The 113,851-nt window shown below is 35.2% G+C and carries 109 protein-coding genes, 9 tRNA genes, 1 other RNA gene, 1 riboswitch and 1 other annotated feature; of the genes, 23 read left to right on the forward strand and 96 right to left on the reverse strand.

All coding sequences use genetic code 11. The annotated features are described in order from the left end of the window. Nucleotides 1-352: 352 nt before the first annotated feature. From ACLTBU_RS12640 to ACLTBU_RS12670, 7 genes are all read right to left on the reverse strand, one after another. Complete coding sequence (locus ACLTBU_RS12640) at nucleotides 353-1,366, reverse strand: ABC transporter substrate-binding protein (protein WP_177672067.1); 1,014 nt, start codon at nucleotides 1,364-1,366, stop codon at nucleotides 353-355. Between the two features lie 76 nt (nucleotides 1,367-1,442). Beyond that, the gene (locus ACLTBU_RS12645) at nucleotides 1,443-2,258 is read right to left on the reverse strand and encodes an ABC transporter permease (protein ID WP_249334721.1); all 816 of its coding nucleotides are present in this window, start codon (nucleotides 2,256-2,258) and stop codon (nucleotides 1,443-1,445) included. Continuing rightward, on the reverse strand, nucleotides 2,248-2,997 hold the full coding sequence (locus tag ACLTBU_RS12650; RefSeq protein WP_177672065.1) for an ABC transporter ATP-binding protein: 750 nt from the start codon (nucleotides 2,995-2,997) through the stop codon (nucleotides 2,248-2,250). The genes ACLTBU_RS12645 and ACLTBU_RS12650 overlap by 11 nt, the downstream gene beginning before the upstream one ends. A gap of 163 nt (nucleotides 2,998-3,160) precedes the next feature. Further along, complete coding sequence (locus ACLTBU_RS12655; RefSeq protein ID WP_249332970.1) at nucleotides 3,161-3,841, reverse strand: CvpA family protein; 681 nt, start codon at nucleotides 3,839-3,841, stop codon at nucleotides 3,161-3,163. After that, nucleotides 3,838-5,022 (reverse strand): DUF5711 family protein, encoded by a 1,185-nt coding sequence (locus ACLTBU_RS12660; RefSeq protein WP_177672063.1) that lies wholly within the window; start codon nucleotides 5,020-5,022, stop codon nucleotides 3,838-3,840. Before ACLTBU_RS12660 ends, ACLTBU_RS12655 begins: the two co-directional genes overlap by 4 nt. A gap of 102 nt (nucleotides 5,023-5,124) precedes the next feature. Further along, on the reverse strand, nucleotides 5,125-6,594 hold the full coding sequence (gene glgA, locus ACLTBU_RS12665; RefSeq protein ID WP_412219237.1) for a glycogen synthase GlgA: 1,470 nt from the start codon (nucleotides 6,592-6,594) through the stop codon (nucleotides 5,125-5,127). A gap of 66 nt (nucleotides 6,595-6,660) precedes the next feature. Then, nucleotides 6,661-8,031, reverse strand: coding sequence for a LysM peptidoglycan-binding domain-containing protein (locus tag ACLTBU_RS12670; RefSeq protein ID WP_412219240.1), 1,371 nt, complete (start codon nucleotides 8,029-8,031; stop codon nucleotides 6,661-6,663). Between the two features lie 195 nt (nucleotides 8,032-8,226). Here ACLTBU_RS12670 and yyaC point away from each other — a divergent pair, with 195 nt between their 5' ends. Continuing rightward, nucleotides 8,227-8,820: a spore protease YyaC gene (gene yyaC, locus ACLTBU_RS12675; RefSeq protein ID WP_337528738.1), complete on the forward strand. Its 594-nt coding sequence runs from the start codon at nucleotides 8,227-8,229 to the stop codon at nucleotides 8,818-8,820. A gap of 36 nt (nucleotides 8,821-8,856) precedes the next feature. Here the strand turns inward: yyaC and ACLTBU_RS12680 are convergent, their stop codons facing one another. The 22 genes from ACLTBU_RS12680 to ACLTBU_RS12785 all read right to left on the reverse strand — a co-directional run bounded on the left by ACLTBU_RS12680 (nucleotide 8,857) and on the right by ACLTBU_RS12785 (nucleotide 29,074). Then, a complete protein-coding gene (locus ACLTBU_RS12680) occupies nucleotides 8,857-9,501 on the reverse strand; it encodes a hypothetical protein (RefSeq protein ID WP_412219244.1) in 645 nt (214 codons plus the stop codon). Nucleotides 9,502-9,570: 69 nt separating this feature from the next. Continuing rightward, on the reverse strand, nucleotides 9,571-10,629 hold the full coding sequence (locus tag ACLTBU_RS12685) for a PTS transporter subunit IIC (RefSeq protein WP_412219247.1): 1,059 nt from the start codon (nucleotides 10,627-10,629) through the stop codon (nucleotides 9,571-9,573). Nucleotides 10,630-10,692: 63 nt separating this feature from the next. Next, nucleotides 10,693-11,202, reverse strand: coding sequence for a 3H domain-containing protein (locus ACLTBU_RS12690; protein WP_177672075.1), 510 nt, complete (start codon nucleotides 11,200-11,202; stop codon nucleotides 10,693-10,695). Nucleotides 11,203-11,304: 102 nt separating this feature from the next. Next, nucleotides 11,305-12,651, reverse strand: a complete 1,347-nt coding sequence (locus ACLTBU_RS12695; RefSeq protein WP_412219250.1) for a glucose-6-phosphate isomerase — start codon at nucleotides 12,649-12,651, stop codon at nucleotides 11,305-11,307. A gap of 222 nt (nucleotides 12,652-12,873) precedes the next feature. Continuing rightward, entirely contained in the window at nucleotides 12,874-15,120 is a 2,247-nt protein-coding gene (locus ACLTBU_RS12700) for a thiamine pyrophosphate-dependent enzyme (RefSeq protein WP_412219253.1), read from the reverse strand. A gap of 2 nt (nucleotides 15,121-15,122) precedes the next feature. Beyond that, entirely contained in the window at nucleotides 15,123-16,223 is a 1,101-nt protein-coding gene (locus tag ACLTBU_RS12705) for a 2-oxoacid:acceptor oxidoreductase family protein (RefSeq protein ID WP_249332963.1), read from the reverse strand. Between the two features lie 90 nt (nucleotides 16,224-16,313). Continuing rightward, a complete protein-coding gene (locus tag ACLTBU_RS12710) occupies nucleotides 16,314-17,003 on the reverse strand; it encodes a hypothetical protein (protein ID WP_249332962.1) in 690 nt (229 codons plus the stop codon). 89 nt (nucleotides 17,004-17,092) lie between these two features. Next, on the reverse strand, nucleotides 17,093-17,761 hold the full coding sequence (locus ACLTBU_RS12715) for a 5'-methylthioadenosine/adenosylhomocysteine nucleosidase (protein ID WP_337531141.1): 669 nt from the start codon (nucleotides 17,759-17,761) through the stop codon (nucleotides 17,093-17,095). 114 nt (nucleotides 17,762-17,875) lie between these two features. After that, the gene (locus ACLTBU_RS12720; protein ID WP_249332960.1) at nucleotides 17,876-18,253 is read right to left on the reverse strand and encodes a hypothetical protein; all 378 of its coding nucleotides are present in this window, start codon (nucleotides 18,251-18,253) and stop codon (nucleotides 17,876-17,878) included. Nucleotides 18,254-18,340: 87 nt separating this feature from the next. Beyond that, nucleotides 18,341-19,243 carry a tocopherol cyclase family protein gene (locus ACLTBU_RS12725; RefSeq protein WP_412219258.1) on the reverse strand — a complete coding sequence of 301 codons (903 nt, stop codon included), beginning with the start codon at nucleotides 19,241-19,243 and terminating at the stop codon, nucleotides 18,341-18,343. 89 nt (nucleotides 19,244-19,332) lie between these two features. Beyond that, on the reverse strand, nucleotides 19,333-20,271 hold the full coding sequence (locus ACLTBU_RS12730) for an acetyl-CoA carboxylase carboxyltransferase subunit alpha (protein WP_337531245.1): 939 nt from the start codon (nucleotides 20,269-20,271) through the stop codon (nucleotides 19,333-19,335). Next, entirely contained in the window at nucleotides 20,258-21,124 is an 867-nt protein-coding gene (accD, locus tag ACLTBU_RS12735; RefSeq protein ID WP_177672049.1) for an acetyl-CoA carboxylase, carboxyltransferase subunit beta, read from the reverse strand. Before accD ends, ACLTBU_RS12730 begins: the two co-directional genes overlap by 14 nt. 4 nt (nucleotides 21,125-21,128) lie before the next feature. Then, nucleotides 21,129-22,487: an acetyl-CoA carboxylase biotin carboxylase subunit gene (locus ACLTBU_RS12740; protein WP_412219347.1), complete on the reverse strand. Its 1,359-nt coding sequence runs from the start codon at nucleotides 22,485-22,487 to the stop codon at nucleotides 21,129-21,131. Between the two features lie 11 nt (nucleotides 22,488-22,498). After that, nucleotides 22,499-22,921 carry a 3-hydroxyacyl-ACP dehydratase FabZ gene (fabZ, locus tag ACLTBU_RS12745; protein WP_177672048.1) on the reverse strand — a complete coding sequence of 141 codons (423 nt, stop codon included), beginning with the start codon at nucleotides 22,919-22,921 and terminating at the stop codon, nucleotides 22,499-22,501. A gap of 11 nt (nucleotides 22,922-22,932) precedes the next feature. Next, complete coding sequence (accB, locus tag ACLTBU_RS12750) at nucleotides 22,933-23,376, reverse strand: acetyl-CoA carboxylase biotin carboxyl carrier protein (protein WP_412219263.1); 444 nt, start codon at nucleotides 23,374-23,376, stop codon at nucleotides 22,933-22,935. Beyond that, nucleotides 23,376-24,620, reverse strand: a complete 1,245-nt coding sequence (gene fabF / locus ACLTBU_RS12755) for a beta-ketoacyl-ACP synthase II (RefSeq protein WP_412219265.1) — start codon at nucleotides 24,618-24,620, stop codon at nucleotides 23,376-23,378. Before fabF ends, accB begins: the two co-directional genes overlap by 1 nt. 20 nt (nucleotides 24,621-24,640) lie before the next feature. Further along, the gene (gene fabG / locus ACLTBU_RS12760) at nucleotides 24,641-25,384 is read right to left on the reverse strand and encodes a 3-oxoacyl-[acyl-carrier-protein] reductase (protein ID WP_412219267.1); all 744 of its coding nucleotides are present in this window, start codon (nucleotides 25,382-25,384) and stop codon (nucleotides 24,641-24,643) included. Next, nucleotides 25,378-26,319 carry an ACP S-malonyltransferase gene (fabD, locus tag ACLTBU_RS12765; RefSeq protein WP_177672044.1) on the reverse strand — a complete coding sequence of 314 codons (942 nt, stop codon included), beginning with the start codon at nucleotides 26,317-26,319 and terminating at the stop codon, nucleotides 25,378-25,380. The genes fabG and fabD overlap by 7 nt, the downstream gene beginning before the upstream one ends. A gap of 59 nt (nucleotides 26,320-26,378) precedes the next feature. Beyond that, nucleotides 26,379-27,305: an enoyl-[acyl-carrier-protein] reductase FabK gene (gene fabK, locus ACLTBU_RS12770; RefSeq protein WP_177672043.1), complete on the reverse strand. Its 927-nt coding sequence runs from the start codon at nucleotides 27,303-27,305 to the stop codon at nucleotides 26,379-26,381. A gap of 36 nt (nucleotides 27,306-27,341) precedes the next feature. After that, entirely contained in the window at nucleotides 27,342-27,569 is a 228-nt protein-coding gene (acpP, locus tag ACLTBU_RS12775) for an acyl carrier protein (RefSeq protein WP_320650446.1), read from the reverse strand. A gap of 69 nt (nucleotides 27,570-27,638) precedes the next feature. Next, nucleotides 27,639-28,604: a beta-ketoacyl-ACP synthase III gene (locus ACLTBU_RS12780; protein WP_412219269.1), complete on the reverse strand. Its 966-nt coding sequence runs from the start codon at nucleotides 28,602-28,604 to the stop codon at nucleotides 27,639-27,641. A 17-nt stretch (nucleotides 28,605-28,621) separates the two neighbouring features. Then, on the reverse strand, nucleotides 28,622-29,074 hold the full coding sequence (locus ACLTBU_RS12785; RefSeq protein ID WP_320650448.1) for a MarR family winged helix-turn-helix transcriptional regulator: 453 nt from the start codon (nucleotides 29,072-29,074) through the stop codon (nucleotides 28,622-28,624). Nucleotides 29,075-29,226: 152 nt separating this feature from the next. Between ACLTBU_RS12785 and ACLTBU_RS12790 the strand changes: the two genes are divergently transcribed. Together ACLTBU_RS12790 and ACLTBU_RS12795 are read left to right on the forward strand one after the other, a co-directional pair. Then, nucleotides 29,227-29,589 carry a DUF5658 family protein gene (locus ACLTBU_RS12790; protein ID WP_412219271.1) on the forward strand — a complete coding sequence of 121 codons (363 nt, stop codon included), beginning with the start codon at nucleotides 29,227-29,229 and terminating at the stop codon, nucleotides 29,587-29,589. A 67-nt stretch (nucleotides 29,590-29,656) separates the two neighbouring features. Next, nucleotides 29,657-31,213, forward strand: coding sequence for an ABC-F family ATP-binding cassette domain-containing protein (locus ACLTBU_RS12795; protein ID WP_177672038.1), 1,557 nt, complete (start codon nucleotides 29,657-29,659; stop codon nucleotides 31,211-31,213). Nucleotides 31,214-31,262: 49 nt separating this feature from the next. On the opposite strand, the gene ACLTBU_RS12800 is transcribed toward ACLTBU_RS12795, so the two are convergent. From ACLTBU_RS12800 to ACLTBU_RS12815, 4 genes are all read right to left on the reverse strand, one after another. After that, entirely contained in the window at nucleotides 31,263-33,950 is a 2,688-nt protein-coding gene (locus ACLTBU_RS12800) for an EAL domain-containing protein (protein ID WP_412219273.1), read from the reverse strand. Between the two features lie 108 nt (nucleotides 33,951-34,058). Then, nucleotides 34,059-35,672, reverse strand: coding sequence for a CTP synthase (locus ACLTBU_RS12805; RefSeq protein WP_249332951.1), 1,614 nt, complete (start codon nucleotides 35,670-35,672; stop codon nucleotides 34,059-34,061). A gap of 114 nt (nucleotides 35,673-35,786) precedes the next feature. Then, nucleotides 35,787-36,845, reverse strand: coding sequence for an undecaprenyldiphospho-muramoylpentapeptide beta-N-acetylglucosaminyltransferase (locus ACLTBU_RS12810; protein ID WP_412219276.1), 1,059 nt, complete (start codon nucleotides 36,843-36,845; stop codon nucleotides 35,787-35,789). Between the two features lie 4 nt (nucleotides 36,846-36,849). Further along, nucleotides 36,850-38,013: an NADP-dependent malic enzyme gene (locus ACLTBU_RS12815; protein WP_177672034.1), complete on the reverse strand. Its 1,164-nt coding sequence runs from the start codon at nucleotides 38,011-38,013 to the stop codon at nucleotides 36,850-36,852. Nucleotides 38,014-38,256: 243 nt separating this feature from the next. Between ACLTBU_RS12815 and asnB the strand changes: the two genes are divergently transcribed. After that, complete coding sequence (asnB, locus tag ACLTBU_RS12820) at nucleotides 38,257-40,092, forward strand: asparagine synthase (glutamine-hydrolyzing) (RefSeq protein WP_249332948.1); 1,836 nt, start codon at nucleotides 38,257-38,259, stop codon at nucleotides 40,090-40,092. A 106-nt stretch (nucleotides 40,093-40,198) separates the two neighbouring features. On the opposite strand, the gene ACLTBU_RS12825 is transcribed toward asnB, so the two are convergent. From ACLTBU_RS12825 to ACLTBU_RS12855, 7 genes are all read right to left on the reverse strand, one after another. Continuing rightward, the gene (locus ACLTBU_RS12825) at nucleotides 40,199-40,624 is read right to left on the reverse strand and encodes an HIT family protein (protein ID WP_177672073.1); all 426 of its coding nucleotides are present in this window, start codon (nucleotides 40,622-40,624) and stop codon (nucleotides 40,199-40,201) included. A gap of 29 nt (nucleotides 40,625-40,653) precedes the next feature. Beyond that, nucleotides 40,654-41,073: a hypothetical protein gene (locus ACLTBU_RS12830; RefSeq protein ID WP_249332947.1), complete on the reverse strand. Its 420-nt coding sequence runs from the start codon at nucleotides 41,071-41,073 to the stop codon at nucleotides 40,654-40,656. 246 nt (nucleotides 41,074-41,319) lie between these two features. Next, nucleotides 41,320-42,009 carry a hypothetical protein gene (locus ACLTBU_RS12835; protein ID WP_177672031.1) on the reverse strand — a complete coding sequence of 230 codons (690 nt, stop codon included), beginning with the start codon at nucleotides 42,007-42,009 and terminating at the stop codon, nucleotides 41,320-41,322. 484 nt (nucleotides 42,010-42,493) lie between these two features. After that, entirely contained in the window at nucleotides 42,494-43,423 is a 930-nt protein-coding gene (locus ACLTBU_RS12840; protein ID WP_177672030.1) for a thiamine pyrophosphate-dependent enzyme, read from the reverse strand. A 13-nt stretch (nucleotides 43,424-43,436) separates the two neighbouring features. Continuing rightward, nucleotides 43,437-44,627, reverse strand: a complete 1,191-nt coding sequence (gene porA / locus ACLTBU_RS12845) for a pyruvate ferredoxin oxidoreductase (RefSeq protein ID WP_177672029.1) — start codon at nucleotides 44,625-44,627, stop codon at nucleotides 43,437-43,439. 15 nt (nucleotides 44,628-44,642) lie between these two features. Further along, entirely contained in the window at nucleotides 44,643-44,945 is a 303-nt protein-coding gene (locus tag ACLTBU_RS12850) for a 4Fe-4S binding protein (RefSeq protein WP_177672028.1), read from the reverse strand. Then, nucleotides 44,945-45,520 carry a 2-oxoacid:acceptor oxidoreductase family protein gene (locus tag ACLTBU_RS12855; protein ID WP_177672027.1) on the reverse strand — a complete coding sequence of 192 codons (576 nt, stop codon included), beginning with the start codon at nucleotides 45,518-45,520 and terminating at the stop codon, nucleotides 44,945-44,947. The genes ACLTBU_RS12850 and ACLTBU_RS12855 overlap by 1 nt, the downstream gene beginning before the upstream one ends. Before the next feature lie 325 nt (nucleotides 45,521-45,845). Between ACLTBU_RS12855 and ACLTBU_RS12860 the strand changes: the two genes are divergently transcribed. After that, nucleotides 45,846-46,454, forward strand: a complete 609-nt coding sequence (locus ACLTBU_RS12860) for a hypothetical protein (RefSeq protein ID WP_177672026.1) — start codon at nucleotides 45,846-45,848, stop codon at nucleotides 46,452-46,454. A gap of 38 nt (nucleotides 46,455-46,492) precedes the next feature. Here ACLTBU_RS12860 and ACLTBU_RS12865 read toward each other — a convergent pair whose 3' ends face one another. Both ACLTBU_RS12865 and ACLTBU_RS12870 read right to left on the reverse strand, forming a co-directional pair. After that, nucleotides 46,493-46,747, reverse strand: a complete 255-nt coding sequence (locus ACLTBU_RS12865; protein ID WP_177672025.1) for a pro-sigmaK processing inhibitor BofA family protein — start codon at nucleotides 46,745-46,747, stop codon at nucleotides 46,493-46,495. A gap of 64 nt (nucleotides 46,748-46,811) precedes the next feature. Continuing rightward, entirely contained in the window at nucleotides 46,812-47,057 is a 246-nt protein-coding gene (locus ACLTBU_RS12870) for a DUF2508 family protein (protein WP_177672024.1), read from the reverse strand. Nucleotides 47,058-47,327: 270 nt separating this feature from the next. Here ACLTBU_RS12870 and ACLTBU_RS12875 point away from each other — a divergent pair, with 270 nt between their 5' ends. After that, a complete protein-coding gene (locus ACLTBU_RS12875; RefSeq protein WP_412219280.1) occupies nucleotides 47,328-48,617 on the forward strand; it encodes an HlyC/CorC family transporter in 1,290 nt (429 codons plus the stop codon). 59 nt (nucleotides 48,618-48,676) lie between these two features. On the opposite strand, the gene ACLTBU_RS12880 is transcribed toward ACLTBU_RS12875, so the two are convergent. Then, complete coding sequence (locus ACLTBU_RS12880; RefSeq protein WP_412219283.1) at nucleotides 48,677-49,081, reverse strand: DUF3892 domain-containing protein; 405 nt, start codon at nucleotides 49,079-49,081, stop codon at nucleotides 48,677-48,679. A 62-nt stretch (nucleotides 49,082-49,143) separates the two neighbouring features. Then, the gene (locus ACLTBU_RS12885; RefSeq protein ID WP_320650536.1) at nucleotides 49,144-50,439 is read right to left on the reverse strand and encodes a Na+/H+ antiporter NhaC family protein; all 1,296 of its coding nucleotides are present in this window, start codon (nucleotides 50,437-50,439) and stop codon (nucleotides 49,144-49,146) included. Nucleotides 50,440-50,961: 522 nt separating this feature from the next. Here ACLTBU_RS12885 and ahpC point away from each other — a divergent pair. The 3 genes from ahpC (at nucleotide 50,962) to mprF (ending at nucleotide 55,811) form a co-directional block, all read left to right on the forward strand. Next, entirely contained in the window at nucleotides 50,962-51,525 is a 564-nt protein-coding gene (gene ahpC, locus ACLTBU_RS12890) for an alkyl hydroperoxide reductase subunit C (RefSeq protein ID WP_320650537.1), read from the forward strand. A 112-nt stretch (nucleotides 51,526-51,637) separates the two neighbouring features. After that, nucleotides 51,638-53,317 carry an FAD-dependent oxidoreductase gene (locus ACLTBU_RS12895; RefSeq protein WP_412219287.1) on the forward strand — a complete coding sequence of 560 codons (1,680 nt, stop codon included), beginning with the start codon at nucleotides 51,638-51,640 and terminating at the stop codon, nucleotides 53,315-53,317. 121 nt (nucleotides 53,318-53,438) lie between these two features. Continuing rightward, on the forward strand, nucleotides 53,439-55,811 hold the full coding sequence (gene mprF, locus ACLTBU_RS12900; protein WP_412219289.1) for a bifunctional lysylphosphatidylglycerol flippase/synthetase MprF: 2,373 nt from the start codon (nucleotides 53,439-53,441) through the stop codon (nucleotides 55,809-55,811). A gap of 66 nt (nucleotides 55,812-55,877) precedes the next feature. Here mprF and ACLTBU_RS12905 read toward each other — a convergent pair whose 3' ends face one another. From ACLTBU_RS12905 to ACLTBU_RS12950, 10 genes are all read right to left on the reverse strand, one after another. Further along, nucleotides 55,878-56,366, reverse strand: a complete 489-nt coding sequence (locus ACLTBU_RS12905; protein ID WP_412219292.1) for a gamma carbonic anhydrase family protein — start codon at nucleotides 56,364-56,366, stop codon at nucleotides 55,878-55,880. 11 nt (nucleotides 56,367-56,377) lie between these two features. Then, entirely contained in the window at nucleotides 56,378-57,076 is a 699-nt protein-coding gene (locus ACLTBU_RS12910) for a response regulator (RefSeq protein WP_177672016.1), read from the reverse strand. A gap of 13 nt (nucleotides 57,077-57,089) precedes the next feature. Beyond that, entirely contained in the window at nucleotides 57,090-58,919 is a 1,830-nt protein-coding gene (locus tag ACLTBU_RS12915; protein ID WP_412219294.1) for an ATP-binding protein, read from the reverse strand. A 16-nt stretch (nucleotides 58,920-58,935) separates the two neighbouring features. Beyond that, the gene (locus ACLTBU_RS12920) at nucleotides 58,936-60,111 is read right to left on the reverse strand and encodes a hypothetical protein (protein WP_412219296.1); all 1,176 of its coding nucleotides are present in this window, start codon (nucleotides 60,109-60,111) and stop codon (nucleotides 58,936-58,938) included. A 3-nt stretch (nucleotides 60,112-60,114) separates the two neighbouring features. Then, entirely contained in the window at nucleotides 60,115-60,819 is a 705-nt protein-coding gene (locus ACLTBU_RS12925; RefSeq protein ID WP_412219298.1) for a hypothetical protein, read from the reverse strand. A gap of 163 nt (nucleotides 60,820-60,982) precedes the next feature. Continuing rightward, nucleotides 60,983-62,776 carry a MutS-related protein gene (locus ACLTBU_RS12930; protein ID WP_412219300.1) on the reverse strand — a complete coding sequence of 598 codons (1,794 nt, stop codon included), beginning with the start codon at nucleotides 62,774-62,776 and terminating at the stop codon, nucleotides 60,983-60,985. A 168-nt stretch (nucleotides 62,777-62,944) separates the two neighbouring features. After that, nucleotides 62,945-63,523, reverse strand: coding sequence for a recombination mediator RecR (gene recR, locus ACLTBU_RS12935; protein ID WP_177672072.1), 579 nt, complete (start codon nucleotides 63,521-63,523; stop codon nucleotides 62,945-62,947). Nucleotides 63,524-63,546: 23 nt separating this feature from the next. Beyond that, a complete protein-coding gene (locus tag ACLTBU_RS12940; RefSeq protein WP_177672011.1) occupies nucleotides 63,547-63,882 on the reverse strand; it encodes a YbaB/EbfC family nucleoid-associated protein in 336 nt (111 codons plus the stop codon). Nucleotides 63,883-63,895: 13 nt separating this feature from the next. Next, a complete protein-coding gene (dnaX, locus tag ACLTBU_RS12945; protein WP_412219303.1) occupies nucleotides 63,896-65,503 on the reverse strand; it encodes a DNA polymerase III subunit gamma/tau in 1,608 nt (535 codons plus the stop codon). 63 nt (nucleotides 65,504-65,566) lie between these two features. Further along, on the reverse strand, nucleotides 65,567-65,920 hold the full coding sequence (locus ACLTBU_RS12950) for an arsenate reductase family protein (RefSeq protein WP_249332931.1): 354 nt from the start codon (nucleotides 65,918-65,920) through the stop codon (nucleotides 65,567-65,569). A gap of 106 nt (nucleotides 65,921-66,026) precedes the next feature. On the opposite strand from ACLTBU_RS12950, the gene ACLTBU_RS12955 reads away from it, so the two are divergent. After that, nucleotides 66,027-66,317, forward strand: a complete 291-nt coding sequence (locus ACLTBU_RS12955) for a hypothetical protein (protein WP_177672008.1) — start codon at nucleotides 66,027-66,029, stop codon at nucleotides 66,315-66,317. Between the two features lie 82 nt (nucleotides 66,318-66,399). Here ACLTBU_RS12955 and ffs read toward each other — a convergent pair. The 3 genes from ffs to tadA all read right to left on the reverse strand — a co-directional run bounded on the left by ffs (nucleotide 66,400) and on the right by tadA (nucleotide 67,717). Then, an RNA gene (gene ffs / locus ACLTBU_RS12960) (signal recognition particle sRNA large type) lies at nucleotides 66,400-66,664 on the reverse strand. Nucleotides 66,665-66,733: 69 nt separating this feature from the next. Continuing rightward, on the reverse strand, nucleotides 66,734-67,171 hold the full coding sequence (locus ACLTBU_RS12965) for a hypothetical protein (RefSeq protein ID WP_249332930.1): 438 nt from the start codon (nucleotides 67,169-67,171) through the stop codon (nucleotides 66,734-66,736). A 69-nt stretch (nucleotides 67,172-67,240) separates the two neighbouring features. Beyond that, nucleotides 67,241-67,717 (reverse strand): tRNA adenosine(34) deaminase TadA, encoded by a 477-nt coding sequence (tadA, locus tag ACLTBU_RS12970; RefSeq protein WP_249332929.1) that lies wholly within the window; start codon nucleotides 67,715-67,717, stop codon nucleotides 67,241-67,243. A gap of 347 nt (nucleotides 67,718-68,064) precedes the next feature. Here tadA and ACLTBU_RS12975 point away from each other — a divergent pair, with 347 nt between their 5' ends. Both ACLTBU_RS12975 and ACLTBU_RS12980 read left to right on the forward strand, forming a co-directional pair. After that, nucleotides 68,065-69,492 carry a spore germination protein gene (locus ACLTBU_RS12975; protein ID WP_412219305.1) on the forward strand — a complete coding sequence of 476 codons (1,428 nt, stop codon included), beginning with the start codon at nucleotides 68,065-68,067 and terminating at the stop codon, nucleotides 69,490-69,492. An 86-nt stretch (nucleotides 69,493-69,578) separates the two neighbouring features. Beyond that, complete coding sequence (locus ACLTBU_RS12980) at nucleotides 69,579-70,373, forward strand: protease inhibitor I42 family protein (RefSeq protein WP_412219307.1); 795 nt, start codon at nucleotides 69,579-69,581, stop codon at nucleotides 70,371-70,373. A 72-nt stretch (nucleotides 70,374-70,445) separates the two neighbouring features. Here ACLTBU_RS12980 and ACLTBU_RS12985 read toward each other — a convergent pair whose 3' ends face one another. The 12 genes from ACLTBU_RS12985 to ACLTBU_RS13040 all read right to left on the reverse strand — a co-directional run bounded on the left by ACLTBU_RS12985 (nucleotide 70,446) and on the right by ACLTBU_RS13040 (nucleotide 81,594). Further along, nucleotides 70,446-70,838, reverse strand: a complete 393-nt coding sequence (locus ACLTBU_RS12985) for a hypothetical protein (RefSeq protein ID WP_249332927.1) — start codon at nucleotides 70,836-70,838, stop codon at nucleotides 70,446-70,448. Nucleotides 70,839-70,912: 74 nt separating this feature from the next. Further along, nucleotides 70,913-71,491 (reverse strand): restriction endonuclease, encoded by a 579-nt coding sequence (locus ACLTBU_RS12990; RefSeq protein ID WP_177672002.1) that lies wholly within the window; start codon nucleotides 71,489-71,491, stop codon nucleotides 70,913-70,915. Between the two features lie 177 nt (nucleotides 71,492-71,668). Next, nucleotides 71,669-71,742, reverse strand: a tRNA-Arg gene (locus ACLTBU_RS12995). A 111-nt stretch (nucleotides 71,743-71,853) separates the two neighbouring features. Continuing rightward, on the reverse strand, nucleotides 71,854-72,744 hold the full coding sequence (locus ACLTBU_RS13000; RefSeq protein WP_412219309.1) for a DUF3881 family protein: 891 nt from the start codon (nucleotides 72,742-72,744) through the stop codon (nucleotides 71,854-71,856). A gap of 170 nt (nucleotides 72,745-72,914) precedes the next feature. After that, on the reverse strand, nucleotides 72,915-73,109 hold the full coding sequence (locus ACLTBU_RS13005) for a hypothetical protein (RefSeq protein ID WP_177672000.1): 195 nt from the start codon (nucleotides 73,107-73,109) through the stop codon (nucleotides 72,915-72,917). Between the two features lie 259 nt (nucleotides 73,110-73,368). Continuing rightward, nucleotides 73,369-74,292 carry a polysaccharide deacetylase family protein gene (locus ACLTBU_RS13010; protein ID WP_412219311.1) on the reverse strand — a complete coding sequence of 308 codons (924 nt, stop codon included), beginning with the start codon at nucleotides 74,290-74,292 and terminating at the stop codon, nucleotides 73,369-73,371. A 33-nt stretch (nucleotides 74,293-74,325) separates the two neighbouring features. Continuing rightward, nucleotides 74,326-74,628, reverse strand: a complete 303-nt coding sequence (locus ACLTBU_RS13015; protein ID WP_177671998.1) for a hypothetical protein — start codon at nucleotides 74,626-74,628, stop codon at nucleotides 74,326-74,328. A gap of 926 nt (nucleotides 74,629-75,554) precedes the next feature. Next, a complete protein-coding gene (locus ACLTBU_RS13020; protein WP_412219313.1) occupies nucleotides 75,555-75,959 on the reverse strand; it encodes a DUF2809 domain-containing protein in 405 nt (134 codons plus the stop codon). Nucleotides 75,960-76,088: 129 nt separating this feature from the next. Beyond that, nucleotides 76,089-77,876 carry an ABC transporter ATP-binding protein gene (locus tag ACLTBU_RS13025; RefSeq protein ID WP_412219315.1) on the reverse strand — a complete coding sequence of 596 codons (1,788 nt, stop codon included), beginning with the start codon at nucleotides 77,874-77,876 and terminating at the stop codon, nucleotides 76,089-76,091. 2 nt (nucleotides 77,877-77,878) lie between these two features. Next, nucleotides 77,879-79,681 carry an ABC transporter ATP-binding protein gene (locus tag ACLTBU_RS13030; RefSeq protein ID WP_412219317.1) on the reverse strand — a complete coding sequence of 601 codons (1,803 nt, stop codon included), beginning with the start codon at nucleotides 79,679-79,681 and terminating at the stop codon, nucleotides 77,879-77,881. A 40-nt stretch (nucleotides 79,682-79,721) separates the two neighbouring features. Continuing rightward, nucleotides 79,722-81,335 (reverse strand): sigma-70 family RNA polymerase sigma factor, encoded by a 1,614-nt coding sequence (locus ACLTBU_RS13035; protein ID WP_412219320.1) that lies wholly within the window; start codon nucleotides 81,333-81,335, stop codon nucleotides 79,722-79,724. Nucleotides 81,336-81,520: 185 nt separating this feature from the next. Further along, nucleotides 81,521-81,594: transfer RNA gene (locus ACLTBU_RS13040), tRNA-Arg, on the reverse strand. A 219-nt stretch (nucleotides 81,595-81,813) separates the two neighbouring features. Between ACLTBU_RS13040 and ACLTBU_RS13045 the strand changes: the two genes are divergently transcribed. Then, nucleotides 81,814-82,047 (forward strand): hypothetical protein, encoded by a 234-nt coding sequence (locus tag ACLTBU_RS13045; RefSeq protein WP_412219322.1) that lies wholly within the window; start codon nucleotides 81,814-81,816, stop codon nucleotides 82,045-82,047. A gap of 65 nt (nucleotides 82,048-82,112) precedes the next feature. Here the strand turns inward: ACLTBU_RS13045 and ACLTBU_RS13050 are convergent, their stop codons facing one another. Further along, nucleotides 82,113-82,751 carry a TetR/AcrR family transcriptional regulator gene (locus ACLTBU_RS13050; protein WP_412219324.1) on the reverse strand — a complete coding sequence of 213 codons (639 nt, stop codon included), beginning with the start codon at nucleotides 82,749-82,751 and terminating at the stop codon, nucleotides 82,113-82,115. Between the two features lie 179 nt (nucleotides 82,752-82,930). Between ACLTBU_RS13050 and ACLTBU_RS13055 the strand changes: the two genes are divergently transcribed. Together ACLTBU_RS13055 and ACLTBU_RS13060 are read left to right on the forward strand one after the other, a co-directional pair. After that, complete coding sequence (locus ACLTBU_RS13055; RefSeq protein ID WP_177671992.1) at nucleotides 82,931-83,218, forward strand: ArsR/SmtB family transcription factor; 288 nt, start codon at nucleotides 82,931-82,933, stop codon at nucleotides 83,216-83,218. 15 nt (nucleotides 83,219-83,233) lie between these two features. Continuing rightward, a complete protein-coding gene (locus tag ACLTBU_RS13060) occupies nucleotides 83,234-84,505 on the forward strand; it encodes a D-alanyl-D-alanine carboxypeptidase (protein WP_177671991.1) in 1,272 nt (423 codons plus the stop codon). Nucleotides 84,506-84,596: 91 nt separating this feature from the next. Here the strand turns inward: ACLTBU_RS13060 and ACLTBU_RS13065 are convergent, their stop codons facing one another. Genes ACLTBU_RS13065 through ACLTBU_RS13075 form a run of 3 tightly spaced genes read right to left on the reverse strand, consistent with a single transcriptional unit; the run spans nucleotide 84,597 to nucleotide 85,671 of the window. Next, nucleotides 84,597-84,953 (reverse strand): TM2 domain-containing protein, encoded by a 357-nt coding sequence (locus tag ACLTBU_RS13065; RefSeq protein ID WP_320650274.1) that lies wholly within the window; start codon nucleotides 84,951-84,953, stop codon nucleotides 84,597-84,599. 14 nt (nucleotides 84,954-84,967) lie between these two features. Beyond that, complete coding sequence (locus ACLTBU_RS13070) at nucleotides 84,968-85,297, reverse strand: DUF2752 domain-containing protein (protein WP_412219326.1); 330 nt, start codon at nucleotides 85,295-85,297, stop codon at nucleotides 84,968-84,970. Between the two features lie 35 nt (nucleotides 85,298-85,332). Continuing rightward, complete coding sequence (locus tag ACLTBU_RS13075) at nucleotides 85,333-85,671, reverse strand: DUF4190 domain-containing protein (protein WP_177671988.1); 339 nt, start codon at nucleotides 85,669-85,671, stop codon at nucleotides 85,333-85,335. A 146-nt stretch (nucleotides 85,672-85,817) separates the two neighbouring features. Between ACLTBU_RS13075 and ACLTBU_RS13080 the strand changes: the two genes are divergently transcribed. After that, nucleotides 85,818-86,204 carry a DUF2752 domain-containing protein gene (locus tag ACLTBU_RS13080; RefSeq protein ID WP_412219350.1) on the forward strand — a complete coding sequence of 129 codons (387 nt, stop codon included), beginning with the start codon at nucleotides 85,818-85,820 and terminating at the stop codon, nucleotides 86,202-86,204. Nucleotides 86,205-86,262: 58 nt separating this feature from the next. On the opposite strand, the gene serS is transcribed toward ACLTBU_RS13080, so the two are convergent. Together serS and ACLTBU_RS13090 are read right to left on the reverse strand one after the other, a co-directional pair. Continuing rightward, nucleotides 86,263-87,537, reverse strand: a complete 1,275-nt coding sequence (gene serS / locus ACLTBU_RS13085; RefSeq protein WP_177671986.1) for a serine--tRNA ligase — start codon at nucleotides 87,535-87,537, stop codon at nucleotides 86,263-86,265. A gap of 66 nt (nucleotides 87,538-87,603) precedes the next feature. Next, nucleotides 87,604-87,804 (reverse strand) — a binding site (T-box leader). A gap of 199 nt (nucleotides 87,805-88,003) precedes the next feature. Next, the gene (locus tag ACLTBU_RS13090) at nucleotides 88,004-88,564 is read right to left on the reverse strand and encodes a sugar O-acetyltransferase (protein ID WP_177671985.1); all 561 of its coding nucleotides are present in this window, start codon (nucleotides 88,562-88,564) and stop codon (nucleotides 88,004-88,006) included. A 357-nt stretch (nucleotides 88,565-88,921) separates the two neighbouring features. Between ACLTBU_RS13090 and adhE the strand changes: the two genes are divergently transcribed. Both adhE and ACLTBU_RS13100 read left to right on the forward strand, forming a co-directional pair. Continuing rightward, entirely contained in the window at nucleotides 88,922-91,534 is a 2,613-nt protein-coding gene (gene adhE, locus ACLTBU_RS13095) for a bifunctional acetaldehyde-CoA/alcohol dehydrogenase (protein WP_283246248.1), read from the forward strand. Nucleotides 91,535-91,664: 130 nt separating this feature from the next. Next, nucleotides 91,665-92,384 (forward strand): gamma-glutamyl-gamma-aminobutyrate hydrolase family protein, encoded by a 720-nt coding sequence (locus tag ACLTBU_RS13100; protein WP_249333636.1) that lies wholly within the window; start codon nucleotides 91,665-91,667, stop codon nucleotides 92,382-92,384. A 73-nt stretch (nucleotides 92,385-92,457) separates the two neighbouring features. Here the strand turns inward: ACLTBU_RS13100 and ACLTBU_RS13105 are convergent, their stop codons facing one another. Both ACLTBU_RS13105 and ACLTBU_RS13110 read right to left on the reverse strand, forming a co-directional pair. Then, nucleotides 92,458-94,479, reverse strand: coding sequence for a hypothetical protein (locus tag ACLTBU_RS13105; RefSeq protein WP_412219330.1), 2,022 nt, complete (start codon nucleotides 94,477-94,479; stop codon nucleotides 92,458-92,460). Between the two features lie 37 nt (nucleotides 94,480-94,516). After that, complete coding sequence (locus tag ACLTBU_RS13110) at nucleotides 94,517-95,884, reverse strand: MATE family efflux transporter (protein ID WP_412219332.1); 1,368 nt, start codon at nucleotides 95,882-95,884, stop codon at nucleotides 94,517-94,519. A 214-nt stretch (nucleotides 95,885-96,098) separates the two neighbouring features. Between ACLTBU_RS13110 and ACLTBU_RS13115 the strand changes: the two genes are divergently transcribed. Further along, nucleotides 96,099-97,010 carry a patatin-like phospholipase family protein gene (locus tag ACLTBU_RS13115; protein WP_412219333.1) on the forward strand — a complete coding sequence of 304 codons (912 nt, stop codon included), beginning with the start codon at nucleotides 96,099-96,101 and terminating at the stop codon, nucleotides 97,008-97,010. Nucleotides 97,011-97,087: 77 nt separating this feature from the next. Continuing rightward, complete coding sequence (locus ACLTBU_RS13120; RefSeq protein WP_249333640.1) at nucleotides 97,088-97,765, forward strand: peroxiredoxin; 678 nt, start codon at nucleotides 97,088-97,090, stop codon at nucleotides 97,763-97,765. Nucleotides 97,766-98,145: 380 nt separating this feature from the next. On the opposite strand, the gene ACLTBU_RS13125 is transcribed toward ACLTBU_RS13120, so the two are convergent. The 3 genes from ACLTBU_RS13125 to ACLTBU_RS13135 are packed head-to-tail and all read right to left on the reverse strand — an operon-like array spanning nucleotide 98,146 to nucleotide 100,629. Then, a complete protein-coding gene (locus ACLTBU_RS13125) occupies nucleotides 98,146-98,298 on the reverse strand; it encodes a FeoB-associated Cys-rich membrane protein (RefSeq protein WP_249333641.1) in 153 nt (50 codons plus the stop codon). A 19-nt stretch (nucleotides 98,299-98,317) separates the two neighbouring features. Further along, the gene (feoB, locus tag ACLTBU_RS13130) at nucleotides 98,318-100,342 is read right to left on the reverse strand and encodes a ferrous iron transport protein B (protein WP_412219336.1); all 2,025 of its coding nucleotides are present in this window, start codon (nucleotides 100,340-100,342) and stop codon (nucleotides 98,318-98,320) included. A gap of 59 nt (nucleotides 100,343-100,401) precedes the next feature. Next, complete coding sequence (locus tag ACLTBU_RS13135; protein WP_177671978.1) at nucleotides 100,402-100,629, reverse strand: FeoA family protein; 228 nt, start codon at nucleotides 100,627-100,629, stop codon at nucleotides 100,402-100,404. 218 nt (nucleotides 100,630-100,847) lie between these two features. On the opposite strand from ACLTBU_RS13135, the gene ACLTBU_RS13140 reads away from it, so the two are divergent. Next, nucleotides 100,848-101,222, forward strand: coding sequence for a metal-dependent transcriptional regulator (locus tag ACLTBU_RS13140; protein ID WP_177672068.1), 375 nt, complete (start codon nucleotides 100,848-100,850; stop codon nucleotides 101,220-101,222). Between the two features lie 58 nt (nucleotides 101,223-101,280). Here the strand turns inward: ACLTBU_RS13140 and lepB are convergent, their stop codons facing one another. Together lepB and nifJ are read right to left on the reverse strand one after the other, a co-directional pair. Further along, on the reverse strand, nucleotides 101,281-101,826 hold the full coding sequence (lepB, locus tag ACLTBU_RS13145) for a signal peptidase I (RefSeq protein WP_177671977.1): 546 nt from the start codon (nucleotides 101,824-101,826) through the stop codon (nucleotides 101,281-101,283). A 178-nt stretch (nucleotides 101,827-102,004) separates the two neighbouring features. Continuing rightward, on the reverse strand, nucleotides 102,005-105,598 hold the full coding sequence (gene nifJ, locus ACLTBU_RS13150) for a pyruvate:ferredoxin (flavodoxin) oxidoreductase (protein WP_412219337.1): 3,594 nt from the start codon (nucleotides 105,596-105,598) through the stop codon (nucleotides 102,005-102,007). Between the two features lie 249 nt (nucleotides 105,599-105,847). On the opposite strand from nifJ, the gene ACLTBU_RS13155 reads away from it, so the two are divergent. After that, nucleotides 105,848-107,059 carry an FprA family A-type flavoprotein gene (locus ACLTBU_RS13155; RefSeq protein ID WP_177671975.1) on the forward strand — a complete coding sequence of 404 codons (1,212 nt, stop codon included), beginning with the start codon at nucleotides 105,848-105,850 and terminating at the stop codon, nucleotides 107,057-107,059. 66 nt (nucleotides 107,060-107,125) lie between these two features. Here the strand turns inward: ACLTBU_RS13155 and ACLTBU_RS13160 are convergent, their stop codons facing one another. The 7 genes from ACLTBU_RS13160 to ACLTBU_RS13190 form a co-directional block, all read right to left on the reverse strand. Then, nucleotides 107,126-107,881: a biotin operon repressor gene (locus ACLTBU_RS13160; RefSeq protein WP_412219340.1), complete on the reverse strand. Its 756-nt coding sequence runs from the start codon at nucleotides 107,879-107,881 to the stop codon at nucleotides 107,126-107,128. Nucleotides 107,882-107,994: 113 nt separating this feature from the next. Continuing rightward, nucleotides 107,995-108,065 (reverse strand) — tRNA-Gly (locus ACLTBU_RS13165). A gap of 25 nt (nucleotides 108,066-108,090) precedes the next feature. Then, nucleotides 108,091-108,171 (reverse strand) — tRNA-Leu (locus tag ACLTBU_RS13170). 3 nt (nucleotides 108,172-108,174) lie between these two features. Further along, a tRNA-Lys gene (locus tag ACLTBU_RS13175) sits at nucleotides 108,175-108,247 on the reverse strand. Between the two features lie 6 nt (nucleotides 108,248-108,253). Then, nucleotides 108,254-108,325: transfer RNA gene (locus ACLTBU_RS13180), tRNA-Gln, on the reverse strand. 46 nt (nucleotides 108,326-108,371) lie between these two features. Then, a tRNA-His gene (locus ACLTBU_RS13185) sits at nucleotides 108,372-108,445 on the reverse strand. Between the two features lie 10 nt (nucleotides 108,446-108,455). After that, nucleotides 108,456-108,527 (reverse strand) — tRNA-Glu (locus ACLTBU_RS13190). Between the two features lie 188 nt (nucleotides 108,528-108,715). On the opposite strand from ACLTBU_RS13190, the gene ACLTBU_RS13195 reads away from it, so the two are divergent. Next, nucleotides 108,716-108,985, forward strand: a complete 270-nt coding sequence (locus tag ACLTBU_RS13195; RefSeq protein WP_320649933.1) for a hypothetical protein — start codon at nucleotides 108,716-108,718, stop codon at nucleotides 108,983-108,985. An 85-nt stretch (nucleotides 108,986-109,070) separates the two neighbouring features. Here ACLTBU_RS13195 and ACLTBU_RS13200 read toward each other — a convergent pair whose 3' ends face one another. The 7 genes from ACLTBU_RS13200 to ACLTBU_RS13230 form a co-directional block, all read right to left on the reverse strand. Further along, entirely contained in the window at nucleotides 109,071-109,811 is a 741-nt protein-coding gene (locus ACLTBU_RS13200; RefSeq protein ID WP_177668491.1) for an ABC transporter ATP-binding protein, read from the reverse strand. Between the two features lie 9 nt (nucleotides 109,812-109,820). Next, nucleotides 109,821-110,798, reverse strand: a complete 978-nt coding sequence (locus tag ACLTBU_RS13205; RefSeq protein ID WP_249334420.1) for an ABC transporter substrate-binding protein — start codon at nucleotides 110,796-110,798, stop codon at nucleotides 109,821-109,823. A 97-nt stretch (nucleotides 110,799-110,895) separates the two neighbouring features. Next, a complete protein-coding gene (locus ACLTBU_RS13210; protein WP_412219342.1) occupies nucleotides 110,896-111,669 on the reverse strand; it encodes an ABC transporter permease in 774 nt (257 codons plus the stop codon). Further along, entirely contained in the window at nucleotides 111,638-111,940 is a 303-nt protein-coding gene (locus tag ACLTBU_RS13215; RefSeq protein WP_177668497.1) for an MTH1187 family thiamine-binding protein, read from the reverse strand. The genes ACLTBU_RS13210 and ACLTBU_RS13215 overlap by 32 nt, the downstream gene beginning before the upstream one ends. A gap of 194 nt (nucleotides 111,941-112,134) precedes the next feature. Further along, nucleotides 112,135-112,249, reverse strand: a riboswitch (TPP riboswitch). A gap of 23 nt (nucleotides 112,250-112,272) precedes the next feature. Next, nucleotides 112,273-113,178, reverse strand: coding sequence for a helix-turn-helix domain-containing protein (locus ACLTBU_RS13220; RefSeq protein ID WP_412219345.1), 906 nt, complete (start codon nucleotides 113,176-113,178; stop codon nucleotides 112,273-112,275). Between the two features lie 143 nt (nucleotides 113,179-113,321). Next, the gene (locus ACLTBU_RS13225) at nucleotides 113,322-113,612 is read right to left on the reverse strand and encodes a DUF503 domain-containing protein (RefSeq protein WP_337531582.1); all 291 of its coding nucleotides are present in this window, start codon (nucleotides 113,610-113,612) and stop codon (nucleotides 113,322-113,324) included. A 107-nt stretch (nucleotides 113,613-113,719) separates the two neighbouring features. After that, nucleotides 113,720-113,792: transfer RNA gene (locus ACLTBU_RS13230), tRNA-Gly, on the reverse strand. Between the last annotated feature and the right edge of the window lie 59 nt (nucleotides 113,793-113,851).

A 113,851-nucleotide genomic window follows, 5' to 3' on the forward strand; every position in this document is an offset into this window, starting at 1 on the left:
ATAAAAAAGTTTGTCTCTTGACATTTTGTACTGTTAAGTAGTACTGACTTGTCACATAATGTGACTTTATGAATCGACTGGTTTAATGGTTACTATTTTATTTTCAATGTTCATCTTGCGCTTCGTGGCCTGCGCCCCTCAGCGACATTGACTATGTTATCATACAGCTTAACCATTGTCAACTAGTTTTATAATTTTTTTCTTGTTTTTTTGTTTCTTCATTTTACTTTGCCTTTTAACACCTTCTATTTCAAGGGGGTATAGCCTATACATGAATAGTTAAAAGCAAGCTTATTTTAATGAATAAGCTTGCTTTCTGGATCTTATTTTCTTTTATTATACCTTTGTTTTATTACTTCATAGCTTTTTCAGCATATTTAGTTGTTACAATTTCATTATATGGTGCTCTTTCATTAAGCTCTCCTGCTAATTCCATAACATCCATTAGTCTTGTTAAGCTCTCCTCTTTAAGAACAGGATCTTGGCACCATGCATCAATTTCTTTATACCTTGCTACAACTGTTGTCAAATCTTCTAAAGATAGTTCCGTAAAGTGTGGTGAAATAATTTTAGCAATTTCTTCTGCTGGATGTGTTTGTACAAACTGCTGTCCTTTATAAACTGCATTTGTAAAACGCTGAATTAAATCTGTATTCTGTTCTATATAAGAACCTAGTGCACTATAAGCTGTAAAAGGAATTTCTCCTGTTTCCTGTCCTACAGATGTCATAATATATCCTGAACCTTCTTTTTCAATCGATGTTGCTAAAGGCTCGAATAAAGTAACATAATCCCCTTCTCCGCCAGTAAATGCTCCAGCCATTACACCAAATTGAATGTCTGTTCTTACATTAACTTCTCCATTAGTTGTATCTTCTCCAATTACAAGTCCACTATTTTTAATACCGTACTCTAGTGTCATCTCAGGCACTCCACCTTTTCTGCCACCAAGAATTTCTTTTCCTTTAAGGTCATCAAATGTGAAATTATCATTTGGCTCTCTACCTACTATAAAGCTCCCGTCTCTTTTAGTAAGTTGGGCAAAACAGATAGAGTAGTCTTTACTTCCTTGATTATATACATATATAGAAGCCTCTGGTCCCATAAGTCCTATTTGTACTTCTCCTGATAAAAGTGCTGCCATAGTCTTATCGGCTCCTTGTGCACCTAGAAGTTCTACTTCTATACCTTCATCTTTAAAAAATCCTTGTTCAATTGCCACATATTGAGGAGCATAAAATACAGAATGTGTTACTTCTGCCAATTTAATCTTATCTAAACCACTATCTTTGCTGCTACACCCTGCTCCTAAAAGGCTCATTACTGCAACAAGTGCTATACTTATTAGAGATTTTAACTTCTTCATTATCCATTCACCTCATATTAAAAATGGAATAAATTTACATTCTCTAATATAGCATAATCACTTAGCTTGACCAGTGTTACCTTTTCGAACGATATAATTTCTCTACAAGGTTAAGTGCTTCATACATAAGCCAAGCACAGAAAGCAAGTACCACTACACCCATCATAACAAGATCTAATCTAAAGACTTGACCACCATATACAATAAGATAACCTATACCATTACGCGAAACTAGAAATTCTCCAACAATAACCCCTACCCAAGATAAACCAATATTAATCTTAATAATATTAATAATGTTACCTATATTGGCTGGTAAGATCAGCTTAGTTAGCACTTGCCATTTGGTTGCACCAAAACTTCTAAGCATTTGAATTTTTTCTTCTTCTATATTAATGAAATAGTTATATGCCGCAAGTATAGTACTTACTATAGAAATGGTAATTGCAATAACAACTATACCTCTTATGCCCGCACCTGCCCATACAATAATAATAGGTGCTAAAGCTGTTTTAGGTAATGCATTGAGTACGACTAAGAAAGGGTCACATATTTTGGACAATGTAGGTGACCACCATAATATAATAGCTATAATAATTCCTAGCACAGTACCTATAGCAAACCCTAATACGGTTTCCCATACAGAAACAGCTATGTGTGTAAAGATACTACCATCCTTTAAATAGTCTACAAAAAGTTTTACAATAGCAGATGGACTACTAAGTAAGAACGTATTAATCACATCAAGTCTTGCAAGTACTTCCCACAATAGAATAAATAAAACAACTGTAGCCAGTTGCCAAAATACAATTTTTTTTCTTTTCTTATGTTTGTTCTTTAAATAATCCTGATAACCTACGCTTAAGTTATCTATTGTCTTATTATGCTTCATGGACACCCAACTCCCTCCATAACATATCAAAATAATCTTTGAACTCTGGTGCTTTTCTTGAAATTAAGGGTGTTCTTTCTTGCTCTATTGTAAGCTGTATATCATGAACACATTTAATTGTAGCTGGCCTTGCGGACAAAACAGCAATTTGATCACACATAGATATAGCTTCTGAGATATCATGCGTCACTAAAATAGCATCTTTATTCTCCTGCCTAATAATTTTATAAATATCATCACTTACCATTAGTCTAGTCTGATAGTCTAAGGCTGAAAAAGGTTCATCTAGCAATAAAACATCTGGATCTGTAGCAAGAGTTCTGATTAAAGCTACACGTTGTCTCATACCTCCAGAAAGCTCTTTCGGATATCTGTTTCTAAACTCCCATATACCATATATCTTAAGTAAATGTTCTATACGCTCTAGTGCTTTAGTTGTAACCTTATGCTGAATTTCAAGACCAATTGTAATGTTATCCATAATAGTCCTCCACTCAAGCAAGTGGTCTTTTTGAAACATGTATCCAATTTCCCCTTCTATTTGTACCTCTCCACTGGTTGGTTGAAGTAATTTTGTTAATATATTAAGGATAGTAGACTTACCACTACCTGATGGTCCTAATATACCTAAAATTTTCCCCCGTTCCAAAGCTAAGTTGACATCTTTTAAGACGAGTATTTCACCTTCATCTGTATAAAAGTTCTTATAGATATTTTTAAGCTCTATAATACTAGCCACACCATTCCCTCCCTAGTATAATCTGTATCTATTTCATAATATTAGCCTAAACAGGTGAAAGTGCTTGTTTATTCTTTTTTATTTGTCAAAATTCTCCCTTTTGGTCAATAATTTTCTTTCTAAATGCATAAAAAAAGAAGTGCCCCTATACGGCACTCCTTTTCTATGCTTTCAAGTTGGTTATCACTTGCAAGATTATATTATGATTGTAAAACAACTGCATAAGTACAGATTCTTCTATTAAAGTATTTAGAGCATCAAGTCCTGGAATCATCATCATAAAAGGAACTATTAAACAAATGAGCCATACAATTAAGACCCCTTTAATAAGACCTACTATAAAACCAGCCCATTTATTAGCTGTTTTTAAAATAGGTAATTTGGCTACTAAGTCTAGTACCCCTACTCCTATTGCTAATCCTACTCTCACAAAGATAAAACATATAACGACTGCTATACCCATAATACATAGATCAGCTACAAAAGTTGCCATATACTCTATAAGAGAGTTTACACCTAACAATTGATAAATTTCAGGATTGTTATTCCTCACAATCTTATCTGTAATAAAATCAGGCATCCAACCTAATGATTCTTGTATAATAGCAGCCTGCCCTTGTAATCCTATACTACCGATTTCAGGTAGTCTATCCATCATCCACGATCTAATACCATCATATATAGGTGTCAATTTAAGGATAGCCTCAATAACAGGATAAATAAAGAAAGCTAATACAAGCGCAATAAGTGATGATAGGAGTCCATAAACTGTTTTTATAAAGCCTGCTCTCGCTGCTAGGCAAGCCGTCCCTAAAATAATTAGTAAAATAATAATATCTATCACTTTATACTTCCTCCTTCAGACATACCGCTAAGTAGCCTTACCTCATCTTTGGTCACTGCTATAAGCTTATTACCTACATAGAGCACTTTATCCACATCTTGGGTAGCCTCAAAGGTAAATTTAACTTCTCCTTTTTTTGTATACCCTGTAAATTTATTATCTTGCCCAATAATAACACCTTTATCTGTTGCATTAAAATAGGTCACTGTTTCTTCAAATTCTTCTTCGTAGACTACTTCTCCTACTTCATTAAAGAGAGTTAAGCAATCTCCTGAACCTTTACTTGCTCCTTTTTTTGTACTTAGAACAGGTAAGTACCCTGCCCCTTTAAGTTCTCCATCTATGTAAGGTGTATATTTTAAGTAAAGGTTAGAGATTTCTTTAATCTTCTCCCCTTGAAGGTTATAGAATGTAATTCTATGGTCACCTATAGCTGCCCATGTAGAGTTATTTAGGAATTCTATTTCATAAATAATGTTATCCTTCTCTTCAATGCCATACTTCACATTAAAAACCTTCTCTTCTCCTGTCTTATTAATTATAAGACCATTTAGGACTGAAGTAATAACAGGATTATAAATATCAATATAATTAACTAGTAGTAACTGCTTATCCGGTGTAACTTCTGCACTCACTGGAAAACCTGCATCTTTAATATAAGTTACACCTTCTACTGCATCTCCTAGCCTTTCACCTTTACTATTATAAGCTGCTGTAATATGTCCATCTTTTGTTTTTTCTATTAGAGCAACATCCCCATTGCCATTAATAGAAAAATATATAATAGGATTACTTGTCGTAATCTCTCCCTTTTTACCTTTATCATTAAAAATAGCTAGTTTCTGATCATTTTTATTCATCAATGCAAAATAGGTGCCTTTATGCTTTACAATAGGCTTGTCTATGGTTAAAGCATTATTCCATACCTCATTTCCTTTTAGATCGTAAGCTGTAACACCATCTTGAGTAAGTCTGATAATCTGATTTCCACCCGTTGCTATGTATTCATTTTCTTCTTCTGAATGCTTGAAAATGACTTCTCCTAGCTGATATTTAACTATCTCTGCACTTGGGTAACTTATGTATATAACAGCAATTCCTATCATACAAATAAGCAACATACCAATCAGTACCCACGTTGCCTTCTTGCCTGCAGGAAGAAGCTTTTTATCCTTCTTCACTTTCATTCCTCCTATATCCTCATTTTTCTTATCCCTATCATACACTATTCGTATCATATTTCAAAGTTTCTTTCTTTATTTAGATATAAGAGTGAATCTTAATCAAGATTCTATAAGTTTTCTATACATTTCTTCATAAACTTTAGCAGAGTGATTCCATGAAAAGCATGTATTCATAGCATTTAATTGTACCTGTTTAAAATCTTCCGGCTTCTCCATATATAAAGTATAAGCTTCTTGAATTTTTCTATAAAGCCAATACCCAGAGTAATCTACAAATTCAAAACCTGTTCCTTCCTTTGTCTCTTCATTATAATGAATGACGGTATCTTTAAGTCCCCCTGTTTGTCTTACAATAGGTACACTTCCATAGCGCATAGCCATAAGCTGTCCTAATCCACAAGGCTCAAAAGCAGATGGCATTAAGAACACATCAGAAGCTGCATAAATTTTTTGCGCAAGTGATTCATTAAAGGTTAAAAATATGCCTGCACGCTTGCCATACTTGTAAGAGAAATGTTTAAACATATTCTCATAGTCTTCATCTCCTGTGCCTAATAATACAAATTGAACATCCATGTTCATAATTTTATCCATCATCCAGCTACCTTCTAATGTCTGCTTTAATAAATCAAACCCCTTTTGATCTGTTATTCTAGAAATAATACCTATCATCATACAATCTTTTACTTCAAGTCCATACTCTTCTTGGAAAGCATGTTTATTTACTTTACGGTCTTCTAAATGTTCTATGTCATAATGTTTATAAATATGAGGGTCTGTCTGTGGATTATACTTATCATAGTCAATACCATTTAAAATACCACAAAGTTTTCCATAAAGTTTCTTCTCTAATAATTGATTAAGGCCACAGCCATATTCCCATGTCTTAATTTCTTCTGCATAGGTTGGGCTTACTGTATTAATTTGATCACAATATAAAAGGCCCGCTTTCATATAACTTAAACCACCATGGAACTCTAATGTTTCAGATGTAGCATAGTGCTCTGAAAGTTCTAATACATCCAATACTTGTTCTTTACCAAAAATACCTTGATACTTCATATTATGAATAGTAAATACAGTTTTTATATCCTTATAAAAAGGGTCATATTTATATTTTTCACTAAGTAATAGTGGAATCGGCCCTGTCTGCCAGTCATTACAGTGAATAATATCTGGTTGAAAATCAATATGTTTAAGTAAGTCTAATACAGTTTTACTAAAGAATGCAAAACGCTCATAATCATCATGATGGCCATAAAATTCATCTCTATAAAAATAAGCATCATTTTTAATAAAGTAAGTTGGAATAATGGTATCATCATAATATATACCTGCATCTTGATTTCTCCAGTTAAGTCTCACATTAAAACTTGTTAAAAAGTGACTGGCATGGTCAAAAAATTTATTTTCTATTTGATGATAATACGGCATAACAACACGAACATCTAAACCATTTTCTTTTAATTGTTTTGGCAGTGCACCTGCCACATCCGCTAATCCTCCTGTTTTTGCATAAGGTGCTACCTCTGACGCTACAAAAAGACATTTTAATGGTTTATTTTCCACCTTATAACCCCCTCCTCGATTAGATTATTTTTATTATAATAAATTTTCAAATAAATTACCAGCAGATTATTCTGCTGGTAATTTTAATTTTTGACCTACGTAGATATCATCACCATTTTCGATTTCATTAAGAGCAATGATTTCCTTTGTTCTCAACTCTGTTTGATAATGGTCAAAACTAATTTTTCTTAGACTATCCCCTTCTTGAACAACATAAGTAATATAATCTTCTTCTTGAGTTGCAGCTTCTACAGCTTGCTCCCCCTCTCCATTAGTATTAGCTACTTCTTCTGCTATATCTATCTTCTCTTCATTTGTAACAGGTATTTCTTCAGCCGGCTTTTCTTGTGCTACTTCTTCTACTACTTCTTCGACCACTTTATCTGCTGTTACTTCTTCTTTTGGAGCATTAGCTTCTTCACCTGTGCGATCTATAATTGTTACATCTGGTGTAGCAGCATCTATAGCTCCTTCTGGATTAAATACAAACTGCGCATTAGCATCTTCACCTGATGTTGATACATCTTGCCCAGTAGCTGCTTCTTTAGATGACATTTGAGCAAGTTCTGCTTGAAGTCCATTAATTTTTGCATTTTGATCATTCATTTTAAGGATAACTGCGGATAAAGCTAAAAGTGCAATACTTGCAGCTACTACAGTTAAATTCATCTTTTTCTTGTGTTCGTATTCTTTCTTTCTAATCTTTCCAATCTCTCTAAATTGGTTAACCACATCATCTTCCGTCTCTTCTTTTTCTACAGAAATAAAAGGTCTGTCTAACATATACTGTTGCATACAAGGATTCTTATCATAGTACATGTAATAACCACTTTGTTCTTTCAAAGTGTCATCTTCATATACATAGAAGGTTTCTATTTTATTAATAGGGTCTACTAATAAAAGTAGTGTCCCCTCTCTATCAAAAATCTCTCTATGTGCTTTCACTTCTTTCATTGTAAGCATAGTGCCATACCCTGGCTGCATATGTAACCATCCAAGTATTTTTGCACCTTGGAAATAACTTTCTTTTTCTTCTTGCAAAGCCTCTACAGCTTCTTCATTAATCCATTCATCTACTGTAGAAAGCTTGTCCTTGTCAATAGGCATAATGCCACAGATAATCATCTCTCTGCTCTCTGGATAATATTCTCCTATAATAGCCGCTGAGTGCTCACAAGATAAGTCTGTATTTGCATATTGATAAATATAAGTATAAACGTAGTCTTCTAGATAAATAACATAGTCACAATCTGTGTCCCCCATTGGCCTTACTGAGTCAATATTCTCAATAAGCATGTTGTATCTTTCTTCCGATTTTTCACTTCCTTCATTTGATCTATCTCTTGCTTCTTCTACAGAAATAACGCTAGCCTTGTTTTCTTGTACAGTTTGTTTGTCCTTATTCTTCTTGTGTGGATCATAAATTATTGTTCCCATAGTATACTCCTTCCATTTTTATCCATATTTACTTCCCAAGCATACTATACATTATCTAAATAATTTAACCTTTCCTGTCGAGGTACTCTATTTTTTTATCCCTCTTTTTTTACAGAAGAAGACATACTAATTTTTTCCATAAATAAATATGAAATAAACTGGTAAACTATATTACTATGAAAGTGGTGATATGTTGTGAATGCTCCGGCTCAAAAAAAACTTCGGCCTACCTACATCAGTGTCGATGACCCAAAACACTTTATCTCATTTTGTGAGTTATTAGATTCTCATTTAGCTTCTCTACTGCCTCTCCATCATCATGAATTAGTCATTGTGTGTATTGGAACGGACCGTGCAACTGGTGATAGCCTGGGGCCTCTCATTGGTTATAAACTTACCGACCTAGATTTTGACCACGTACATGTTTATGGCAACTTAGAGAACCCTGTCCATGCAAAAAATCTGGAAAACATGACTAAAACACTTAATGACCATCATCCAAATGCCCTCGTTATTGCCATTGATGCCTGCCTAGGTGCCATGGAAAACGTAGGCTCTATTGCTATTGGTGAAGGATCTATTAAACCTGGTGCAGGGGTACAAAAAGAACTAGAACCTATTGGTCATCTTCACATTACTGGTATTGTAAATTTTAGTAGTTTCATGAACATGGTTGTTCTTCAAAATACTAGACTCTCTCTAGTCATGAAGATGGCAGATATTATTTCTGCCGGACTTAGACATTCTATCTGGAAGTACTATAGTTACAAAAATCAGAGAAATGACTAAAGGCATACAAGTTAAAATAACTTGTATGCCTTTAGTCTATTTTTTATTAGGCTCTAAAATGTTCTTAAGCTTTTTAATAAGTTGATAGAACAGGAAGATTCCTGCCCCAAATACCAAAATACTTGAGAAAGTAGATGCTACCATTTCTTGCTTTAATAGGCTTAAAATCCCCATATAAAGTAATGGATATACTAAATATAACACCGAAAAAGTAGTTATAAACCATAAAGTTCCTAAAAAGGTCAGCATTTTAATTGAAGGAATACCTTTCCTAGCTAAAACAATAATAAAGAATCCTACCATTAAAGAAAGAAATGGTACACTCACATCAATTCCTAACTTCATTCCTGTAAGCATCATAATTACTGTAATAGGAAAGATATTAATCATAAAAATGGTTACAAAAAAGAATACTTTTATCAGCAAATTTCTTACTACATTTTTTGAAGGCTTTTTACGTTCTACTAAAAGTTTTGTAAAATCATTCATTTCATAAACAACTAGCACAACTGCATTAATAATCATCCAACCGAACATAATGATATTACCAAGTGGTGTTGTTGTAAAAATAGGTATCTTTGCACCTAACACTAAGAAAAGTACAAATGCTAAAATAGATAAAACTTCAAATATATAAATTTTTTTACCATAATTAAGTTCTAATTTGATTTCTGCGAACATTCTGTTCTCCTCCATCATTCTATTCTTTCTCTTATCTTAACATAAAAAAATAAAGAGAGTAAGAATATTTTAGAGTTCTAATTTTAAATCACCAAACTTGATTAAACCTTTTTTACGCATAATTTCAGCAAAAATAAAACTTAACACTCCAGGTAATACAAAGAGGACAAGTATAATAGCTAGGCCTGTATACAAAGGTGAGTACGTCTCACTCATAGTCTGCCATGTAAAAATAGGACCTACTAGACCTGCTGTCCCCATTCCAGCTCCTGCAGCTATATTTTCCATTTTAAATATTACTGTTGCAATAGGCCCTGTAATAGCACTTGCAAGTGTAGGCGGTATCCAGATAAGTGGATTACGTACAATATTAGGCACTTGCAACATAGAAGTTCCTAATCCTTGCGCAAGTAGTCCCCCCACTTTATTCTCCCTATAACTTATAACTGCAAATCCAATCATTTGTGCGCAGCACCCTGCTGTTGCTGCACCTCCTGCAAGGCCTGAAAGCCCTAACATAAGTGCAATAGCCGCTGAACTAATAGGTAATGTTAAGAACATCCCCATAAGAACTGAAATAATAATACCCATTAAAAATGGTTGAAGTTCTGTTGCTGCACTAATAACCTGACCAAGCCCTGTCATAAAGTTTGAAATAGGCGGTCCTAAAGCCACGGCCGTCATACACCCTACTACAATCGTTACAGCAGGTGTCACTAATATATCCAACTTTGTTTTACCTGCTACAAGCATACCAATCTCAAGGCCAATAACAGTAGCTAAGAAAGCGCCAACAGGATCTCCAGGTCCACTTAAAATGACACTGCCTTCTTGGATTAATGTATTATTAATGAATCCTGTTGCATAAGCTCCAATTAAACCATTAATAGCACTTGCATAAAGTACAAGCTTAGATGCACCTAGTTGATGTGCTGTACCAATAGCAATTCCTACACCTGTAAGTACTGTTGCTAAACTTGCAATCCCAAGAAGTGCATTCCCTATGGCAGTTCCCGGAAAGAATAACCCTACTTGCTTAATAATCAGTCCTATAATAAGTGTACAGAAAAGACCTGATGCCATACCACCTAGGCCTTTTATTAAATATCGATCTATAAACTTTTGCATATGAATCCCCCATTACTTATGTAATGAGGCAATCATATCATGTGTCAAGACAGTTGTCAAACACTATGCTAAATAGCCTTTTTGTCTTAGTTCCTCTTCAATAATATCTAACTCTTCTTCTGTAGGTGCTTCTATAGTATGCATATGCACGCCTGCTGTTAGTACTGAAAGAAGAGCCGCTTCATTATGTCCTACCTTCTCGGCAAAGGCCTTTACATCCCTTCTTGTTTTTAGCATTAAATCGCCTGTTAGGTCTCCATATACACTATGACTTACTATTACATTACGTACTCTGCCACCATTATCTACCACCGTATTCAGTTCATCTTCCATTTGTTCAGCTGTATGCTTAACAAGTATTACTCGGCTTACCATATTGCCAGCCTCTTGATTAAGGATATAGCCCCTAGCTGTTGCAAGTAAGTCATACCCTTCTGCTCTTAGAAGTGCAATATCTTGTACGACAACTTGTCTACTAATTCCAAAAGCATTACCTAGCTTTGCCCCACTCATAGGTTTAGTAGCCTCTTGAAGCATTTTAATCATTTCTATACGCCTTGTTTGACCATCCATTTGTTCACCCTCTTTCACTAGTTCTTTCCATTTCTAATGACAGTATAGCAAAAAAAGAGGATGTTGCAAATTTTGCCACATCCCCCTATATAAATTATTTTATTAGCTATTAATACGTTTAATCAGTGTTTCTCTAAGTTCTTCATAACCTTTTTTGCCAAGAAGTGCAAACATGTTTTTCTTATACTCTTCTACACCCGGTTGGTCAAATGGATTTACACCTAATAAGTATCCACTGATTCCACATGCTTTTTCAAAGAAGTAAATAAGTTTACCCATTGTGAAGGCATTAAGTTCTGGAATGTTCAGTACTAAGTTTGGTACACCGCCGTCCACATGTGCAATCAGTGTGCCTTCAAAAGCTTTTTTGTTAACAAAGTCCATTGTTTGACCCGCTAAATAGTTAAGTCCATCAAGGTCAACTGGTTCTTCTTCAAGTGCAACATCAAGTTTTGGTGATTGCACATTGAGAACTGTTTCAAATAACATTCTTTGTCCATCTTGAACGTATTGGCCTAATGAGTGAAGGTCTGTTGAGAAGTTTAATGATGATGGGAAAATACCTTTATTATCTTTTCCTTCACTTTCAGCATAAAGTTGTTTCCACCATTCACCGAAATATTGTAAGCATGGTTCATAGTTTACAAGAATTTCTACATTTTTTCCTTTTCTAAGAAGTGCATTTCTTACTGCTGCATATTGATAACATGCATTTTCTTTAACATCTGCATTACTATATTCACTTCTACCTTCTGCTGCACCTTGCATCATTTCTTCAATATCAATACCTGCTACCGCAATTGGAAGAAGACCTACTGCTGTAAGCACTGAGAATCTACCACCTACATCATCTGGAATAACAAATGTTTCATATCCTTCTTCTTTAGCAAGTGTTAGAAGTGCCCCACGATTTGCATCTGTTGTTGCAAAAATACGTTTTTTAGCTTCTTCTTTACCATATTTATCTTCCATGTATTTTTTGAACACTCTAAAAGCAATAGCTGGTTCTGTTGTTGTACCTGATTTAGAAATAACATTTACACTTACTTCTTTGCCTTCGCATACATCAAGTAAGTTTCTAAGGTATGTACCTGAAATGTTATTTCCTACGAAAAATACTTGAGGTAATTTTCTCTGCTCTTTTGATAAACTGTTATAGAAAGTATGAGTTAATGCTTCGATACAAGCCCTTGCACCTAGGTAAGAACCCCCGATACCAATTACAATAAGTACATCTGAATCTGCTTTAATTTTTTCTGCTGCTTTTTTTATTCTATCAAACTCTTCATGGTCATAGTCAACAGGTAGGTCAATCCAGCCTAAAAAATCATTACCTGCTCCTGTTTTTTCATGAAGCATTTCATGTGCTAGGCTAACTTGTTTTTCTAAACAATCTAATTCATGTGCTTGTAATCCTGTTTTAGAATAATCTAAAGTGATTTTACTCATATTTATCCTCCTCATTTTAAGGCTCATGTCGCTACCCCTGATGTATTGCCCGCCTTATTTACTTTTCTATTATAAACCACCTTCTACATCTTTCCAATAAGTGTAAATTAGGTTTTATGCACTTTTTATTCTATCATACTTTCTTACTTTTTTTAATTATATCTCCCACAACTTCTTATCTTTCATAAAAAGGATGCTGCACTTTTACAGCATCCCTTTACTTTAAAGTAGTGGATGTTCCGCCTTTGCTTTAATTCTTTCCCATCTACGGTCTATTTCTGTCTGCGTAGCTTCTAGAATTTCTGCATATTGTGGACTCATAGCAATATGCTTTGTCCTTGCCATGAGTTTATAAAATTCACTAATTGGCACTTTCTTATTATGCTTTTCTGGATTATAACTAAGGGCTGTAATTCCCTCTTCTACTTCATAAAGTGGATGATAACAGCTATTAACTGCTGCTTCCATAATTTTAAGAGCTTCACGTGGCTGATGTCCCCAGTTCAGTGGACATACAGATACAGCTTTCATAAATGCCATACCATGATGATTTGCATAATACTGTGCCTTAGCTGCTTTTTTCATAAAATCCGTAGGATTAGTCTCTGCTACTGTTGCAATATAAGGAATATTAGTTGCAGCAAAAATCTGTGGTGAATCTTTTGTAAATGTTTCTTTTCCCTTTTGGGCAGGGCCTACATGTGAAGTAGATGTTTTAGCACCTTTCGGTGTTTGATAAGATAACTGATAACCTGTATTCATATACCCTGCATTATCATATTCAAAAATAATCATACCATGATTACGTAGCGCTGCACCGATAGCTGGTCCCATACCAATGTCTAAACCACCGTCACCTGTAACCATGATAAATGTAATTTTTTCATCTTGTGGTATTTCACCACGTCTTTGCTTCTCATGATACATTTCTACAATACCAGATAAAGTAGGCGCCCCATTTTGGAAAAGATTATGCACATAAGTTGTTCTAAACGCTGTCTTTGGATAACAAGTGCTTGTAACCATACCACAGCCTGTTTGGAATAACAGCACAACATATCCTTCAATACCTTTAAGCAGAATATTAAGGTTAGTAAAAATCCCACATCCTGGACAAGCCCCATGTCCACCTACAATACGTTTTGGCATCTTAGTAGATTGAATAGGGATACCACCTTTTACAGTTATCTTCCCTGTCTCTTCATTTTCCGTTACTGCTGTAATACCTGGTGACTGTTCTTCTAAAGTAAGTGGTTTGAAATATTGGTGAGGGTTATACCCCTCTTTACCTGGATATTGACCAAAATAATCAAACTTAGTAATTTGTTTATTTTGACTCATAGCATAAGCTTCTTCTAATAATACTTTTGCATCACTAACATAAAAATCTTTTCCTGATAACCCATATACACGACTTGCTGTATCTATAGCCATTTTGTAGTCTTGCAAAGTCGCTTTCACTTCGAGTGACATGTTACCGCCACCTGCACCATAGCTATCTTGCCTATCTGCAATCATAAGGGCCTTTATATTTTTTACTGCATCATAAATACCTTCTTTAGGCCAAGGTCTTATAGCATTAATAGTAAAGACGCCTACCTTCTTGCCTTCTTCCCTTAATTCATCTACCGCTACTTTAGCTGTACCATAAGAAGAACCTAATATAAAAAGTGCAGCTTCTGCATCTTCCATCTTATAACTTTCAACAGCAGTATAGTAACGTCCTGTAAGATCACCAAACTCTTTAAAAACATCATCAATAATATTCCTTGATTCTTCCATAGCGAGATGAAGTTGATATTTGTTGTTGATTAAATCGGGCTCATTCATATAAGAACCAAAAGTAGCTGGATGCTCTACATCAAGCGCACTATATGGAGGATGATATTCTCCTACAAAGCCCTGTACATCTTCATCATGAGTAATCACATAGGTACGACGTTTTTGATGGCTCGTAAAGAATCCATCAAAGCCTATAATAATAGGTAGCAAAGCTTTCTCTGCTACTTTAAGTCCAATAATATTCATATCATAAACAGCTTGTGGTGTCTGTGCATATAATGTAATCCACCCAGTATTAAGTGTGTACATAATGTCACTATGGTCACCCTTTATAGATAAAGGCCCAGATACTGTACGACACGCAAGATTAAGTACCATAGGCATACGTGTCCCTGATTGGACTGGGAATTGCTCTAATGCATATAAAAGTCCATTGGCTGAAGTCGCATTAAAGACTCTTCCACCTGCTACAGTCCCACCATAGCAAATACCTGCTGCACCATGTTCACCATCACCAGGGATTAGCTTTACATCATGAAGTCCCGCTGATTTAAGTAAATCAAGATGCTCTGCAATTTGTGTAGATGGAGTAATAGGAAAATAACCCATCATATGATAGTTAATTTGTTTTGCTGCATAAGCTGCAAGTTCATTTCCACTGTCATAAACGACTGTTTGTTCTACCATATTCATTCCTCCTGTTCTATTGTAATCGTATTGTTTGTAACACCTGATTCAGCATCTACGATAGAATTAGATCCCATATCTTCAAACTCTACTTTTGTCTGAATGAAATCCCTATATGGTTCATGCATAGACCATACATCTACATCTCTTTCTAGGGCTTCTGTAAGCGCATCTGTTGGGCAGATTTCTACACATCTTAGGCAACCCTTACAATAGTGATAATTAACGCCTGTATTAACCATCTGCTGCTTCCCTTTATATTCTCCTTCTGCAAAAACAAGTGCCATTTCAGGACAGGTAATATCACATAATCCACAATTAATACACTTTTCTACATGAAATACAGGGACTTTCCCTTCTCTACTAGCTGTCATATCATTATTAGCCATACTTGCGAAAAGTGGATTAATGCCACCTATAGGTGCATTTTCATAACCCCAGTCATATTGAACATCTTTATAAGGTACATAAGGGTATCTGTCATCATTTTTAAATTGCTTTGAAGTAACCTCTTCATAGCCCCGACGAATCCCTCTTAAGTTCCCTTCAAGTGCATTAGGATATTTACGACCTATCGTATCTTTTACTACCGCTTCTACTGCCTTAAGAGGAATAAAGCCCGATGCCTTCGCAATGGTACCTAATATAACCATATTAATACGTGTCTTTTCTTCCATAGCAATTTTAAGTGCATCAACGCAATATACGCTTCCACCATAGAGCTTGAGCATTTCTCTTATTTCATCAGGACTTTTATCTGTATTCATAACAACTGCACATTCTTCATCTACTCCTGCGGTTACAGCTACTTTTCCTGCTAATGCCTCATGGAAAATACCTAATATATATGGTTTTTCTACAGGTGTAATAACACCAATAGCTTGATCTTCCTTACACCACCTGATAAAAGATTTAAGAGGTGTCCCCTTCTTTTCTGATCCATAGCTTGCAAAACTTGAACTGTTAAGTCCTAATGCCAAAGCACCTACTTCTCCTAAAATCTTACCGCTTAAATTTGCTCCCAAGCCGCCAATACTCTCAAGTCTCATCTCGTAGAACCCATATTCATTGGTCTTAGGTAAATCTATTTTATATTCAGCCATTCATTTACCTCCTTTTTATTCCTCTCTCTGATTTATTTTATGGAGATAATGTTTTTTCATACAAAAAAGCACCCTATTACTCATAGGGTGCTATAATTTTATATCTATTTGACTCAAAAGCATCTTAATGTCTTCTTCTCTAATATGCTTTTCATTACTACTTACTACTTTAGCCTGCTGGTACTCCTGAAGCTCAGTCTCTAATTTTTCAATCTTATCTAGTAAGACTTTTACATCTTTCTGTTTTTCTATCCATTTAATCTCTGTAGGATACGTATTTCTAACATAATCTTGTAATTTAATAAAGAGTTGTTCTCTTTGCTCATGAATACCTTTAAAAATACCTAACAAGGTAATCATGATACATAATACTGTACTCACTACAATAAAGATAAAATTAGAGATAGAATAACCTGGCTTTGTACTAAGAATTTCTAATACAATTTGGATACATAAGACTATCCACATAATAAGCTTACTTTTTATAGCTATATTTTGTACCACATAATAAGGGAATTTCCCTACTTTCTTCTCATAGAAAGCCGCCTGAATCATTGCTTCTATATCTATGTGATCACTTTCTCCTACTTCATAAGCTTTCTGATACTTTTCGGTTAAATCTCGTATAAAAGCAATTTCACTTCCTGTTTTATAAGCCTTTGGATTGTGATAGATTTCTATACTCTTTTCAATCTTGCTAAAGTGATTTTGTAACATAGTGGTCGCAAATGCTACTGCTAACGCTAATATGGTATTTATACCAAATAGTATCCCTATCATATATACCCCCCATTTGCCTCTCTTTAGTTCCATTATACCATTTTTTTACATTAGTACAAGTTTCTTTAAAGTTTAGCTCAGGTCAATATTTATATATACTCTACAATCCCTTCAATCATTTTACTTACCTGGCGTGCCGCTAAGTTCACAAAGTCATCAAAGTTCATTTCTATACCATTATCAGCTCTATCTGAAATAGTACGTAGCATAACAAATGGGATCTTGTTCATATAGCATGTATGGGCAATTGCTGCCCCTTCCATTTCAGCATAAAACGCAGTAAAAGTTGAATAAGGTTCTTCCTTTATTTTTACACTTGCTGCAAATTCATCCTGGCTTTCAATGTGCCCTATCCATACTTGATGTTCTTTAAGAACTTTATCTGCTACTTCTTTTGCACATCCTATAAGACGCTTGTCTGTTTCCCAAAATACATTTTCCACTTCGCAGTTTGTATCTGCAGGCATATCTATATCACTGGCAATAATAACATCACCAATATTAACGTCTGGATGAAGCCCTCCTGCTACACCTATATTCATTATATAGTTAGCTTTAAATCTATCGATTAGAATTTGTGTACATATGGCCGCATTTACTTTACCATTTTCACATCTTACCACAATAACTTGTGCATCCTTCATTGTAGCCTCATAAAAATCCATTCCTGCAATTTGATGGATTTCTCGAAGCTCTATTCTTCTACGAAGAGCAATGATTTCCTCTTCCATTGCACCTATAATACCTATTGTCTTCATGTGCATTACTCCTTCCAATAGCTTAAGATTATTATACTACAAAAAGTATTATTCCATAAAGTACAAATAGGTCATTATAGACAGGATCCCTCTTCTATAATAACCTATTGCTTTCTAATAAACTTTTTGTAATTTGTTTATTAAAGTCTGATTAAGTGTCTGAATAACCTGCTGCCTATCTGATTCCCACTTAGCTGCAATGAAATCCATATAATCAATAGCTGTATCTATGATGATATTAATCCATCTAATAATTTGCTCCGGCCGTAATACTTGTGAATACAGAATAACAACTTCCCCTGTTGTAAAATTCACTTGAATATCATTTATGCCATTTAAAAGTTTAATAGCATCATAAACGTATGGTGCAAATTCAACGTAATCCTTACTAAGATTAGATAAATTTGCCATTCTTATGTGTAATTCTCCTGGCATATTACTCAAAAGTTGCATCTTAATATAGTTCTTTATAAGCTGTTTTTTAAGACTCATCATAATTCCCCCCTCCAATTCTTACAAAGCTAAATTCTAAGCGCGTCTCTACCTTTATTCATATGCCCTCCTTAACTTGTTTTATGATTAAAGTTCTTCTAGTTTACCTACTCTCTCAAATCCTACATTTATGCCTTTTTCACAGACTCTAAGTTGGTGATCATAAAAGATATTAAGCTCCATAGTACTTCCAAGTGCTTCATCTATTTCCCTTAACATTGCTCCCTTATTAGGCGCCTTCAAGACACTTCCTTCCTTTTTATCCACCTTTACATGTATAAGTTCTTTACCTTGTCTAATTGTTATAAGAAGGGACTCTGGTTCATCTTTAAAAAACTGTATGGATGCCCCTGTATAAGTGGTAAATATCCTTGTTTTTCCTTTTATACTTAATGTACACAGTACACCTGTAAAAGACATTCCTAAAAAAGGTATCTTGGCTATAGCCAACATAAAAGATAAGTCCTCTCGTCTAAAATGGTTGCATTGTATCCATATATAACTACTTGGAAAACTCGTTCCCCAATCTCTTTCTATATACCCCTTGCCTCCATTAAAATCATATAGCGTATGATTTAAATGTATTTCTCCTTGCAACGTATGCTGCATAGAGACTATATCATGATAGCATTCCATAAAAGGTAAATAAGCAAATGGCCCCATCAAACCTCTTTTCCATAACTTGCGTGGCAGTGGGGTAAGAGATTTAAATTCTATCTTCCCCTCTAAAATTAAATTTTCTTCTTTAATATGCAATTTCATATAGGTTGATGTAAAGATATTCTCTTCTATTTGAATATGAAAAGGCTCCATGCGGTAAAAATAAGATTCTATATCGTATGAAACATAATAACTCTTTAAATCTTTAGAGCTTAATACTTGTATAAAAGCTACGGGTTCTATCCCTTGTGTACTTCCCACAATTACCGCAAGTGTTTGATCTGCTGTAGCACACTTAAAGTACCATCCTTCAAAATACTTTTCTTTCATTTTCATCTCACCCTACCTTTGATAATTACTTTAAGTATGCCCAAAACAAAAGCATCCTAATAGCCAAAAGCTATTAGGATGCTCTTATTTTAATTTTCGTAAAAACTTCCATATTTTCTAAAGCGCTCATAGCGTTTATCGACTAATACATCTGTACTCATAGCACCTAACTCATCTAGCTTTTCTATGATATACGTCTTAAGTAACTGAGCTGCACTAAATGGATCTTTATGTGCACCTCCTAAAGGTTCAGTTACAATATCATCAATAATATGATTTTCAAGAAGATCCGAAGCTGTAATCCTCATAATTTCTGCAGCCTCTTTTGCCTTTGCACTATCTTTCCATAAAATACTCGCAAAACCTTCTGGTGAAAGAATAGAATAAGTAGTATTCTCCTGCATAAATACTTTATCAGCTACACCAAGTGCTAAAGCACCACCACTACCACCTTCACCTATAATTCCTGCAATAATAGGTGTTTTCAATCTAGCCATCTCCATAAGGTTACGTGCAATAGCCTCTCCTTGTCCACGTTCCTCTGCTCCAAGACCACAGTAAGCACCTGGTGTGTCAATGAGACATACTATCGGCCTCCCAAACTTCTGTGCCTGTTGCATAAGGCGTAGTGCCTTACGATACCCTTCTGGATGAGGCATACCAAAGTTACGCTCTACATTTTCTTTTGCTGACTTTCCTTTATTCTGAGCAATAATGGTGACTACATGATTACCAATTTTTCCAATACCACCAATAATCGCTTTGTCATCTTTAAAGTTACGATCACCATGAAGCTCTATGAAATCTGTGACCATTTCCTGAATATAGAAAGATCCTCTAGGACGATCTATCATACGTGCAATTTGTACTTTATCCCACGCTGAATAATTTTCAGCAATCTCTCTTTCCAATTTTGCTGCAATAGACTGAAGACGTTTAATTTCTTGATTAATCTCCAAGTTTTCTTCTAAAGAAGCCAATTCATCAATCATACGTCTAAGATGTTCTAGTTTTTTAGTATTCTCCATCTTGTCCCTCCTTTGCATGGAATTTAAGGAGTTTATAGAGGCTATCTCTCATATCTTTACGTTCTACAATACAATCAATCATACCATGTTCAAGTAAAAACTCTGAACGTTGAAATCCTTGAGGAAGCTTCTGACGAATAGTCTGCTCGATTACACGTGGGCCAGCAAAACCAATGAGTGCATTAGGTTCTGCAATAATAATGTCACCTAACATAGCAAAACTTGCTGTAACCCCACCTGTTGTAGGATTCGTTAGGACACTGATATAAAGTAAACCTTTTTCATCATGTCTTGCAAGTGCAGCACTTGTTTTAGCCATCTGCATAAGGGAGATAATCCCCTCCTGCATCCTCGCACCACCAGAAGCAGAAAAGATAATAATAGGGAGTTCATGCGCTGTAGCATACTCAATAGCGCGCGTAATCTTCTCTCCTACTACTGATCCCATACTTCCCATAATGAACCTACTATCCATAACAGCAAGGACCGTTTCAATACCACCTATTCTCCCCTTACCTGTTATAACTGCTTCATTTTGCTCAACCTTTTTCATCGTAGTTTCTATCTTATCTTCATAACCCTCAAATTCAAGCGGATTGGCACTTTTCATTTCTTTATCAAATTCCTCAAAGCTATCTAAATCGATAAGTTTACTGATTCTAGCACTTGGAGAAATAGGAAGATGTCCATTACAGTAAGTGCACACACCAATATTAGCAATTAAGTCTATGACATAAATATTCTTCTTACAGTGTGGGCATTTTGTATACATTCCTTTTGGAACTTCAGGTTTAGACTGAGTAGTTTTAGTCTGAGCATATTTTTTTTGTCTACCTATTAATGCACTTAACATACGACTACTCCTCTCCTAAAATTGAATCTAAATTCTTTTCTATAAAAGATGTGTCAAAGTATCCTTCATTGAATGCATCTGTATGAATAAGATCATATTGGAAATCAATATTGGTATCAATGCCTTCTATAACAGCTTCAGCAAGCGCACGCCTCATAATGCTAAGTGCTTCCTCGCGTGTATCTCCATAAGCAATAATCTTTGCCAGCATAGAATCATACGTCGGTGGTACACTATATCCTGGATAAATAGCTGTATCTACACGTACACCTCTACCGCCTGGTAAATGAAGCTCTACAATTTTACCTGCACAAGGTCTAAAGTTAAGTTTAGGATTCTCTGCATTAATACGACATTCAATAGCATGACCTTTAATCTGGATATCTTTATTAGTAAACTGTAAGCGTTCCCCTGATGCAATTCTAATTTGTTCACGTATTAAATCTATACCTGTAATCATTTCTGTAACAGGATGTTCTACCTGAATACGTGTGTTCATCTCAATAAAGAAGAAGTTTCTATCTTTATCTAAAATAAACTCTATTGTACCTGCATTTTCATATTTTACAGCTTTTGCTGCTCTTATGGCTGCTTCACCCATCTTCTTACGAAGTGCTGGTGATATGCAAGGTGATGGTGCTTCCTCAATGACCTTCTGATGTCTTCTTTGAAGTGAGCAGTCTCTTTCGCCTAGATGTACAACATTACCATAAGCATCACCTAAAATCTGAAACTCAATATGTCTTGGTTCTACAATATATTTTTCTAAATACATACTTCCATCACCAAAAGCTGAAAGTGCCTCATTCCTTGCTGTATTAAAAGCCATTTCAATTTCGGATTCATTCCATACAATACGCATACCACGTCCACCGCCACCTGCTACTGCTTTTAAAATAACAGGATAACCAATACATTTAGCAAGGACTCTTGCATCTTGGGCAGTATCTATAGTGCCCTCCGAACCAGGTACAACAGGCACATCTGCTTCAATCATCATTTGACGTGCACGTGCTTTATCTCCCATAAGTTCAATCATTTCTGGTGTTGGTCCAATGAACTTAATATTGCATTCACGACTTATACGGGCAAATTTAGCATTCTCCGATAAGAATCCAAAACCAGGATGGATAGCATCTGCCCCAGTTAAAACTGCCGCTGTAATAATGCTCTCTATATTTAAGTAACTATCTCTTGGCAAAGGTTTACCGATACATACAGCTTCATCTGCTAACTTCACATGAAGTGAATCTTTATCTGCTGTTGAGTAAATGGCTACTGTCTCAATATTCATCTCACGACATGCTCTAATAATACGTACAGCAATCTCACCTCTGTTAGCAACTAATACTTTGCTTATCACCATGATACCTCCTAGCCTATAGCAAATGTTAATTCTGCTTTTGCTACTACTTTTCCATCTACAGTTGCTACTGCTTCTCCAATTCCAATAGGTCCTCTTTGTTTAACAAGTTTACACTCCAGCTTTAAAGTATCACCTGGAACAACTTTCTCTTTAAAACGTGCCTCTTTAATACCACCAAAGAAAGCTACTTTTCCTTTAAATTCTTCTTGTGAAAGAATAGCAATCGCACCCACCTGCGCAAGCGCTTCTATAATAAGAACACCTGGCATTACAGGAAGACCTGGAAAATGCCCCTGGAAAAATGGTTCATTCATCGTTACATTCTTATACCCGGTAGCCCCCTTACCATCTTCATGAATTTCAGCTTTATCTACTAATAAAAATGGATATCTATGAGGGATGATTTCCATAATTTGTTGTGTGTTTAACATGTCACCTCTCCTTATCTAATGATAAATAGTGGTTGGTCAAACTCAACCATCTCTTCATTTTCTACTAAAATTTCTACAATCTCACCATCTCTATCTGCTTCTACTTCATTCATAAGTTTCATGGCTTCAATAATACAGATAGTATCTCCTTTTTTCACCTTAGAGCCTACTGTTACAAACTCAGGCTTATCAGGTGCACTTGAAGAATAGAAGGTCCCTACCATAGGCGCTTTTACTTCATAACTATCTTCGGACTTAACCTCTGCTGGAGTCTCAATATTAATCTGCGTGGTTGCTACTTGCTGCGTGGTTGGTGCTACACTTGGTGTTGCCATAGGCACTACTTGTGCCGTACGTTCAATTTCAATTTCAAACTCATCGTTTTTAAGCTTAACTTTTGTAAGATCTGAGTCTTTAAATTCATTCATAAGCTCTTTAACAAGTTTAATATCCATTATACTTCCCCTTTCCACTTTTTAAGAAGAATTGTTCCGTTATGACCTCCAAATCCGAGTGAGTTGCTGAGTGCATATTCAAGTTCTGCTACCCTCCCTATATTGGGTACATAATCAAGGTCACACTCTTCATCTGGTACTTCATATCCAATAGTTGGCGGAATAAAGCCTTCCTCTAACGCTTTAGCAATGGCAATGACTTCTACCGCACCAGCAGCACCTAAAAGGTGTCCTGTCATAGATTTTGTAGAACTTATTGCTACTTTTGTATCCTCACCAAACACTTTTTTAATAGCTAGTGTTTCAAATTTATCATTATACTCTGTACTTGTTCCATGTGCATTGATGTAACCTACAGCATCTGGTGTAATACCCGCTTCATTAATAGCCTCTGCCATAGCTCTTGCAGCACCCTCACCTTCTGGATCTGGCGAAGTAATGTGATAAGCATCGCCTGTAGCACCATAACCTACTACTTCAGCTAAAATATTTGCACCTCTATTTAAAGCATGCTCTAATGTTTCCATTACAACGATTCCTGCTCCTTCCCCCATAACAAACCCATTTCTTTCTTTATCAAATGGGACAGAGGCACGTTTCGGATCCTCTGACTTAGATAATGCAGTAAGTGATTGGAAGGATGCGATACCCATAGGTGTAATAGATGCTTCAGCACCCCCTGCTAAAATGACATTATTGGTCCCTTTTTGAAGCGCACGGTATGCTTCCCCAATACAATGGGTACCTGTAGCACATGCTGTCACCATACTTGTGCAAATACCTTTTGCTCCTGTATAAATAGCTACATTACCAGCTCCCATATTAGAAATAACCATAGGAATAAATAACGGAGAAACACGTTTTGGTCCTCTTTCCAAAAGTGTCTTCATTCCTGATTCAATAGTGCCAAGGCCACCAATACCTGAACCTACGATAACGCCTACTTTTGTAGCATCTTCTTCTGCCATATCAATGCCTGCATCTTGCAGAGCTTCTTTTGCTGCATAAATAGCATATTGAGAGAAAAGATCTAATCTACGTACTTCTCTTTTTTCTATATATTTACTTGCATCAAAGTCTTTTACCTCAGCTGCAAGTGTAACATCATAACCTTCTGTTAATTCAAATTTGCTAATACGATTAATGCCGCATACACCTTCTTTAAGGTTGTTCCAAAACTCCTCTTTTGTGTTACCTAGCGGTGATACAACTCCAATACCTGTAATAACAACTCTATTTTGCATGGTTTTCCTCCTCATTAAAATTACATAGCCATGCCGCCATCAACTTTGATGACTTCACCTGTTATATAACTTGACAAATCACTTGCTAAGAATAATGCTACATTTGCTACTTCTTGGACATTTCCAAAGCGATTAAGTGGTATACCTTTAAGTGTATTTTCTTTAATTGTTTCTGGAAGTTTATCTGTCATATTAGATACAATGAATCCTGGCGCAATAGCATTTACACGTAGGCTTTTAGACGCAAATTCTTTTGCCGCTGATTTTGTCATACCTACTACACCTGCTTTAGATGCTGAGTAATTACATTGCCCAATGTTACCATGAAGTCCTACTACGGAAGACATATTGATAATGCTTCCGCCTTTTTTCATCATGATGCGTGTTGCATGTTTCATACAGTTAAATACACCTTTTAAGTTGATATTGATAACGTTATCAAATTCCTCTTCTGTCATTCTTAGAAGAAGCATATCTCTTGTAATCCCTGCATTGTTTACAAGAATATCTAACGCCCCAAATGTATCTACTGCTATTTTCATAAGCTCTTTTGCTTGTTCAAAGTTTGAAACGTCTGCCATAACAGCTATCGCCTCACCACCATTTGATTTGATTTCTTCTACTACAGCTTCTGCCTCAGCAGCTGATCTTTCAAATGGATAGTTTATTACAACTTTGGCACCATTCTTTGCAAATGTATGTGCAATTTCTTTACCAATCCCGCTACTACTACCTGTAATAACTGCTACTTTATCTTTTAACATTGCTTGCCTCCTAAAAATTCCAATACATTTTGTAATGATGCTTCATCTTCTATATTAAGCACTTTAACATCTGATGAAATTTTGCTTACAAAATTACAAAGTGTTTTCTTAACACCAATCTCAATAAAAGTATCAAACCCTTCTTCAATAAGTTTTTCAATACTTTCTCTAAAACGTACACCTTTTACGATTTGAAGTGGAATATTTTCAATCACTTCATCTTTATTCATATAAGAAGCTGTAACATTACTGATAATAGGTGTTGTAACTTCATTAAAGTTAAAGTGTATAAGTTCTTCTTTTAAGTTCTTTGCTGCTTCCTCCATAAGTGGACTATGGAACGCTCCACTTACATTAAGCGGCATGATGCGCCTTGCACCTTTTTCTTTTAAAAGTGGGGTAGCCTTTTCAATTGCTGTCTTTTCACCTGAGATAACTACTTGACCTGGGCAGTTATCATTTGCTACTACTAGTTCCAATCCTTCATTTTGAATACATTGACATACTTCATCAATCATTTCTTTTTGAAGTCCAATAACAGCTGCCATACCTCCATCTCTTTCTTTGGCACATTCATCCATATAAAAAGCTCTCTTATCTACAAGTTTAAGTGCTTGTTCAAAGTTCAACGCTCCGCTTGCTACTAAAGCGCTGTATTCTCCTAAGCTAAATCCTAGTACCGCTGAAGGCACAATACCTTGTGCCTTTGCAGCATTAAAGGCAGCAATACTTGTGGTAAAAAGTGCAGCTTGCGTATAACGTGTTTGATTAATAAGTGCGTTTTTGTCTTCAAAACATACTTCTTTAATATCCCAATCTAATATGTCTGAAGCACAGTCGAAAGCTTCTTTGCTCTCTGTATAATGTTCGTATAAATTTTTACCCATACCTGCGTACTGCACACCTTGACCTGAAAATAAGAATGCGATTTTCATTTTTACCACCCTACCTCTAGTTTGATTTTCAAAGTTTTAAATTCAAAGTATTTTTTCTATTAACCTATCTGCGCTAATACTCTGTTTCCTTCTGTCATGATTTCTTCAATCATTTCTTTGGCTGTTTGTTCTTGTTTAATCATACCAGCAATTTGACCTGACATAACAGTTCCGTTAATCACGTCACCTTCAACTACAGCAAGTCTTAATCCACCTGCACCTAATGCTTCAAGTTCTTCTACACTTGCACCTTCTTTTTCACGTTTAGCAAACTCTCTTGAAAGCTTGTTTCTAAGTGCTCTTACTGGATGTCCTGTACTTCTTCCTGTTACTACAGTATCAATATCACTTGCTTTAAGTACACGTTGTTTGTAGTTTTCATGTACTGTACATTCTTTAGCTACTAAAAATCTTGTTCCAATTTGAACAGCATCTGCTCCAAGCATCATAGCTGCTGCAAACCCTCTATGATCTGCAATACCGCCTGCTGCAATAACTGGAATATTTACTGCATCTACAACTTGTGGTGTAAGTACCATAGTTGTAAGTTCACCAATATGCCCACCTGCTTCACAGCCTTCAACTACAACTGCATCTGCACCTTGTTTTTCCATCCTTCTCGCAAGGGCTACTGATGGCACAACTGGAATAACTTTAATACCTGCTTCTTTCCACATATTCATGTATTTACCAGGATCGCCTGCACCTGTAGTAACGATTGTTACACCTTCTTCTACTACAACTTTAGCAACATCTTCAGCATGTGGGCTAAGGAGCATAATATTTACTCCAAATGGTTTACTCGTAATCTCTTTTAAAGCTCTAATCTCTGCTCTAAGCCAGTCAGCGGGTGCATTACCTGCTGCAATAATCCCTAATCCCCCTGCCTCTGATACAGCAGCTGCTATGGCATGGTCAGCGATCCATGCCATGGCACCTTGGAAAATAGGATATTGAATGTTTAACATATCGCATATCTTGTTCATACTTCAATCTCCTTATTTAATCTGCTTAACAACTCATTATTGTCTTTCTGTGATGTAGTTAACAGCATCACCTACTGTTTTAATACCTTCAACATCTTCGTTTGAAATAGATACACCAAATTCATCTTCAAGAGCCATAACAACTTCAAATAAGTCTAATGAATCTGCTTCTAAATCTTCTTTGAAACGTGCTGTTTCAACTACTTCTGAAACGTCTACTCCTAATTTGTCTGCTACGATTTCTTGTAATTTTTCTAATACCATTTTCAAATCCTCCTAAAGTTTAATGTTTAATAATTTATATATCCTTAAAGCCCTAAGGCCTAATAGGAACTAATCCCATGTAAGGAGCATACTGCCCCATGTAAGTCCACCACCAAATCCACTAAGCACAATGGCATCTCCTGAATTTAGCTGCTGTACCGCATCATAAAGTGCCATTGGAATACTTGCAGATGAAGTATTACCATATTGATTTAAATTCTTAAAGAACTTGTCAGATGGTACACCTAATTTTTTAGCTACACTATCCATAATTCTAGAATTCGCTTGATGTAAAATAAAATAGCGGATATCTTCTAATGCATATGAGGTACCTTCTAATACTTTCTCTATACTTGTTGGTACAACAGTTGTTGCAAACTTATAAACTGCCCTACCATCCATGTACATATAAGGTGAGTGAGGTTCTTCTTGAACTACACAATTTTTAAGACTTGTCCCAGGTAAGGTCAGCACATGGCCGCCCGCACCATTACTCTCAGTATAGATATTAATTATGTGATTTTTATGATGTTTGGAAAAAATTGCAGCACCCGCTCCATCTCCAAACAACACACATGTTCCTCTATCTGTCCAGTCTACAGTCTTACTAAGCACTTCAGCTCCTATAACAAGCACATTAGCTGCTGAACCTGCCTTAATAGCATCTGTTCCAATTTTAGCTCCATATAAAAATCCGCTACACGCAGCTGCTATATCAAAAGCTGTAGCATGCCCAGCCCCTATAGCTGCCTGTACTCTACAAGCTACACTTGGCATAACATAATCAGGTGTAATAGTTGCTACTATAATAAGATCAATATCTGAAGCGTTTATATTGGCTCTTTCAAGAGCTTCTTTTGCTGCAGTGACTGCAAGATCAGTCGTACTTTCGCCCGTTGAAAGATATCTTTGGCTAATGCCTGTTCTAGATGTAATCCATTCATCTGACGTATCTACAACCTTAGACATATCCTCATTAGTCATACAATACTTAGGCACTGCCTTTCCCACTCCTAAAAGTTTTACTCCATACATGGCTGTATCACTCCTTTCTATTTTTTTACAAGGTGATACTTCTCTTTAAAGAAATTAGAAAGCCTTGTCAAAGAAGCGATGAGTACCTCATTATCTTCATTAGATAACCCATCTATCATGTTATTGACCATAACTTGATGGAAGTTCTCATGTACTCTATATGCAAGCTTTCCTTTATGTGCTAAGGCAATCTCTACATATCTTCTATCATCTTCTGAACGCTGTCTTGTAACATATTCTTTCTTTACTAATCGGTTAATAGATGTAGTTAATGTACCTACTGTAATCCCTAATTGATCTGAAACATCCGTCATAGTTCTTGAACCCATACCAATGGCCTCAATAACATGCATCTCTGTAATAGATAAGTCCTTAAATGGACTTTCTTGGAGTGCAGCTTTTTCAATGGTTAAAATTTCATTAAATAGTTCTACTAGCAATTCATTGACTACTTTTGCAGTATTCTGCAAATCTCTCGCCTCCACTCTTGTGAATTAATACTTTGTTAATCAAATTATTTTATATTCAAAGTATATGCAACAACATTTCTATTGTCAAGTATTGTTTTTTTGGATTAAAGATTATACCTTATTGGCAATACTTCTCTTATAGGAGGTATACTATGATTAAACTACTAAAAGATCTATCCATGGATAAACTACGTGACAAGCTCACACTTCTTTATATTCTTAATACAGTAGATATTGTATTTACCTTTGGGCTCCTTAAGACAGGCCTTTTCAAAGAGATTAATAGCATCATGGTAAGTGTAGTAGATGACCCCTTCCTAAGCATTATAATTAAGCTTATCATTCCTGCGCTCCTTATTATTTATATTCTTGCTAAACTTGAAGAGCTTCCCAATGGTAATCTTAAACTTTGCCATATCTGCGTTAATGTAGTCCTTATTGTTTATACACTTATCACTATAATGCATATAAGTTATTTCTGCTTATTTTTATACACGTTGTCTCTTCCCAATTAATTCATTTTACTTTTTATGACTTTTTTATTATCATAGAAAAGTAAAAATCATTAAAAGGAGACAATATATGAGTGTTTTAACAGTAAAAAATGTAACTCATGGCTTTGGTTCCCGTAGCATTTTAGAAAATGTATCTTTTCGTTTATTAAAAGGGGAACACGTTGCTCTAGTTGGTGCCAATGGTGAAGGAAAATCAACATTCTTAAATATTATTACTAGTAAGCTTATGCCAGATGAAGGTACTGTAGAATGGTCAAACCGTGTAACAGTTGGTTACCTTGATCAGCATTCTGCACTTACTCCTGGTACAACTATTCGTGATAACTTACGTTTAGCATTTGATAATTTATTCACACTTGAACAAGAGATGCTTGGCCATTATGAAAAAATGAGTGACTGCTCTGACGAAGAAATGGCTAAACTTATGGAAGATGCAGCAGAAATCCAAAACATCTTAGATACAAGTGGTTTCTATATTATTGATTCAAAGATTGATGAAGTTGCAAGTGGCCTTGGCCTTGGGGAAATTGGTCTTGATAAAAAAGTAGACGAACTAAGTGGTGGTCAACGTACAAAAGTTCTTCTTACTAAACTTCTTCTTCAGAACCCTACTATCCTTATTCTGGATGAGCCTACTAACTACCTTGATGTTAACCATATTGAGTGGCTTAAGCGCTACCTTCAAAACTACGACAATGCCTTTATTCTTGTATCACATGATATTCCATTCCTTAATGATGTATGTAACCTCATCTACCATGTAGAGGATTGTGAACTTACACGTTATGTAGGTAACTATGATGAGTTTTTACGTTTATATGAACTCAAAAAACGTCAACAAGAAAAAGCTTATGAACGTCAACAAAAAGAAATTGATAAACTTGAAGACTTTATTGCACGTAATAAAGCACGTGTTGCTACAACAGGTATGGCAAAAAGCCGTATGAAACAGCTTGATAAAATGGAAATGATTGAAAAACCAAAAGAAAAAATCAAGCCTACTTTCAACTTTAAATTCTCTAAAGCACCTAGCCGTTTCCTTATTGAAGCTCGTGACCTTGTAATCGGTTATGATGAACCACTTACAAAACCACTTAATTTCAACATTGAACGTGGTAAAAAAATTGCTATCTGTGGTGTAAATGGTCTTGGTAAATCTACACTTCTTAAAACACTTCTTGGTATCCTTAAACCAATTAGTGGTGAAGTAGAATTTGGTGAAAATGTTGAGTACGGTTACTTTGCTCAAGAAGACTCTCGTGATAACAACAATACTGCACTTGATGAACTTTGGAATGAGTACCCATCTCTTACAAACCATGAAGCACGTTCTGAACTTGCTAAATGTGGCCTTACAACAGATCATATTACAAGCCCTATGAAAGTTTTATCAGGTGGAGAAAATGCTAAAGTGCGTCTTTGCAAAATTCTTCTTCAGGAACTTAATCTTCTTGTTCTAGACGAACCAACAAATCACTTAGATGTGGATGCTAAAGATGAGCTGGAAAAAGCACTTAAAGAATTTAAAGGTACAGTTGTTCTTGTATGTCATGAACCTTACTTTTATGAAAGCTTTGTAACAGATGTATGGAATGTAGAAGACTGGACAACTAAAATTATTTAATAAAAAAGCTAGAGGCTAAGCCTCTAGCTTTTTTATATATTTTTCCTTCTTAATTTATACTATAATACTCAAAACATTTGTAAAACAACATTTCTTCTACCGGTTGGCTAATATAATAACCTTGGATTTTATCACATTTTATTTCCTTCAATATATCTATGTGTTGACTTACTTCAACACCCTCACATATTACTTCTAGCCCTAATATATGAGCTAATCCTATAAGTGTCCCTATAATCGCTACATTTCTTTCATCTTTTTCTATTCTACTTACAAGTATCTGATCTATTTTCAATATATCTAATGGAAGTACTTTAATATGATTAAAAGAAGAGTACCCTATACCAAAATCATCTAAAGATATTTTTATCCCTAATGCTTTAATCTCATTTAGAACTTTTACAATATACTCTGGATAATCTAACACTTCATCTTCAGTTATCTCTAACCTAATAAACTCAGGATTAATATGATATTTATTGAGAATACCTTTAATAACCTCTACACAATTAGGTCTTTTAAGTGACCTATAAGACATATTCACATATATTTCAAAATCCGTGTATCCATTCATATGCCACTTCTGCCCAAATTCACAAGCCTTATCTAACATTAAATAATCAATCTCTACTATACACCCTATTCGCTTAGCAACTGGTATAAATACCTCTGGAAGCAGTACTTCCCCATTTCTAATCCACCTTGAAAGAACTTCTGCACCTACAATCTTATTCTTATGTATATCAAAAATAGGCTGATAGTATGGGACGATTTCTCCTCTTGCTATCACATCTTTTAAGCTTGCCTCTACTTCTAATTCTTCTGACATCTGATCTGTAAACACTTGGATACTATTGCCACCCTTTTTCTTGCTCTTATACATAGCAATATCACCATATTTAAGCAAGGTATTAATATCAGTCGTTTGATATGGATAAATACTGATCCCTATACTTGCCTTAATAGCAAAATTATAAGAAGCATACTCAAACTTCTTATTAACTCTATTTAAAAGATCCTGTCCAAATTGGGCTATTTCATTAGGTGCAAATTCTCCTTCTCTGATAACAATAAATTCATCTCCACCTAATCTTCCTACAGTTATATCATCATTAGCCAATTCCATGAGTTCCTTTGCAGTAGCACATAGTACCTTGTCTCCCTCAATATGGCCTACTGTATCATTTAAAGTCTTGAAATTATCAAGGTCTATAAAATAAATAACAAAAGATACATTCATTTTCTTCAGGTAATCTAAATGTTCATATAAGCTATGTCTATTCTTAAGGTTTGTTAAAGAATCATATTTGGCAAGATATTTCATCTCTTCTGAGTAATGCTTTAAGATTGTAATATCATTCATAATAATAGCAAAATACCCTTGCTGTATGCTATATAATGTAATAGATACCCACTTATCTCCTTTTAGAGCAACTTGACTTAAGGTATATGTTCTGTCTGTTCGCCATACTTGTCCTAAAATTTCTTGTATGTGCCCATCATCGATACCTGCTAGATGAGATAATTCGTGAATCGTATGATTGATTAATTTTTCTTTAGAAACTCCTAACAAATCACCTAGTGCATCATTGCATTCTTCACAAATAGCATCTTTATACTGTCCTAATTCATCTTTCTTTACCCTATAACATGCAAATCCATTTGTCATAGTGCTTAATACGCTACTATACTTCTTTTCATTTAATAAAATTTGTTCATTAGCTTGTTCTAAAGAAGCAAACATTCTATTGATATCTTCTTGCAATAGTCCTATTTCATCATTTACTTCATCTTTTTCTATACGTTTTGATAAATCCTGTGAGCTATGAATAGTGTTAATCTGTTTATTTATTTTTACAATACGTTTTACTACAAGCTTTTCTACCCAAATCCCCAAGATGCAACTTGTAATAATACATCCTATCATTGAAATACCTGTTAAGGCCTCTATATTCCGCTTCATACTCTGTTTTGCTACTAAAGGTTCTATTAACCTTATATAAAACTTTTCCTCTGCATTAGCAGTGCCAACAGGTGTATAACTTTCAATAATAGACTTGTCATAAACAAGCTGAATAGGTAAGCCTATATAGCTTTCCTCTAGATTATGAGCTCTAGATGAATCTAACCTATTTGTTAAATCCACACGTCTTTTCAAATTATCTCCTATATTCTCTATCATCTCTTGGTCTATTGTCTCTACGGCCATAAAGTATCCCTTATGTTCTTTTTCTCCCCCATCTATAAGTGGATATATAGCTACAATATAAGGATGATTATTGGTAGAAATAACGCCTTCAAAACTTTGATCTGTATTATGAATAAGTCTTTTAGCCTCTTTAATAAGGGTATCTACTTCAGTTTTCTCTATTGCTTTTCCTTCTTTATCATAATATGTTTTATAAACTCTAAATTCTGGAGATAAAATGATCTTGCTCTGTATCCCATCATTTTCAAACCACTTATATATACTAAGTTCTTGCATAAAGTCAACATCATGCTCCTCATCTATTCTAATAATATGAGGTATCAATTCTTTATAGTCTTTTGCCCTACTAATAAGCTTATCTTTTTCCCCTTGCAGCCTACTCATAATATCTGATGTAATGCCAGTAATGCGTGTCACCTCCCCTTGATACAAATAGTCCACCATTACATTAGATAACATCAAGTGCAATATAATTGTTATTACAGTCATTGCTACAAAAATACTAGCGATTTTTACTGATAACTTCATAGCAGCCCCCTTTTTAATATACTTATATAAAACCTTTTATCTCTTTATTGACTTTATAATATACAGAAAACTCGAATTAGTAAACTGTTTTCATCCTTTTCACCTATTTTATGACATATTTTTTTCTACAGCTTTCTCTAAAAATTTCATGAATAAAGGATGTGGTCTATTAGGTCTAGATAAAAACTCTGGATGGAATTGTACACCTACGAACCAAGGATGATTGGGTACTTCTACTATTTCTACTAGATGTTCATCTGGAGAGGTTCCTGCTATCCTTAATCCTTGATCTACTAATAAGTCTCTATATTTATTATTAAATTCATAACGATGTCTATGTCTTTCTTCTATTAGACACTCCTTATATGCTTCATAGCTAAATGTATCTTTCTTAAGCACACAAGGATAAACCCCTAATCTCATAGTTCCTCCAAGATCTTCTATATCTTTCTGGTCTGCCATAATGTCAATCACTGGATAAGGTGTTTGTTGCATAATTTCAGAGCTGTTAGCCTCTTCAAGTCCTACTACATGTCTTGCGTACTCAATCACCGCACATTGCATACCTAGGCAAATACCTAGAAAAGGAATCATCTTTGTACGTGCATATTCTATGGCAAGTATTTTTCCTTCAATACCTCTATCCCCAAACCCTCCTGGAACAAGTATACCATCTACCTTTTTTAAGATTTGTTCTGCCTTAGACTTATTATTAATCTTTTCTGCATCTATCCACTCAATCTCTACTTCACTTTCAAGCTGTATACCTGCATGATAAAGAGATTCTACAATAGAAATATAAGCATCATGTAGCTCTACGTATTTTCCTACTAACGCTATTTTAACTTTACGTTTTTTAATTTTTTCTTTCTTTACTAATAGCTCCCATTCTTCAAGATTTAGTTCTTTCACTTCAATGCCTAGCTTCTCACATACAATTTGTGCTAACTGCTCTTTTTCAAACATAAGTGGAACTTCATAAAGAGTCTTTGCATCTAAATTTTGAATAACACACTTAGGATTTACATTACAAAAAAGAGCAATTTTATTTTTCATTTCTTGAGATATAACCTGTTCTGTTCGACATACAATAAGATCTGGTTGTATCCCAATAGAAAGTAATTCCTTTACAGAATGCTGAGTTGGTTTTGTCTTCATTTCACCTGACTTATCTAGGTAAGGAATAAGGGTTACATGAATATAAAGTACATTTTCATGCCCTACATCTGTTGCTACTTGCCTAATAGCCTCTAAGAAAGGTAAGCTTTCAATATCCCCAACTGTTCCCCCTATTTCGGTAATAACAACATCTCTTGCCTCACCTACTTTACCTACTCGATATACACATTCCTTAATCATATTTGTAATATGAGGAATAACTTGTACCGTTGCACCTAAGTAGTCTCCTTTACGCTCTTTGTTAAGTACAGACCAATAAATTTTTCCTGTTGTTACATTACTATACTTATTTAAATCCTCATCAATAAATCTTTCATAATGTCCTAAATCCAAATCTGTTTCAGCACCATCTCGTGTTACAAAAACTTCACCATGCTGATAAGGACTCATAGTCCCCGGATCTATATTGATATATGGGTCGAATTTCTGAATAGTTACTTTAAGTCCCCTCGCTTTTAAAAGTCTACCTAAACTTGCTGCTGTTATGCCTTTACCGAGACCTGATACAACGCCTCCTGTAACAAATATATACTTTGTCGCCATAAACTCACCTCATCTTTTACTTTTATACGTCTCTATTATGAGTCATGAGTGGTAAATTCATACATTTAAGACATATAAAAGCCTTGTTCAGTATTACACTGAACAAGGCTTTTATTATTTGTATTTACGAATTTGTGTCATAACCTTTTCCGTACCACTTATATCCATAGCACTTCTCATAGCATTTTTATATACATTGCTATTCTCTCTAAGCTCATAGAGCTTCTTAATTAAAGTATCTTTTGTTAAATCCTCTTCTATTAATACAAGTGAATAACCACTTTTCTCCATAGATTTAGCATTTAAAATCTGGTCTCCACGACTTGCATTTTGTGAAAGAGGAATAAGTAGATTCGGAATTTTAAGTGCTGTAATTTCAGCTAATGCATTAGCCCCCGCTCTTGAAAGCATTAAGTCGGTCATAGCAAATAAGTGTGGAAGTTCTTCCCCTGCATATTCAAACTGACAGTACCCTTCTTTATTCCTTAGCGTTTCATCTACATTGCCTTTACCGCATATATGCACAATATTAAAGTCCTCTATTAAAGTGTCTAGGCCCTCTCTAAGGCATGTATTAATTTTCACTGAACCAAGGCTACCACCCATCATAAGAAGTACAGGTTTATGGTTTGTAAACTTACATAAGCTTCTCCCCTTATTAGCATCTCCCTTAAAGAGTTCCTCTCTAATAGGTGTACCTGTTAAAACACCCTTGCTTCCTACATACTGAAGTGTTTCTGGAAAGTTAACACAAATTTCCTTTGCACCCTTTGATGCAATTTTGTTCGCTAGACCTGGAGTAATATCAGACTCATGAATAATAACCGGAATACCTAGTAATTTAGCTGCTAAAACAACTGGAACAGTTACATAACCACCTTTTGAAAATACAAGGTTGGGCTTAATCTTTCTAAGTAGGCTATACGCATCGAATAGCCCTTTTACTACTTTAAAAGGATCTTTTAGATTTTCAAGAGATACATATCTTCTTAACTTTCCTGACGAGATACCATGATAAGGAATATTCTCTTTTGTGATAAGGTCTTTTTCTATACCTGTTTTACTTCCTATATATTGTATACTCCATCCCTCTTTCTTTAGAAAAGGAATAAGTGCAATATTAGGTGTTACATGTCCTGCTGTTCCACCACCAGTTAATACAATCGTCTTCAAATTTCTATGCCTCCTTATTTGCTACACTTCTTACAGCTTCAGCAACATGGTCCGCCACGCCTTCGGCAAAGGCTGCTGGTAAAATATATTCTTCACTTAATTCACTCTCTGGCACCATTTGTGCAATTGCCTTAGCTGCTGCTAATTTCATGTCTTCTGTAATTTGAGATACTCTTGCTTGTAAAGCACCTTTAAAGATACCTGGGAATACTAGTACATTATTAACTTGGTTAGGGAAGTCTGATCTTCCTGTACCTACTACAAGTGCTCCTGCTGCTTTTGCTACATCCGGCATAATCTCTGGCGTTGGATTTGCCATAGCAAAGATGATAGCATTTTTATTCATGCTTTGTACCATTTCACTGGTTACAATATTTGGTGCTGATACGCCAATAAATACATCTGCACCGACTAAAGCCTCTTTTAATGTCCCTATTTGACACTCTTTATTCGTTTCTTCAGCAAGCTCCCTCTGAGCCCAATTCATCCATTCTTGGCCCTTTGCAAGTATACCTAGCTTATCAACTACTATTATATTATTAAAACCTGCTTTTAATAACAGTTTTGTAATAGCAACCCCCGCTGAGCCAGCCCCATTTACAACAACTTTTACATTTTCAACTTGTTTCTTAGCCACCTTTAAGGCATTAAGTACTGCTGCAAGTACAACGATAGCTGTACCATGTTGATCATCATGGAATACCGGAATATTAAGTTCCTTTTTTAATCTCTCTTCAATTTCGAAACAACGTGGTGCTGCAATATCCTCAAGATTGATACCACCAAAAGTTGGTGCAATTTGCTTCACAAATTTAATAATTTCTTCTGTATCCTTTGTATCTATACAAATAGGTACTGCATTAATACCTGCAAATTCTTTAAAAAGAACGGCTTTCCCTTCCATAACAGGCATAGCTGCTTCAGGGCCTATATCTCCAAGTCCAAGTACAGCGGTACCATCTGAAATAACAGCTACAGTATTGCCTTTCATTGTATATTTGTAAACATCTTCTCTATTTTCTTTAATTTTTCTACAAGGTTCTGCTACCCCTGGTGTATAAGCAACGGCTAGGTCTTCTTTACTATTAACTTTTGCTTTTGATACAACCTCTAATTTACCCTGCCATTTTTCATGCATTTCTAATGCTTTTTCATTAATTGTAGTCATATTTTCTCCTATATCCTAAGCACCCTATAATCGCCTATTTTTATATAATTCATATTTTTATCATACTCTTTTTTGCCATAACCCGTCAACTGATGTCCTTTATCAAATAGATTTTATATAATTTTATGATTTAGCCTGTTTATAATACGCTCTTAAGGCAATACTTTAGTAATGACTTCATTGCTTTTAACTACAATATATGATAAAGTTTTTATGTATATTTTATGAAAGGGGCCCTTACATATGTGTGGTTTTTGTGGCTTTGTAGATACAGAACTTGAAAATAAAAAACCGGTGCTATCCGCTATGATGGATAAGATTATACATCGTGGCCCAGATAGTGACGGGCAATTTATTGATGACTCTGCAGCTTTAGGATTTAGACGCTTAAGTATCATCGATTTAGAAGAAGGCTCTCAGCCTTTATACAATACAGATAAAACTTTAGTTCTTACTTTCAATGGTGAGATTTATAACTATCAGTCTATTCGTGATAACCTTATCCAAAAAGGTTATGTTTTTAAAACACATACTGACTCCGAAGTACTTGTTCATGGTTATGATGAATACGGTACAGACTTACTTTCACATCTTCGTGGTATGTTTGCTTTCGTTATTTGGGATCGTGAGAAACAAACTCTATTTGGAGCACGTGACTTCTTTGGTATTAAACCATTCTACTACTACCAAGATAACAAACGTTTTGTATATGGTTCAGAAATTAAATCTCTTCTTGAACATCCAAATGTACCTAGAGAATTAAATGAAGAAGCACTTGAACATTATTTAACTTTCCAATACTCACCTATGCAAGAAACTTTCTTTAAAGGTATTTTCAAACTGCCACCTGCGCATTTCTTCACCTATAAAGATGGTCAATTAGATATAAAAAGATATTGGGAACCTACATTTAATGAATCTGAAGGTTCACTTGAAGAATATGTAGATCTTATCGACCAAACTATGAAAGAATCTATCAAAACACACAAGATTAGTGATGTAGAAGTCGGTTGTTTCTTATCTAGTGGGGTTGACTCAAGCTATGTAGCAAGTTGCTTTAAAGGGGATAAAACTTTCACTGTAGGGTTTGACAATGAACAATACAACGAAATTAGCTACGCTAAGGAACTTTCAAAGGAAATTGGCATTGAGAACTTCCATAAGGTTATTACACCAGAGGAATACTGGTCCTCTCTTACAAAAGTTCAATACCATATGGATGAACCTCTAGCTGACCCTGCTGCGGTTGCACTTTACTTCGTAAGTCAGCTTGCAAGCGAGCACGTTAAAGTTGTCCTTTCAGGAGAAGGTGCCGATGAGTTATTTGGCGGTTATAATATCTATAAAGAGCCTGTTGATAATGAAAAATATCATAATTTGCCACAAGGCCTTCGCTCTTTCCTTGCTAAACTCGCCAAAGCTATACCATTTGGTTTCAAGGGTAAAAATTTCCTTATCCGCGGTGCTCAAACAATTGAAGAGCGTTTCATTGGAAATGCTTATATGTTCTCTGTTGATGAACGTAAAAAACTTCTTAAAGTTTCTACACCAGCAAAAGCTCCAATTGCGCTTACTAAACCTTTCTATGACAAGGTAAAAGATAAATCGGATGTAACAAAGATGCAGTACTTAGATATGCATATGTGGCTTGCTGGAGATATTCTTCTTAAAGCAGATAAAATGAGTATGGCACACTCTCTTGAACTTCGTGTACCATTCCTCGATAAAGAAGTCTGTCGTCTTGCAACTAAAATTCCACTTCGCTACCGCGTTAATAAAGAAAATACAAAATATGCTATGCGTCTTGCTGCTAAACGCAATATGCCAGCAGCTACTGCAAACAAGAAAAAACTTGGTTTCCCAGTACCTATCCGCGTATGGCTTAAAGAAGATAAATACTATAATATCGTTAAAGAAGCTTTCACTAGTCCAGTCGCTAAAAAGCACTTCAATGAAGATATGCTTATTAAACTTCTTGATGAACACAAAAACGGTCATAAAGATAACAGTCGTAAAATCTGGACTATATTCATGTTCCTAGTATGGTACCATGAATACTTTGATGAAAAAGTAGCTTAATTAAAATGAACGAGCCATGAGTTTTAATTCAAAACTCATGGCTCGTTATTCTTTCATTATTTAATTTTTTTCTCTTTCATATTACTTTTCTATATAACTTAACCTACTAAGCTTCTAACTGCTTTTTGATAAGTTCTGCTACTTCTTCTAAAGCTTCTAATGTTGTATCTGCGTGAGAAGTTTTATTAAGAACAATGCCATCCTCTTTAAATCTTGGTACAAGATGCATATGGAAATGGAATACAGACTGCCCTGCAGACTCTCCATTATTTTGAATAATATTCATGCCATCTGCACCTACAGCATCTTTAATAGCTATAGCTAATTTTCTTGCTAATGGGTAAAGCTTTGCACTTATTTCATCTGGTAATTCAAAAAGGTCTTGGTAGTGTTCCTTTGGCAAGATTAAGACATGTCCACGACTTGCTGGAAATCTATCTAAGATAACTTTAAAGCTCTCATCTTCATATACACAAAAAGATGGAATATCTCCTTTTAAAATCTTACAAAAAATACAACTTTCTTTCATTATAATACCTTCTTTCTTTAGTATGGATTGACTTACTTTTCAGTAAGCATTTTTACAAGTCTAGTCTGATAAATGTATTCATCACTCATCATACTATTAATCATTTTATAAAGTTTAAAATCCTCTATAGGCTGACTAATGTGTGCCATTAATTGAATATTACTTGCTACGCCTTCTAATCTATTGCCTAATTCTTGTACAATAGAATAGTTAGGTATAGTATTATGCTCTATTGCATCTATTTTAATCTCTTCATTTAAATACATATTAGCTATCTCTTGAATCATTCTCTCATGTTTATACTGATCTTGTACACGTTCATACATCCATTTCCGATGTATAGGTCTTGCCATTCCCTGAAATAACCGTTCTTCTATCATACGCTGCCTACGCTTAGTTATAATAAGTTCTTCAAATAAACCATACATTTGGCTATCACTTATTGGTTGCAAAATTATAGCCTCCCCTCTATTTTCCCTATGACATCTATATGAGGAGACTTGTCTATTTATACGTTACATCCGCTTAAAACTTAGTCATTTAATGAGCAGCTCTTATTAGAAGTACACACTATGTATATTAGCAATTGCAATAACTGTTGTATCTTCTTTATATGCTCTGTGCAATTGCCTTACCTTTAAAGCTTACATTTTATTTCTTCTCATTATTATACTCAATCTTAGGGTGAAGTAAAAGTATTAAAGATAACGAGCTGCCTTTTCTGTATAATAAACTTTGAACTGCTCTATTTCCCAATAAACAAAAAAAATCTTTCTTTTTAAAGTGACTTGTAGAATATCGTTTACTTTAAAATGATACATCCAATCTCTTCTCATAAGTACCCTGCAACATTTATGGTTACTTAACTTATTTAATACCAGGTAACCCTCGTCATTAATTTCTTCTATACAAAAAAGCCCCTGCTCATACATAGCCATAGTATCTTTGTGCTGTACCTTTTCCTTATAATCCTTATATCCCTGCAAATCAATAATTGTAGGTTTCATACTAATAACAGGGTCCCCTACCATTTTTCTTACAATTTCATTCACTCTATACAAGCGCATGTATTCTTCTCCATAGTACTCAAGAATAAGTGGCGTATTGTCTTCTCTATCATACTTCTTATGGATGAAAGTAAGTAAATCCTGAGAGGCATAAACAATATTAAAAGCTTCTTCTACTGTTAAGTACTTCTTATGTTTAGGGATCCAAACTGCTAGAAAGTAATCGATCATCTCTATATATCCTCTCTTAGGAGTAGGCCCATCTATCTGCTGCGTAATAAATTTATTTAAAAGATCTATGCCTTGTTTTTGCAAACTGTATATATAAGTGTTTTGTCTTACATAATCGGTATAATCTCTAATTTCATTCAGTAAATTCATGCCTTAACCTCCACATATAAAAGGAATCCCAAAAATGTTTTCTTTTAAGTTTATACATTTAGGACAAGATTTATACATGTTTAAAGGCAAAAAAAGGGCCACTAAAAGAGTGGCCAAAAGTCAGGATTGATTTAAGTGTGTTCGAATTATACACAGAGATGTGAACAATTAATCCACAACCCTATCCACACCTATTATAGCATTGCTCTTCTAAATATGTCAATATTTTCTTTCAATTTACTACATTTAGTATCTCTAATTATCATTTTTTACCCTATCCACAGATTTTGCTCTACTTATACACATTTTGTTGATAATTTTATTTTAGTTTATACACATCTTCCCCACATTATCCCACACCCTACTGCTCCCCCCTATGCAAACCCTTTCCCCTATTCAAGCATCTCAAAAGTTCATCAGGATAAGCAGTTTCACTCTGGAGATTTCCTTAAAAAGAGGCTGCCACAAGGCAGCCTCTCTCTATTTATTTTTCTCCACACATTGCAAGAAGCAAATCCCATCTTCTATCAACTTCTTGTTGGAGTTCCTCTACTTTTTCTGCATCCTTTGCCATATGGCGGAAGCGACCTTGTGCTTCAAGCCAATCTGAAATAGGACGTTTATTTTTTGGTTTATAAGTTAATTTATATACACCATTTTCAACTTCATAAAGTGGCCAGAAGCATGTATCTACTGCTAATTGTGCCATTTCAATAAGTTTTGGTGTATCATAACGCCATCCACGTGGACATGGTGCAAGTACATTAAGGAATGCTGGTCCTTCTGTATAGATTGCTTTCTCAGCTTTTTCATAGATATCTTTAAAGTTACCAATTGGAGCTGTTTGAGCAATATATGGAAGATTATGTGCTACCATAACAGCTGTAAGATCTTTTCTATATTGTTGTTTACCAGGTACAACTTTACCTGCTGGAGATGTGGTTGTATCTGCATATTTTGGTGTTGCAGATGAACGTTGAATACCTGTGTTCATATAAGCACCATTGTCATAACATACATAAACCATGTCATGACCTCTTTCCATAGCACCAGAAAGAGATTGGATACCAATATCATAAGTACCACCATCACCACCAAAAGCGATAAATTTATATGTATCATCTAATTGACCTGTTTTTTTCATGTTCACATAAGCAGCTTCTACTCCCGCACAAGTTACTGCTGAGTTTTCAAATGCTGAGTGAATGAATGAATCTTTCCATGCTGTATAAGGATAAATAAATGTAGAAACCTCTAAACATCCTGTAGCAGATGTAATAACTGCTTTATCCTCTGGTTTAAGTGCGCGAAGTACACTGCGTGCTACGACTGGTGCACCGCAACCAGCACACATACGATGTCCTCCAGTAAGTCTTTCTGGTTTAAGACTTGTCTCTTTTAAATTGTATGCCATCAGTTTCCCCTCCTTAACAATTTGCATCTACTACGCCTAAGTAACGATATGGGTCGTCTACTTTGCCGCTAGCCACAATTTCTGTAAGATCACTAAATACTTTTTCGATATCATCGACACGTACGTCACGTCCACCTAAACCGTAAATATAGTTTACAGCAAGTGGTTTTGTTTCATCGAAATAAAGTGCACTACATACTTCATTAAAAAGTGGCGCCCCTTTGCCGTTGAAGCCATCACATTTATCCATAATAGCAACAGCCTTGCAGTTTGCAAGCGCCTTAGCCACTTCTTCTGCTGGGAACGGACGGAATACCCTTACTTTGATAAGACCTACTTTTTCGCCTTTAGCACGAAGTTCATCTACTACAGCTTTAGCTGTGCCTGCTGTAGAACCGATTACAACTACTACTCTTTCAGCTTCATCCATTTTGTATTCTTCAAATAAGCCATAAGAACGTCCTGTAAGCTTCTCAAATTCTTTAGAAACCTCAAGAATGACGTCTTTAGCTTTTCTCATACCTTCTACTTGATTACGTTTATGTTCAAAGTAATAGTTTGGAAGATCAAGTGGTCCTACTGCAATAGGTTGATTTGGATTAAGCAAATAGTGCTCTGGTTTATAAGCACCTACAAAATTTTTCACTACATCATCTTCAAGTAATTCGATATTTTCAATAGCATGTGAGGTAATGAAACCATCATAGCAGTTCATAACGGGCAGCAGTACATCTTTATGTTCACTAATCTTAACTGCCATAATTTCATTATCATAAGCTTCTTGGTTATTTTCTCCGTAAATTTGAATCCATCCAGAATCTCTAGCACCCATAGAGTCTGCATGATCATTATGTATGTTAATAGGACCTGAAAGGGCACGGTTTACTGTAGCCATTACAATAGGAAGTCTACATGACGCTGCAATATAGAGCATCTCCCACATAAGTGCTAATCCATTTGCAGATGTAGCAGTCATAGCACGCACTCCTGCTGCACTTGCACCGATACAAGCTGACATTGCTGAGTGCTCTGACTCAACAGGTACAAACTCTGTATCCACTTGTCCATTGTTTACAAAACTTGAGAAGTATTGAGGTACTTCTGTTGAAGGTGTAATTGGAAATGCAGCTACAACTCCTGGATTAATTTGACGCATTGCAACGGCAACGGCTTCGTTACCAGATAATTTATCACGAATTGCCATAACTTGTTCTCCCCCTTACGCTTTAACCATGTTGATTGCATGGAATGGACATACATTTGCACATACACCGCAACCTTTACAGTGGTCGTAATCAATACCTATCATTTTTTTATCTTCTGTTAAAATAGAGCTATCAGGACAAACAGGGAAACACATTAAGCATTGTCTGCATTTTTCTGTATCCCACTCTGGTTTATCTGCTCTCCATCCACCTGTCTCATAGTAATGAGCATTTCCTGATGATGTAACAACACCACCTTTAGTAGTTTCTTGCCAAGGTGTAAATGGTTCAACAATACATTTATCTTTATCTGTCATTACCCTCTAACCTCCTCTAATGCTCTTTTTACTGCAGCCATATTAGGTTCAATAACCTGTGGCTTACTTGCAAATTTATGTTTAAATGATTTTTCCATAGATGTAATGAAAGTATTCTCATCCATAATCTTAGCAATTTTAATAATAGCGCCAAGCATTGGCGTGTTAGGGAAGTATTTGCCTAATGTCTCCATAGAGATTTTACGTGCATCAATAGTGCATACGCGGCCTTCATAACCTTTAAGTCTTGGTCTTAACTCTTCTGGTGTTTTTTCTGTATTAATTAAAATAGCACCTTCTTTTTTAAGTCCTGCTGTTACATCCACTACATCAATTAAAGTTTCATCCACTACAATAACATAGTCTGGATCATAGATATTTGAATGAACTGTCACTCTTTCATCACTAATACGGTTATAGGCTGTAATAGGTGCACCCATACGCTCTGGGCCGTATTCAGGGAACCCTTGAATATACTTTCCTGTATCAAATGCAGCTTCAGCTAATAATAAAGAAGCAGTTTTAGCTCCTTGACCGCCGCGACCATGCCAACGAATTTCAACCACGTTGTTCATGCCTTATTCCCTCCTCGCATTACTCTTTAAATTTTTATTAAATTTTAAAATATACAGATTAATTTTAACATTTACAAGTACTAATATCAAATATAATGCGCATTGTATACAATATAATTTAATTTTAGGATAATTTTATGGTGCTATTCACTTTATTTTTTTAGGCTATTTCGTCATTTTATCTGTTTTCTTCCATGATTCTTCTATTTAGCTTATTTTAGACTAGTTAATTTTTTATCGAGTTATTTTATTGCAACTCTAATGAAATGGGATATACTATATGTACTAGAATTTTAAATATGTTTTCACTTAAAGGAGTACAACTATGGCGAAACTCAAAAAATCCTCTTTAGATTTATCCACTTTAGAACTTTTACTAAGCTACAAATATATTGATAATAGCTATAAAATCTTTTGGTTTAAAGGAATTGTTAATAAAGCTATAAAAGGTGAAAAGAAAATCTCCATGCATGATCTTACTGTTGAAATGGTACTCGGTGCATGGGACCTTGTGGCACGCAAGCAAATTACCTTCGGTAGATTAGATAAATTACACCGTACAATTGAAGAAATAGAATCTCTTTACCATGTGTCTGAAGACATCTCAGAATCTGATTTAAGAAAACTTGTAGAAACTATTAAAGATAAAGATATCTTAGATCTATATGAAGAACTTTACGAAGATACACCTTACCTCTTCCTTGAACCTATGTATGAACAGAAATTAAAAGGTAAGTCTCATAGTAAAAGAAAACCTATTATTGCAGAGCTTGCTGCGGCTGACCCTATTGCACTCTATACAATCGAAGACAATACTATCATTCTTAATAATGATTGGGTAACTTATATCAAACGTAATCAAAAACAAATTGATGGCATTATACGTGATTGCCTTGCATTCTTCTTAGATAGACATGCTATGTCTAAACGTTAAAAAAATCCCCTTGAAGTACCTTAACTTCAAGGGGATTTTCATTTTATACAAATTGAAAACAAATATAAAATCAGAATACCCGGTATACCTAATAATGCTGTAAAAAGAACTGTAAATAGACTTATTCCCACCTGCCATGTAATAGGCAAGAATAAGTCACATATATAAATACATACCGCTCCTATAAGAGCATTTTTAAGCCAGCGTAAGAAATACTGGTCAAAAATAACGGCTATGAGCAGAATAAGGCATATCATAAGACATTTTAATATGATAGGATGTACAACTAGCATTCGTATCTCCCCTCTATAGAATTAAGTTTTTAAGAACTTCTTATTCTATAGATATGGACATCTTTTATATAACATGACTATTAGTTTCATCATAATAGATTTTCTTGAGTTGTCTCATCAAATAGCTATGTTTAAGCTGACTAGCCTTATAATAGTACGTATAGTATTCTAATAGTTCCGGCTCTACTGTATTAGAAAAATTCTGAAGCGTAGCTGCCATCTCTTCATGTAGTGCGTTAATTTCATCTGCTAATACACGCTTTTCTTCTTCTCTTTGCTCATTATATACTCTTTGATCTCTTTTATTCATGGCATGTCCTCCTTTTTTTGAGGATTATGCCCTATCCCTAAAAAAACTATACATACAATTGATTTAAACAAGCATAAAAACCTCTATTTTTGTATATATTATTAGCAAACTGCTAAAGGGCGGCTTAGTTGCAAAATAAATTGATTTATTTTATAATGTGTCTAATTAATTTTGCTAATTTTTTATAAATAATTCATCTTAATCTTATATACTTAAGTTGTTAGCAGAATTACACATTATTTTTTATTCATTTAGGAGAGTGATTTTAAATTGGATTCGGTACTGTTGGTACAACTTGTAGTTCTTGTCATTTTACTGATGGGCTCAGCGTTCTTCTCAGCATCTGAAACTGCCCTTATGTCTATTAGTAAAATCGATGCTCGTCACATGGTCGATCAAAATATTAAGAATGCTAAAATTGTAAGCAAACTTGTAGAAGACCCTAATAAACTACTAGGGGCAATCCTAGTGGGAAATAACATTGTAAATATCGGTGCTTCTTCACTTGCAACCGTTGTTGCAACGGATATTTTCGAAAGTGCTGGTCCTGGTATTGCTACAGGTATTATGACTCTTTTAGTTCTTATCTTTGGTGAGATTACCCCAAAATCTTTATCTACACAGAAATCACAAGAAGTTGCGTGTTTCGTAGCACGACCTATTTCTCTTGTTGTATTAATCTTGACTCCTGTAGTTAAAGTGCTTATGTTCATCTCTAATCTAATGATTAGATTATTTGGTGGCAAAATCGATACAAGTAAACCATTCATCACTACAGACGAACTTAAAACAATCGTAACTGTAAGCCATGAAGAAGGTGTCCTTGAAGAGGAAGAAAAAGAAATGATTTACAACGTATTCGGTTTTGGTGATTCTTATACAAAGGACGTTATGATTCCCAGAACAGATATGATAGCAGTTGATGTAAATGCTACATATGATGAGATCATCGAACTCTATAAGCAAGAACAATTTTCACGTATGCCTGTTTATCAAGAGTCACATGATAATATCATAGGTGTTATCTATATGAAAGACCTTCTTTTAAAACAGTTTGACCCTAAGGATTTTGTTATCTCAGACTTTTTAAGAGATGTGTACTTTGTCCATGAATTTAAGCGTATTGATGAGCTCTTTAAAGAAATGCGTTCTAAAAAGATTGGTATGGCTATTGTAGTGGATGAATATGGTGGTACATCTGGTATTGTTACCTTGGAGGACCTTATTGAGGAAATCGTGGGAGACATTGATGATGAGTACGACATGACTGAAGATAGTTTTGTAAAAATAGCTGATCAAGAATACCTAGTAGATGGGTCATTTAGAATCAGTGATTTTAATGATGAATTAAACCTTGATATTTCATCTAATGAGTTTGATTCCATTGGTGGCTTTATTATCGGCCTTTTAGACCGTTTCCCTGATGAAGGTGAAGTGGTGGTCTATGATGATATTACCTTTAAAGTAGAAGAAACGATGAATAATCGTATTAATAAACTAAGAATACTTTTATCCGATGATATCAAAAAAGATTCAGAGGATGTTCTAAAAGAAGATTAGAGTCTAAAAAAATCATCCCCCTAAGATATTATCTTAGGGGGATGATTTTTTATATATACTTAAATGTTATCTACTACTTCAGATGGAAGATTACTTAAGTTATTAGATTCATCTCCATCGGCTAAAGAACGAATGTAAGGTGTGCCCGCCTTAGATGTAGATACACCTACATGTTGAAGTTCATTATTCATAGCCATTTGAATAGCAGCTTCCTCTGATACACGAGAACCATCAGAAAGCTCATAACCTACTACTTCTCTACCTTGTTTAAGTAGTTTAGTAATACTCTTTGCACCAGGTCCACCTTCTGATACAACACGATTTGTATTTTCAGCAATAAAATTAGTAAATGATTCACTTTCAGCTTCTGCTGTATGTGGATGCCCTACTACAACTTGTCCATTAATAATCTGTGTATCATGTTCCCTATTTTGTGAGTTATTATTTTGTGTATTGTAATCCATGCTTATCACCTCAGTGTTAGTATTTTATAACAATACAAAAATTATACCCGTTTTATAAAGCCCTAGTTTTCCTTAAACTTTGGAAACTCAAAAGCAATGGCTAAAAGTCCACATAGCCCCATAAGCATTGGGTAGAAAATAAATGGTAAAAGTTCCATTGGTGATACAGCTGCAAGCCCTGCTGCGGATAAAATCTGTGCACCATATGGAATCATACCTTGCCAACAAGATGAGAAAATATCTAATAAACTGGCTGTACGTTTTGGGGCAATATTAAATTCTTCTGCAATATCCTTTGCAAGAGGTCCTGCCATAACAATAGCAATGGTATTATTAGCAGTACATAAATCTACTACGCTGACAAGGGCAGCAATTCCAAACTCTGCACCTTTTTTAGTCTTAATTCTACTTTTGATACTGTTAAGTAAGAAGTCAATCCCACCATTATGTTTAATAAGGGCAAGTGTTCCTCCAATAACGATTGAAAGCATTGCTAAATCTTCCATTCCCATCATACCTTCTCCTGCAGCTTGCATAAAACCAAAGAAGTCAAAGGAGCCATTCATCATACCAATAATGCCTGCAAAAAGTGCTCCTCCACCTAATAATGCAAATACATTGACACCTGCTAATGCACCAATCAGTACTGCTAAATATGGAAGTACCTTTACAATACTATAAACATAGTCACCTTCTAATGTAGTTTGGTAACCACTTGCAATAACCGTTAAAATAATAATTGTTAAAATAGCTGCTGGCAGTACAATCAGGAAGTTTGTTTTAAACTTATCTTTAAGCTCACACCCCTGTGTTCTAACAGCTGCAATAGTTGTATCAGAAATCATAGAAAGGTTGTCACCAAACATCCCTCCACCAATAATTGCACCAATAATAAGTGCTACAGGCATACCTGTTTTTTGTGCAATACCAATTCCAATTGGTGTAAGTGCTGTAATAGTCCCTACTGAAGTTCCCATTGAAACAGAGATAAAACACGCTATAATAAATAATCCTGCTACAAGTAGATTAGTAGGCAAGATAGATAAACTTAAGTTAACAGTTGATTCTACTGCTCCCATAGATTTAGCTACGTTACTAAATGCTCCTGCTAAAAGGAAAATGATACACATTAGAATAATATTATTCTCTCCTGCACCATTACAGAAAATCTCAAGTTTAGTAGCCATACTCTCTTTACGATTCGGCAAGAAAGCTACTGCTGCTGCAATAAGAAAAGCTACGAGTACTGGCATTCTATAGAAATCCTTTGTCGCTATCCCTGTCCCTAAAAATAAAACTAAAAATACGCCTATTGGCAAAAGTGCCAGCGGGTTACCCTTTTTTGGTTCTTTTGTCATCTCTTATCTCCTTTAATGTAAAATAGACTCGCTTCTAATACCTTACTATAGAAGCGAGTCTATTTTCAATATATAATTTTCTTAGAAAATATGCCAAGTCAAAATAAACATACCAAATACAATAGAAACCATAGCCATTCACTCCAACCCTAATTTTTTTCCCAATGCCTTTAACTTCCTTGTTACCTTCGTCCATTTTCAAGATTTTACTCCCCTTGTAAAAGACAAATACTAAAGCTAAAACTGCACCCTATGGGTGCTAATATCATTAAATTCATATACCTCTATCCCTCCTATGAATTTAAAACAATATGGATACTTTATTTTATACTTGAAATCTTGAATATATCTATATTTATCCATATTGATTCTAAATTATCTGTAACTAATAATAATTATTTTTTACTAAATACTATTGACTTTTTATTTAATAAGAATTATTATCAATACATAAGAACGACTCAAATAAAAACTAATATAACTTATAAATAAAAAAATTTAAATTCATAGGAGGACAATTTTATGTCATTAATCGGAAAAAAAATTGAAGATTTTAAAGTTCAAGCTTACCATAACGGAAGTTTTAAAGAAATAACAGCAGCAGATACAAAAGGTCAATGGTCAGTATTCTTCTTCTACCCAGCAGACTTTACATTTGTATGCCCTACAGAACTTGGTGATTTAGCTGATCACTATGAATCATTCAAAGAAATTGGTTGTGAAATCTACTCAGTATCAACAGATACACATTTTGTACACAAAGCATGGGCTGATGCTTCAGAAACAATCGCAAAAATTAATTATCCAATGCTAGCTGACCCAACAGGTACACTTGCTAGATTATTCGAAGTTATGATTGAAGAAGAAGGTCTTGCTCTAAGAGGCACTTTCATTGTTAACCCAGAAGGTGAAATCAAAGCTTATGAAGTACATGACTTAGGTATTGGTAGAAATGCTGAAGAGTTATTAAGAAAAGTTCAAGCTGCTCAATTCGTTGCTGAACACGGTGACCAAGTTTGCCCTGCAAAATGGACTCCAGGAGCTGAAACTTTAAGCCCAAGCCTTGACTTAGTAGGAAAACTTTAAGAATCTCCTAAGGCTATCGTAAAAGTCTGAGGTCTACCTTAGATACGGTAGACCTCAGACTTTTACGATAGCCTTTTTTAATTAAAAATACATTGAAAAGGAGGTATAAAAAATGAATAAAATTTATGACTTAATTATTATTGGTGGCGGTAGTGCTGGTCTTTCTGCAAGTATCTACGCAGGGCGTGCAAAACTTAACACCCTTATCATAGAAAAAGATAGTATGGGCGGTCAGATTAAAACAACTTCGGAAATTGTTAACTACCCTGCTATCCGTCACACAAGTGGCCCTGCCCTTATAGAAGAAATGAAACATCAGGCACTAGACTTTGGTGTACAATTTGCTACAGCAGAAGTACTTAGTGTAGACTTTAAAGATAATGTGAAAATACTTGAAACTTCTAATGGCACTTATCAAGCTTATGCAATCATCATTGCAACAGGGGCTTCACCACGTAAACTTGGCTTCCCTGGTGAAGCAGAATTTACTGGACGTGGTGTCGCTTACTGCTCTACTTGTGATGGAGAACTCTTTGAAGGCCTAGATGTATTCGTCATTGGAGCAGGCTTCGCCGCTGCAGAAGAAGCCATCTTCCTAACACGCTTTGCTAAAAATGTTACTGTCATTGCACGTGAGCCAGAATTTACGTGTGCTAAGACTATTGCAGATAAAGTACTTGCTCATCCTAAAATCAAAGTACACTTTAATACGGAAATTCTTGAGGCAAAAGGTCATAACAACCTTCAAGAGGCTCACTTTATTAATAATGTAACGGGTGAGACTTTTACCTATAAAGCAAGTGAAAAAGATGGCACTTTTGGTATCTTTATTTTTGTAGGTTATGCACCTGCAACTTCACTCTTTAAAGGTCATGTTGAAATGGATGCAGCTGGCTATATTCCTACAGATGAAAATATGCAAACCAATATCCCTGGTATCTATGCAGCTGGTGACCTTCGCCCTAAGGCACTTCGCCAAGTAGTTACAGCTGTGGCTGATGGTGCCATTGCTGCTACTGATGCAGAAAAATATATTGCTGCATTAAAAGATAAGCTAGGTATTGAAGTAGACCCCCCTCTAGCTTCTACTAAGCCTTCTATCCCTAATGCTAATACACAAACTGAAACACCTTCTACCCCAGCTCCCGAGGAAGGTAAAAGCAAACTCTTAACACCTGAACTTAGAGTACAACTTAAACAAATTCTTGCTAAACTTGAAAGACCTGTTACCCTTGCCTCTGTTGTCGATCCGAACAATGGTAAATCTGTTGAACTTAGAGACCTCATCTTAGATATTGCAGATTTAAGTGAGCATATCTCTACACTTATTACAAGACGTCATGAAAACAAAAACTTAGAGGAAAAAATCCATGCAGACAAATTCCCAGTTGTTGCATTCCTTGATGAACAAGGCAATTATACTGGTGTAAAATTCCATGGTGTTCCAGGTGGTCATGAGCTTAACTCGTTTATTCTTGCACTGTACAACTTAGCTGGCCCTGGACAACCTATTGATTCAAATATCGTAACTCAAATTAAAGCACTTACAAATCCTGTAAATATTAAAGTAGCTGTATCCCTCTCCTGCCACCTTTGTCCCGATGTGGTCGCCCTGGCTCAAAGAATTGCCCTCTTAAATCCAAATGTAGAAACTGAAATGCTCGATATTAGTCTCTTCAAAGAACTAAAAAATGATTTTAAAATTATGAGTGTACCCGCTCTAATCGTGAATGATGAAAATGTATACTTTGGGGCAAAAAAACTAGAAGAAATCCTAACTCTCCTCCCTTAAATAAAAAAGAGCTGCTATTGGCAGCTCTTTTTTATTTGTAAAAATCCTATGCATAAAGATAGAGCTTAGGTATAATGAGAAAGATTAGACTAAACTGATTCTATCTTTTGGAGGAATAAAAGTGTTAAAAAATAAATTTAACCTTACTAAATATATCATTTGGTTTTCTATATTGATGCTAGGACTTCTGGTTCTACATAGACCTATTGCCACACTCGATTTAGCTATGCTTATAGATACCCTCAGAGATCAAAGTTTTAAGCATATGCTTATTCTTCTTATTAGCGGACTTATGGTAGTATCTCTTTCTACCCTATACGATTTTATCCTATGTAAGGCCTTTAAACTTAAAATAACTCCTAGTGATATCTTTAAAATTTCTTGGATTTCTGATATGGCTTTAAACTTTGCTGAAGATGCTGAGAAACGAAAAGGTAGCTTACGCTACCAGCTTTATAAAAGTGAAGGCATAGACCCTAAAAAAGCTATGTTTATTGATGCTTTAAAAGATATGATTCTATTTGATGATGGCGGTCAACTACCTGTGACCTTTAAAATTAGCTTCTTAACTAGGCTAAAGCTTATCTTAAGTACTATGATTAAATGGCTTTTAACAAGTTTCTTATTTATGTATGTTTTTACTCTATATGATATTTCATTTAATAGGCTAGACGTACTACTTGTATTTGCCTTTTCTATGTTTATTGCTAATGTGAGCCTCATACCCTATGGCTTTGGCATTTTTGAAGTACTGGCTCTTATCTGCTTTACTTCATTAGGCTATGAGTTTAGCCAGATGCTTTTAGTACTTATTACTTTTAGAGTATTTTACTCTATTATTCCATGGTTACTGACTATGCTGATTTTGGCCTTAGGTCCATCTAAACATAAAAAAAGTAAGCTTTCAGAAAGTCAAAGACACCTTGTGAACTGGATGAGCGTTAAATCCTTTGCTGCGCTTACTTTATTTGCCGGCCTTTTACTTATTTTATCAGCCTCCTTGCCCGAGGCATTAGAACGTACCCAGCTGCTTAATCATGTATTTTCCTTAAGCTTTATTAAATTTTCGAAGTTAAGTACTATGGGGATTGGGTTACTTCTAATTATCCTCTCCAAAGGGATATGGGATAAAGTGCAAAAAGCTTATTCTATCACCTTACTCATGTTGACATTGGGTAGTATACTGGCACTTCTTAAAGGGCTAAATATAGAGATAGCTTTTATACTTATTATGATTATGGTGATTTTAGCACCTGCCAAAGAAACCTTTTATCGTATTGGCTCTCCTATAGAGCGTAAGCGCTGTCTATACTACTTTATAATACTTGGCTTTATGAGTAGCCTATATATTAGTCTATATAACTACTTTACACAAGCTACCTTCCATCTTTTAGTTGAAGCAGATTTAACGTTGCAAAGTGTAGATATTATTATATTTATCTTCTTTGTAGCTTTAGGTAGTATACTTCTAAATGCTTTCTCTGTACAGCGTTCGGACTTTAAATACGCTACAGATGAAGACCTTGCAAATCTATCTTTATTTCTAAAGAAATATGAAGGTAATGCCATGACTCACCTCCTATTCTTAAAAGACAAATGTTTCTTCTATGCAGTTAACAATACAGTACTCATTGCTTATAGACCTTATAAAGATAAGCTTATGGTATTAGGCGACCCTATTGGAGAAACCAAAAACTTTAAAGAAGCTATTAACGCCTTTAGACTTTTTGCAGACCAATATGATATGGTACCTATTTTCTATGAAATTAATGAATCTATGTTACCTATATACCATGAAAATGGCTTTAAGTTCCTTAAACTTGGTGAAGAAGCAGCTATTGACCTAAATACCTTTACTTTAGCTGGTAAGAAAGGCGCGCCACTTCGTACTATAAAGAACAAAATGAATCGGGGTGAGTTAACCTTTAAACTTCTAACACCTCCTTTTGACCAGGAACTTGTTGAAAGGCTTAAAGAAATTTCAGACTTATGGCTTGAAGAGCGCACTGAAAAATGTTTTTCTCTAGGTTCATTTGATGAATCCTATATAGAACGAGCACCTATAGGTATTATTAAGGTAGAAAATGAAGTAGTAGGTTTTGCAACCATTATGCCTCATTACAGTAAACATACTGTCTCCATTGACCTAATGCGTATTATACCAAACCCACCAAATGGAGCTATGGATGCGCTCTTTATCGGCCTTATTGAATGGGCTATAGAAGAAGGTTATGATTACTTTATCTTAGGAAAGGCCCCACTTTCTAATGTAGGGGTAAATCAATTCTCTACTACTAAAGAAAAAGTAGCTAAGTACATTTACAATTACGGCAACAAAATCTATAGCTTTAAAGGCTTACGTAAGTATAAAGAGAAGTTTTATCCTGAATGGCGAAGTGTCTATCTAGCCTATCCTAAAGGTACACATTTACCAAATGCTCTTATCCAGCTTACTAAGATGATAAGTGGCTCAGATAAAAACTCCATAGGCTAGGTGGACATGAAAATAGGCTCCTGCATAATGCTTAAATTATGCAGGAGCCTATTTTTTGATTTTTTCCTAGTTATTATTTTCTTTTTGCTTATAAGTTTTGCCCAACTCTACGTAATGATTTGCTGAATCATATAAACTCTTTATTTGTTCTTCTGTGAGTGGCTTAATTGCTTTAGCTGGAGATCCCAGGACAAGCATACCATCTTCAATAACTGTCCCACCTGTTACTAGAGCACCTGCTCCAATGATGCAGTGCTTGCCTATCTTAGCCCCATCTAAAATAATACTGCCCATTCCTACTAAAGTATAGTCTCCAATTGTCGCACCATGAATAATAGCCCTATGCCCTACCGTTACACCTTTTCCAATAGTTACAGCATGTTCATAGCCTACATGTATCACACTACCATCTTGAATATTACTTTCTGGACCTATATATACCGGAAGGCCTTCTGCACGGATGACTGCATTGTACCAAATGCTACAGTCTTCTCCTATAGTAATATCACCTACTATGCGGGCACCTTCTGCTATAAAGACTGTTTCATGTATCATATAAACACTCCTTAGTCTATACCAAATTTGTATCCTACACCCCATACCGTAAACACATACAGAGGGTCTCTAGGATTCTCTTCTATTTTCTCACGTAACTTTCTAATGTGTACCATAACAGTATTATTATTCTCAAAATAAGGCTGCCCCCATACACGCTCATAAATAGTTTCTGTTTTAAAGGTAATGCCTTTATTAACCCAAAGTAACTTGAGGATACCATACTCTGTAGGTGTAAGTGGAATCTCTATCCCACTTTTATAGACTTTTCCAGCCTCTAGATCCATAGTAAGCTCATCTTCTTCTAATATATTTTCTTTTCCTTTAGAAAAAGCATTAAGCTTAGTAAACCTTCTAAGCTGAGCTTTCACTCTTGCAATAAGTTCAAGTGGATTAAAAGGCTTAGCTAAATAGTCATCTGCCCCTACAGATAAGCCCATAATCTTATCAATATCTTCTGTCTTAGCTGATAACATAATAATAGGTACATTAGAATTTTTGCGTATCTCCATACAAGCATCTATACCATTGACTTCTGGCATCATAATATCCAGTACAATAAGGTCAACTTCCTGTTCACCTATTACCTTAAGTGCTTCAAGTCCTGTACCTGCTAAGATTACTTCATAGCCTTCATTACGCAAATAAATCCCTACTAAATCACGAATTTCTTTTTCATCATCTACTACTAATATTTTTGCTTGTTCCATACCTTCACCTCACTTACGCTTTTTTAAGCTTCACATTAAAACTAATTCTATCCTCATCAAGTTGTGCCCAAATCTTACCTTCATGAATCTCTACAATATTTTTAGCAATGGCAAGACCTAAGCCACTGCCACCTGTCGTACTATTTCTAGAGCTATCGCTTCTATAAAATCTATCAAATAGCTTATGAATATCGTCTTTAGCAATTTCAGTGCATCTATTACGCACTGTTACATACACAAACTCCCTTGTCTCCTGAATGACTACTTGAATAACCTCACCTTCTTGTGAATACTTAATGGCATTCTCAATAAGGTTCTCAAATACTCTTGTCATCTTCATCACATCTACAGTTACACCCGTTTCTTTAGCTGCTACATGGAATGTAATAGTAATATTTTTATCTTCTGCAAGTGGCATAAGCTCTTCAATAAGCTGATTCATAAGTGTTGCAATGGACATATGTTCTTTCTTAAGCTGTACATTACGATTACTAAGCTTGGTGTACTCAAATAAGTCTTCAATAAGTACTTTTAATCTTTCAGATTTATTATAAGCGATTTCTAAGTACTTAGCACCCTCTTCCTCATTTTCATACTTATTCTCCTTTACAAGCCCAATATATCCAATAACAGACGTTAAAGGTGTTCTTAAATCATGTGCCACATTAGTAATGAGCTCACTCTTAGTCTTCTCTGCTTGAGCACGTTCTTGCATCTGCTGCTTTAGCTTTTCTTCCATCTGTGTCATGGCCTGTGCTACTTGTCCAAGCTCGTCATTCCCCCTCTTTTCAACTACAAAGTCTAAGTCCCCCTTTGAGATTTCACCTAAACAAAATGCTAGATATTCAATATACTTCATCTTCTTCTTAGTCCCATATAAGAGAACTGTTACAAAGATGATGACCCCACCTAAAAAGCCAAGAATATCTGACGACTCTGTATACATTGAATGGGTGACACCTGTTAGGGTTGTATTATTAATGAGATAGTAAATCTCTCCATTTAAAATAATAGGATAAAGACTTGTCTGTTGTTCTTTCTTACTAGCATCTGAAGAAGTCGAGGCTTTTCTGATCGCCTCTAAAATATCAATACTCTTAATAAAGCTATCTCCATAAATGATGGTTCCTTTACTATCAATTAGAAGATTCTGCGTATCACTTGCATAATCAATTCCATCAAGCCCCTCTAGGATACGTACAATAGCCTTCTGTTTCAATTCTTTATCTGTAAAGCCTATCTCTATTAAGAACTTGTTAATCGTACTATTTACTTCCTCTTCATTCCACTTATCTTCTACCTTAAGCTTAATAAGCTCTTTATAAAGCGCATTAATGCGCTCATCCGAAATATCATAAAAATTAGGTTTAACTGCTTCAATAGCTTCTATATGGCGTGTTCCTGTGTATTCTAAGGAAACACTTTCGGAAAGGTAGTCCCTCAGTTCATCTATAAATGCCTCCTCATTACCCATACGCCTTAAAAGGTCATAAAGCTCGTCTATATCTAACCTTACATGAGTTGTGACAGATTCTAGACCATTAATTTCTCTTACTGCAATTGTTAGCCGCCTTTGTAAGTAGGCATTAGCACTTTCATAATCTTGATACTGATAATACCCTATTCCTACTTCATGCGCCAAACCTAAAATAATTAATCCGCCTAAACTTGCTACTATAAACCCTATAAGTACCATCCATAAGATTTGAAGTCTTAAACTCTTGCCAATCTTCTTACCGCAGGTAGCATAAAGGGCGCAGCCCTTTTCTTTAAGCTGCGCTCCTAGTTTTTTCATAGTATTTTTCTTAGGGTTTTTAGGGACTTTATCTTTTTTTCTTCTCATACCCTATACCTCTTTCTTATCGTGTAACGTACACCTCTCCATACACAGAACTGATATACATTTTCATAGCTTCATCACCAAAGTAAATGCGCTTTAGCTGTTCACCCATTGTTTCACTTTTTACTTCAAAGTCTGTATAGAAATTATTCATATCTTCCTCAGCATAACCTTCTGTCTTTCTTTTAATCTCAAATCCAGAAATATCTGCCGGAAGTACTGCATGCACATTAACATCATTACCTAATACTTCTATACGCTTTGGTGTACCTGTTGGGTAAAGTCTTACATTTCCATACTCACTTTCTATAGTAGCTGTTTCAATCATACCTTTCAAGTTTGTATCTACATAATCAGAAGCATTTATTAAAATATTATAGGATGTATTACTATCTACAAATAAATTGCCACCTTGTGTATTCATTGTAATATCTTTTACTTTGCCTTCAATTAATACATCACTATATCGATTATCAACCTTAATTTTAGCTTCTAAGTCACTATTAATATTAATGGTCTTACCATCTGAATTGTAGATATTATTAACATGAACTTGCTGAATTTGTCCTGTAAGGTTAGTATTACATTCACCTTCTATATACATGACTGCCGGTGTATTGGAATGGATTTTAATACTACCATTTCCTGAATTTCTTGAACGAATGTCTACTTGATTGTAGTTACCTTCTAAATCAAGGTCAATAGCACCTACATTTAGAACTAAATCATTAATATTCGCTTTAGAAGCATATGAGAAAGATTTATGATAGTTTAAAGTATTTGTAACAACTTTCAGTGTGTTCATATCTTTTTCAGGTAAATAGACAGTAAGCTCCTGTCTGATGTTGTTTGTAAAAAGGTAAACTTCTGGCCCTTGAACTTCTTTTAAATTAATGTAAGAAGATTTCCCCTCACTTGTCACATCAAGTTTATACTTTGGCTCTGGTATCATAAGTCCATGACCACTTGCTTCAAACTCTACACGTGCTTTGCCTTCGGTTGGCATAATACGTACAGGTACATCTGACTCAATATAGACATTTTCCAGTGCAGCTTGATTTAAAGTGGCACTTTCACTTGCTTCATATACAGTCTGATTATTCTTATACACTTCACCAAGTGTAACACCTGTTCCAACAACACCTATTCCTGCAAGTACTAAACACCCTGCTAATAAAAATTTCAATACCTTCATCGTTTATGCCACCCCTCTTTCTTTTCTTTCCTTAAGGCGTCTATAGCCTCCTACACATAAACGTTTAATCCAAATGAAAATCATAAGTATTAGACAAAGACCAACTCCGCCTCCTCCAATAGCAAGTAGACTACCAAAGAAACATAACATACCTATCTGCCCCATGCCTGCTACCACTGTAAAACCAGCAAGTCCTAAACCAAGTACTCCCATGCCTACTGCCATGCCACAGAAGAATACTGCCATACCAATACCCATCACTGCAAAGAAACCTACAAAAGCAGCAATTGGTATCCCTATAAGAATAGCAAGTGCTAAAAGTATACCATTAGCTATAGAAGCACTAATTTTTTTCTTTTTCTTCTTAAATGCTTGCTTCTGTGCTGTATCAAAAGAAGCATAGGAGGTGTCACGCTCACCTGTTTCTGTCTTCTTTTGTTTATCTCCCATATCATAAGACTTATACGTATTACTTTGTTCATAGGTTTGCTCATAAGTCTTCTCATAAGCAACCTTTACAGGCTCTTCCTTCTTCTCTTCTTGTATGTTTTCTACTGCTTCCTCAGTGCTATATTCATAAATCTCATTTTCTTTTATGACTTCATTATAGACTTTCTCTTCCGTTACAGAATGCGTACTATTTTTTTCTCTTTGGAAATCTTCATCATCCAGTACTGGTAGGAAATCTACATCTACTATCTCTTTCATCTTCCCTCTCTCCTTCATTCATTTAATCTTATAGTTTTATATTAAAGGTAACTTCTTAAAGTCCATGCCCCTTATTACTTAAGATTTCTTAAGAACTTTCTATGCTTTTATTCAGATAAAATAAATGAAAAAAGGGGCTACCTTAGCCCCCCAAGAGTCTTTCTTACTGTATAAGTTCTATACCTACCATCTTCATCAAATATTTAGCATTTGTTGTAGTAGATGGCCCAGCCTTAATACTGTAATCAAATTGAATTGTGTCTTCTGTATAAGTTTCACTAAAGTGATAATTGGTTACATCTATAGTATCATTTAACTGGCAAAGCTCCATATCATGAGTAGTAATGGCTCCAATGATTCCTAATGAATCAAGTGCTTTCACTACACTTGTCGCTCCAATAATACGATCATTAGAATTAGTACCTCTAAAGATTTCATCTATTAAGAAAAGCATTTGCGCATCTTCTTTAGCAGCCTCTATAATCTGCTTAATACGTGTAAGTTCTGCATAGAAAGTAGAAATCCCATGTGTCAAGTCATCTCTAATACGCATGGAGGTATAAATCTTCATCATACTGCAAGCAAGTTGGTCCGCTAAAACTGGTGCACCTGCATAAGCCAGTACAAGATTAATCCCGATTGTACGAAGGAAAGTGGTCTTTCCTGACATGTTAGACCCTGTAATAACAAAAATTTCTTGATCCATATTGACATCATTACATACACGTACAGTTTGCTTAATAAGAGGATGCCCCACCTGTTTTCCTGTTATAAATCTACCTTCTGCTGCTACTAATGGAAAACTTACTTTTTCTTCTACATGCCCTAGCACACTAAGGCTAATTAGGCTCTCTATCTCTCCAATAGTCTCTAAGTAATGCTCTACTTGCTGACCATAAGTCTTTCTCCAATCTTCTAAAGCAAAAACTATTTTTAGATCCCATAATAAAATAGCATCAAGTGGAATGGCTACTATAGGTTGAGTGGTTACATTCGCTTTGCTACTGATTTTCTCTAACTTTTTAAGTGCATCTAATGCATTAACCTGATCCTTAAAGAGCACATTAGATAATTCCTTTAAATAAGGACTTATAAATTCTTTTTCTTTCAGTACTTCTAATATATACACATACTCATTAAGCTCATAAATAATAGCCCCTAGCATCCCTTTTACTTCTCCAATACGTGGTGCATGGAAAAACTGAAAGCCATAACTTATAAACATCAGTATGAGCGTTCCAGTAATAAGTAGATGAATATGAGCTACATAGCCTACCGCCCATAAAGCAATAATCACCCATGGTAAAATGGTAGCTACTCTCCTCCATCCTTTACCCTTAAGGAAGTCTCCCTCCGCTTTTGCATAATTTAAGAGCTTTTCAGGATTTTTCATGGCCTTTTTACGTTTAGCCGTCGCACCTTCTACCTTTTGACAGAAGTCTAAGTCCTGCATAAGTTCTTTTATAGCTTTCTGACGTTCTATTATTGCTTCCTCTGTAAAATCTGGTGCTAGAAGCGCACTCGCTAATTTCTTTCTCCCATACCAAGTATGGGTTGTATTAATTTTTTGGAATAAAGATCTTTCCCCTAAAATATCTAGGTCAAGGACATAGGGATGAGCTTCATCTAATAACTCCTCCCCTGTATCAGGGAAACTATGCCACTCTTCATTCATACGTTTTACATACTTCTCATTAATCAGCTTCATACTTTCATAGTAATCTAGCTTCTCTTTGATTTTCTGATGTCTATATACTAAATAAATAAAACTACCATAAAAAACTATAGCAACAGCAAAAACCATAAGATGGCCCTGCATCTTTACAAGTAGATAAGTCATGTATAAACTGGCAAGTAACACGATCAGCCTTAAATTAGCAATACGACTATAAATCTTATTTTCATATTCCCATAAGACCTTATATTGGTCTATGCGTTCTTTAAACTTTTCCTCCATCTTCTTGCTCCATTCTATTAGATTTACTCTTATTATAACCTAATCGTCACAGACATGGGATTTTTTTGCTAAACTTATTAAAATCATTACAGTATTCTAGGTAAGTAGAACTTTTCTAGAATGCAAAAAAGGATATTCCTATTTCTAGAAATATCCTATTAAGTATTTTTACATTTCACGTCTACCTTGAAGTGCTCTTGATAATGTAATTTCATCCACATATTCTAGGTCCCCACCTACTGGTACACCATGTGCAATACGTGTTGTTTTAATGCCAAGAGGTTTAAGGAGCTTACTAATATACATAGCAGTTGCTTCCCCTTCAATATTAGGGTTAGTAGCTACAATAACTTCTTTGATATTTTCTTTTTGAATACGTTCAAGTAATTCTTTAATCTTAATATCACTTGGACCTACTCCCATCATTGGTGAAATAGCTCCATGAAGTATGTGGTAAAGCCCTTTGAATTCTTTAGTGCGTTCATATGCAGCCATATCTCTTGAGTCTTCTACTACCATGATTTGCTCTTGGGTACGTGTATCATCTTTGCAAATTGGGCAAAGCTTATCATCTGTAATGGTACAACATCTTTCACAATAACTAATATGTTCTCTAGCATCCATAATGGTATCTGCTAGATGTTTTACTTTATCTTTTGGTAAGCTAATGATATGGAAAGCAAGTCTTTGCGCAGATTTTGAACCGATTCCAGGTAATCTTGATAACTCTTCAATAAGAGATATCATTTTATTGCCATAGTAGCCATTCACTAGAATAGGCCTCCTGTTGGCATACCACCTGTTAATTTGCCCATTTCTTTTTGACTAAGTTCGTCAGCTTGACGGATTGCTTCATTTACTGCTGCAAGTACTAAATCTTCTAATGTTTCAATATCATCTGGGTCTACAACGTCTGGTTTGATTGTAATAGATTTAATTTCTTTATTACCTGTAGCGACAACTTCAACCATACCGCCACCTACTGTTGCAGTTACTTCTGCTTCACCAATTTTAGCTTGTGCTTCTTCCATTTGTTTTTGCATTTTTTGTGCTTGTTTCATAAGTTGTTGCATGTTAGGCATGCCGCCGAATCCTGGTCTAGCCATTGTTCTAATCCTCCTAATTAATGGTTTCTATTTTATAATTTATTTTTGAATAAATATCTTTAAGTGTACCACTGATTGAATCAGTTACATCATTTTTCTGCATCTTCGTGCCATGAACTTCTTTTGTTTTCATCTCATAGTTGTTGATGGCAATTGGCACAACCTTAACCTCTTTTTGCATGGTTTTATTAATAAGAGCCCTTGCCTCTTCTATGTGAGAGTTAATGCTTGGTTCCATATTAACACCATGTACAATGTAAAATATATCCCCTTCAATAAGACCTGCTGAAGTAGACTTAAACACAAGCCTTGCTGCTGTACCTAACTGATTTTTAATAGTATCCCATTTCCCTACCAGCTCTTTAATATCTTCTGGAACAGCTTCTGGAAGTCTAGTTGGTACAATTTCCTTCTCAGGCTCTTTAGCACTTACTTCTCTTACTACCTGCATAGGTTCTCTGGCTTCTAACTTTTCAAGCTTAGCTTGAAGTGCTAGAAGTTTATCTTCAATCCCACTACTCGCTGCATCTGTTACAGCTTCACTCAGTTTAAGCACTGTAACTTCTAGTAGAATACGTTGGTTAGAAGCTACTTTAATCTCACTGTCTAGTTCAGAAAACACTTTAATATAGTGCATTAAAGTACCCACCTCAGTGCGACTTGCTTGTTCTTCTAACTTGGCGATATATTCCTTGCTATAGTCTAACACACTCGCCTGACCCTGTGTAGTCTTTACGACTAACAAATTACGTACATGTACAAGTAGATCTACTGCAAATTGCCTGATACTGCGGCCCTGTATATTAACCTGATCACATACTTCAAGTGCTTTCGTACTATTATACGCTATAAGTGCATCAATCATATCAAATAAATAGTGTGTATCGACTGCACCTACTAAATAAAGTACTTTATCTACTGTAATATGCTCATCGAAGTAGAAAGAAATACACTGCTCTAAAATACTTAAAGCATCTCTCATCCCACCATCTGCTAGACGTGCAATATAATCTAAAGCTTCATCTTCTATATCAATATGTTCTTCATTCATATACCCATGGAGTGTATGACTAATCTGACTAGCAGGTATACGCTTAAAGTCAAAACGCTGGCATCTTGAAAGAATAGTAACAGGAATTTTCTGCGGGTCAGTAGTTGCTAAAATAAAAATGACATGAGCAGGTGGCTCTTCTAATGTTTTTAAAAGAGCATTAAAGGCACCTGTAGAAAGCATATGCACCTCATCAATGATATACACTTTATACTTACCTACTGCTGGGCTATATTTAACTTCTTCATTAATCTCACGAATATTATCGACCCCGTTGTGAGATGCTGCATCCAGCTCAATAATGTTAATGCTTCCCCCATCTTCAATTTGCTTACAAGCTTCACACTCCATACAAGCCGAACCATTTGCCGGATTCGTACAGTTAACAGCACGTGCAAAAATCTTGGCAATAGTTGTTTTCCCTGTTCCTCTACTTCCTGTAAAAAGGTAAGCATGAGAAATGCGCTCTGTTTTAATTTGGTTTTGAAGCGTTCTGACAATATGCTCTTGGCCTACAACTTCATCAAAGGTTCTTGGCCTATATTTTCGATATAGCGCTAAATAACTCATGGCTCATTCCTTTCTCATTCTTGGTATGATTTCTCCTTATATTATACCACAAAACAAGCTTTCTTACAGCACTTCATCATAAGCCTCAGCTTTAAAACCAACTACTACAGCATCATCTGTAATAAGAAGTGGTCTTTTAACAAGCATACCATTTGTAGCAAGTAATGCTGTAGCTTCTTCTAAAGTCATATTTTTTACTTTATCTTTAAGTTCCATTTCTTTGTAGAGTTTACCTGATGTATTAAAGAATTTTTTAAATTCTAATCCACTTTTCTCAATCCACATTTTAAGTTCTTCTTGCGTAGGTGCATTTTCTACAATATGTCTATCCTCAAACTCTACACCTTTTTCTTTAATATAATTAAGCGCTTTCTTACATGTTGTACATTTTGGATATTGTATAAATAAAGTTTTCATTTTGTCTCCTCTTTCTATTATGATTCTGTGTCCAATTATTCACTGCTTGTATATACTACTATATAAAGTTTTTAAGCTCTATTTTACATGAAAGGATCTGTTATAAATGAATAAAGTGCTCTCTTCCTCCAGCAAAACTTTCGCTAAAATAACCGATGTACTTGAGCTTGCTCTAGAAGAATCTCCTAATCTTAATGCAGAATGGAAATTAGATCTTCCACCTTCTTTTAAAACCCTTAAAAACAGCTGTACACCTTATGCTTCTACTCGTTTACGTGTATGGCTTCTTACTCCATCTACTCCAGGAGAATATGTCATTACCTGTAAACTTCGTAAACGTTGCTGTGGCAGACGTATTATCTCAACCAAGACTTTTACTGTTATTGTTGACAAGTAGTCAAATTTTAAACAAATGGCCCCTGAAAGATTAAAAAATCTATCAGGGGCCTATCTCATTATGTTTATATACTTTATTAAATCCGTGCACTCAGCTTCGACAGCAGCCCATAAGCGTTACCCTAGTAGTTAACTCCGACTAGGCACTCTCACGGCACATAGAGCGGGCTCGCTTAGTGCTGCTTCCTTCCGGACCTGACACGGTTCACGAGTGCCTATTGCGTAAGACCTAATCATCAACATCACTTGCTAGGGGCAGACCCTACAGAATACTGCCTCGGCTAGAGCATCACCCCTGCTACAGCGGGTTGCAGGTACAGGGCGCCGCTACCTCCCCGGCTAGCACGGAAATTGGTTGACATATGAAAATGTCACGTTATTAGTATAACCACTTTAGTTCACTCTGTCAATGCCCGCTTAACCAATAACTTTTAAGAAACGATCATAATGATTGTTTGTAATCACTTTAAATAATTCTAAGATACATCTAAGTGTAGAAGCTGGATCAAAGTTCTTCTCATGAGCATGGAACACCATAGAAGTCATAACTTGTCCAGTTGGTGTAAGGACATATTTTACAGTTGGGTACTCAAGATGAATTGTATTAATTAATTTAAGCATTTCATCTCTTTTTTCTTCTGGCACTTCTGGTACAATAAGTGCTTGCATTGTTACATAAACTGTATCATCTATAATGAGCATAAATTGCTTTTTATCATCTTCTCTAACAGGGTATAAACTTCTAAAAAGAATTGCATTTTCTTTTTCTTCTTCCTTAAACATGTTGATACCGTTTGTTTCAATAAGAAAGTCTCTAAAAATTCTAGCTTTTTTATGTTTTGCTGTTACGTTCATTTATAATTCCCCCATTTCTTTTATTAAAACCATTTCCTACATTATACCATTGTTCAGACTACTCTCCAATTACTTTTTTTGTCGCATTTTCTTAAAATAATCTTTAAGAAGTACCGCACTTTCTTCTTCACATATACCTCTTATAACATCGCATCTATGATTAAGAGAACCCATCTCTAAAATATTAATAACTGAGCCACCAAAACCAGCCTTAGGACTACTTGCACCATATACTACCTTTGGAATTCTGGCCTGTACAATAGCTCCTGCGCACATTGGACAAGGCTCAAGGGTAATATAAATTGTACACTCCTCTAATCTCCAATCTCCTATATACTTGCAAGCCTCATCAATTGCCATAACTTCCGCATGAGCCAAGCTGTTCTTATCCGTGTTTCTCCTATTACATGCCTTTGCAATAACTTCTCCATTATGCACAATAATAGCTCCTATTGGCGTCTCATCCAGCTCATAAGCCTTTCTTGCCTCTTCTAAAGCCATCTCCATATATTTCTTATGTTCTTGTAATAAAAGTTCCTCTTCCACACTTATGCCGCCTTTCTTAAATCTATGAACCAACCTTTACCTTTGTATACTAAGTTATAAATATCAAATAATCTAATATAAGAGAATTTCCATATCCCATTAAAGGAACTGGAAATTTCCCAATTAAAGTAGACAATAAAACAAAGTTCTAATACAAACCCATACATACTGACACTCATCTAAAGTTTCCCGGTGGAACCAGTAGAAAAGGTATAGGTAAGCCCTAGGTATCCCCTACTGACTACTAGGTCAACTATTTCAATCACCCCTCTATTCTATTTAAAAATGTATATTTTGTATAGACCTGCACACACTAAGTACAATATTTCCAGAAACAGGTGATTAACATGAAGCTTACATCTAATCTACAAGATAACATACATGCTCTAAAAGCTATTCTACCTATAGGTAAAAGCTTTGATCTCCTTGAAAAAACACTTAGAATCCACGGACGTAATTTTCACCTTTATTTCTTAGATGGTTTTGCAAAAGATACTAATCTTGAGTATGTCCGTAGAGATATATTTACTCTCCCTAAAGAAACTCTAGATCAAATCCATACTGCCGAAGAGCTTATTGAATATGCTATCAGTTCTATAGAGGTCTCTACAGAAACGGATTTAGATAAACTGGTTACAGCTCTTCTAGCTGGTCAGACCATCCTCTTTTTTGATGGATCCCCCTCTGCGGCAGTTATAGACCTTCGCACCTATCCTACCCGTGGTATTAGCGAACCAGAAAAAGAAAAGACTATTCGTGGTGCTCGTGATGGCTTCGTGGAAACTATTGTCTTTAATACAGCACTTATCAGACGACGTGTGCGTGACCCATATCTTATATTTGAGATGATGCAAATTGGTTCTTTGTCTCATACTGATGTCGCTATTGGCTATATTAGTAATAAGGTGAATAAAAAAGCATTAAAAAAGGTAAAACAGCTTCTTAATGACTTACAAATTAACTCCCTTACTATGGGCGACCAAACTTTAGTTGAAGCTGTGCATTCAGATTCCTGGATTAATCCTTTTCCTAAAGCACGCTATACAGAACGCCCTGATGTAGCTGCAGCACAAGTATCCGAAGGTAAAATAGTTATCTTAGTTGATAACTCTCCTACTGCTATTATTGTTCCAACAGGTATTTTTGACTTTACTCAGGATGTAGATGATTATTATGTACCCGTACTGACAGGGAATTATTTACGTTTTATACGCTATGCCATACTGATCTTTAATCTCTTTTTAACCCCTGTATATGTCCTTATTGTTAAAAATGATCAGTATCTTCCCTCATCTTTGAGCTTTTTATTGCCTGATGACCCATTAAATGTTGCCCTCTTCATTCAGTTTTTGGCACTTGAAATTGCTGTAGATGGCCTGAAGATTGCTTCCTTAAATACTCCAAGCTCTCTTGGCACATCTCTATCTGTCATTGGCGGGCTTATTCTAGGTGAATATGCAGTCAAAACCGGATGGCTTATTCCACATACCATCTTTTACATGGCTATTGTTGCACTTTCTAGCTTTACTCAGCCCAGTATTGAACTTTCATATGCGATCAAATTTATGCGTATGTTACTTCTACTAGGAGCAGGATTATTCAATATATGGGGCTTTGTCATTGCCCTTATTATAGACATTATTTTCATTGCACGTACTAAATCCTTCAGCGGTGAATCCTATCTCTATCCCCTTATTCCATTTAACTGGACAGCCCTTAGGACACTTTTGTTCCGAACTAAAGTAAAAAGTAAACAGCATGTAAGAAATAATTAATCACAACTTAATGCAAAATTTGTACCTCTACACTCCTTAAAATGATATACTTAAATTAAATATCATTATTTTAAGGAGTGTATTTTATGAAAAGGTCTAAGTTTATATTTCCTATATTACTTACTCTTATAAGTTGTAACAGTCTGATATATGCCTCTGAACTCCCTACTAATATAAACAACACACAGGTAGTACCTGCTGCTACATATGAGGATAACACTTTCTTCCCTGTTAGAATACTTAACGATTTATTAGGTCATAAACTCTCTTGGGACCCGGCTACTAAATCTACAGTTTTACAAAGTGCCGATTTAACTGTTTCTCTTTCTGTTAATAATACTGAAATCCTTGTTAATCAAGTTCCAGTAACTCTTTCAAAGGCACCAAAACTCATCGATAATGTCCTTTATGCACCTGCTGAATTTTGGAGTAAAGCCTTTAACCTACATGTCTCTTTACAGGATAATGAGTTTATCCTGACACCTACAGAAGAACCTACAATACCTCCTAACAAAACCGAAACACCTAAACAAGAAGAAACAGAAAAACCCGTTCAACAAACCATCCTTCCTCTCTTTGAAGGTTCCAATACTTACTATACAGGCCAACAACTTATTATACGTTTGGACGAAAATCCTTCTACAGGATATGTATGGCAAGTTACCTTTCCTGAAGGTCTCCAAGTTATTAGCGATCACTTTGTACCTAATAAGCCTGAAGTTGCCAACTCTCCTGGTGAACACTCTTGGGTTATTAAAGCTACAAAAGATGGTACCTATACTATGGAATTTAAAAAACTTCGTCCATCAACCCCTGATTCTGTCATTGACACCAAGACTTTCAAGCTTAAAGCAAAACCTACCACAGCCCTTCAAAATTAAATATATAAAAAGAGGTGGGACAAAACCAATGTTGTTTTGTCCCACCTCTTTTTTATTCCTGATGCTGACCTTTTACATTCCTTCACCCATCTGCATTTCCATCCTACCCATATCATTAGTAGGTGCCATGCTCGTAGTTCCTAATAAGCTAATGGCTACAACTGCTATTACAGTAATACCGCAAGCAACCCATGCCCACCATTTTCTATACCAGGCATTTCCACCTTTAATAACAACAAATAAAAGCACAGGTAAAGTACTTAAACCAATTACCGCTCCTTTTATAATCTCACCTTTTGCACTCATTATACCTTGCCAAAGTTCTGGCATAGTCATAAATAAGGTAATTAAAATAGGAATAGCAATAAGCATAATACCTATAACCATAGTACCTATTTTGATTTTAGGCTTCTTTGCAGAAAGTTGCATATCATATGCTTGTTCCTTGCTTGTTTCTAGTTCCATACTAAATCCCCCTTTTAAACATAAGTATAAGATTATACTAACACAAATTCGATCTATTTAGTATTACATTCTAATTACGCTTCCTGCGTATTGGGTGCAGACATTTCACTGTCTTTATTTCCTATAGCTTTGGTAATTAATTTAATCAGTTCCATTTGGTCTACTAATATCATATGATTGGCCCTAGCAAACTGCTTGGCCTTGTCTGTGTAGCCATTCGGCGTAATCACCAAACTCTTGTTGGCCCTATATAAATTCTTACTACCATAGGCTGCCTGGAGTGGCTCTAAATTAACCTCTGCTTCTTCACTTATGCACTTAATGCAGATGACATCACGATTTTTCCTTACAATTAAATCACACCCTAAATCCTTCTCCTTCTTAATAGGGTCTATATAGTAACCTAATTTCTTATAAAGCTGTGCCACATACTCCATAAACTCACTGTTCTTCATATTCTTTAGCCTAGTTATATCAGAATGGATTAAAAACACTTTTTCTCTATCTCTTCTAATAGCTTCCATACCTAATAACAATAAAGCTACTATCATAATTTTAGTCACTGCTATAACAATATTATCAGATTTTAATATAAATAAAAAATACATGCCTAATGCTATAGTAAATAAAATAACTCTTATAAATTTATCCATTTTTCTCACCTCTTGTTAAGGAGTATGGGATGATTTTCATAATTTTATTCACTATCTAAATTTTTTAACAACCTTGTGATATTAAAGAAAATCTCTTATATCTTTATCCATATAGAAAAAAACTGGATGATAACCAGCTTTAGCCAGTTATCATCCAGTTTTTCTTATGATATAGAACGTTCCCGACTGGAATCGAACCAGCGGCCTACCGCTTAGGAGGCGGTCGCTCTATCCTACTGAGCTACGGAAACGTATAATCTCTTTTATATTACGCCTTTACTTCTCATTCGTCAAGTAGGTTAATTAAACTTAAGTGTAATTATATTTCATATAAAAAAGCTGCCAAAAGGCAGCTCCTATTCTTAACTCATAATCACTTTGCCTTGTATCCAGCAAGTACCCATAAAGCGCATACCTACACTTGGCATACCTATAAGTTCCCTCTGGCTGATAACAACTTCCAAGTTAAGATCATTTACATCTAGTGAAAAGATATACATCTTCTCATCTGTTTGACTATTTATACGTTCTTTAATCTCTAAGATTTCACCAAGCACTGCATAAGTTGCTTCATCTATTGTCTCTGGAATAAAATAACCGCTCATTACACTTAAAAAGTCTTCTTCTCTTAAACGTTCTTTAAGCTGGTCATCTAACTCCTTCTCTTCTTTTTCAAGCATTTCCTTAGCTTCTTCATCACCATTTTTCATCTGTTGAAGAATAAAGCGCAGTTTCTCACGTTCTTCCTTTTCAATCTGCTCTTCTTCTTCATCTTTTTCTATCGGCAATACAATTGTACCTTCTGAAGCAATCCCTACTATATTAACCTGTGAACATGTTAAGTTTTTCTTGCGTGCCTCTAAATATTCCACTACATTTTGAAGCCAGAAAACAATCTGCATAGCTGTCTCTCGCTCTTCACAAACTACATAATAGCTTTGGTCTCCGCCGTCTCCATCATCAAATCCCTCTACCTCTACATCCTCTACATCAAGAGCAGTATTCGCTTCAACATAAGCATCACAGCTAAACACTTGAATCTTAGGTTCCTTCGAAGATTTGTTAACGCAAACACGTGCCATAACATATGTATTTTCTGCTATCTCTTTCATGTACTCTGCTAATATCTGTTTAGCGCTAAGCTGAATAGCTTCTTGTTTTGTAGGATTACTTAAAATTTCCTCTAAAATGTCTTCCATCATTTCTTTTTCATTTACTTGGGTAAACCCTATTGCTTTTAGTGGAGATTCCATAACCAGCCTCCTCTCCATATGTTATTATTTCATTATACATGAGCACATCTTACAAGTGCAAGTAAATGGCTTGATACATTGTATGAAATTTTTCTATATTTCATACTTACTATAGCATAAGTCATAAAAAAGAACTACCTAGAAAATAAAGGTAGCTCTTCTACTATCTATTAATGTTTTACCCATCTGCCTACCTGTCCGCAGTTAGGACATCTTACTGAATTATTGAACTGACTATTATAAAGCCCTACTACATCCATAAAAGTATTATCTACGCCTGGATAGAAGGTAGAGTTCATAGTATTAGTAAGGTGTTCAATGCCTGTCATGTCATACCCACAATTCTTACATTCAAACTGCCTCATAACAACACACTCCTTCTTATTCTTCTAGCAATCTTAGTTTAGACAAATTTATTAAATTTATTCATAACCTTTATAAGTAATCTTTTAATCTAAATAGTCAAAAAAATGCAATATAATACTTTTAATATCGAAACGAAAAGAGTCTTGCACTGATCCTAAATCTATATTATAATTTATAACCTATGCATTTTATGCATTCTATACATTTACATTATAAATAACGGAATCAAAAAATCGCCCTTAATTTAAGGGCGATTTTTTATTTAAATTTAACTGGTTCTGATTCAGTTGTTAAAGCATCAAATACAAAGCCTTGTTCTTTAAGTCCTTCTACAATAGCAGGGAGTGCTTCTACAGTAGTTGTTTTTGCTGCAGCATCATGCATTAAGATTACTGCATTATTGTTGTGTTTAGCTTGGCTAAGTACTGAGTCTACGATAACTTTAGTATCTTGTAAACCTTTAGCAGCATCTTGAGAATCTACGTTCCAATCATAGTATACATAGCCCGCTTCTTCTACAGTAGGGATGATTTTTGTCATAATGTCACTCCCGCCATAACGATGACTTACACGGTTATTAGATCCGCCTGGGAAACGTAAAATTTTAGTTTCTACCCCAGTTAAGTCTTTAATATGGTCAGATAAACTTTTTACATCCGCCATGAAAGCATCCACATTTTTATAAATCTCTGCATAATCATGTGTACTAGAGTGAATAGCAATAGCATGACCTTCATCTACAATACGTTTATATAAATCATCATATCCTTGCTTCTCTAATACAAAGAATGTCGCTTTAATATTATTAGCCTTTAAGAAGTCTAAGATTTTAATTGTATTAGCACTTGGACCATCATCAAATGTTAAATAGGCTATTTTTTTATTTTCTTCTTCAACAAGTAAATCTGAAAGGTTCATGCCACTTGTTTCTAAATCTTTAATTTCTAGATTAAGTTCTTCAATCTGTTTTGCTAGTTGATCATTTTTAGTATTAAGCTCTTGTAATTGAAGCTCTAAATTAGCTTTAGCAGCCTCTGCAGTTTGAAGCTCTTCCTGTACGTCTTTCAGGACTTCTTTTTGCCCCTTACCTTTTGTCATTAACCATCCTGTACTACCTAAGAGGCCAATAGATAATACTACAAACAAGATCACAATCCCTATCCCATTATTTCTTCTTGCCATTTCTCTCTCACCTAATCTTTCTCATCACATTTATTATTTCATACTATCTGGAATTACAATCGGCTCGAAACGCCATAAGATTGATTCTAACTTCTCTGACTCTTTCTCTAAACCTTCAATTTGGCCACCTAGTGCTTCTATCTCTTCTTGTAATTTGATTGTCTCTTCTTCGACACGGGTTAAAGCTTCTTTAGTATCATTAACTTTTTTATTCATAAAGTAGGTCTTTCCTCCTACAATAACGAAAGCTATTACAGCTACTCCAAATATTATAGCAGCTATTTTTTTACCATTATTCTTCTTGTGTACTCTTCTTGAATAACCATATGTACTCATAGTCTAAATCCTTCCTTTTCCGCTCTGCTAAACTCACTAAGTCCTTGTCCTATTACTATTTATTAATAGCTTTTTTATTATATCATATTTATGATAAAAGAAGACATATTTCCCCATAGAAAGTTTTGTAAATTATACCTCGAAGAGATGTTCTTACAGGATAAAAATATGCCCCCTAGTTCTTTCACACTCTCGATTGCCCATCTGCATTAATATGACTTGAAAAGGACGTCAGAGAAGGTTATGTATTATATAAAATCTGTTGTAAAACTGCTATTTACACTTGTTTTAACCGTAGCTACTACCTCAATAGAAATTCTAGCCTTATAAGTACCTACTTTGGTATTATCTTTATCTCACCTTCTCATGCTGTAGACGTACAATAGGTCACCCAACTAGTTTTTTAAGCACAAAAAGCTCAGCAAATACAGTTCCCCCTTAAAATAACTGTATTTACTGAGCTTTTATGGTGGCAAATAAGCTTGGCTTTTTAAGCTCATTAGATTCACCTATTAAGAAGTGAAAGGTTTCTCTATAGGTAGCGTATAGGCACTAAGTGGGTCTTGTCCGTCCCTATTGGTGAAAGGGATGCCACTGCATGTATCACGTCAAGGCGAGGAGGTAGCACGTAGAACATATACCCCTACTGCAAGATGGACCGTAGCTTCTTTATTAGGAGCATCTTTATAAACTCTTATAAGCACTTTGCTTTTGGGCACTGCACCTTTAGAGCATTACTGCCACTGTAAAGCTCCAAGGTTTTGCAAGATGGTAGACTTGAATTTAGAAGGGGGGCTAAATCTCTATCTACCTCTTGCATTATTGTAAGCATTCAAACGACCTAGGATATGTTTTACTGCTTACATATACTATATAGTCTTATGTAGGCATTTTTCTTCAATTTTTTTATAAAAATTTTATACTTTCTATTTTTTGCTCCTAATCATACCTATGCCACAGTCTAATAAACTCCCTAAAATAACACCTACTGTATAGCATGCTAAATCACTCCATAAGAAGCCATAACCCAGTATTAATCCCCCTAATGTCGTAGCTCTTATTGCATCAATCCAGGGAGCATGATATAACTGACTTACTTCAATGACAAAAGAGAAAATAAGTGCACCTAATGCTACCCATACTGTAGACTTTCGTTTAAATAGAAAGGCTAACCCTAAGACAACCATCATAGCCCATAAGGTATCTCCTGCATAGGCTCCTATCAATATTGGTAGGCCCTCTACTTTTCTTGATAAAATCCCCAGTACCATAACCATTGCAACTAATACCATATACAATAGCCTATTTCTATCAACTTGCTTCCATTTCATACCTTTCCCCCACTCTATTAATCTAAAATATCAGCTTATTATAAAGCATATACTTTCAATTATATAGAGATTTATTCTATTCATAAACATAGTTTAATTTTGAACTAAAAAGATTTTTTCTTAGTCTCTTTATACGTAATACTGTGCTTGTGCTTTCCACATCTGAGCATACTTACCATCTTGTTCTTTTAACTCTGTATGTGTACCTTGTTCGATTAGTCTTCCATTATCAAATACAGCTATCTTGTCACAAAATCTGCAACTTGATAATCTATGAGAAATATAAATAGCTGTTTTATTTTTTACTAGTTCGTTGAACTTAGCATAGATTTCATACTCTGCATAAGGATCTAACGCCGCTGTTGGTTCATCTAATACTACAATTGGTGCATTTTTATAAATAGCCCTTGCTATAGCTAATTTCTGCATTTCTCCACCCGAAAGCTCGGTGCCTTCTTTATCAAAATTTTTATAAAGCGAAGTCTCTACTCCTTTATCTAGACTTGCCACTTTATCTCTTACTCCAGATTTTTGGAGGGCTATCTCCAGTTCTTCTTGATTACAAGCTTGATTGAAAGACATATTTTCTTGGATTGTGAATGAAAAAAGTTTATAGTCTTGGAATACAACTGATAATAATTTTGTATACTCATCAAAAGCATACTCCTTCACATTGACTCCATTTATTAAAATTTCTCCTCTTTCAGGCTCATAAAGCCTACAAAGTAATTTGATAAAAGTAGTTTTTCCTGCTCCATTTTGTCCAACAATAGACATTTTTTCTCCACTATTTAAAGTTAATGAAACATCTTTTAAGGTATAATCTTCAGCTTGGGGATATTTAAACCATACATTTTTGAATTCAATGTTTACGCTACTCAATACTCCTATTTCTTTACTACCTTTCTGTACCTTAATTGGCAAGGCCTCAAATTGTAAATAAAGGTCAAGATATCTACACATTTGCCTGATTTCAATAAACTGAGTTAAAAGTTGTGATACTTGCGTTGAAAAATTATTAGTAGCTGAAATATACATAGTAAAATCTCCTACGCTTATAGCTCCTTTAAAAACTTTCCACACCATATAGGCGTATACAATAATCATCTGAAACTGTAAGTTGATATTTGATATTCCCTCATATTTACCCTGCATTCCAAATACTTTTTTGAAACCGTCTAAACTTTTTTCGTTAAACTCATCTATCTTGCTTAAAATGTAAGGAGGCATATTATAAATTCTCACATCTTTTCCCATAGAAAAATCTGAGGCTAAGGAGGCATAGTAACTAAATCCTCTATTTAAAGGAATAAGTTCTTGATTAAATTTAAACTGAAGAGCCTGTAGTCTTTTAAAAATGAAAGAGTTAATAAGTACAATCCCTATAATAATACCTACTAATCCTACATTGATTGTAGATATAAGAGCTACTAACCCTATAAGCGTTAATATAATTTGTAATAGGTTAATGAATCCCCCTATCATTCTCCAGAGGACTCCTTGATTCGTAATAGGGAATAAAGCCCGATCCTTAAGATTTAAAATCTTAGGATTTTCTAAGCTCTCGAAATCCATACTCATAATATGCCTTCCTAAGTGCAACTCAAATCCATTCATTAATTTTGAATTAGCAATATCTACTTTAGTTGCAAAAAAACTATTGATCAAATTAAATACACCGTTTCCAATAACTACTCCCCCTACCAAAAGAGCAAATATGTGTATTCTTTGTTGTCCCATTAACTCATCTAGGATAAATTTAGGCATTACAATATTAATAAAAGGTGCTATAGCTTTAAAGAAAGCTGCAATGACTATAAGCGGTATATAACTTGGCAAAATAGTGTTTACAAGCTTTAAAAAATAGCTGATTATCCTAATATCCCCTTTAAGTCCTTTCATATCCCACTTCTTCATCCTCACGCACCCTCCTCTTGATAATATTTAGCTTGAACAGCAAACATATCTGCGTATTTTTCATTAAGCTCCATTAATTCATCATGTGTACCATATTCTACAAGCTTACCTTGTTCAAACATGGCTATTCGATCACAGAACTGTGTAGAAGCTAGTCGGTGTGAGATATAAATAGCGATTTTATTCTGTACCATTTGATTAAAATTCATATAAATCTCATGTTCTGCTAATGCATCTAATGCTGCAGTTGGCTCATCAAGAATCCTAATTTCTCCATTTTTATAGAGTGCTCTAGCGATAGCAATCTTTTGATTCTCTCCTCCTGATAATTCAATCCCTTCATCATCTAAAATCTTTTGGATAGCCGTATGTACACCTCTTTTGAGACTTTCTATTTTTTTACTCATTCCAGCTTCTTCTAATACCTGAGCAACTTTGGCATAATTAATATGCTCCTTTTCTTGCAACGCAATATTTTCTGCTACTGAAAATGCTAGTGTCTTAATCTCTTGGAATACTACAGAGAACTTTTTATAATACTCTTGTTTATCAAAACACTTAATATTTATGCCATTTAATAAAATTTCTCCATCTGTTACATCATAAAGCCTACATAACAATTTAACGAAAGTTGTTTTTCCAGCCCCATTATGTCCCACTATAGCTAATTTTTCTCCGGAGTGAATGATTAAGTTTAAATGCTTATAAACATACTTTTCACTATTAGGATATTTAAAAGATACATCTCTAAATTCAAAGGTATAAGGTCCCTCTGGCACAGACATTTTATGTGTTTGCTCTACCTCTTCTTCTTTCTCAATAAAACTTCTGTAATCACAGATATTAAGATTTTGTGCTCTCATATAGGCTAAATCTTTCATCATCATCGTCATCCATCCAGCAAACCCTGCTACCGTTGTAAAATACATTGTAAAATCCGGAATAGAAATTTGCTTATTCATTACTAAATAAATCAAGTAACTGTAGATTACGGCTTCTCTAATAACTAATAAACTAATATCTACTAATCCTACATTAAAATACTTCCATTTAATCTTCTTATGTATGGTTAATCTCCTATTTTTGTACTCCACAAATCTTTCAGCAATCCAGTCTCTAATACCTAGCAACCTTAGTTCTTTACCATATGAAAAATCATACATAACATGGTACAAATAATTAGACCTTCTATCATTTTCAGAAATAATATCTTTCTGGTCATGTTCATATTTTTTAACTCTAAAGGTAATAAAATAGGAGATAATTACATTAACAACAAGGTAAAGGAGTACCCATATGTTTAGTGTAGCTATAATAGTGACATAACCACCTAAAGCAATTAAATTTCCTACTAATGCAAATAACTTATGAAGCATGCCTTCTATACCTATATCATTACTTCCTAAACATCTAAAAGCAGTTTCCATATCATTTAGGAAGTCTGAATCCTCAGTATTTTTAAAATTAGTCATCATACACTTCTTTTGATGCTTCCTAATAAATTCAAATCGAATCTTTATCATGTGTGGAAAATAAAGGCTTCTTAACCATGTTATAAAAAAACCTACTACAGCTGCAACTAAAAAGAATGAAACAAGTAACGCTACTAATTGCTCTAGCCTTTTAGCACCTAATAACTCTTCTAAAATCCATTTTGGAAAGAAGATAAGTATGAAGGGTTGAATAGACGCTAAGAAAGTATATACTCCGAAATAACCAAATACCTTCTTATCATATTTCCAGGCTCCTTGAATAACATAAACTACATTTTGCCAAGTTGTATACTTAGACACTTCTCTTTTCATAACATCTCCTTTTATCATTTATTATCTCTTCCTTAAAGTATCATCCTAAAAATAAAATAGTTGATATACCCTTCCTCTGCTTTTCTGTTGGCAATCTTAAAACACCTTGTTGAAGCATTTCTTCTAATACATAAGGAATTAGGTTTCTTATTATTGATTCTTGCGTTAAACTTCTTAATGCCTTATGCACATGTGAAGGATAGCCTCTTCTCTTTATTTCATAAATCTGCTGCCCATATTCTAAACTTAATTGTCTAACCTCATCTGAGGGTCTAGGTAAAATGCTTTCTAATTTTTCAACTTGATTTTTATTTTCAAAGTATACGATATTAACTTTGTATCCATGATCTTCCTGTATTAAATACTCCTTTTCTATTAAACGGCTATAAACTTCTTCCGTTACTTCATTTTCAACAAGTTTACCTTTTATGAAATACATCATACTTACATAATCACTATATTTGTTATCTCTCCATCCTCCATTCCTTCCACTCCAAAAAGTCCATACTTGCCATCCTTGTACTTCCTTGTCATCTTCACTCCCTCTCCCCATATACATACTTATATATTTTTGTTCATCATAATTTACTTCTAAAGCTTTATCAATCCTTGCTATAGCAATATATTTACCTCCATCTTTTCTATATATAAGTACGTCCTCATCTTTAATCCTTTCATCCTCTTTAAAATTCAAAAATTGTGCAACATAAGGAATAAGTGTCCATAATAAACAATTATAGTCCTGATCAGGGTAGTAAAACCCAATTTTATTAATTTTATCTTCTAAACTCAGAAGCTCTTTGTAATACTTCTCATAAAAAATCTTTGCATATTTTTTGTTTAATTCATGTATTGCTTCTTTTTCACTTAATAAAGGCTCTTCAATAACGATTTGCGTTCTGTATTTCCCCCCGGGAAGTCGTTCCATAAATCCATATTCTTCAAGTGTATGGATTTCATCTTCTATAAATACAGAGGATACCCCTAATTCTTCCGCAATTTCTTTAATACTTCGTGGCTCATGATACGCTGCATAAGCTATATTTTGTGTGATGACTTTACTTAAAAAATCACTTGTATCTCCTCTTTCGCCTGGTATTCCGCTATGCCCCATAGACGCAAATCTAATAGGATTAATTCCTAAACTTCCCACCGTTCGTATTGCTCTCATTCCCACCTTCAACTCCTTCTTTATATCAAAAAGATTCCACTTTATTGTACCTTCAGATAAATCCATTTCACTTGCAATCTCTTTTATTGACTTTCTTTTATAGTAATAATCAACAATTATATTTCTTTGCTGCCTAGATAGATATGCAATCTCTCGTCTTAATAGACCTTTCGTCTCCTCATCTATCATTTTCTTGTATATCTCTTCTGCACAGTTATTCATTAATGGGTCTTCTAACGTAGTCTCACATTTTTTCTTTGTTTTTTCTTTTAAATATCTTACCCAAACATTGTGTGCAATTTTAGATACATAGTTGTTTATATCAATAAAATCTTCCTTATAACACAGTACTTGATAAATCTCTAAAATAATTTGTGCTGCTAACTCCTCTGCTTCTGCTAGATTTCCCATCTTTTTAAGTGCAAAACCGTACATAGGTCTCATATAATATTCAATGATAGAATCTGCCTGCATTTTCTCCATTCTTCTTCTCCTTAATAATTCGTTACATATATATAGTGTACTACCCATGCAAAAGGTTTGAAAAAACTTTGCTTTATATAGGAAAATATTTAAGTATCTTATAAATATATTTTTTATCTGTAAAATAAACAAAAAAAGGTAAGCACTGTATCTTTTAATACTCAATGCTTACCTTTTTTATAGAACACACGCGGTAGGATTCGAACCCACGACATTCTGATCCGAAGTCAGACGCTCTATCCAGCTGAACTACGCGTGCTTATTTAGTTACCTAATTATTGTAGCACTTTTTAGTAGCCACTTCAATATGAATTGACAGAGTTTTGATACTCAATTAGTTAAGCATTTTTTTATTAACACACCACCCTTGAACAATTTAAAATTACATTTTTTAACTCCTATTGAATTACAAATCTCCAATTAGGATACACTCTTTAAAAATAGATCAGATTATTATCTCGTTCATAGGAGGTTCATAATGGTAATTTTATTATGGCAACTACTCATTTATGTAAGTATCATAGGTTTCGGCCTATCAAAAGGCAAAGAAGGTGCTACTTGTGCTAGTGTTATATGGGCTCTATTTTGTATGACTTTTGTACTTACTCCTGAATTTGTACTCTTTCAACTCATCCATATCCTCATAGCATGCTCCATAGGTTTTATTATAGGTATCATAAGAGACCAAATAGTTTTATGGCTCCATAAATAAAAACATAAAAAAGGCATAGATTAATTAATTAGTCCATGCCTTTTTTATGTTAAATTTTATTCTTCTCATTTCCAAATCTTATCAAATACAGCAAGGTGGTCGATACTACCATTCATTTGATCTGTTACATAACTTGCTATCAGTACACCTGTAAATAAGTTAGCAAGTTCTTTAGCATCATCTTTTAATGCAACTTCATTATTCCCTTGAGCTGTCTTACAGATTTTTTCAAAGAGATTATGAAGAGTTAAATTATTATAATAAGCATACTCTTCTTCTTCAATACCATTAAAGAAGTAAACAAATTCAGCATCAATAAGCTTCATTTCATTATTTTCTTCTCCTACACCGAGTAAAAAGCTTATATAACTATCTACAAAACGGCTGTATTGTGTCTCTTCATTGAACCACTTATAAATTTCTCTAATCTTTTCTTCAAAAGATAAATCCTCTGGCCATTGTTTCATACGGAGCGCGATACGGATTGTAAAAATCCTCAAGAAGTAATGGAATACATGGTCTTTAGTAGAAAAGTAATTGAAGAAAGTCCCTCTTGAAATTTGAGCACGGCTACAAATTTCATCTACAGTGATAGAGGAAAAATCCTTTTCCTTAAGTAAATGGCTTACTGCTTTTAAAATAGTCGTCCTCGTTTTTACAAAGTTAATCTTTCTTAAAGGAAAACTCTCTAATGATTCGTACATAATTAACTCCTTTCAATTCTACACTTCATGTTTTCCTTTAAAGTATGGTCCATTTTAAATTTTCTATTCATTTTTAAAGAAATATTTTTTATATCCACTAAGCCGTTTTTAAGTATAAATAAAACTAGATTTTGGTAATAAATATTGATATATTATAATAATATGAAGGAGGTTTTATCATGGACGATTCTCTATTAGAGCAAAAGGCTGAACTTCTCAAAGCCTTAGCACATCCCGCGAGACTTTGTATTGTAGCTAATCTTTATTATAAAGGGAAATGTAATGTTACTAATATCCAGCACTGCATGTGCATGCCTCAATCTACCATTTCTCAGCATCTAGCCAAGCTCAAAGCTGCTGGCATTATCAAAGGTATACGTAATGGTCTGGAGATTGAATACCAAGTTGTAGATGAAGATGCTATTGGTATTATTAAGACACTTATACCTTGCACTAAAAACTTATAAGGAAGTTCTTATTAAATGAAACGAAAATTACTTTATACATTTATATTCTATATTATCTTTTCTACCTTGATTTTTGCTTCACCTTCACCTGATTTAATTGCTGAAGGGGCTATATTAATTGAGCCCCAAACTAAAACTATTTTATATAGTAAAAATAGCCATTCACGTTTCTATCCTGCTAGTACCACTAAAGTCCTTACTTCTCTTTTGCTTGTTGAATCCATGGATGAAAATGTAGTTATTACAAAATCACAAGATAGTATTCAAAAGGTTCCTTCAGATAGTAGCCATATTGGACTTTCAGTTGGCGATCAATACGGATATAAAGATGGTATTCATGCTATTATGATGGGCTCAGATAATTTTGTTTCTCATGATATGGCCCTCTACAATGCAGGCAGTATTGAAAGTTTTGCTCGTAAAATGAATGAAAAGGCTCAAAGTTTAGGTGCTACTTCTTCTCATTTCGTGAATCCTCATGGCTACCATGACCCTAATCACTATACAACACCTTATGACCTATCTCTCATTACAACAGCAGCTTTTAATAATCCTATAGTCAGCCAAATTGCAGGAACTCCTCTTTATGATTTTCATGTTCTTAATAAAGGTACAGTCCTACCTCTAAAACATACTGCAGCTTTCTTTAAAAAAGACTCTCCTTTTTATAATGAACATGTCATAGCTGCAAAAACGGGTTATCATACACCAGCTGGACGTACACTTGTAGCTAAAGCCAAATATGATGGTTTGGACCTAATAGCTGTTGTTATGAAGTCTAATAATCCAGGTCACTTTGAAGATATCAATAAACTTTTTGAATATGGTAGCAGTAATTTTAAAGCTATAAAAGATGAAAATGGAGATCTGTTGCTTCAAAATACCTCCTACTCTTCTTGGGGGCAATCTTATGTAGAAACTGCCCTTATCAATGGTTGGTTGAAACCTACGACAAAAAGTTATATGGACTCTACTACAGGTCATACTTTTCTTATGATGTTAGAACGTATGCTTCCTGACAACCTCCAATATACATTTGTACCTTATGCACTTCCAACTAGCCCTGTTTATAGAATTAACCAACCTATCTCTTATGCAGAAAGCTTAAAAATCTTAAACTCTATCACAGATACACTTAACATAGGTACCGGTGCTGTAGAGGTTACACGCCCAAGTAGTACATCTCCAGACAGTAACTTAACCTTAGAAGAAGCTACTTATCTTATAGATAAACTTAGCACCCTACTTCTCCAATATGGGCCTATCCATCCAGGCCTTTATAAATAAAAAGAAAAAATCATTCTCTTATATAACGAAAGGGAGTTTCCTAAAACTGACTATCTAGTTTTAGGAAACTCCCTTTTTATTTAATCTCAGCTCAATCTTTCAGTGTGTTACCATCAGCATCTGTAGGCACTTGACCTGATAGAATTAAAATAGCATCAATAAATGGCCAGATTGCACCTATACCACAAGTAAGACAACTTACAAGAAGTTGTGCAACACCTATAGAAGTATAGCCTAAGTAAAATCTTCCTACTCCAAATCCTCCTAAGAAAAGTTGTAGAAGGCCTGCTACTAATTTAGATTTACGATTATCTACTGGTGCATATTGAGGCTGTGCATTATAACTTGTGTATTGCTGATTAGGTTCTGCTCCATATATACTTGCACCACACTTACTACAAAATTGATCCTCATCTCTTACTTCTGTTCCACATTTTGGACAAAACATTTTTATTCTCCTCCTTATAATAATATCCCTTTAAACATCTTCTTCAATAGCCATTCTAATAAGCTATCATGCTTATACGTTCGATCAATAATCCTCTTAACTAAAGTATATAATTCACTAATGAGGATACCCCCTCCTAAGCCTAGCCATATGTAAATCAAAGGATTTTGGTAAAACGCTTCGACAAATTGACCTTGTTTTAACTTATGGAGTGCTCCTAATATATTGCATCCTAAGCACTTAACCCCCAAAGCATCAAATATACAAGTGGTTTGATTATGACTTAGTACACTTACTACGATCATTATAATCGGTGCCCCAATAAGTGTCACGCTAGCTACCATAAGCTTTAACTTTGTTATTTTCTTTAACTTCATATCTAATAAGCAATAAGAGCAAATACCATAAATAGAGCAGGAATTACTCCTATACATCCTAATACAAGTCCAGCTATAGCCATACCTTTACCACTAGGATACTTAATGCCTATGACACCAAATACAATAGCTAAAACAGGTAGTATAAAACCAATAACAGGAAGGCAGCAAGATAATAAAAGACCTACAATCCCTAGACATAGGCTGGCAATACCATACCCCTGTCCCTGCGTGCTTTCCACTTCATGATGGTAGCTATTCTGACCACTATTTGATGTATACTGAGTTGGTACCGATTTATATTCTGTCTGATTTTGTCTTTGTTCTTGATCTTGATCCATTTCTACTCCCCCTTTACCTGATTTTATTGTATTATAAGTATAAAGTATTTTCAAATATTTTTTGACTAGTCAAACTTTTTAACCTTACTAAGGAGTATACTATGACCATTAAACCTGTCAAAAACCTGTTACATATAGGAAGACTTATGCTCTATATTCTAGTACTTCTATCACTTTATCTGCTTACAAAGACTCCCCTAAAATCTGAATCTATTTGTTACTGGTATAACACCTATCATATCCTTTGTCCTATGTGCGGAGGCACTCGCTCCCTTCTTAACTTTATTACTTTTAATTTTCATGAAGCATTTGGCTATAACCCTATACTCACTTTTTTTGTCTATCCTTTTACTTTTATACTCGTTATAGAAGACAGTATAGCTATTGTTGCTAACAGCCTTTTTCAGAAGTACTACACCTCTTGGCTACTCTATCTTATGCATCTTATTAATACGAGATTATTCTGTAGGCTTTTATTTATCACCCTAATCATACTTTATATGTTATGGGGATTTCTTCGTAACTTTATATAGACTAAAAATGCCATACAAAAAGAGGTTGCTAAGCAACCTCTTTAATACTTTATAATGTTTATTTTGTAATTCTTTCTACACCACCCATGTATGGACGAAGTACTTCCGGAATGATAACTGATCCATCTGCTTGTTGGAAGTTTTCAAGGATAGCTGCTGTCGTACGACCTACAGCAAGACCACTACCATTTAATGTATGGATGAATTGTGCTTTATCTTTAATATTATCTTTAAACTTAATATTTGCACGTCTAGCTTGGAAATCTTCAAAGTTTGAGCAGCTTGAAATCTCTACATAACGCCCATAGCTTGGCATCCAAACTTCAATATCGTATGTCATAGCTGAACTAAATCCTAAGTCTCCTGTGCAAAGTCTTACAACTCTGTATGGAAGGCCTAAAGCTTGAAGGATACCTTCTGCATCATTTGTAAGTGTTTCAAGTTCTTCATAAGAATTTTCTGGTCTAGCGAATTTAACCATTTCTACTTTGTTGAATTGGTGTTGACGGATAATCCCTCTTGTGTCACGTCCTGCTGAACCAGCTTCTGCTCTAAAGCATGCTGTGTACGCACAGTGTTTGATTGTAAGGTCTTTACCATCTAGAATTTGGTCTCTGTACATATTTGTTACAGGAACTTCTGCTGTTGGTACTAAGAAGTAATCTGTACCTTGCACTTTGAAAGCATCTTCTTCAAATTTTGGAAGCTGACCTGTACCTGTCATACTTGCTCTATTTACCATGAATGGAGGGAATACTTCTGTGTAACCATGTTTGTCTACATGCATATCAAGCATGAAGTTCATGATAGCACGCTCAAGTCTAGCACCTAAGCCTTTGTAGAATGTAAAACGAGCCCCTGTTACTTTAGCACCTTTTTCAAAGTCAAGGATATCTAAGCTTTCACCAAGATCCCAGTGTGGTTTAATTTCAAAATCAAACTCTCTTACATCCCCTACTCTTCTAAGTTCCACATTTTCTTCATCGCTTGCACCAACTGGTACTTGTGGGTTTGGAGTATTAGGAAGTGTAAGAAGGATAGTTTGAAGTTTATCATCCACTTCTTTGACTTGTTGGTCAATACCTTTAATTTCTTCTGAAAGCTCTTTCATTTCAGCAAGAACAGCTGTTACATCTTTACCTTCTTTTTTCATCATTGGTACTTGTTTTGATACAACGTTTTGCTTGTTTTTAAGTACTTCTACTTCTGCAAGAAGCTCACGTCTTTTAGTATCAAGTTCTAAGAACCCCTCTAAATCATAGTTACCACTTCTTTTACCTAAAGCTTCTTTTACTTCTTCAAAATTACTACGTAGTCTTTTAATATCTAACATGATTTCACCTCTTTAATAAAATTAACTAGTTATATAAAATAAAAAACGCCCTTTTACCCATATGGATAAAAGGACGATTGTAGACTCGTGGTACCACCTTTATTCATCAGCTTATACTGACCTCTCATTGCTATAAAGGGCAATCCCCTTCTGATTCATCACCAGCAACTCAGAAAGCGGAACACTTCAGTTTGTTTACTAGTTCACACCAACCACTAGCTCTCTTAAAAACAATACATAAAGCTTTTCTTTCGTCATCATTTTTGTAACATTATAAAGTTTGTTATATTATAAGGCATCCATTTTGAAAATGCAACCAGTAATAAGATAAAATATTTTTTATTTAATGTGTATACTTCCTTTTATATCTGTCTATACTATCATTGTACCAAGTGTGAGGTACATCGCTAAATCCCCCCTCAACCTAGATTTCCTCCCCCGAAGTCTAGGTTATTTTTTTGCCTTTTTATACATCTTGCTCAATGATACGTATCACGCGGCATGGATTACCTACTGCAACAGCGTTATCGGGAATATCTTTTGTTACGACGCTGCCTGCACCTATTACTACATTTCTGCCTATATTAACACCTGGGCATATAATGCTTCCCCCACCAATCCAAGTATTATCTCCAATAGTAATAGGATATCCCATCTCAACACCTGCAACACGAGGTGCTGCTTCTACAGGATGTGTTGCCGTATAAATCTGTACGTTTGGTGCAAACATTACATTATCTCCAATAGTCACTGTATTAACATCTAATATCGTACAGTTAAAGTTAGCATAGAAATTTTTTCCTACCTTAATATTATACCCATAATCACAGCGGAAACTCGGCTCCATATAAAGGTCCCCTTCTGTCTGAAGCAGCTCTTTTAATAGCGCTGTAGCTTCCTCTCTCTGATCAGGTTCAAGATTATTAAATTTATGGCAAAGCATTCTAGCACGTTTTCTATCTGCTGTCAGTTCAGCATCTGAAGCATCATATCCTAATCCTTGTAACATTTTCTCTTTTTCTGTCATGTTATAACTCCTTTGAATTATCTTAAGTTTCCTTTCTATTATACTGCTTTTATAAAGTAGATATAATACACTCTTACATAATTCTTCTATTATTTGAAAATAAGCCTTATAATTTTTACGTTATTTTTTTAACAAATTTTATTGACATATATCATATCCCATGTTATTATTATAAATGTAAACAGCATCAAATTCTAATCAACCACTTGATTTATAATAAATCAAGTTATATTTTTCACAATGGTTGTTAAATTTATAACCATCTTTGCCTAATTATTTTAACCACAGTTATAATTAGGCTTACTCTAAAAAATAAACACATTTATTATATGATCCAATTTCAGGGAGGAACTTATCATGGCAGAAAACAAAAAAGAACAAAAAACACCAGTTATCGATGCAAATGTAATGGTAAATGAATTAGTAAAAAAAGCTCAAGTAGCATTAGAACAATTTATGGAGCTTACCCAAGAACAAATTGACGAAATCACAAAAGCAATGGCTCTTGCTGGTTTATCAGCTCAAATGAAACTTGCTAGAATGGCAGTTGAAGAAACTGGACGTGGTATCTTTGAAGATAAAGTTACAAAAAACATTTTCGCTACAGAATATGTTTATCACAGTATAAAATATGATAAAACAGTTGGTATTATTAATGAAAATGAAGATGAAGGTTACATGGAAGTTGCTGAACCTCTTGGTGTTATCGCAGGGGTTACACCTGTTACAAATCCAACTTCAACAACAATGTTCAAATCTATCATCTCTATGAAAACAAGAAATCCAATCATCTTCGGTTTCCACCCATCAGCTCAAAAATGTTCATCAGAAGCTGCTAGAATCGTAAGAGATGCTGCTATTGCAGCTGGTGCTCCTGAAAACTGTATTCAATGGGTTGAATATCCATCAATCGAAGCAACTTCAGCTCTTATGAATCACCCAGGTGTAGCTACAATTCTTGCAACAGGTGGTCCTGGAATGGTTAAAGCTGCTTATTCAGCTGGTAAACCAGCTCTTGGGGTTGGTGCTGGTAACGTACCTGCTTTCATTGAAAAAACAGCTAACCTTGAAAGATCTCTTACAGACCTTATTCTTTCAAAATCATTTGATAATGGTATGATTTGTGCTTCTGAACAAGCTGCTATCATTGAAGCTCCTATTTATGATAAAGCTGTAGCTTACATGAAAAAACATGGCTGCTACTTCGCAACTAAAGAAGAAATCAAAAAAATCGAACCAGTTGTTATCAATCCTGAAAAACAAATGGTTAACCCAGATATCGTAGGTAAATACCCATATGAAATCGCAGCACTTGCTGGTATTACAATTCCAAAAGATACAAAAATCCTTTGCTGTGAAATCGAAGGTGTAGGCGCTGAGTATCCACTTTCAAGAGAAAAACTTTCTCCAGTACTTGCAGTAATTAAAGCTAAAGATGCTGCAGACGGTATTGATAAAGCTGCTCAAATGGTTGAACTTGGTGGTCTTGGTCACTCATCAGTTATCCATTCAACAGATGATGCTATCATTAAAGCATTCTCAGATAGACTTAAAACAGGACGTATCATTGTTAACTCACCTTCAACACACGGTGCAATCGGTGATATCTACAATACAAACATGCCATCTCTTACACTTGGATGTGGTTCATATGGACGTAACTCCACTACATCTAACGTAACAGCAATGAACTTAATTAATAAGAAAAGAGTAGCTATGAGACGTACAAATATGCAATGGTTCAAAATTCCAGAAAAAATCTACTTCGAACAAGGATCAGTACAATACCTTGCAAAAATGCCAGGAATCTCTCGTGCATTAATCGTAACAGACCCAATGATGGTTCAATTAGGTTATGTAGATAAATTAGTATACCAATTAAACAAAAATCCAAACAAAGTAGCTATTGAAGTATTTAGCGATGTTGAGCCAGATCCAGACCTTACAACAGTAAAAAAAGGTGCTGAAATGATGAACTCATTCAAACCAGACGTAATCATCGCACTTGGTGGTGGTTCTGCAATGGATGCTGGTAAAGCTATGTGGTTATTCTATGAACACCCAGAAGCTGACTTCGAAGGAATGGCTCAAAAATTCCTTGATATCAGAAAACGTGTCTACAAATTCCCAACAATGGGTAAATGCTCTAAATTCGTAGCTATCCCAACAACATCAGGTACAGGTTCTGAAGTAACATCATTCGCAGTTATCTCAGATAAATCTAAGAATATGAAATACCCTCTTGCTGACTACGAGCTAACTCCAGACGTTGCAATCATTGATCCAGAGTTCGTTATGACAGTTCCAGCATCAGTAACAGCTGATACAGGTCTTGATGTATTAACACATGCTATCGAAGCTTATGTATCTGTACTTGCTTCAGATTACACAGATGCACTTGCTATGAAAGCTATCCAACTTGTGTTTGAATACTTACCACGTTCATACAAATTCGGTGCTAAAGATCCAGAAGCAAGAGAAAAAATGCACAACGCTTCATGTATCGCAGGTATGGCATTTACAAATGCATTCCTTGGAATCAACCACTCACTTGCACACAAATTAGGTGCTGAGTTCCACATTCCTCATGGTCGTGCAAATGCTATCCTTCTTCCACACGTAATTGAATACAACGGTGAAACAACACCAACTAAATTCATGAGTTTCCCTAAATACGGAAAATACGTGGCACAAGAAAAATATGCTGAAATTGCTAAAATGTTAGGTCTTCCAGCTGCTACTCCAGCTGAAGGTGTTAAATCTTTAGTAAAAGCTATTAGAGACTTAATCAAAGAACTTAACGTTCCAATGACAGTTAAAGACTGCGGTATTGATGAAAAAACATATCTTGGTGCTATCGAAGACTTATCATACAAAGCATTCGAAGACCAATGTACTACTGCTAACCCTCGTTTACCAAAAGTAGCTGAACTTCAAGAGCTTTACAGAAAAGCTTACTTCGGTAAATAGGTTCCTTTATAAATTTCCTCTAGTTAAGAAGGAGAGAAAAGTACTCACTTTTCTCTCCTTCTTTTTATGCTTTATTTTGATTTTAGGGCATATGATATACTACTACTATTTTTCTTAGAGGAGTTTGAGTATGAATAAGCCTATTATCGGAATTACGACCAATTTACTTTATCGCTCAGGCCCTTATAGCGGCCGTTATAGTACGAACAACAATAAAGATTATGAAGATGCTATCTTTAAAGCTGGAGGTGTACCTATCTTACTCCCCCCTACTATTCACATAGAAGAAACTGAAGCCCAATTACGCTTATGCCAAGGATTACTTCTTGCTGGTGGGGATGATTTCAATCCTATCTTATATGGTGAACAACCTACTAAAGGCTTAGGTGAAACCAATTCTTTGGTGGATATTCATCATCTTAATCTTACTAAACTTGCCCTAAAACAGCCAATGCCTATTCTAGCTATCTGTAGAGGTATGCAGGCACTTAACATTGCACAAGGAGGTAATGTCTATCAGGATATGAATGAATACCCCCATCAATCTCTTCAACATCAACAAAAAGCTTCTCGCTATGATGTATCTCATACCGTCACAACAGATAAAAACTGCCTTCTTAACACACTCCTTGGAGACTCCTTCCCTACTAATTCATTTCATCATCAAACCCTTCATAAATTAGGTCAAGATGTTGTTGCAACAGCCTGGGCTAAAGATTTAGTTATAGAAGGTATTGAACTTCAAGGGCATCCCTTTGCTGTAGGTGTTCAGTGGCATCCAGAAATTATGCTTGCCCTTTCTGATAGTATGCTTCCACTTTTTAAAAAGTTCATAGAGGTATGCTCTTAGACTGTATACTCCCTTGGTATAATTATACTGTAATAAAAAAAGCGTAAGCATACTATGGCTTACGCTTTCTATTCTATCTCGGTGGCTGCCCAAGTATGGAGAAATACTGAGCAAACGGCTGAAACCTACTGATAGCTGGCCTCCATGCGAAATAAGTTTCTAAAAGTCCTAAAGTATCTAAGTTACTAAGACCTATAGCTCTTTGAACTGCAGAAAGATTATATTCCCCATTTACATCAAAGTCTACAGTATGCAAAGTAATAAGACCTAACAGGGTGCCTTCAGTAGGCCTTATTAAAGTACCATCTGGATTATAAATTTGATTTAAGTACTCAGGTCCTCTATCACTAATATCTATTGTATAAACTCTAGGTGGTCTTAGTGTCTCAATTCTCACTCTATAATTATCTTGATAAATAACTGTACCTCTTTGAAGGTCATTAAAAGTTTTAGAATCTACTAATAGACTTGGCTGATCATTAACAAAAGTATAGGCATAACTTGTTAAGAATCCCCCACCTCCACTAGCAAAAATATTAACTAAAATATCTGCTATGCCATCATGAGTGAGATCCCCTACAAACAGCACAGGACCATAGCCATTGCCATAAGGGAAATCTATTTCATAAACCCTTCCATCACTTACTACTCTCAAACCTACATCTTCAAAATAACCTGGCACTTCTGGCCTTGGCCTATTTCCAACTAAATAAATATTGTCATGTATGCCATCTCCTGTTACATCTGCTTGAGCAAAGTTAATAACTTCCTTATCAGATGCTATATTAAGGCCAAGCTCTCCCATATCGTTACTAATATTGTATACCTTAACTTCTGGCATCTCTCCCCCTGCTACTTCTTCCTCAAATGCAGTCTCATCCATCTGTTCACCAATGCCCATAGTACTCATAATCGGTGTAATAAAATTTTGATTAAGGGCCGCCTGCGCTTGTGGCGTATTAACATTTCCAGGTGATGGTAAGGGCCCTGTCTGCTGGATAATCTGCTCTCCTGTCATAACACCTTGCATATTATTTGCATTTAGTCCTGCTTCATTAATACTCATAATTGGCGTAGTTACATTCTGATTAAGCGCCGCTTGTGCCTGCGGTGTATTAATATTTTCAGGCGGTGGTAAAGGCCCTGTCTGCTGAATGATCTGCTCTCCTGTTATAACGCCCTGCATATTATTTGCATTTAGTCCTACTTCATTAATGCCCATCGTTGGCATAGTTACATTCTGACCAAACGCTGCTTGTGTCTGTGGCGTATTAACATTTCCAGGTGGTGGTAAGGGTCCTGTTTGCTGCATAATCTGCCCTCCCACATTGCCTTGCATATTATTATTGGTGCTTAGTCCTGCTTCATTAATACTCATAATTGGCGTAGTTACATTCTGATTAAGCGCCGCTTGTGCCTGTGGCGTATTGATATTTTCAGGCGGTGGTAAAGGCCCTGTCTGCTGGATGATCTGCTCTCCCGTCATACTACCTGCATTCATATTATTAGGCATATTAGCTACGCCACCTACATTGGTTTGAGTCCCACTCACTGGTGTATTTAGTGTATTGGAAGGGATAAAACCACCTGCTGATACTAAAGGTTCTTCTTCAAGGGGTGTACTAGGTGGTAGAGCTGGCTGAATAACTTGCTGCACCATAGGCTCATTAGCCTGCGCTACAGTTTCCTCTCCTGCTATTTGCTGCATAACCATACCATGGTTCAGTATATCGTTAACATAACTTACAAAAGCTTGGTCATTATTCCCTACTAAGTCCTGCATTGTAACTGCTTTCCCTACATCTTCCGAAGTTAAATTTACACCATTGAGTACATTAACAAGATTACCAAGCCCTAAAGCTTTTTGATCTTTTTCTAGGCTTACATCATATAAATACCATTGCATATTCTCCCTTTTGAGGATACCAATATACTTTTCTCCATTGACTTGATAAGTAAATAGAATTTCAGGCATACCATCCTGGTCAATATCTACAATTACAAAGTTAGGGGTCTGTCTTGAGACTCCTTTTAACACGACTTCACTATTTACTGGCTTAAATCCCTTTAAGATGCTATCGAGATAGAATTTCATATAGCTGCGTCTCCCTATGATTTAATATCATAATATTTTATGAGAGAGTCGTGTCATGTATGATATTTTTAATCCATTTTCCATTTTTAAGACGTCTTAGTTCAAACCATATTTTAATACACTCCTCGGAGCAGATTAAAATATATACAAGCTGAATAGGAAGCTGCCATACTACTGCTCCTATAAAGGCAAGAGGCACTGAGTAAAGCCATACTGTTCCTGCCTGCACAAGCATAGAATAAGTCGTATCTCCGCCTCCTCTAAATACACCTACAATCATAACCATATTAAATGTTCTAATAGGTAAGAACAATGCCATAATACGTAAAATATCTATTGTATCACTATAAGTTTCAGGTGTTACATTAAAGAGCTTTAATACGATTGGTGCTGTAATAAAGATTACTGCACCTACTACTATACTCATAATAGGTGTTAAAATACCAATATTTTTAGCACAACTTCTTGCTTCATCCTCCTGACCAGCACCTATATAATTCCCAACCATAATAGAAGTAGCTATTGCCATACCTACTAAAAGTACAGTGAAGACATTATTGAGCGTTGTCGCGATTTGCATAGTAGCAACTGCATTTGTTCCAATTTGAGCATAGGCTACGGAATAAGCCGTAATACCTACTGACCATACAATCTCGTTCACAATGACTGGCCATGATGTTTTAAAGTATATTTTAACAAGGTGCTTATCAAAACTTAAAAGGTCTTTAAGCTTTCCTGCAATTTTGTTTTTACTTATATATACATAGCTTACAATATAAATCATCTCGATAAGTCTAGCGATAGTGGTAGCAATGGCAGCACCTACTACACCAAGACTTGGCATTCCAAACATTCCAAAAATCAGTATCCAGTTTAAAAAAGCATTTGTACCTACCCCAATTAAACTTGCATACATAGGTACCTTAACCTGCTCTGTACTTCTAAGCGCTGACGAATACGCTTGTGTAAAACTTGAAAATAAACAACTGATTCCCACTACTAATAAATAACTTGTCCCAAGAGCTATAACATTTTGATCTTTCGAAAGAATAGACATAATAGCTTCTGGTGTCACAATAGCCCCAAATCCAAATAAGAGAGCTACTGCCAAACCAACTACTATATCTAAGCCAAGGATCTTTTTAATATTAGGTAAATCCTTCTTCCCCCAGAACTGTGCCATAAATACGCTAGCACCTGCGTTTACACCCGTGATACATAAGTTAAATATAAAGATATACTGATTTGCAAGTCCTACCGCCGCTATAGCTTCTTCACCTAACCTACCTACCATTAAATTATCAATTAAATTAAGTGATGAGGTAATGAAACTTTGAATAGTAATCGGTAAAGCAAGAATCCATAACTTCTTGATAAATTGCTTATCTTTAAAAACGCTGAACATATAAACCTCCTTTTTAGCACAAAAAAAGAAAGTATTTGGGTTAGTTCAAGTCGCCCAGCTACTTTCTCTTATCAATTTATCTATGTTTTAAAAATTATAAGTCATAAATACAGTTATGTCAACACACATCCTCCCTTCAATGTAAAATAGTGGTCTAGCTTTACACTATTTGTCATAATATAACTATAACGAGTGTTTAATAGGAGGAAGACCTATGCCTGTCTTTCGTATTATTGCTTTTGATGGGGGTGGTATTCGAGGTGCACTTTCTACTAGAATTTTAAAACGTATTACCGACCAATACCCCGAGCTTCTTAAGAAAACAGATATGTTCTCAGGTACATCTACAGGTTCTATTATAGCTCTAGGCTTAGCTTATAATAAGACATCTGAAGAATTAGATAATCTCTATAGCTATCAAAATACTAAGTACATCTTTTCTCCACGTAGACCTAATTTATTTGTTCCCAAATATAGAAATGTACACCTTTCTCATCTGCTCTCTACAGTATTCCCTCAGAATTTGAGCCTAGCTAGTCTTCCCAAATATGTCTTTGTCCCCTCCTTTAATGTAAAAGGGTATACGACGCGTGGCTTTGAAGGTGTCTTCTTTTCTAACCTTATTAATAATCCTACTATATCTGAAAAAGTTATTGATACTGCTCTATGCAGTAGTGCTGCTCCTACATACTTTCCTTCCGTCAATAATTTCATTGATGGTGGCGTCTTTATGAATTCACCTACTGCTGCACCTGTTATTTATGTACGCTCTGTCTTTCCTAATAAGTATAAGCTTAGTGACTTTAGGCTTCTCTCTATTGGAACAGGCTTTTATCCTGAGCGTATTTTAAAGCGCACTAAAAATTGGGGAATTGCTCAATGGTCCATTAATCCTACTACCTCTACCACAACACCTCTTTTAAGTGTATTATTAGGTGCCACTACACCTGTAGAAAATCGCTATAGTTATGAACTTCTGAAACAAAACTATTTTAGATTAAATCCTAATTTAGACGAACCTATCCCCTTAGATGCCTATAAAAAAGTACCTTACCTAAAAGAACTAGCTGATCAAGTAGACCTCTCCAACGTGTTTAGATATATCGAACGATATTATTTAAATTAACTCGTCCTTTTTTAACTTGTTCTCTCATAGTACAACTCAAGTCTGGAATAAAATAGTCGTGTAGGAGGTGATGCAGTGTGGCAGAAATAATGGGAACACTACCACTCATTGGAGATAAGTTCCCAGAAATAACCGTACAAACGACTTACGGTCCTAAAAAGCTCCCTGATGATTATAAAGGAAAATGGCTTATTCTTTTTAGTCATCCAGGTGATTTTACTCCTGTATGTACAACTGAGTTCGTATCTTTTGCTAAAAACTATGACACCTTTCAAGCACTTAATACAGACTTACTTGGTTTATCTGTGGATCAAGTACAACCACATATGAAATGGGTACAGTGGATTGAGCAGAATCTTAAACAACCTATCCCATTTCCTATTATTGCAGACTCACTAGGCATGACTGCTAGTAAACTTGGAATGATTCAACCTACAAGAAAAACTGCTACCGTTAGAGCTGTATTTTTCGTAGATCCTACTGGAACTATAAGACTTATTCTATACTACCCTCTCGAAATAGGTCGTAATATTAATGAAATTATACGTGCACTTGTGGCACTACAAGTAGGTGATGCTAACAAAGTAGCCCTTCCTGCAAACTGGCCAAATAATGAATTGATCGGAAATAAAGGCATTATTTCACCACCAACTGACATCCCTACCGCTGAGAAATGCGAAGGTGAGTACACATGTTATGACTGGTGGTTCTGCTATAAAGACATTGATTTCAAACTTCCACCCGTATCAAAGTAAATCCCCCCTAAGAATAAAAGCCTCACAAATAACTCAGTATTTGTGAGGCTTTTTATCTATAACGTAAATATAAGTGAACTAATTATATAAGCATATCTTATATTCTTTTTAAGTAATCAATACACTCCCCCATATAGTAGAGACATAACCAAACAACCTAACCCCGTTGCAAGGTCTTTAGTTAGAATATGTACAAGTCCCCATGTCAGTCCGCACATTATACCACCTCAAGGTATATACTTCGTATACTTCACCTTGAACTTATCTTCTCCTACCATTCCATAACGACTTATTTTACCTATAAAATCCTAAATTTCATTACAAAAAAGAGTAGCATACAAATTATAATTTGTATGCTACTCTTTCAATATTACTCTACTCTATTTTTTATCGTTACGCTTAGATGAGCAGCTCTTTTGTGTACACCCAGAGCATCCACATCCACAAGGACTATCTTTACGGTCTTTATATACTTTATAACCTGCTCCTATCATTAACAATATAATCACTGCTACAATTATAAAATCTGCCATCTAATCACCATCCTCTATACTATTTGAATAATAAACTACCAACCTGGTAAATAAGGAAAGCTACAATCCATGCAAGACCTGTTTGGTAACCAATTGCAATAAGTGTCCATTTCCAGTTACCAAACTCTCTTTTCATCGCACCAATAGCCGCAAAACAAGGCGCTGCTAAAAGTGTAAATGCCATAAATGCATAGGCACTTACTGGTGTGAAGAACTGACCAATACTTGTAAGAAGTGTTGGGTCTGTCTCAGCTACTTCCCCCACACCAAGTAAAATACCAAAGGTTGCAACAACTGCTTCTTTCGCTAAAAATCCTGTTACTGTGGCTACAGATGCTTGCCATGTACCAAATCCAAGTGGTGCAAAGATTGGTGCAATTACATGCCCTATAGATGCTAACATACTTTCATTCGTATCTACCATCTGAAGGCTGAAGTTAAAGGATTGTAAGAACCAAATAAGCCCTGAAGCTACAAAGATTACTGTACCTGCCTTTATAATAAAGGCCTTTGATCTATCCCACATTTGCATCATAACACCCTTAAGGTTAGGTATATGATACTCTGGAAGTTCTAAAATATAAGGTGCTGCTTCGCCTTTAAATAATGTATTCTTAAGAATAAGTCCTGATAAAATAACCATTAAAATACCAAGTACATACATAGAAGGTCCTACCCATGCGTGTTCTGGGAAGAAAGCACCTACCATAAGTGCAAACACTGGTAACTTAGCACCACAAGGAATAAATGGCGTAAGCATAATAGTCATTTTACGGTCTCTTTCACTTTCAATTGTTCTAGATGCCATAATCCCTGGTACTGAACAACCTGTTCCAATAACCATAGGAATGAATGATTTGCCTGATAAACCAAACTTTCTAAAGATCTTATCCATAATAAAGGCAACACGTGACATATAACCACAGTCTTCTAGTATACCAATAAGTAAGAATAGAATCATAAGCTGTGGTACGAAACCAAGTACAGCGCCTACCCCACCTATAATACCATCTACTACAAGTCCATGAATCCATGGAGATACACTCATACCTTCAAGCCATAAACCAACCTGGTCACCTATTGTTCCAAATAGTCCTTCCATGAAGCCAATAGTCATATCACCTACTGTCTGGATAGATAAGAAGTATACAAACCACATGATTCCAAAGAAAATTGGAATAGCTAAAATTCTATTTGTAATAACCTTATCAATTTTATCTGAAAGTGTGATTTTATGATCTGGTCTATTTGTTACGATACTACTAATATGTTTAGTAATATATTCATAACGCCCATTAATGATAATACTCTCTACATCATCATCATAAGCATTTTCAAGTAATCTAGCGGCTTCTTCTACTATTGGAGATTCTTCTTTAGATAAGTGGAATTCCTCTACAACTTTTTTATCCTGCTCTAGCACTTTTATCGCTAACCAACGTTTATTATAAACTTCATCGATTTGCTTACCATCAAGCAATATCATAACTTCATTAATGCTTTGTTCGATAATCATGTCAAAAGGAATAGCTTTAGAAGCAATTTTAACCTTTTTTGTTCCTACTTCAAGCGCTAAATTAATAAGTTCATCAAGACCCTGATTTTTAGTTGCTGAAATTGGCACAACCTTAACACCAAAAAGTTCTTCTAACCTCTTGATATTAATTTTCTCACCACGTTTTTCAACAATATCCATCATATTAAGTGCGATGATTGTTGGTCTACCTAACTCCACAAGTTGATGCGTAAGATATAAGTTACGTTCTATATTAGAAGCATCAATAATGTTAATGATTAAATCTGGTTGCTCTTTAATAATGTAGTTTCTTGCTACAACTTCTTCTGGTGTATAAGGTGATAAAGAATAAATACCCGGTAAATCTACTAAAGTAATATCTTCTTTAACCCCCCTTAACTTACCTTCTTTCTTTTCAACAGTTACACCTGGCCAGTTCCCAACATAGGCCTTACTCCCTGTAAGTGCATTAAACGCTGTTGTCTTTCCACAGTTAGGATTTCCAACTAATGCTACGCTATATCCCATAAATGTGACTCCTTTTCTATTTGTTAGCGAAGGCTAACTTCTCTGTCAAAAAAATTGTCTTAAATCTGATCAACTAAAATACTTTCTGCATCTACTTTTCTAAGGCTAAGTGAATAACCCCTTACACTGATTTCAATAGGATCTCCTAATGGTGCTACCTTCTTAACAGTTACTTCTACACCTTTTGTAATTCCCATATCCATAATACGTCTCTTAAGACTTCCTTGTACATCAATTTTTCTTACGATAGCACTCTGTCCACATGGTACTTTTTTAAGATTACTCATACTATCCCTCCCTAAGACTTTCTATCTATAAAGACTTGATTAATTACTTTTTATTTGGTATGTTAACAATAACAAACATTGTTAACCTTAGCTAACATTATTGTAGCGCTATTGATTTTCAATGTCAATATTTTTTCACAATTTATTCTTTTATTTTTATTTCAACCAAAAATTTGTTATAATTATAAAAAAGATATAAAATGCGAAGGAGGGGTTACATGCTCTTAGGACAATCAGGTGAAGATTACCTAGAAACTGTACTTGAACTCGAACAACTTCACGGCGTTGTGCGTTCGATTGACATAGCAAAAAAGCTTGGTGTTTCTAGGCCAAGTGTTAATAAAGCCATTAATAACCTCAAAGAAGCGGGAATGGTAACGCAGCAGTCCTATGGTGATATTAGACTGACAGATTTAGGTCGCCAAACCGCTAAAGATATCATTTATAGACATACACTTATTAAAAGTTTTTTAACCAGTGTACTTGGTCTAAGCCCTGATATCGCTGAAACCGATGCTTGTAAGATTGAACATATATTAAGCCCTGAAACAATAGAAAGCCTCGAAAAGTTCGTGGTGAACTATAAAAAATAAACATTTGTAAAAAGGTAGCTACACAACTAACTTCTAAGTTAATAGTGTAGCTACTTTTTTATTGTATAATACCTAATTGATCAAAAGGATAAATCCTATATGCACCAATAGCAATAACTTTATCTTTTTTTACCGCTCCAAACACTCTACTATCTAAACTATGTCCCCTATTATCTCCCATAAAGAAATAACTATCTTCTGGAATGATATAAGGAAAATCTATACGCGCGTATCTGGGGTCATATAAAGGTAACGTCATCACTTCCTCACCTAAATATGCCTCTTCATCTAATCTATTTCCATTTATATAAACATAACCGTCCCTTAAATCGACTATTTCTCCTGGCATACCAATTAAACGCTTAACCATTCGTTCTTTGTCTTGATAAAAGATTACAACCTCACCTCTTTCAGGCTCTCTATAATAAGAACTTATCCTACTTATAATCAAATTATCTCCAATCTTAATAGTAGGCTCCATAGAACCTGAAGGCACCCTTGTCCTTGTTGCAATAAACTGAGTAATAAGCACTGCCACAAGTATCACTATTAATAAGTCTTTTATTGTATCCATTATGTTCTTTGCTTTAATCACTTTATCCATATGCTCCTCCTTTAATAGTGATGACTTCTTTATCTTTATTCTAGTCCTATCCCCCTGCCCCTGTCAAACTCCTACTGCACTTAGGTCATACGTTATTCTTATTTAAAAGGGATAAATAGTAAAAAAGGGTTACCTTTCGGCAACCCTTTTTTGGCTAGGAAATCGTATTTAGAGGAGTTTATTGTTGGTCTGCTAATTTTTTGTATTCTGCATAACGCTCTTTAGCATGTTTTTCAGCTAACTCAAATAATTGTTCACTTTCTTCTGGGAACTGTTTAGCAAGTGATGAGTAACGTACTTGATCCAGAATGAAATCTCTGAAGCTTTCTGTTGGCTCTTTAGAATCTAAGCTGAATGGGTTTTTACCTTGTTCTATAAGATCTGGGTTGTATCTGTATAAATGCCAGTAACCAGCTTTAACAGCATCACCCATGTTAGCCATTGAGCAGCCCATACCTTTTTTCAGACCGTGGCTGATACATGGTGCATAAGCAATGATGATTGATGGACCATCGTATGCTTCAGCTTCTAAGATTGCTTTAATTGTTTGGTTTTTATCTGATCCCATAGCAATTTGTGTTACATATACATTGCCATAAGCCATCATCATACGTCCAAGGTCTTTTTTCTTAGCACGTTTACCTGATGCTGCGAATTTAGCAATTGCTGCAACTGGTGTTGATTTAGATGATTGACCACCTGTATTTGAATAAATTTCTGTATCGAATACAAGAACGTTTACATTTTGACCTGATGCAAGAACATGGTCAAGACCGCCGTAACCGATGTCGTATGCCCATCCGTCACCACCAAGAATCCATTGTGAACGTTTTACAAGGTAGTCTTCTCTTTCTTTAATTTCTTTTACAAGTTTAGCTACTGTTTCGTCTGCAACAGTAAGGTTTGCAAGAACTTCACTTACAGCCTTGCTTGCTGCTTTTGAACCTTCGCCATTTTCTTTATTTGCAAGCCAGTTTTCAAATGCTTCTTTTGCTTCAGCTGGAATATCCATTTGAACAAGCTCTTCCATATTTGCTGTAAGTTTTTCTCTCATTTGTTTTACAGCAAGGAACATACCGTATCCATACTCAGCATTATCTTCGAAGAGTGAGTTAGCCCATGATGGACCTTTGCCTTCGTGGTTTGTTGTGTATGGTGTTGATGGTGCACTACCACCCCAGATTGATGAACATCCTGTTGCGTTAGCAATCATCATACGATCACCGAAGAGTTGTGTTACAAGTTTGATGTATGGTGTTTCACCACAACCAGCACATGCTCCTGAGAACTCCATAAGTGGTGTTTTGAACTGACTATCTTTTACTGTTTTACCTTCTACAAGGTCACCTTTGTAAGAAACTTCTTTAACTGCATAATCCCAGTTAGCTGATTCTTTTTCTACTTGTTCTGTAAGTGGTTCCATGAATAATGCTTTACCTTTAGCAGGACAAATATCAGCACAGTTTCCACAACCTGTACAGTCAAGTGGACTTACTTGCATTCTGTACTCAAGGTCAACAAATGCTTTACCGATTGCTTTTTTAGATTCAAATCCTTCTGGTGCATTTGCTTTTTCATCTGCATTTACAAGGATTGGTCTAATACATGCATGAGGACATACATAAGCACATTGGTTACATTGGATACATGCTTCCACATCCCATCTTGGAATATCTACTGCAATACCACGTTTTTCGTAAGCTGCTGTACCTGCTGGGAATGTACCATCTTCATAGTCATTGAATGCACTTACTGGAAGGCTATTACCTTCTTGTGCATTAATTGGCTCTACAATGTTTTTAATGAAATCTGGTTTTTCGTCTACTTTTGCTGAACCACATGTACATGTACTACATCCACATGCTGTTGCTGCAGCTTCTGCTACTGCTTCACTTGCATCTGATGCTTCTTTCCATGAAGCTGGCACTTCTACTTTAACAAGTGCATTCATACCTTTTTCTACAGCTTCGTAGTTCATAGCAAGAACTTTTTCACCTTTTTTACCATAAGCTTTTTTAATAGAAGCTTTAAGGTATTCTACTGCATCGTTTTCATCAATGATATTAGCAAGTTTGAAGAATGCAGCTTGCATGATCATATTGATACGTGAGCCAAGGCCGATTTCTTTTGCAATATGTGTAGCGTCTACTGTATAGAAGTTGATTTCATTTTCAGCAATGAAGCGTTTCATTTTTGCTGGTAAGTTTTTGTTTAAGCCTTCTACATCCCACTCTGTATTAAGTACAAAGTTTCCGCCTTTTTTAAGACCTTTAAGAATATCATATAAGTTTACGAAAGCTTGTTTATGACATGCGATATAGTCAGCTTCATCGATAAGGTAAGTAGCACGGATAGGCTCATCACCAAATCTTAAGTGTGACATTGTAATACCGCCTGATTTTTTTGAGTCGTAATCGAAGTAAGCTTGAACATATTTGTTTGTATGTTCACCAATGATTTTGATTGCTTGTTTGTTAGCACCTACTGTACCATCTGAACCAAGACCCCAGAATTTACATCTGATTGTACCTGGTGAAGCAATTTTAAGAGTATCTTTTACTTCTAATGATGTACCTGTTACATCATCTACGATACCTACAGTAAATCTATTTTTAGGCTCTTCACTTACTAAGTTATCAAATACTGCTTTAAGATCTGTTGGTGTTACGTCTTTTGAACCAAGACCGTAACGTCCACCGATGATCATTGGGCTTCTTTCGCTATCATAGAATGCACCACGTACGTCTAAGTATAAAGGTTCACCAAGTGCACCTGGCTCTTTTGTACGGTCAAGTACACAGATTCTCTTAGCTGACTCAGGTACTGCATTTAAGAAGTGTTCTGTTGAGAATGGTCTGTATAAGTGTACTTTTACAAGACCAAAGCTTCCACCATTCGTATTAAGGTGGTCAATAGTCTCTTCTAATGCTTCTGTTACAGAACCCATAGCGATTACCACGTTTTCTGCATTTTCAGCACCATAGTAGTTGAATAAGTTATATGTTCTACCTGTTAAAGCAGACATTTTTTGCATATATTCTTCTACAATACCTACAATGTTATTATAGAATTTATTTGATGCTTCTCTTGTTTGGAAGTAGATATCTGGGTTTTGAGCTGTACCACGTGTTACAGGGTGGTTTGGTGATAATGCTCTAGCTCTAAACTCAGCTAATGCTTCTTGATCAATTAATGCTTCATAATCAGCATAATCTAATACTTCTACTTTTTGGATTTCATGAGAAGTTCTGAAACCATCAAAGAAGTGAACGAATGGAAGTCTACCTTTAATAGCTGCAAGGTGCGCAATAGGAGCAATATCTGCAACCTCTTGTACAGAACCTGATACAAGCATTACGCATCCTGTTTGACGAGCTGCCATAACGTCTTGGTGGTCACCAAAGATTGAAAGTGCTTGCGCAGCAAGCGCACGTGCACTTACGTGGAATACCCCAGGAAGAAGTTCCCCTGCTACTTTGTACATATTAGGTATCATTAAAAGTAAACCTTGTGATGCTGTGAAAGTTGTTGTTAAAGCACCAGCTTGAAGTGAACCGTGGAATGTACCAGCAGCACCTGCCTCTGATTGCATTTCTACAACACTTACTCTTTGACCAAAAATATTTTTCTTACCTTGTGCTGACCATTCATCAACTACTTCTGCCATTGTTGATGAAGGTGTAATAGGATAGATTGCTGCGACATCTGTAAAGGCATAAGCAGCATAAGATGCAGCTGTATTACCATCGATAGTCATCATTTTTTTTGCCATTATATTTCCCTCCTCAAAAGAATTACACTATTTATATAGTTATGAAAAAGTATTAAAAATATTATAGTATAGTATATAATTTTCTAGTAAATTTCTAATATTTTAACTTTATGGATAATTATTTTCCTTTAGTTTTCATTATATCATACTTTTTAAATTTGAAAAGTGACTTTATCAATATTTGACATATTAATATTTTTACTTATAATTATTATTATATAGAACACACTATTTAAAAGGAGTCTTATCATGGGTAAACATCTTAATATAACCAATAATTTATTTTGGGTTGGCGCACTTGATCCTAACCTAAGAGTTTTTGATATTGTCATGGAAACAGAATTCGGAACAAGCTACAATGCCTATGTATTAAAAGGCAGTGAAGGTATTGCTGTTTTTGAAACTGTTAAAGAAAAATTCTTTGATGACTACTTAGATAACCTTAAAACAATCGTTAACCCTCAAGAGATTAACTATATTGTAGTTAATCATACAGAGCCTGACCATGCTGGTAGTGTTGCAAAACTTCTTGATGTAGCACCTGATGCAACAGTCGTAGGAACACTTCAAGCTATTAAATATATGGCTGAAATTATGAATAAGCCATTCAAAAGCCTTGTTGTAAAAGATGGTGATACACTTTCTCTCGGCAATAAAACAGTTCGTTTTATTCTTGCTCCATGCTTACACTGGCCAGACTCTATGTACTCTTACATAGAAGAAGACTGCACACTTGTAACTTGTGACTCTTTCGGTGCACACTACAGTGATGAACGTGTTTTCAAAAATCAACTTGAAGCTTCTAAAGAAGATGATTATGTTAAAGCTTACAAATACTATTATGATATGATTATGGGACCATTCAAACCTTTTGTTCTTAAAGCACTTGCTAAAATTGAGAACTTAGAAATTGAGTTCATCTGTCCTGGACATGGTATGATTTTAGACCGCTCTCAAATCGAAAAGTATATGAACTTCTATAAAGAATGGAGCCAGCCAGTAAAAAGAGCTGTACCAAGTATTGTTATTCCATTTGCATCAGCCTATGGTTATACAGAAAAATTAGCCTATGAGATCAAAAAAGGTATTGAAAGTACTAACCTTACATGTGACGTTCTTGTTTACGACCTTGTAACAGCAGATTTTGATGAAATGCTTGCTGAAGCTGGTCAATGCGCAGGTCTTTTAATTGGTTCTCCTACAATTCTTGCTGATACTCTTCCACCTATTTGGAAGCTCCTTACTTCACTTAACCCAGTGATCCACAAAGGTATTCAAGCAGGATGCTTCGGCTCTTATGGATGGAGTGGTGAAGCAACTAAACATATTGCTGAGCGTTTCCACCAACTTAAATTCCGTATGCCTCTTGAACCATTAAACATTCAATTCAACCCAAGTGAAGATAACTTAAAAGCTGCCTTTGAATTCGGCGTAGCTTTTGCAGAAGCTGTTCTTAAATAGTAGATACAAAATGAGACTGTTGCTTAGTTCTCTATAAAGCTTAGCAACAGCCTTTTTTATTGCTTTTTATTGATGATAATATCTATAAAGTTCATTTAAAATACATGCTATAAGCTCACTACGATTACAATATGTACCCGTAATCTCCGTAAGTGCTATATTCCCATCAGTAGCTTCATGCACATAGATTCCTATACCAATGATGATTTGTTTAATCGTTTGACTTTCTGCCTCTATAACCATATCTGTCATAATACCACATAGCTTACGATTGTTATATAAAATATTATTCTCATCATTGATAACACTATCTACGCCACTTACTTTTAATATAGCTTGATGCACTGCCTTACTATTATACGCTAAAAAAGTCTTCAGCTGCCCTAGAGATTCCCTCATACGAATAGCTACACTCATATATACCCCTTTACCTTCTGGGGAGTAAAACGGCATCTGATTTTTAGCTTGCCCTTTTTCTTGCTTCTCACTTGCTACTACAACCCAATCCGCCTCAGTATTAATACTTTCTAAATATACAGCCTTATTAGTAGAATCAATAGTTTTATAAAGGTGGATATGGTCTATTGAAAGCTCAGGGATTAAAAATTGATTTACCTTTGTATGAGATAAAATATCTGAGTTAACATTTAATCTATATCCTTTTTTCTTGATAGATTCTATATCATATCCTTCTTCTCTCAATGCATTAATCTGTTTCCATATAGCTGTTCTAGAAAGGCCTAAATCCTCAGCTATTATCTGTCCAGATAAGTATTCCCCTTTATGTGCTTCAAATAATTCTAGTAATTTCATTTTAGTCATTTTATCCCCTCCCTATCATAGTTATAGTCTAATCTTAAGGTGTAAGCAAGTCCTTTTAAAACTTATATATAACGAAAAAAGTCTTACTCATTAGAGTAAGACTTTTACTTTAGAGCGGGTGATGGGAATCGAACCCACGTGGCCAGCTTGGAAGGCTGGTGTTCTACCATTGAACTACACCCGCATTGCATATTTGATTTTTTAAAAGATGCGGGTGAAGGGAGTCGAACCCCCACGCCAATGGCGCTAGATCCTAAGTCTAGTGCGTCTGCCAATTCCGCCACACCCGCATATGAGCCACCGGAGGCTCGAACTCCGGACCACTTGATTAAAAGTCAAGTGCTCTACCAACTGAGCTAGTGACCCATGAAACAGGGCTAGGAGGATTCGAACCTCCGAATGCAGGAATCAAAATCCTGTGCCTTACCGCTTGGCGATAACCCTATGTCATTCATATGCAATATTTATTTTATAATTAAGGTTTATATAGGGTGGAGAATGGGATTCGAACCCACGGCCTCCAGAGCCACAATCTGGCGCTCTAACCAACTGAGCTATCCCCACCATATACAAATGACCCATAGGAGAATCGAACTCCTGTTACCGCCGTGAAAGGGCGGTGTCTTAACCGCTTGACCAATGGGCCGTCTCTTGACTACTTCGTTAGTTTAGCATATATATTGACGTATGTAAATAGGTTTTTTACATTTTTTTAGTTTTTTTTTCTTTTTATTGGAACTTATCTTAGTATAACCCATAAAGTTAATAATTATTTACTCTTATTTAGGATACACTAATAACATAAATCATTTTTTCTGAAGGAAGGGAACGTATATGGATAAAAAAGATTTCATAAAATTTTTACTTGATGAGCGCACTGAAATAGAATATGATGATAAAATCTTTACAAAATACATTAAGGGTCCTTTAAATAAAATTAAAATTGGTAATGATCTGATCTATGAAGTACACACTGAAAAGAAAGTACTTATTGTAACCAATGCTCTTTACTGTACCTTCAATCATGATGCCTACTGGGACGTTGCAAAACTAGCTGGATTAGAAGAAATTATTGCAGATCCTAATACACTCATCCGCATTTAACGATGCTTACTTTTATATGCTCTTTTACAAAAACAGGGACTAATCTACATATTATGTAGTAGCCCCTGTTTTTATTTAATTTATTTTAAGCTTCTTTAATCGCCTTTAGAATTTCCTTTTTATAAGTTATAAAAACCTCTGAAGTTGTAAAATCATCTGTAGAAATTTTTGCTCCTTCAATAGTAAACATCTTTGTAAGCCTTCCAGGATTCCCTGCCATAATATAAATACGGTCAGAAAGTAAAATTGCTTCATCAATATCATGGGTAATAAAAAGGGTTGGACTTCTCATCTCTTTCATAATCTCTAAATACCAATCATGGATATGATGTTTAGTAATAGCATCTAAGGCACTAAAAGGCTCATCTAATAGCATCAACTTACTACTGAATAAATAGCTTCTAAGAAGTGCTGCTCTTTGCCTCATGCCTCCTGATAGCTGAATAGGATACTGTGTCTTAGTTCCCTCTAAACCAAATTGCTTAAAGTAAGTGCTTGCTTTCTCCCGAGCTTCTCTTTTAGACATACCTTTAAGTAAAAGAGGAAGGCTTACATTATCAATAATAGTTTTGTATGGCATAAGTAAGTCTTTTTGTTGCATATAGCTTGCAATACCTGTCTGCCCCGTTATATCTTTATCCTCTAAATAAATATGACCACTATCAGGCTTTTCAAGTCCTGATAAAATATTAAATAAAGTAGTCTTTCCTATACCACTTATCCCTAATAGAGATACCAGCTCACCTTCTTTAAGCTCTAAGGAAATATCTTCTATAATCTTTCTTCCATCATAACTTTTACAAATATGTTCAGCTTTAAAATACATACTTATCACCTATTGTGGTAAATAGGCATTTGTAAAACCTTGGCTACCTAACTCTGCACCAATAAGTCCTTCTTCATACATCCAGTCATAGAAAGTAGTCCATCTTGTTTCATCAATGGTTCCCCATCTTGCTTTCTCTGCTTGGTATTCATTTGCTAAGAATGCCTGACTTGCTTTTGCAAGTTCTAAATCTACTTCTGGTGCATGTTTCACTAAAATCTCTGCTGCCTCTTCTGGATTTGCAATAGCATATTCATAACCTTTAGCTGTAGCCTCTAAGAACTTTTTAGCCTCTTCTTCATTTTCTTCAAGATACTTTGTACCTGATGCAAGAACTGGTGTATAGAAGTCAAATACAGGATTAATATCTCTAAAAGCTATATAATTTGTATCAAGGCCTGCAAGCTCTGTAGCAATTCCATCCCAACCATAGTATACCCATACAGCATCAATATCTGTTTGAAGTGCAGAAATAACGTCTGTCACTGTATTTGGAATAAGTTCCACTTTAGAGAAGTCTCCGCCATCTCCTTCAACAATATTCGTTAAAATGGCTCTCTCAAAAGGTGTATCCCATGAAGCATAGCGTTTACCCTCAAGCTTACTTGGTGAATCAATACCTTTTTCTTTAAGTGAAATAATACCCGATATATTATGGTCAATAATGCTTGCAACCGCTACTACTGGAAGTGGATTTTCTGATGTTAAGGCTGGTCCTATTTCCTCTTGGAAAGATACTGCAAACTCTGCTTTACCAGCTGCCACTAGCGATAAGGCTCCTCCTTCTGGCGGCTGCATAATCTCTACATTTAATCCTAAATCTTTATAAAATCCTTTTTCTAAGGCTACATATAAACCCGTATGATTTGTATTAGGTACCCAATCTAGTACAACAGTTACATTATTATCTGCTTTACTAGCACTACATCCTACCATACCAAAAGCAAGTAGCCCCGCCATAAGCATACTCATTAATTTTCTTTTCATGGTGTACTCCTTCTATTTATTAGTACTTCTATGTATTACGAAGTTCATTTTTTATTTAATCTCTCGATTATCTACTTGTTATTTATGTTCAATCTCTTTATTTTTTGTTCTGTATCCTCTTATATGGCATAATCTTCCTATCAAGCAGACTAACTAACTTCATAAGTACTAAACTTATTAAACTTACTAGGAAAATAACTGCAAACATCTTGTCAAAGGCATAAGACTTTCTTACCCTTGTCATGTATACACCAAGGCCAGCTGTACCCCCAAGCCATTCTGCAACAACAGCGCCTATAACTGCATAACTTACAGATACTTTAAGACCTGCTAAAAAGCCTGGAAGTGCACAAGGTAGTTTAATATGCCAGAAAATCTGCTTAGCATTTGCCCCCATAGACTTCATAAGTCTAATAGTATCTCTATCTGCCTCCCTAAAACCATCTAATAAACTAATGGTAATAGGGAAAAAGCATACTAAGAAAATAACCATTACCTTAGGGGCCATACCATACCCCATCCACAGTACAAGTAATGGCGCAATAGCGATAACGGGTACTGTCTGTGAAATGATTAAAAGAGGGTAAAGTGATTTATGAAGCCCTCTGTAATGATCCATTCCTACTGCCAAAATAAATGCAACTAAAATCCCTACCCCAAGTCCTAACAATGCCTCACTTAGTGAAATCATTAAATGTCCCATTAAGACGTTAAACTCATTTATGAAGGCCTGCATAACCTGAATAGGTGATGGTAGCATATAGCCTGGTACAAGCTCTAATGAACATACCACTTGCCAAATTAGGATAAGTCCTATTATAAGTCCCGATGCATAAAGCTTATTCGTGATGTTTTGTAACTTTTTTATCAATAGACCATACCCCTTCACCTGGATTATAAGCTACCTTCATATAACTCATAACACTTGGTGCACCAGCGCGAATACATATTTTTTGGCACTCCTTTGCAATATCCATAAGTTGATCAAAATCTCCCTCAATGGTTGTTTCAAAAGGTCCTACAAAAGTATTAAGCCCTGTAGATTTTATGTATGCAATGACCTCATCTACTACGCGGATTACTTCTTCACCTTCTACTTTAGGCAATACTTGAATAGCTAAACTTGCATTAAACTGTTCCATTTTCTTATTCTCCTTTATTCACATATTTGTCGTTTACTAGCGTATTTATCCACACTTTATACGTTTTTCATGTGAGTCATGTGCACAACTTTCGTGTTTACTTCCTATAATATAAAAAATGCGCAGCTTAAGCTGCGCATTTCATCACCCTATAGATACACCTATCCTAAAAATATGTATATACCTATAGAGACTCTCTTTGAAAGTTAGATTTCCTACGCCAGCATTACCTGGATCAGGTTATAAGGGTCTAGAATGCCATTTCATTCAATCTCAGCCAAAAAGGTTTTAGCACCCCTGTTATTCAGTTCAATTTTTATTATAGACTCATTTTATAGATTGTCAAATAATAATTTTTTAAGTTGCTTCTGATTTAGGAAAGGTGCCCAGTTTTCCATAACACGCTTTTTTACCCCTTCTTCTTTAGCATGATCAATAACCTTATCCTTTTGCTCTGCATTTAGAAAAGGTATGAGACTTTCTATCATTTCATATTCTCCCCTTGTTATAACCAGATCTATAAGTGAATTTCTAAGCTCTAGTGTCATAAAAGGATATAAGCCCTCTAATTCATCCTTCATCCAATGATACATGAAATGTTCCATTAACTTTTCTTGCTGATTAGCACTTAAGAAAGGATAAATATCTTCTATTTCATCCCACTCTTTTTCTTCCGCTATATAATAGTCAATAAGCATATCTTTGTGCTCGGCCTTTAAGAAAGGATAAATTCCTTCATCTACCTTATTTAAATCTCCCTCTTCTATTACTTTATGAATAATCTCCTCTAACGCTTCTGCGCCTAAAAAAGGAAGAAACCCTCTAATACCTTCTAAATCTATATTCACCCCTTCTATAATCTCTTCAAAGACCTTCGGCTTTGTAAGAGGCGCAATGCTTTCTAGAATATCTTGTACATTTTCTAATTCTTTTAAGGCTACTTTTGCTTGGTCAATTTTATCAATTACAATATCTCCAACGAAGACCTCTACTTTCGTCTTTTCTTCACTTCTTTCTGTCTGCGCTTCTCTCTCCCCTTTTAATAACTCATCTACTGTAATATTAAAAGTCTCAGCTAGTAAAGGTAACATCGTAATATCAGGTAAAGATTCAAGTCTCTCCCATTTAGATACAGCTTGATGGGAAACATGTAAGATTTCTGCTAACTCAAACTGTGTCATATTTGCTTCTCTTCTTAGTTCACTTATAAAAACACCCATATTGTTAATGTTCATCATTTCTCACCTCTTGTGTAGTATAGACTCAGCTTACCAAAAGGCTCTTATATATGCAATCAACTGTCAGTAGTACTCTCAAACTAAGCTATGCAACCAATAGTTGATTGGCAAAAATAAAAACATCTAATGATAAATCAGATGTTTTAAAAGTCTGTAATAATTTCTCTATCAATATCTAGTAATTCTGCCTCAGTGTTCTCTTGTATATAAGAAATAACTTGATTTAATAAAGTATCTGCAATTTTAGTTTCATTTGTTACTATACTTAGCCCTAAAATAACTGTCTGATGCATATCTAAAGCTTCTACTTCTGAAATAGAAATACAAAATTTACTTCGTACTTTGCCTACTAAACTTCTTACAATCATTCTTTTTTCTTTAAGAGAATGTACCCAAGGTGCATAAAGCTTTAACTTACATAAACCTACAACCATTTTCTTCTCCTTAGAAATTTAATTTTACAGTTTTAGTATAAATAATTTAAACAAAAAAAATACAGAGTACCTTCTAGAAGATACTCTGTATTTTTCGCAATAAAAAGAGCGCGAGACGGGACTCGAACCCGCGACCCTCTCCTTGGCAAGGAGATGCTCTACCAACTGAGCCACTCGCGCATAGATTTGGCAACCACCTACTCTCCCAGGCCGTCTCCAGCCAAGTACCATCGGCCGCT

Source organism: Zhenhengia sp., assembly GCF_046966505.1.
Lineage (GTDB): Bacteria > Bacillota > Clostridia > Lachnospirales > Cellulosilyticaceae > Zhenhengia > Zhenhengia yiwuensis.

Bases quoted from the DNA above. Each gene is read 5' to 3' on its own strand.
- ACLTBU_RS12910 (WP_177672016.1), bottom strand. From the start codon at position 57,076: ATGGAACAAGCAAAAATATTAGTAGTAGATGATGAAAAAGAAATTCGT.
- ACLTBU_RS13075 (WP_177671988.1), bottom strand. From the start codon at position 85,671: ATGGATCAAGATCAAGAACAAAGACAAAATCAGACAGAATATAAATCG.
- ACLTBU_RS12985 (WP_249332927.1), bottom strand. From the start codon at position 70,838: ATGGAACTAGAAACAAGCAAGGAACAAGCATATGATATGCAACTTTCT.
- ACLTBU_RS13200 (WP_177668491.1), bottom strand. From the start codon at position 109,811: ATGTATTTTAAAGCTGAACATATTTGTAAAAGTTATGATGGAAGAAAG.
- ACLTBU_RS12990 (WP_177672002.1), bottom strand. From the start codon at position 71,491: ATGGATAAATTTATAAGAGTTATTTTATTTACTATAGCATTAGGCATG.
- ACLTBU_RS12980 (WP_412219307.1), top strand. From the start codon at position 69,579: ATGAAAAGGTCTAAGTTTATATTTCCTATATTACTTACTCTTATAAGT.
- ACLTBU_RS13220 (WP_412219345.1), bottom strand. From the start codon at position 113,178: ATGATGAACATTAACAATATGGGTGTTTTTATAAGTGAACTAAGAAGA.
- fabG (WP_412219267.1), bottom strand. From the start codon at position 25,384: ATGTTAAAAGATAAAGTAGCAGTTATTACAGGTAGTAGTAGCGGGATT.
- ACLTBU_RS13050 (WP_412219324.1), bottom strand. From the start codon at position 82,751: ATGTACGAATCATTAGAGAGTTTTCCTTTAAGAAAGATTAACTTTGTA.
- acpP (WP_320650446.1), bottom strand. From the start codon at position 27,569: ATGGTATTAGAAAAATTACAAGAAATCGTAGCAGACAAATTAGGAGTA.
- ACLTBU_RS12730 (WP_337531245.1), bottom strand. From the start codon at position 20,271: ATGGAGAATACTAAAAAACTAGAACATCTTAGACGTATGATTGATGAA.
- ACLTBU_RS13100 (WP_249333636.1), top strand. From the start codon at position 91,665: ATGAATAAGCCTATTATCGGAATTACGACCAATTTACTTTATCGCTCA.
- ACLTBU_RS13065 (WP_320650274.1), bottom strand. From the start codon at position 84,953: ATGTTTTGTCCAAAATGTGGAACAGAAGTAAGAGATGAGGATCAATTT.
- ACLTBU_RS12835 (WP_177672031.1), bottom strand. From the start codon at position 42,009: ATGAATTTACTGAATGAAATTAGAGATTATACCGATTATGTAAGACAA.
- ACLTBU_RS12975 (WP_412219305.1), top strand. From the start codon at position 68,065: ATGAAGCTTACATCTAATCTACAAGATAACATACATGCTCTAAAAGCT.
- ACLTBU_RS12950 (WP_249332931.1), bottom strand. From the start codon at position 65,920: ATGAAAACTTTATTTATACAATATCCAAAATGTACAACATGTAAGAAA.
- lepB (WP_177671977.1), bottom strand. From the start codon at position 101,826: ATGGATAAAGTGATTAAAGCAAAGAACATAATGGATACAATAAAAGAC.
- nifJ (WP_412219337.1), bottom strand. From the start codon at position 105,598: ATGGCAAAAAAAATGATGACTATCGATGGTAATACAGCTGCATCTTAT.
- ACLTBU_RS12640 (WP_177672067.1), bottom strand. From the start codon at position 1,366: ATGAAGAAGTTAAAATCTCTAATAAGTATAGCACTTGTTGCAGTAATG.
- ACLTBU_RS13135 (WP_177671978.1), bottom strand. From the start codon at position 100,629: ATGAGTAATCTTAAAAAAGTACCATGTGGACAGAGTGCTATCGTAAGA.
- fabK (WP_177672043.1), bottom strand. From the start codon at position 27,305: ATGAACAAGATATGCGATATGTTAAACATTCAATATCCTATTTTCCAA.
- ACLTBU_RS12925 (WP_412219298.1), bottom strand. From the start codon at position 60,819: ATGAAAGAGATAGTAGATGTAGATTTCCTACCAGTACTGGATGATGAA.
- accD (WP_177672049.1), bottom strand. From the start codon at position 21,124: ATGTTAAGTGCATTAATAGGTAGACAAAAAAAATATGCTCAGACTAAA.
- ACLTBU_RS13010 (WP_412219311.1), bottom strand. From the start codon at position 74,292: ATGGCAAGAAGAAATAATGGGATAGGGATTGTGATCTTGTTTGTAGTA.
- ACLTBU_RS12855 (WP_177672027.1), bottom strand. From the start codon at position 45,520: ATGAACAACGTGGTTGAAATTCGTTGGCATGGTCGCGGCGGTCAAGGA.
- ACLTBU_RS13030 (WP_412219317.1), bottom strand. From the start codon at position 79,681: ATGAAAAGAGAAGTGTCTAAGTATACAACTTGGCAAAATGTAGTTTAT.
- ACLTBU_RS12860 (WP_177672026.1), top strand. From the start codon at position 45,846: ATGGCGAAACTCAAAAAATCCTCTTTAGATTTATCCACTTTAGAACTT.
- ACLTBU_RS13160 (WP_412219340.1), bottom strand. From the start codon at position 107,881: ATGACTAAAATGAAATTACTAGAATTATTTGAAGCACATAAAGGGGAA.
- ACLTBU_RS12725 (WP_412219258.1), bottom strand. From the start codon at position 19,243: ATGAAAGAAAAGTATTTTGAAGGATGGTACTTTAAGTGTGCTACAGCA.
- recR (WP_177672072.1), bottom strand. From the start codon at position 63,523: ATGATATCTCTTATTGAAGAGTTATCAAGATTACCTGGAATCGGTTCA.
- ACLTBU_RS13020 (WP_412219313.1), bottom strand. From the start codon at position 75,959: ATGAAATGGAAGCAAGTTGATAGAAATAGGCTATTGTATATGGTATTA.
- ACLTBU_RS12805 (WP_249332951.1), bottom strand. From the start codon at position 35,672: ATGGCGACAAAGTATATATTTGTTACAGGAGGCGTTGTATCAGGTCTC.
- ACLTBU_RS13195 (WP_320649933.1), top strand. From the start codon at position 108,716: ATGGATAAAAAAGATTTCATAAAATTTTTACTTGATGAGCGCACTGAA.
- ACLTBU_RS12790 (WP_412219271.1), top strand. From the start codon at position 29,227: ATGATTAAACTACTAAAAGATCTATCCATGGATAAACTACGTGACAAG.
- ACLTBU_RS13025 (WP_412219315.1), bottom strand. From the start codon at position 77,876: ATGAAGAAGTGGGATATGAAAGGACTTAAAGGGGATATTAGGATAATC.
- ACLTBU_RS13090 (WP_177671985.1), bottom strand. From the start codon at position 88,564: ATGACAGAAAAAGAGAAAATGTTACAAGGATTAGGATATGATGCTTCA.
- ACLTBU_RS12700 (WP_412219253.1), bottom strand. From the start codon at position 15,120: ATGGTAGAACAAACAGTCGTTTATGACAGTGGAAATGAACTTGCAGCT.
- ACLTBU_RS12705 (WP_249332963.1), bottom strand. From the start codon at position 16,223: ATGGCTGAATATAAAATAGATTTACCTAAGACCAATGAATATGGGTTC.
- fabD (WP_177672044.1), bottom strand. From the start codon at position 26,319: ATGAAAATCGCATTCTTATTTTCAGGTCAAGGTGTGCAGTACGCAGGT.
- ACLTBU_RS12870 (WP_177672024.1), bottom strand. From the start codon at position 47,057: ATGAATAAAAGAGATCAAAGAGTATATAATGAGCAAAGAGAAGAAGAA.
- ACLTBU_RS12840 (WP_177672030.1), bottom strand. From the start codon at position 43,423: ATGGCATACAATTTAAAAGAGACAAGTCTTAAACCAGAAAGACTTACT.
- ACLTBU_RS12895 (WP_412219287.1), top strand. From the start codon at position 51,638: ATGAATAAAATTTATGACTTAATTATTATTGGTGGCGGTAGTGCTGGT.
- porA (WP_177672029.1), bottom strand. From the start codon at position 44,627: ATGGCAATTCGTGATAAATTATCTGGTAACGAAGCCGTTGCCGTTGCA.
- ACLTBU_RS12690 (WP_177672075.1), bottom strand. From the start codon at position 11,202: ATGGATGGTCAAACAAGGCGTATAGAAATGATTAAAATGCTTCAAGAG.
- ACLTBU_RS12685 (WP_412219247.1), bottom strand. From the start codon at position 10,629: ATGCAAAAGTTTATAGATCGATATTTAATAAAAGGCCTAGGTGGTATG.
- ACLTBU_RS12915 (WP_412219294.1), bottom strand. From the start codon at position 58,919: ATGAGAAGAAAAAAAGATAAAGTCCCTAAAAACCCTAAGAAAAATACT.
- ACLTBU_RS13035 (WP_412219320.1), bottom strand. From the start codon at position 81,335: ATGGAGAAAATGCAGGCAGATTCTATCATTGAATATTATATGAGACCT.
- ACLTBU_RS13215 (WP_177668497.1), bottom strand. From the start codon at position 111,940: ATGGAACAGTTTAATGCAAGTTTAGCTATTCAAGTATTGCCTAAAGTA.
- ACLTBU_RS12930 (WP_412219300.1), bottom strand. From the start codon at position 62,776: ATGGAGGAAAAGTTTAAAGAACGCATAGACCAATATAAGGTCTTATGG.
- ACLTBU_RS12715 (WP_337531141.1), bottom strand. From the start codon at position 17,761: ATGAAGACAATAGGTATTATAGGTGCAATGGAAGAGGAAATCATTGCT.
- serS (WP_177671986.1), bottom strand. From the start codon at position 87,537: ATGTTAGATATTAAAAGACTACGTAGTAATTTTGAAGAAGTAAAAGAA.
- ACLTBU_RS12815 (WP_177672034.1), bottom strand. From the start codon at position 38,013: ATGACTACAATTAATGAAAAAGCATTAGAAATGCATGAAAAATGGCAG.
- ACLTBU_RS13060 (WP_177671991.1), top strand. From the start codon at position 83,234: ATGAAACGAAAATTACTTTATACATTTATATTCTATATTATCTTTTCT.
- ACLTBU_RS13080 (WP_412219350.1), top strand. From the start codon at position 85,818: ATGCTCTATATTCTAGTACTTCTATCACTTTATCTGCTTACAAAGACT.
- ACLTBU_RS12920 (WP_412219296.1), bottom strand. From the start codon at position 60,111: ATGAAGGTATTGAAATTTTTATTAGCAGGGTGTTTAGTACTTGCAGGA.
- ACLTBU_RS12670 (WP_412219240.1), bottom strand. From the start codon at position 8,031: ATGGGAACAATAATTTATGATCCACACAAGAAGAATAAGGACAAACAA.
- adhE (WP_283246248.1), top strand. From the start codon at position 88,922: ATGGCAGAAAACAAAAAAGAACAAAAAACACCAGTTATCGATGCAAAT.
- ACLTBU_RS13000 (WP_412219309.1), bottom strand. From the start codon at position 72,744: ATGGAATCTCCACTAAAAGCAATAGGGTTTACCCAAGTAAATGAAAAA.
- ACLTBU_RS12695 (WP_412219250.1), bottom strand. From the start codon at position 12,651: ATGAGTAAAATCACTTTAGATTATTCTAAAACAGGATTACAAGCACAT.
- ACLTBU_RS13140 (WP_177672068.1), top strand. From the start codon at position 100,848: ATGCTCTTAGGACAATCAGGTGAAGATTACCTAGAAACTGTACTTGAA.
- ACLTBU_RS12965 (WP_249332930.1), bottom strand. From the start codon at position 67,171: ATGAACGTAACAGCAAAACATAAAAAAGCTAGAATTTTTAGAGACTTT.
- dnaX (WP_412219303.1), bottom strand. From the start codon at position 65,503: ATGAGTTATTTAGCGCTATATCGAAAATATAGGCCAAGAACCTTTGAT.
- ACLTBU_RS13125 (WP_249333641.1), bottom strand. From the start codon at position 98,298: ATGGCAGATTTTATAATTGTAGCAGTGATTATATTGTTAATGATAGGA.
- feoB (WP_412219336.1), bottom strand. From the start codon at position 100,342: ATGGGATATAGCGTAGCATTAGTTGGAAATCCTAACTGTGGAAAGACA.
- fabZ (WP_177672048.1), bottom strand. From the start codon at position 22,921: ATGTTAAACACACAACAAATTATGGAAATCATCCCTCATAGATATCCA.
- ACLTBU_RS12880 (WP_412219283.1), bottom strand. From the start codon at position 49,081: ATGGATTACAATACACAAAATAATAACTCACAAAATAGGGAACATGAT.
- ACLTBU_RS12955 (WP_177672008.1), top strand. From the start codon at position 66,027: ATGAATAAAGTGCTCTCTTCCTCCAGCAAAACTTTCGCTAAAATAACC.
- ACLTBU_RS13225 (WP_337531582.1), bottom strand. From the start codon at position 113,612: ATGGTTGTAGGTTTATGTAAGTTAAAGCTTTATGCACCTTGGGTACAT.
- ACLTBU_RS12720 (WP_249332960.1), bottom strand. From the start codon at position 18,253: ATGAGTCTTAAAAAACAGCTTATAAAGAACTATATTAAGATGCAACTT.
- ACLTBU_RS13045 (WP_412219322.1), top strand. From the start codon at position 81,814: ATGGTAATTTTATTATGGCAACTACTCATTTATGTAAGTATCATAGGT.
- accB (WP_412219263.1), bottom strand. From the start codon at position 23,376: ATGGATATTAAACTTGTTAAAGAGCTTATGAATGAATTTAAAGACTCA.
- asnB (WP_249332948.1), top strand. From the start codon at position 38,257: ATGTGTGGTTTTTGTGGCTTTGTAGATACAGAACTTGAAAATAAAAAA.
- ACLTBU_RS13155 (WP_177671975.1), top strand. From the start codon at position 105,848: ATGGGTAAACATCTTAATATAACCAATAATTTATTTTGGGTTGGCGCA.
- fabF (WP_412219265.1), bottom strand. From the start codon at position 24,620: ATGCAAAATAGAGTTGTTATTACAGGTATTGGAGTTGTATCACCGCTA.
- ahpC (WP_320650537.1), top strand. From the start codon at position 50,962: ATGTCATTAATCGGAAAAAAAATTGAAGATTTTAAAGTTCAAGCTTAC.
- ACLTBU_RS12850 (WP_177672028.1), bottom strand. From the start codon at position 44,945: ATGACAGATAAAGATAAATGTATTGTTGAACCATTTACACCTTGGCAA.
- ACLTBU_RS13115 (WP_412219333.1), top strand. From the start codon at position 96,099: ATGCCTGTCTTTCGTATTATTGCTTTTGATGGGGGTGGTATTCGAGGT.
- ACLTBU_RS12865 (WP_177672025.1), bottom strand. From the start codon at position 46,747: ATGCTAGTTGTACATCCTATCATATTAAAATGTCTTATGATATGCCTT.
- ACLTBU_RS13105 (WP_412219330.1), bottom strand. From the start codon at position 94,479: ATGAAATTCTATCTCGATAGCATCTTAAAGGGATTTAAGCCAGTAAAT.
- ACLTBU_RS12800 (WP_412219273.1), bottom strand. From the start codon at position 33,950: ATGAAGTTATCAGTAAAAATCGCTAGTATTTTTGTAGCAATGACTGTA.
- ACLTBU_RS13015 (WP_177671998.1), bottom strand. From the start codon at position 74,628: ATGAGTACATATGGTTATTCAAGAAGAGTACACAAGAAGAATAATGGT.
- ACLTBU_RS13110 (WP_412219332.1), bottom strand. From the start codon at position 95,884: ATGTTCAGCGTTTTTAAAGATAAGCAATTTATCAAGAAGTTATGGATT.
- ACLTBU_RS13205 (WP_249334420.1), bottom strand. From the start codon at position 110,798: ATGAAAAGAAAATTAATGAGTATGCTTATGGCGGGGCTACTTGCTTTT.
- ACLTBU_RS12710 (WP_249332962.1), bottom strand. From the start codon at position 17,003: ATGATAGGGATACTATTTGGTATAAATACCATATTAGCGTTAGCAGTA.
- ACLTBU_RS12795 (WP_177672038.1), top strand. From the start codon at position 29,657: ATGAGTGTTTTAACAGTAAAAAATGTAACTCATGGCTTTGGTTCCCGT.
- ACLTBU_RS12645 (WP_249334721.1), bottom strand. From the start codon at position 2,258: ATGAAGCATAATAAGACAATAGATAACTTAAGCGTAGGTTATCAGGAT.
- ACLTBU_RS13055 (WP_177671992.1), top strand. From the start codon at position 82,931: ATGGACGATTCTCTATTAGAGCAAAAGGCTGAACTTCTCAAAGCCTTA.
- ACLTBU_RS12780 (WP_412219269.1), bottom strand. From the start codon at position 28,604: ATGTATGGAGTAAAACTTTTAGGAGTGGGAAAGGCAGTGCCTAAGTAT.
- ACLTBU_RS12905 (WP_412219292.1), bottom strand. From the start codon at position 56,366: ATGATACATGAAACAGTCTTTATAGCAGAAGGTGCCCGCATAGTAGGT.
- ACLTBU_RS12680 (WP_412219244.1), bottom strand. From the start codon at position 9,501: ATGTTCGCAGAAATCAAATTAGAACTTAATTATGGTAAAAAAATTTAT.
- ACLTBU_RS13005 (WP_177672000.1), bottom strand. From the start codon at position 73,109: ATGAGGCAGTTTGAATGTAAGAATTGTGGGTATGACATGACAGGCATT.
- ACLTBU_RS12940 (WP_177672011.1), bottom strand. From the start codon at position 63,882: ATGGCTAGACCAGGATTCGGCGGCATGCCTAACATGCAACAACTTATG.
- ACLTBU_RS12885 (WP_320650536.1), bottom strand. From the start codon at position 50,439: ATGACAAAAGAACCAAAAAAGGGTAACCCGCTGGCACTTTTGCCAATA.
- ACLTBU_RS13070 (WP_412219326.1), bottom strand. From the start codon at position 85,297: ATGGTAGCTAGCGTGACACTTATTGGGGCACCGATTATAATGATCGTA.